General features: G+C 69.3%; 88 protein-coding genes and 1 tRNA gene (1 of these 89 cut by a window edge). 42 read left to right on the top strand and 47 right to left on the bottom strand.

Features of this window, described 5'->3' with window-relative positions; all coding sequences use genetic code 11:
- The first annotated feature begins 142 nt into the window (after positions 1-142).
- Both KTN05_RS09310 and KTN05_RS09305 read left to right on the top strand, forming a co-directional pair.
- Positions 143-424 (top strand): hypothetical protein, encoded by a 282-nt coding sequence (locus tag KTN05_RS09310; protein WP_217329109.1) that lies wholly within the window; start codon positions 143-145, stop codon positions 422-424.
- Complete coding sequence (locus KTN05_RS09305) at positions 421-1290, top strand: TerB family tellurite resistance protein (RefSeq protein ID WP_217329108.1); 870 nt, start codon at positions 421-423, stop codon at positions 1288-1290. Before KTN05_RS09310 ends, KTN05_RS09305 begins: the two co-directional genes overlap by 4 nt.
- A 55-nt stretch (positions 1291-1345) precedes the next feature.
- Here the strand turns inward: KTN05_RS09305 and ettA are convergent, their stop codons facing one another.
- From ettA to rimO, 4 genes are all read right to left on the bottom strand, one after another.
- Positions 1346-3001 (bottom strand): energy-dependent translational throttle protein EttA, encoded by a 1656-nt coding sequence (gene ettA, locus KTN05_RS09300; protein ID WP_217329107.1) that lies wholly within the window; start codon positions 2999-3001, stop codon positions 1346-1348.
- Positions 3002-3094: 93 nt separating this feature from the next.
- On the bottom strand, positions 3095-4279 hold the full coding sequence (locus tag KTN05_RS09295; protein WP_217329106.1) for a homoserine O-acetyltransferase: 1185 nt from the start codon (positions 4277-4279) through the stop codon (positions 3095-3097).
- A gap of 71 nt (positions 4280-4350) precedes the next feature.
- Positions 4351-5214, bottom strand: a complete 864-nt coding sequence (locus KTN05_RS09290; RefSeq protein WP_217329105.1) for a sulfotransferase — start codon at positions 5212-5214, stop codon at positions 4351-4353.
- Positions 5211-6578: a 30S ribosomal protein S12 methylthiotransferase RimO gene (rimO, locus tag KTN05_RS09285; RefSeq protein WP_217329104.1), complete on the bottom strand. Its 1368-nt coding sequence runs from the start codon at positions 6576-6578 to the stop codon at positions 5211-5213. Before rimO ends, KTN05_RS09290 begins: the two co-directional genes overlap by 4 nt.
- Positions 6579-6671: 93 nt before the next feature.
- On the opposite strand from rimO, the gene KTN05_RS09280 reads away from it, so the two are divergent.
- Positions 6672-7157 (top strand): hypothetical protein, encoded by a 486-nt coding sequence (locus tag KTN05_RS09280; protein WP_254368094.1) that lies wholly within the window; start codon positions 6672-6674, stop codon positions 7155-7157.
- 3 nt (positions 7158-7160) lie between these two features.
- On the opposite strand, the gene KTN05_RS09275 is transcribed toward KTN05_RS09280, so the two are convergent.
- The 3 genes from KTN05_RS09275 to KTN05_RS09265 form a co-directional block, all read right to left on the bottom strand.
- Positions 7161-7931, bottom strand: coding sequence for a 1-acyl-sn-glycerol-3-phosphate acyltransferase (locus KTN05_RS09275; protein ID WP_217329103.1), 771 nt, complete (start codon positions 7929-7931; stop codon positions 7161-7163).
- Positions 7928-8806 carry an ABC transporter permease gene (locus tag KTN05_RS09270; RefSeq protein WP_217329124.1) on the bottom strand — a complete coding sequence of 293 codons (879 nt, stop codon included), beginning with the start codon at positions 8804-8806 and terminating at the stop codon, positions 7928-7930. The genes KTN05_RS09275 and KTN05_RS09270 overlap by 4 nt, the downstream gene beginning before the upstream one ends.
- Before the next feature lie 80 nt (positions 8807-8886).
- Positions 8887-9561 carry a cell division ATP-binding protein FtsE gene (locus tag KTN05_RS09265; protein ID WP_217329102.1) on the bottom strand — a complete coding sequence of 225 codons (675 nt, stop codon included), beginning with the start codon at positions 9559-9561 and terminating at the stop codon, positions 8887-8889.
- Between the two features lie 180 nt (positions 9562-9741).
- On the opposite strand from KTN05_RS09265, the gene KTN05_RS09260 reads away from it, so the two are divergent.
- Entirely contained in the window at positions 9742-10752 is a 1011-nt protein-coding gene (locus KTN05_RS09260) for a zinc-ribbon domain-containing protein (RefSeq protein WP_217329101.1), read from the top strand.
- A gap of 262 nt (positions 10753-11014) precedes the next feature.
- Here KTN05_RS09260 and KTN05_RS09255 read toward each other — a convergent pair whose 3' ends face one another.
- The 6 genes from KTN05_RS09255 to argH form a co-directional block, all read right to left on the bottom strand.
- Complete coding sequence (locus KTN05_RS09255; protein WP_217329100.1) at positions 11015-13618, bottom strand: DUF4175 domain-containing protein; 2604 nt, start codon at positions 13616-13618, stop codon at positions 11015-11017.
- Positions 13609-14874, bottom strand: a complete 1266-nt coding sequence (gene lysA / locus KTN05_RS09250) for a diaminopimelate decarboxylase (protein ID WP_217329099.1) — start codon at positions 14872-14874, stop codon at positions 13609-13611. Before lysA ends, KTN05_RS09255 begins: the two co-directional genes overlap by 10 nt.
- Positions 14874-15131 (bottom strand): DUF2834 domain-containing protein, encoded by a 258-nt coding sequence (locus KTN05_RS09245; protein WP_371823317.1) that lies wholly within the window; start codon positions 15129-15131, stop codon positions 14874-14876. Before KTN05_RS09245 ends, lysA begins: the two co-directional genes overlap by 1 nt.
- Positions 15121-15327, bottom strand: coding sequence for a hypothetical protein (locus KTN05_RS09240; protein ID WP_217329098.1), 207 nt, complete (start codon positions 15325-15327; stop codon positions 15121-15123). The genes KTN05_RS09245 and KTN05_RS09240 overlap by 11 nt, the downstream gene beginning before the upstream one ends.
- A gap of 110 nt (positions 15328-15437) precedes the next feature.
- Positions 15438-15617 (bottom strand): hypothetical protein, encoded by a 180-nt coding sequence (locus tag KTN05_RS09235; RefSeq protein WP_254368093.1) that lies wholly within the window; start codon positions 15615-15617, stop codon positions 15438-15440.
- Complete coding sequence (argH, locus tag KTN05_RS09230) at positions 15614-17029, bottom strand: argininosuccinate lyase (RefSeq protein ID WP_217329096.1); 1416 nt, start codon at positions 17027-17029, stop codon at positions 15614-15616. Before argH ends, KTN05_RS09235 begins: the two co-directional genes overlap by 4 nt.
- A 28-nt stretch (positions 17030-17057) precedes the next feature.
- On the opposite strand from argH, the gene KTN05_RS09225 reads away from it, so the two are divergent.
- Complete coding sequence (locus tag KTN05_RS09225; protein ID WP_217329095.1) at positions 17058-17603, top strand: TlpA disulfide reductase family protein; 546 nt, start codon at positions 17058-17060, stop codon at positions 17601-17603.
- Here KTN05_RS09225 and KTN05_RS09220 read toward each other — a convergent pair whose 3' ends face one another.
- On the bottom strand, positions 17604-18173 hold the full coding sequence (locus tag KTN05_RS09220) for a DNA-3-methyladenine glycosylase I (RefSeq protein ID WP_217329094.1): 570 nt from the start codon (positions 18171-18173) through the stop codon (positions 17604-17606).
- Between the two features lie 144 nt (positions 18174-18317).
- Between KTN05_RS09220 and KTN05_RS09215 the strand changes: the two genes are divergently transcribed.
- Both KTN05_RS09215 and phbB read left to right on the top strand, forming a co-directional pair.
- Positions 18318-19133 (top strand): EAL domain-containing protein, encoded by an 816-nt coding sequence (locus KTN05_RS09215; RefSeq protein ID WP_371823320.1) that lies wholly within the window; start codon positions 18318-18320, stop codon positions 19131-19133.
- A 134-nt stretch (positions 19134-19267) separates the two neighbouring features.
- Positions 19268-19993 (top strand): acetoacetyl-CoA reductase, encoded by a 726-nt coding sequence (gene phbB / locus KTN05_RS09210; protein ID WP_217329093.1) that lies wholly within the window; start codon positions 19268-19270, stop codon positions 19991-19993.
- A gap of 255 nt (positions 19994-20248) precedes the next feature.
- On the opposite strand, the gene KTN05_RS09205 is transcribed toward phbB, so the two are convergent.
- From KTN05_RS09205 to KTN05_RS09195, 3 genes are all read right to left on the bottom strand, one after another.
- On the bottom strand, positions 20249-20413 hold the full coding sequence (locus KTN05_RS09205) for a YdcH family protein (protein WP_217329092.1): 165 nt from the start codon (positions 20411-20413) through the stop codon (positions 20249-20251).
- Positions 20414-20537: 124 nt separating this feature from the next.
- The gene (locus KTN05_RS09200) at positions 20538-20870 is read right to left on the bottom strand and encodes a hypothetical protein (protein WP_371823316.1); all 333 of its coding nucleotides are present in this window, start codon (positions 20868-20870) and stop codon (positions 20538-20540) included.
- Positions 20867-21073, bottom strand: a complete 207-nt coding sequence (locus KTN05_RS09195) for a DUF2007 domain-containing protein (protein WP_217329091.1) — start codon at positions 21071-21073, stop codon at positions 20867-20869. Before KTN05_RS09195 ends, KTN05_RS09200 begins: the two co-directional genes overlap by 4 nt.
- Before the next feature lie 75 nt (positions 21074-21148).
- Between KTN05_RS09195 and KTN05_RS09190 the strand changes: the two genes are divergently transcribed.
- A complete protein-coding gene (locus KTN05_RS09190) occupies positions 21149-22150 on the top strand; it encodes a polyprenyl synthetase family protein (RefSeq protein WP_217329090.1) in 1002 nt (333 codons plus the stop codon).
- 54 nt (positions 22151-22204) lie between these two features.
- Here KTN05_RS09190 and KTN05_RS09185 read toward each other — a convergent pair whose 3' ends face one another.
- Complete coding sequence (locus KTN05_RS09185) at positions 22205-23623, bottom strand: ammonium transporter (protein ID WP_217329089.1); 1419 nt, start codon at positions 23621-23623, stop codon at positions 22205-22207.
- 260 nt (positions 23624-23883) lie between these two features.
- On the opposite strand from KTN05_RS09185, the gene KTN05_RS09180 reads away from it, so the two are divergent.
- From KTN05_RS09180 to hflX, 5 genes are all read left to right on the top strand, one after another.
- On the top strand, positions 23884-26334 hold the full coding sequence (locus KTN05_RS09180) for a transglycosylase domain-containing protein (protein WP_217329088.1): 2451 nt from the start codon (positions 23884-23886) through the stop codon (positions 26332-26334).
- A gap of 176 nt (positions 26335-26510) precedes the next feature.
- Positions 26511-27887 (top strand): Trk system potassium transporter TrkA, encoded by a 1377-nt coding sequence (trkA, locus tag KTN05_RS09175; protein ID WP_217329087.1) that lies wholly within the window; start codon positions 26511-26513, stop codon positions 27885-27887.
- Between the two features lie 27 nt (positions 27888-27914).
- Positions 27915-29528, top strand: coding sequence for a potassium transporter TrkG (locus KTN05_RS09170; protein WP_217329086.1), 1614 nt, complete (start codon positions 27915-27917; stop codon positions 29526-29528).
- Positions 29529-29633: 105 nt separating this feature from the next.
- A complete protein-coding gene (gene hfq / locus KTN05_RS09165; protein ID WP_089343093.1) occupies positions 29634-29867 on the top strand; it encodes an RNA chaperone Hfq in 234 nt (77 codons plus the stop codon).
- A complete protein-coding gene (hflX, locus tag KTN05_RS09160; protein ID WP_217329085.1) occupies positions 29868-31268 on the top strand; it encodes a GTPase HflX in 1401 nt (466 codons plus the stop codon).
- A gap of 266 nt (positions 31269-31534) precedes the next feature.
- Here the strand turns inward: hflX and KTN05_RS09155 are convergent, their stop codons facing one another.
- The 5 genes from KTN05_RS09155 to dusB all read right to left on the bottom strand — a co-directional run bounded on the left by KTN05_RS09155 (position 31535) and on the right by dusB (position 38800).
- Positions 31535-32923 carry a sigma-54 dependent transcriptional regulator gene (locus KTN05_RS09155; RefSeq protein WP_217329084.1) on the bottom strand — a complete coding sequence of 463 codons (1389 nt, stop codon included), beginning with the start codon at positions 32921-32923 and terminating at the stop codon, positions 31535-31537.
- Positions 32916-35186, bottom strand: a complete 2271-nt coding sequence (locus KTN05_RS09150; RefSeq protein WP_217329121.1) for a PAS domain-containing sensor histidine kinase — start codon at positions 35184-35186, stop codon at positions 32916-32918. Before KTN05_RS09150 ends, KTN05_RS09155 begins: the two co-directional genes overlap by 8 nt.
- A gap of 88 nt (positions 35187-35274) precedes the next feature.
- Positions 35275-36702: a sigma-54 dependent transcriptional regulator gene (locus KTN05_RS09145; protein WP_217329083.1), complete on the bottom strand. Its 1428-nt coding sequence runs from the start codon at positions 36700-36702 to the stop codon at positions 35275-35277.
- On the bottom strand, positions 36684-37787 hold the full coding sequence (locus KTN05_RS09140) for a nitrogen regulation protein NR(II) (RefSeq protein ID WP_217329082.1): 1104 nt from the start codon (positions 37785-37787) through the stop codon (positions 36684-36686). The genes KTN05_RS09145 and KTN05_RS09140 overlap by 19 nt, the downstream gene beginning before the upstream one ends.
- Positions 37784-38800 carry a tRNA dihydrouridine synthase DusB gene (gene dusB / locus KTN05_RS09135; protein WP_217329081.1) on the bottom strand — a complete coding sequence of 339 codons (1017 nt, stop codon included), beginning with the start codon at positions 38798-38800 and terminating at the stop codon, positions 37784-37786. The genes KTN05_RS09140 and dusB overlap by 4 nt, the downstream gene beginning before the upstream one ends.
- Positions 38801-38995: 195 nt before the next feature.
- On the opposite strand from dusB, the gene KTN05_RS09130 reads away from it, so the two are divergent.
- The 4 genes from KTN05_RS09130 (at position 38996) to KTN05_RS09115 (ending at position 44014) form a co-directional block, all read left to right on the top strand.
- Positions 38996-40378 carry an L-serine ammonia-lyase gene (locus KTN05_RS09130; protein ID WP_217329080.1) on the top strand — a complete coding sequence of 461 codons (1383 nt, stop codon included), beginning with the start codon at positions 38996-38998 and terminating at the stop codon, positions 40376-40378.
- A 111-nt stretch (positions 40379-40489) separates the two neighbouring features.
- Positions 40490-41038, top strand: coding sequence for a hypothetical protein (locus KTN05_RS09125; protein WP_217329079.1), 549 nt, complete (start codon positions 40490-40492; stop codon positions 41036-41038).
- A gap of 88 nt (positions 41039-41126) precedes the next feature.
- Entirely contained in the window at positions 41127-43355 is a 2229-nt protein-coding gene (locus tag KTN05_RS09120) for a YjbH domain-containing protein (protein WP_254368092.1), read from the top strand.
- Positions 43352-44014, top strand: coding sequence for a YjbF family lipoprotein (locus tag KTN05_RS09115; protein WP_217329078.1), 663 nt, complete (start codon positions 43352-43354; stop codon positions 44012-44014). The genes KTN05_RS09120 and KTN05_RS09115 overlap by 4 nt, the downstream gene beginning before the upstream one ends.
- Positions 44015-44151: 137 nt before the next feature.
- On the opposite strand, the gene KTN05_RS09110 is transcribed toward KTN05_RS09115, so the two are convergent.
- The gene (locus tag KTN05_RS09110) at positions 44152-44382 is read right to left on the bottom strand and encodes a hypothetical protein (protein ID WP_217329077.1); all 231 of its coding nucleotides are present in this window, start codon (positions 44380-44382) and stop codon (positions 44152-44154) included.
- Positions 44383-44710: 328 nt separating this feature from the next.
- On the opposite strand from KTN05_RS09110, the gene hemP reads away from it, so the two are divergent.
- The gene (gene hemP / locus KTN05_RS09105) at positions 44711-44884 is read left to right on the top strand and encodes a hemin uptake protein HemP (RefSeq protein WP_217329076.1); all 174 of its coding nucleotides are present in this window, start codon (positions 44711-44713) and stop codon (positions 44882-44884) included.
- 10 nt (positions 44885-44894) lie between these two features.
- Here hemP and KTN05_RS09100 read toward each other — a convergent pair whose 3' ends face one another.
- A complete protein-coding gene (locus tag KTN05_RS09100; RefSeq protein WP_217329075.1) occupies positions 44895-46805 on the bottom strand; it encodes a pseudouridine synthase in 1911 nt (636 codons plus the stop codon).
- Between the two features lie 122 nt (positions 46806-46927).
- On the opposite strand from KTN05_RS09100, the gene KTN05_RS09095 reads away from it, so the two are divergent.
- Complete coding sequence (locus tag KTN05_RS09095) at positions 46928-47377, top strand: nucleoside deaminase (protein WP_217329074.1); 450 nt, start codon at positions 46928-46930, stop codon at positions 47375-47377.
- Here the strand turns inward: KTN05_RS09095 and KTN05_RS09090 are convergent.
- A complete protein-coding gene (locus KTN05_RS09090; RefSeq protein WP_217329073.1) occupies positions 47374-47769 on the bottom strand; it encodes a hypothetical protein in 396 nt (131 codons plus the stop codon). The genes KTN05_RS09095 and KTN05_RS09090 overlap by 4 nt on opposite strands.
- Positions 47770-47776: 7 nt before the next feature.
- The gene (locus KTN05_RS09085; protein WP_217329072.1) at positions 47777-48400 is read right to left on the bottom strand and encodes a DUF5671 domain-containing protein; all 624 of its coding nucleotides are present in this window, start codon (positions 48398-48400) and stop codon (positions 47777-47779) included.
- A 134-nt stretch (positions 48401-48534) separates the two neighbouring features.
- Between KTN05_RS09085 and KTN05_RS09080 the strand changes: the two genes are divergently transcribed.
- A tRNA-Gly gene (locus tag KTN05_RS09080) sits at positions 48535-48609 on the top strand.
- Between the two features lie 318 nt (positions 48610-48927).
- Here KTN05_RS09080 and KTN05_RS09075 read toward each other — a convergent pair.
- A complete protein-coding gene (locus KTN05_RS09075) occupies positions 48928-49929 on the bottom strand; it encodes a D-glycerate dehydrogenase (RefSeq protein ID WP_217329071.1) in 1002 nt (333 codons plus the stop codon).
- Between the two features lie 141 nt (positions 49930-50070).
- Between KTN05_RS09075 and KTN05_RS09070 the strand changes: the two genes are divergently transcribed.
- A complete protein-coding gene (locus KTN05_RS09070) occupies positions 50071-50694 on the top strand; it encodes an SH3 domain-containing protein (protein WP_217329070.1) in 624 nt (207 codons plus the stop codon).
- 3 nt (positions 50695-50697) lie between these two features.
- On the opposite strand, the gene KTN05_RS09065 is transcribed toward KTN05_RS09070, so the two are convergent.
- From KTN05_RS09065 to infC, 4 genes are all read right to left on the bottom strand, one after another.
- The gene (locus tag KTN05_RS09065) at positions 50698-52728 is read right to left on the bottom strand and encodes a M3 family metallopeptidase (RefSeq protein ID WP_217329069.1); all 2031 of its coding nucleotides are present in this window, start codon (positions 52726-52728) and stop codon (positions 50698-50700) included.
- The gene (locus KTN05_RS09060; protein ID WP_217329068.1) at positions 52725-53843 is read right to left on the bottom strand and encodes a HesA/MoeB/ThiF family protein; all 1119 of its coding nucleotides are present in this window, start codon (positions 53841-53843) and stop codon (positions 52725-52727) included. Before KTN05_RS09060 ends, KTN05_RS09065 begins: the two co-directional genes overlap by 4 nt.
- A complete protein-coding gene (dut, locus tag KTN05_RS09055) occupies positions 53843-54310 on the bottom strand; it encodes a dUTP diphosphatase (RefSeq protein WP_217329067.1) in 468 nt (155 codons plus the stop codon). Before dut ends, KTN05_RS09060 begins: the two co-directional genes overlap by 1 nt.
- A gap of 100 nt (positions 54311-54410) precedes the next feature.
- Positions 54411-54950, bottom strand: coding sequence for a translation initiation factor IF-3 (gene infC, locus KTN05_RS09050; protein WP_217329119.1), 540 nt, complete (start codon positions 54948-54950; stop codon positions 54411-54413).
- Between the two features lie 181 nt (positions 54951-55131).
- Here infC and KTN05_RS09045 point away from each other — a divergent pair, with 181 nt between their 5' ends.
- The 7 genes from KTN05_RS09045 to KTN05_RS18665 all read left to right on the top strand — a co-directional run bounded on the left by KTN05_RS09045 (position 55132) and on the right by KTN05_RS18665 (position 61209).
- Entirely contained in the window at positions 55132-55758 is a 627-nt protein-coding gene (locus KTN05_RS09045) for a hypothetical protein (protein ID WP_217329066.1), read from the top strand.
- 2 nt (positions 55759-55760) lie between these two features.
- The gene (locus KTN05_RS09040; RefSeq protein ID WP_254368091.1) at positions 55761-56723 is read left to right on the top strand and encodes a glycosyltransferase family 2 protein; all 963 of its coding nucleotides are present in this window, start codon (positions 55761-55763) and stop codon (positions 56721-56723) included.
- Between the two features lie 138 nt (positions 56724-56861).
- Positions 56862-57371 carry a bifunctional 3-hydroxydecanoyl-ACP dehydratase/trans-2-decenoyl-ACP isomerase gene (gene fabA, locus KTN05_RS09035; protein ID WP_217329065.1) on the top strand — a complete coding sequence of 170 codons (510 nt, stop codon included), beginning with the start codon at positions 56862-56864 and terminating at the stop codon, positions 57369-57371.
- Between the two features lie 19 nt (positions 57372-57390).
- Positions 57391-58620: a beta-ketoacyl-ACP synthase I gene (gene fabB / locus KTN05_RS09030; protein ID WP_217329064.1), complete on the top strand. Its 1230-nt coding sequence runs from the start codon at positions 57391-57393 to the stop codon at positions 58618-58620.
- 22 nt (positions 58621-58642) lie between these two features.
- A complete protein-coding gene (locus KTN05_RS09025; protein ID WP_217329063.1) occupies positions 58643-59443 on the top strand; it encodes an enoyl-ACP reductase in 801 nt (266 codons plus the stop codon).
- 62 nt (positions 59444-59505) lie between these two features.
- Positions 59506-60333: an alpha/beta fold hydrolase gene (locus KTN05_RS09020; protein ID WP_217329062.1), complete on the top strand. Its 828-nt coding sequence runs from the start codon at positions 59506-59508 to the stop codon at positions 60331-60333.
- Between the two features lie 78 nt (positions 60334-60411).
- Entirely contained in the window at positions 60412-61209 is a 798-nt protein-coding gene (locus KTN05_RS18665; protein ID WP_371823315.1) for a class I SAM-dependent methyltransferase, read from the top strand.
- A 277-nt stretch (positions 61210-61486) separates the two neighbouring features.
- Here KTN05_RS18665 and thyX read toward each other — a convergent pair whose 3' ends face one another.
- Positions 61487-62392, bottom strand: a complete 906-nt coding sequence (thyX, locus tag KTN05_RS09010; protein WP_217329060.1) for an FAD-dependent thymidylate synthase — start codon at positions 62390-62392, stop codon at positions 61487-61489.
- Between the two features lie 90 nt (positions 62393-62482).
- Between thyX and KTN05_RS09005 the strand changes: the two genes are divergently transcribed.
- The 6 genes from KTN05_RS09005 to KTN05_RS08980 all read left to right on the top strand — a co-directional run bounded on the left by KTN05_RS09005 (position 62483) and on the right by KTN05_RS08980 (position 67445).
- A complete protein-coding gene (locus KTN05_RS09005; protein ID WP_217329059.1) occupies positions 62483-62911 on the top strand; it encodes a VOC family protein in 429 nt (142 codons plus the stop codon).
- Positions 62912-62974: 63 nt separating this feature from the next.
- Positions 62975-63592, top strand: a complete 618-nt coding sequence (locus tag KTN05_RS09000; RefSeq protein WP_217329058.1) for a UdgX family uracil-DNA binding protein — start codon at positions 62975-62977, stop codon at positions 63590-63592.
- Positions 63593-63712: 120 nt separating this feature from the next.
- The gene (locus tag KTN05_RS08995) at positions 63713-64930 is read left to right on the top strand and encodes an NAD-dependent epimerase/dehydratase family protein (protein ID WP_217329057.1); all 1218 of its coding nucleotides are present in this window, start codon (positions 63713-63715) and stop codon (positions 64928-64930) included.
- A gap of 2 nt (positions 64931-64932) precedes the next feature.
- Positions 64933-65763 carry a glycosyltransferase gene (locus tag KTN05_RS08990; RefSeq protein WP_217329117.1) on the top strand — a complete coding sequence of 277 codons (831 nt, stop codon included), beginning with the start codon at positions 64933-64935 and terminating at the stop codon, positions 65761-65763.
- Complete coding sequence (locus KTN05_RS08985; protein WP_217329056.1) at positions 65760-66566, top strand: NAD(P)-dependent oxidoreductase; 807 nt, start codon at positions 65760-65762, stop codon at positions 66564-66566. Before KTN05_RS08990 ends, KTN05_RS08985 begins: the two co-directional genes overlap by 4 nt.
- Positions 66567-66713: 147 nt before the next feature.
- Positions 66714-67445, top strand: coding sequence for a DUF1045 domain-containing protein (locus tag KTN05_RS08980; RefSeq protein WP_217329055.1), 732 nt, complete (start codon positions 66714-66716; stop codon positions 67443-67445).
- Positions 67446-67480: 35 nt separating this feature from the next.
- Here the strand turns inward: KTN05_RS08980 and KTN05_RS08975 are convergent, their stop codons facing one another.
- Positions 67481-67867, bottom strand: coding sequence for a host attachment family protein (locus KTN05_RS08975; protein WP_217329054.1), 387 nt, complete (start codon positions 67865-67867; stop codon positions 67481-67483).
- Between the two features lie 147 nt (positions 67868-68014).
- On the opposite strand from KTN05_RS08975, the gene KTN05_RS08970 reads away from it, so the two are divergent.
- Together KTN05_RS08970 and KTN05_RS08965 are read left to right on the top strand one after the other, a co-directional pair.
- Positions 68015-68302: a succinate dehydrogenase assembly factor 2 gene (locus tag KTN05_RS08970; RefSeq protein ID WP_217329053.1), complete on the top strand. Its 288-nt coding sequence runs from the start codon at positions 68015-68017 to the stop codon at positions 68300-68302.
- A gap of 160 nt (positions 68303-68462) precedes the next feature.
- Entirely contained in the window at positions 68463-68876 is a 414-nt protein-coding gene (locus tag KTN05_RS08965; RefSeq protein ID WP_371823319.1) for a MarR family winged helix-turn-helix transcriptional regulator, read from the top strand.
- Between the two features lie 13 nt (positions 68877-68889).
- Here KTN05_RS08965 and KTN05_RS08960 read toward each other — a convergent pair whose 3' ends face one another.
- The gene (locus KTN05_RS08960; RefSeq protein ID WP_217329051.1) at positions 68890-70527 is read right to left on the bottom strand and encodes an alpha-D-glucose phosphate-specific phosphoglucomutase; all 1638 of its coding nucleotides are present in this window, start codon (positions 70525-70527) and stop codon (positions 68890-68892) included.
- 260 nt (positions 70528-70787) lie between these two features.
- Between KTN05_RS08960 and KTN05_RS08955 the strand changes: the two genes are divergently transcribed.
- Positions 70788-79253, top strand: coding sequence for a GH36-type glycosyl hydrolase domain-containing protein (locus KTN05_RS08955; RefSeq protein WP_217329050.1), 8466 nt, complete (start codon positions 70788-70790; stop codon positions 79251-79253).
- Between the two features lie 220 nt (positions 79254-79473).
- Here KTN05_RS08955 and KTN05_RS08950 read toward each other — a convergent pair whose 3' ends face one another.
- The 6 genes from KTN05_RS08950 to KTN05_RS08925 form a co-directional block, all read right to left on the bottom strand.
- A complete protein-coding gene (locus KTN05_RS08950; RefSeq protein ID WP_217329116.1) occupies positions 79474-80574 on the bottom strand; it encodes a flagellar basal body P-ring protein FlgI in 1101 nt (366 codons plus the stop codon).
- A gap of 5 nt (positions 80575-80579) precedes the next feature.
- A complete protein-coding gene (locus tag KTN05_RS08945) occupies positions 80580-81593 on the bottom strand; it encodes a flagellin (RefSeq protein WP_217329049.1) in 1014 nt (337 codons plus the stop codon).
- Positions 81590-83041: a flagellar hook-associated protein FlgK gene (gene flgK, locus KTN05_RS08940; protein WP_217329048.1), complete on the bottom strand. Its 1452-nt coding sequence runs from the start codon at positions 83039-83041 to the stop codon at positions 81590-81592. The genes KTN05_RS08945 and flgK overlap by 4 nt, the downstream gene beginning before the upstream one ends.
- Before the next feature lie 27 nt (positions 83042-83068).
- A complete protein-coding gene (locus KTN05_RS08935) occupies positions 83069-84388 on the bottom strand; it encodes a flagellar hook protein FlgE (protein ID WP_217329047.1) in 1320 nt (439 codons plus the stop codon).
- Positions 84389-84466: 78 nt separating this feature from the next.
- Complete coding sequence (locus KTN05_RS08930; RefSeq protein WP_217329046.1) at positions 84467-85210, bottom strand: flagellar motor protein MotB; 744 nt, start codon at positions 85208-85210, stop codon at positions 84467-84469.
- A gap of 68 nt (positions 85211-85278) precedes the next feature.
- A complete protein-coding gene (locus KTN05_RS08925) occupies positions 85279-86871 on the bottom strand; it encodes a GMC family oxidoreductase (protein WP_217329045.1) in 1593 nt (530 codons plus the stop codon).
- Between the two features lie 146 nt (positions 86872-87017).
- Here KTN05_RS08925 and KTN05_RS08920 point away from each other — a divergent pair, with 146 nt between their 5' ends.
- The 4 genes from KTN05_RS08920 to KTN05_RS08905 are packed head-to-tail and all read left to right on the top strand — an operon-like array spanning position 87018 to position 91556.
- Positions 87018-87722 carry a paraquat-inducible protein A gene (locus tag KTN05_RS08920; protein WP_217329044.1) on the top strand — a complete coding sequence of 235 codons (705 nt, stop codon included), beginning with the start codon at positions 87018-87020 and terminating at the stop codon, positions 87720-87722.
- The gene (locus tag KTN05_RS08915) at positions 87719-88423 is read left to right on the top strand and encodes a paraquat-inducible protein A (protein WP_217329043.1); all 705 of its coding nucleotides are present in this window, start codon (positions 87719-87721) and stop codon (positions 88421-88423) included. The genes KTN05_RS08920 and KTN05_RS08915 overlap by 4 nt, the downstream gene beginning before the upstream one ends.
- Positions 88420-90822, top strand: coding sequence for an MlaD family protein (locus KTN05_RS08910; RefSeq protein WP_217329042.1), 2403 nt, complete (start codon positions 88420-88422; stop codon positions 90820-90822). The genes KTN05_RS08915 and KTN05_RS08910 overlap by 4 nt, the downstream gene beginning before the upstream one ends.
- 2 nt (positions 90823-90824) lie before the next feature.
- Positions 90825-91556, top strand: coding sequence for a membrane integrity-associated transporter subunit PqiC (locus KTN05_RS08905; protein WP_254368090.1), 732 nt, complete (start codon positions 90825-90827; stop codon positions 91554-91556).
- Between the two features lie 3 nt (positions 91557-91559).
- Here KTN05_RS08905 and KTN05_RS08900 read toward each other — a convergent pair whose 3' ends face one another.
- From KTN05_RS08900 to KTN05_RS18660, 4 genes are all read right to left on the bottom strand, one after another.
- Positions 91560-92105: a flavin reductase family protein gene (locus KTN05_RS08900; RefSeq protein WP_217329041.1), complete on the bottom strand. Its 546-nt coding sequence runs from the start codon at positions 92103-92105 to the stop codon at positions 91560-91562.
- On the bottom strand, positions 92102-92905 hold the full coding sequence (locus tag KTN05_RS08895; RefSeq protein WP_217329040.1) for a 3'(2'),5'-bisphosphate nucleotidase CysQ: 804 nt from the start codon (positions 92903-92905) through the stop codon (positions 92102-92104). The genes KTN05_RS08900 and KTN05_RS08895 overlap by 4 nt, the downstream gene beginning before the upstream one ends.
- The gene (locus KTN05_RS08890; protein ID WP_217329039.1) at positions 92892-94241 is read right to left on the bottom strand and encodes a TldD/PmbA family protein; all 1350 of its coding nucleotides are present in this window, start codon (positions 94239-94241) and stop codon (positions 92892-92894) included. The genes KTN05_RS08895 and KTN05_RS08890 overlap by 14 nt, the downstream gene beginning before the upstream one ends.
- A 76-nt stretch (positions 94242-94317) precedes the next feature.
- A complete protein-coding gene (locus tag KTN05_RS18660; RefSeq protein WP_371823318.1) occupies positions 94318-95154 on the bottom strand; it encodes a DUF2125 domain-containing protein in 837 nt (278 codons plus the stop codon).
- Positions 95155-96054: 900 nt separating this feature from the next.
- On the opposite strand from KTN05_RS18660, the gene KTN05_RS08880 reads away from it, so the two are divergent.
- Complete coding sequence (locus tag KTN05_RS08880) at positions 96055-96678, top strand: enoyl-CoA hydratase/isomerase family protein (protein ID WP_217329037.1); 624 nt, start codon at positions 96055-96057, stop codon at positions 96676-96678.
- Between the two features lie 12 nt (positions 96679-96690).
- Here the strand turns inward: KTN05_RS08880 and KTN05_RS08875 are convergent, their stop codons facing one another.
- Positions 96691-97059 carry a YbaN family protein gene (locus KTN05_RS08875; RefSeq protein WP_371823314.1) on the bottom strand — a complete coding sequence of 123 codons (369 nt, stop codon included), beginning with the start codon at positions 97057-97059 and terminating at the stop codon, positions 96691-96693.
- Between the two features lies 1 nt (position 97060).
- Positions 97061-98317, bottom strand: the 3' portion of a protein-coding gene (gene ahcY / locus KTN05_RS08870; protein WP_217329036.1) for an adenosylhomocysteinase. 156 nt of this gene lie beyond the right edge of the window; only the last 1257 of its 1413 coding nucleotides appear in the window; its start codon lies off the right edge, out of view; it ends in the stop codon at positions 97061-97063.

Below are 98317 nucleotides of genomic sequence, written 5' to 3'. Positions count from 1 at the left end.
CTGAGAAACCGGCTGCCAGCGGATCGCTTCTCGCCCGTCCGACCGATCAAGCCGCCATCTCGGCGCAGCCGAACGCCTTAATCAGACGTTCCTTAAGGCGCTTCTCTTCGATATCGCGAAGTTTACGGTGAAGGTAGGGTCGATGGTCGTAGCCGTCGGTCGCCGGATCGTTGCCTTGGCTGTTTGGCTGACAGAAAATACGCCAAACATTCTTCTCGGGGTTGGTGTTGCGCTTGCGCTCAGCACTCTACTTGGGGCTGTTCCGATTCTGGGTGCCGTATTAAACGTCTTTCTCTCAAAACTTCTGCTGCTAATTGGGTTCACCGCAGGGGCGATTGAAGACATCCGCATGCACGCCATGAAGGATGCATTGGACAGGGTTGCAGCACGTTTTGCGCCTCTCAAGGACGGGCTTGCGGCATGAGCAGCCTGACAAATGAAGAGCAGATCAGCAGCTTCGACAGCGTCCGCCGAGTGGTGTCCAACGACATCAGGTTCAAGGCGCGCCTTGGTATTGGAGAGGATGCATATAAATCCCTGAAACTTGGTAATAGTGCAGCAGATCTATGGGATATTGGCGGTGCCGCTGGCACTGGTGCTGCGATTGCTCAGTCACAAATGGTTGCGGGCTCTTTTTTCGTGAAGACCGGGCTGCTTTCATCACTGGGAATTGTATCTGCAGCCACGCCCGTAGGTTGGGTAGTCGCAGCAGCGGTCGCGACAGGGGGAGCGTATTACGGGGTTTCGCGTTTGTTTAGAAGCTATGCGGGATCTCGCGTCGACGTGGTCCCCAATTTCCTGAACACTCCTCTTGATGTGCTCGGAGCATCGTTGCTCGACTTGATCGGCTCGCTCGCGATCAAGGTTGCGATAATCGATGGGAAAATCGAGATTTCCGAGAGGCGGGTGATCGAAGACTATTTCATTCAAAACTGGGGATACGATTCGGAGTATGTCGTTCATGCGCTCGATGTGCTTGAGCAGAACGCCGACAAGGCCAAGCTCACCGACATGACGTCTGCCTTGGCCGACTTTGTTCGGGCCAACCCCGACTGCAAGTTCAAGGCGATCCAGTCAGAGGTCAAGCTGATGCTACATGAGATCGCATCAGCTGACGGGAAGCTCGACGAGCGCGAGGAAATGGCAATCGAACGGATCGTCAGCTCTTTAGAACAGCAGAACTCTCTCGCTGCGTCCCTGTCAAGGACAACGGCAGGTGCGGTTTCCTCGGCCTCTTCCGCCGCTGGCTGGCTGGGTGGTAAGCTCAAGGGAAGCCGCAGCAGTAGCTGAGGCACGGACGTCGAGCCAATCAAAAAAGGCGGGGCCTTGGCCCCGCCTTCGAGCTTCACCGCGCAAACTTCTTGTACTTCACCCGCTTCGGCTCGATGCTGTCCGGCCCAAGCCGGCGCACCTTGTCCGCTTCGTACTGCTCGAAGTTCCCCTCGAACCACTCCACATGCGCGTCGCCTTCAAACGCGAGGATATGCGTGCACAACCGGTCCAGGAAGAAGCGGTCGTGCGAGATGATGACGGCGCAGCCGGCGAAGTCCTCCAGCGCGGCTTCCAGCGCCTGCAGGGTTTCCACGTCAAGGTCGTTCGTCGGTTCGTCCAGCAGCAGGACGTTGCCGCCCGATTTCAGCAGCTTCGCCATGTGGACGCGGTTGCGTTCGCCGCCTGACAGCAGGCCCACCTTCTTCTGCTGGTCGCCGCCCTTGAAATTGAACGCCCCGGCATAGGCGCGGCTGTTCATCTGCGCGTCGCCCAGATCGATCACCTCGGCCCCGCCGGAAATTTCCTCCCAGACGGTCTTTTCGGGGTTCAGCGCATCGCGGGACTGGTCCACGTAGGACAGCTCCACCGTGTCGCCGAAGGTGATCTCGCCCGCGTCGGGTTTCTCCTGCCCGGTCAGCATGCGGAACAGTGTCGATTTGCCGGCGCCGTTCGGGCCGATCACACCGACGATGCCGCCCGGCGGCAGGGCGAAGTCCAGCCCTTCGATCAGCAGCTTGTCGCCAAAGGCCTTGGTCAGCCCCGTCACCTCGATCACCTTGCCACCCAGCCGAGGGCCGTTCGGGACGATGATCTGGGCGCTGCCGACCTTTTCGCGCTCGGATTTTGACGCCATTTCATTGTAGGCGTTGATCCGGGCCTTCTGCTTGGCCTGCCGCGCCTTGGCGCCGGCGCGGATCCATTCCAGTTCGCGTTCCAGCGATTTCTGCTTGGCCTTGTCCTCGCGCGCTTCCTGTTCCAGCCGCTTGGCCTTCTGTTCCAGCCAGGCGGAGTAATTGCCCTCGTAAGGAATCCCCCGCCCGCGATCCAGTTCCAGAATCCAGCTCGTGATGTCGTCGAGGAAATAGCGGTCGTGCGTCACCACCAGGATCGTGCCGGGATATTCGATCAGGTGCTTCTGCAGCCAGGCGATGGTTTCCGCGTCGAGATGGTTGGTCGGCTCGTCCAGCAGCAGCATGTCGGGCGCTTCCAGCAGCAGCTTGCACAGCGCGACGCGGCGGCGTTCGCCGCCTGACAGCGTTTCCACGTCGGCATCGTCGGGCGGGCAGCGCAGCGCCTCCATCGCGACATCCACCTGCGAATCCAGATCCCATAGGTTCTCGGCGTCGATCTCGTCCTGAAGCTTCGCCATCTCGTCGGCGGTTTCGTCCGAGTAGTTCATCGCCAGTTCGTTATAGCGGTCCAGCTTGGCCTGCTTGGCCTTGACCCCTTCCATGACGTTGCCGCGCACGTTCAGCGCCGGGTCGAGCTGCGGCTCCTGCGACAGATAGCCGACGGTCGCGCCCTTGGCGGCCCAGGCCTCGCCGGAGAAGTCCTTGTCGATGCCGGCCATGATCCGCAGCAGGGTCGATTTCCCGGCGCCGTTGACGCCGACGACGCCGATCTTGACGCCGGGCAGGAAGTTCAGGCGGATGTTTTCAAAGGTCTTCTTGCCGCCCGGATAGGTCTTGGACACGCCGTCCATGTGATAGACATACTGATACGAGGCCATGAGCCGCTCCTGTTCGCTTGTTGGAGGGGTATCTAGGCCATCGGCGGGCCAAGTTGAAGCGGCGCCACGCGGGACGCGGCGCCGCGCAGCGCCTTAATCGGTCAGGTCGCGGTCGAGGAAGGCGCGGATCTGCTCGCCTGCCTGGGCGATGTTCAGGACCCCGTCTAGATGGCCGCGTGTGCCCTCGATCTCGACCACCTCGACGGGCGTTCCGTCCGAGCGGATGATGCTGGCGGCTTCGCGCACCGCGTTGCCGGGGAACACCAGATCCTCGTCGGTGTGGATGATCATGGTCGGCACGTCGATGGCCAGCAGGCCGTCGAACGGGTTGTCGCCGCCTCCGGCGACGAAAAGCTGGTTAGCCTTGATGAGATACAGAAGGTGGTTTGCGTCCGAGGTCGCGGCCCGCGCCGCGCCGCCATCGTTCAGCGTCTTCACCACGGCGAACTCGTTGTCGAAGCTGGCGGCGGGGTCTGCCCCTTCCTCGGCCCACTCGCGGCCGAAGGTGCCGTTGGTCCATTCCGCCGAATTGGCGTGCAGCGTCACGATCTTCAGCGCCTGCGCGAGGCCGTCGTCGGGCGCGGTGCCGCCGTAATAGTCGCCGCCGTTCCAGTTCGGGTCCAGCCGCACCGGCGCGCCCCAGATATCCAGCCAGGCGATCAGGTCCGCATCGGCCCAGCCCGAGGCGATCACGGGGATCACCCGCTCCAGCCGGTCGGGATAGCGGGCCGCCCAGTCATAGGCCTGAAGCCCGCCCATCGACGGGCCCATGACAACGTGCCATTTCTGGATGCCGAGTTGGTCCATCAGCCCCTTCTGCGTTTCCACGAAATCGCCGATGGTGACGATCGGGAAATCCATTCCCCACGGCTCGCCCGTCGCTGGGTTGATGCTGGCCGGGCCGGTGGTGATGACCGTCTCGCTATTCGCGCCGAGATTCACCGGCGTATCGGCGGACACGACGAAGTATCCGTCGGTGTCGATCGGCTTGCCGGGGCCGATGATCGCGTCCCAATAGCCCGGCGCGGCATCATCCTCGGCGTATTTCCCGGCTGCATGGGAATTGCCGGAAAAGAAATGCGTGATGAGGATGGCGTTGTCTCTGGCCTCGTTCAGCGTGCCGTAGGTCTCGTATCCCAACGTCATTTCCGGGATCGTCTGCCCGCCCTCGGTGACGAAATCCGTCAGCGTGAATTGCTGCTTCTCGACGATCTCGTCCAGCGCGAATGCAGGCCCCGCCAGCCCGGCCAAGGCGCCCGCAAGTATCAGTTTATGCATGGATCGCTCCCTCTCTCCCTGCGCGGGAGTAAACCGGGGCACCCTTCACCTGTCCAGCGCGGCGAGCGTCCTCAGCGGATCTGCGCGGCGAAATCGCGGCCGAACTGCGTCTCGATGAAGGCGAACTGATGTTCCATCTTCGCCCGCAGCGCCGCGCGGGCCTCGTCGGGCACCGACAGCGCCGAGGTCGAGGCGAAGACCTTGTGGCCGAGGTTGCGGTAGTCGTGCGCCGCAAGGTCGAAGAAGCCTTCGATCTGCCGCATCACGCCCAGCGGATCGGTGGCGATGCGGCCGAAGGGGATGCAGAGCAGCCGGTCGGGGCCGAAGCGGGCGTTCCAGCGCGGCACAAAGGTCGCATAATCGCCGCGGTCGAGCAGCACCGGGTTCTCGATCTCGGTCATCCACTCGTCCAGCGTCGCCGGTTTGCGGCCCGCGCGGGTCAGGTTCATCTTCAGTTGGCTGACGGCGCGGTCCACCGGATGGCGGATCAGATAGACGAACCTAGCTTTCGGCAGGAATTTCGCGACGAAATCCACCCCCTCGTCGGGCAGGGTCGAGTATTCCGGCGTCACGTCCAGCGGCTTCGCACCGTCCGGTGTGGGGGCGAAGACCTGCTTGTACCAGTGATTGGTGAACATCTCGCCCTTCGTGATCCGGTCGAGATAATCAGCGAGCGCCGCCGGCATCTGTTCGCCCTTCGCCTCGTAGCGTTTGGCGATGTTCTGCTTGCCGCGCCGGAAATGCCACGGCAGCCATTTGCGGTGTTCCGGCACGAAGCGGTGGTTGAAGAACTGCACCTCCTTGAAGGGCGGCGACCAGACCTGCGGGTGCTGGGCGAGCATCTGGCTGAGCCAGGTCGTCCCCGCCTTCTGCGCCCCGATGCCGATCAGGTCGGGCTTGCGGGGCTTGCCATCGGGGTTCCAGCCCGCCGTCACACCGTTCCCCAGAGGTCGTATTCGGACGCCTCGTCCACCGTCACCTCGACGATATCGCCGGGCGACAGCGCCTCGAAGCCCTCGTCGATGAACAGGTTGCCGTCGATCTCCGGCGCGTCGGCCCTGGTGCGGCAGGTCGCGCCGTCCTTGTCCACGCTGTCGACGATCACTTGCTGGCGCGTCCCGACCTTCGCGGCCAGCTTCGCGGCGGAGATCGCCTGCGCCTTTTCCATGAAGCGGTTCCAGCGGTCCTGCTTCACCGCGTCCGGCACATGATCCGGCAGATCGTTGGCGCGGGCGCCACGCACGTTTTCATACTGGAAGCAGCCGACGCGATCCAGCTGCGCCTCGTCCAACCAGTCGAGCAGATACTGGAACTCCGCCTCGGTCTCGCCGGGATAGCCGACGATGAAGGTCGAGCGCAGGGTGATGTCCGCGCAGGCCGCGCGCCAGGCCGCGATCTCGTCCAACGTCCGGGCCGACGCCGCGGGACGGGCCATGCGCTTCAGCACGTCCGGGTGGGCATGCTGGAAGGGAATGTCGAGATACGGCAGCACCAGCCCATCCGCCATCAGCGGGATCAGGTCGCGCACATGCGGATAGGGATAGACGTAATGCAGCCGCACCCACGCCCCCAAGGACCCGAGATCACGGGCGAGGTCGGTGATATGCGCGCGGTGGCCGCCTTCCGTGGCGAACTTGCGGTCCACCCCGTAAGCCGAGGTATCCTGCGAGATTACCAGCAGCTCGCGCACCCCTGCCTCAACCAGCTTTTCGGCCTCGCGCATGACCGCATGAGCGGGGCGGCTGACCAGCTTGCCGCGCATGTCGGGGATGATGCAGAACTTGCAGGCGTGATTGCAGCCTTCGGAGATCTTCAGATAGGCGTAGTGGCGCGGCGTCAGCCGCACGGACGACGCGGGCAGCAGGTCCACGAACGGATCGGGCGAGGGCGGCACCGCCGAATGGACGGCGTCCAGCACCTGCTCGTATTGATGCGGGCCGGTCACGGCCAGCACGCGGGGATGGGCGCCGGTGATGTAGTCGGGCTCGGCACCGAGACAGCCGGTCACGATCACCCGGCCATTCTCGACCAGCGCCTCGCCGATCGCGTCCAGGCTTTCCGCCTTGGCGCTGTCGAGGAAGCCGCAGGTGTTCACGATCACGGCATCCGCGCCCTGATAGTCGGGGCTGATCGCGTAACCCTCGGCCCGCAGGCGGGTCAGGATTCGCTCGCTGTCCACCAGCGCCTTGGGGCAGCCGAGGCTGACCATGCCGATGGTCGGCTGGCCCTCGCGCGGGCGATCGACGGGAATGGCGGCGCGGGCGAGGTCCGGGCGCAGGATCGGGGGGTTCTGGGTCATGGGCGCGCATATAGCGTGCGCGAGCGCCCGCGCAAAGCGCCTGCTCGCCAGATCGTGCGTTGCATCGGGCGGACGGCGCGTCAATGTCGCGCCATGTCTCGGATTGCCCTTCCCCGCCACCGCTTTGTGCCGCGCATCCTCGCGGCTGCCGCCCTGACGCTTGCCGGCTGTGTCGCCGCCGGACCCACCGCGGGACCGGCGCAGGCGCAAGGCCGGGGCGAGCCCATCGTCCTGATGAACAACAAGGGCGGCAACGTGCTGCAGGCGATCTCGCGCCGCGAGGATCTGGCGCGGTCGGGGCGGCCGGTCGAGGTGCGGGGCTACTGCCGCTCGGCCTGCACGATCTACATCACGCTGCCGAACGCCTGCCTGGGGCCGGGCGCGACGGTGGGGTTTCACGCCCCGCGCATCCCCGGCACGACGATCGTGCCGCCGATCGTGGACCAGTTGATGGCGCAGTATTACCGGGGCGGCATCCTGCGGAAATGGCAGAACGAATGGCGCCATTCGCTGGAGATGAGCAAGATCTCGGCCGCCGAATACAAGCGGCTCGACCCCGAGGTCCGCATCTGCAAATAAGCGTCAGCGCGGCGGCAGCGACAGCCCCGCATCGCCCATCAGCCGGTCCGACGCATCTTCCACCAGCGGCTCGACGTTGGGCAGCAGCTCGGCGGGCGGCTGGCCGGGGGGAATGGGGTCGAGGAACTCGATGACCGCGACACCGGGGCGGACGCGCAGCCCGTCCCTGGGCCAGAACATGCCGGCATTGGTTGCGACCGGCTGACAGGGCAGGCCGGAAGCCGCATACAGCGTGACCACCCCCGCCTTCCACGGCCGCCGCTCGCCGGGTTTCGTGCGGGTGCCCTCGGGATAGATGATGAGCTGGCCGAGCCCGCGCCGCATCGCCTTCTGCACCGCCGCCACCATCGCCGCCCGCGCCGCCGGGCCGCGGGCGCGGTCGATTGGAACCGAGCCGACCTCGCGCGCGAACCAGCCCATGATCGGCACGCGCATGATCTCCTTCTTCATGATGAAGGCGCGCTGCGGGCAAGCCTGCGCGATGGCGAGGATGTCGAGGAAGCTCTGATGCTTGGCCGCCACGATGCAGTCGGAAACCGGCGGCGTGCCGCGCACCTCGACCCGGACCCCGTAATGCCAGCGCGCGGCGCGGAGCATGTAGCCGATCCACACCTCGGACACGCGCAGCGCACCCGTCCGCCCCTGCCGCATGGCCTTGGGCAGGCCCCAAAGACCGATGACCAGCGTCGCGAGACCCACATGAACGTAATAGCTGGCCGCGCGCAGCCACCACAGCGCCGGCAGCGGCCCCGGCTGATAACCCGGTCGCGTCATCGCACCTCGCGCAGCATCCGCAGCGCGGCGCGGCGGGTGGCGAGGAAGCCGACCGCCCCGGCGACCGGCGGGATCAACAGCGGCAGCAGCCAGCCCCAGCCTTGAAAGCCCAGCCCGGTCAGGAACCCGCCCGCAGCGTTCAGGTCGGGCAGCGCGGCGATGGCGAGCATCCCCAGCGCCGTGCCCCCCGCCGCCCCCAGCGCGGCCCGACGGGTGAAGCGGCGCACGAAGGCGGTGGCGATGGTGATGTCGCGCGCCCCGATCAGCCGCAGGACGTGGATCACCTGCCCGTTCGCCGCCAGCGCGGCGGTCGCCGCCAGCGTGATCATCGCCGTGGAGACCGCGCCGATCAGCACCAGCGACAGCCACCCCAGCACCCGCAGCCGGCTCGCCGCCGACACCAGCGGCTTGCGCCAGGCGGTATGGTCGTCCAGCACCGCGCCCGGCGCCTCGGCCTCCAGCCGCAGCTGCACGGCCTCGTGGTCGAAGCCGGACCGGGCCATCTCGACCTCGACCAGCCGCGGCACCGGCAGCGCGTCAACGGGCATGTCGGGGCCGAACCACGGAGCGAGCAGCGCCTCGACCTCCTCGGCCGGCAGGGCGCGGGCGGTTTCGACGCCCGGCGTCGTCCGCAGCACCTCCAGCACGGCGTTCGTGCGGGCGTCGAGCGCCTCGGCCGGGGCGGTCACGCGGATCGTCGCGGTCTGCGCCAGCCCCTCGGCCCAGCGGTCGGCCAGCCGCCCCGTCGCCAGCGCCAGCGCCAGCGCGAAGACCGCCAGAAACGCCATCACCCCGGCGCTGAAGACCGTCAGCCGCGCGGTATGGCCAGTCGGCGGCACCACCCGGTCGGCGATCCCGCCCTCGCGCCGGGTCATGCCGCGCCACAGCGTCGCCGTGCTGACGCCCTTGATCCCGCCCGCCGGCACCCGGAAACCCTGAACCCGCCGCCCCAGCTTCACAGGTCGGCCCCCGCCTGCTGGAGCCGTCCGCCCGCGATCCGCAGCACCCGCGCCTGCACGTGGCTTTTCGCCGCGCGGACCAGATTGAGGTCGTGGGTCGCCAGCAGCACCGTCTTGCCCGAATGGTTCAGCTCCACCAGCAGTTGCAGAAGCCGCATCGACATGTCCCAGTCCAGATTGCCCGTCGGCTCGTCCGCAAGGATCACGTCCGGCGACAGGATCACCGCCCGCGCCAGCGCCGCACGCTGCCGCTCTCCGCCCGACAGTGACGGCGGCAGGGCGCGCGACTGCGGCGTCAGCTGCACCCAGGACAGCAGGTCGCGGATCGCCTGCATGTCGATCGGCTGGGCCGAAACGGTCAGCGGCAGGGCGACATTCTCGGCCACGGGCAGATGGTTGAGGAATTGCGTATCCTGATGCACGACCCCCACCCGCCGCCGCAACGCGGCAATGCCGTCGCGGTCCAGCCCCGCGACGTTCTGCCCGAAGGCGGTCACGGTCCCCGAACTCGGCAGCAGATCGGCATAGCAGAGGCGCAGCACCGTCGTCTTGCCCGAGCCGGACGGCCCGGTCAGGAAATGGAACGACCCCGGCGGCAGGCTCAGCGACAGGCCGCGGAACAGTTCGGTCCCGCCCCCATAGCCGAAGGTGACGTCCTGCATGTCGATCAACGGGTCCTCCTTCCGGCCCGGCGGGCGGTGTTCGCGCCCCGCTTCGCGCGGAGCCTTGCGGGCGCCACGCTTGGCGACCGGACGGGGCGTTGATAGAACGTCCCCGCGGCGAATGCCAGAAACAGGCGGGTCGGAATTGCCTGCGTCCGCGCGGGACACGAGGGGAAGGAACGGAACGTCATGCGGCTGACCTGCCCGCGCTGCGGCGCGCAATACGAGATCGACGGCTCGGCCATCCCGGCCGCCGGGCGGGCGGTGGAATGCTCGGCCTGCGGGCATGTCTGGCACCACGCGCCCGCGGCGCAGGGCGGAGGTGCAGCGCGGCCCGCGCAAGCCGCGGCGCGCGGGGGCGAGCCCCCTGCGAGCGCCCCCGAACCCTTCGTCGCATCCGAGCGGCCGCAGCTTCACCGCCGGCTCGACGAATCGGTGCTGTCGGTCCTGCGCGAGGAAGCCGCGCGCGAGATCGAGGCGCGGCGGCGCGACGTCGCACCGGACGCGGAGCAGGACGATCCCGATTACTCGCCCCCGCCGCTGCCCGCGCCGGGCACCGACCCGGCGACCGATGCCGCAACCGACATCGTCCCGCCTGGAGGGACGCCCGAGGAGCAGCTCTGGCCCGCCACGACCCTGACCCACGCCGCGCCGCCCGCCTCGGCCAACATCCTCGCCAGGCGGCTCGAAGCCGAGCTGGAGGCGGAGCCCGCCGAGGATGGGCAGTCCGAGGAAACCGCGCGCGAGCCTGCGCGTCCGCTTTCGCCGGGTCCGGCCGGGCTCCCGAATCCGCCCCCCGCCAGCGCGCCGCCTCAGGTGGACGAGGTCGGGCCGCCCGCCGACACCATCACCGCTCCGGCGGATCCGTTCCCGACACAACGCCCGCCGATGATCGCCCGCGTGGTCTCGGCCCATGCGCCGGTGCCGAATGCCGGCCCGTCCGCCGCGTCCCCGCAGACCGGACCGGTCTCTGCTCAGCCGCAGCACACGCCCAAGGGACGGCACAGCGGCTATGCCGCGGGCTTCGGCCTCGCGGTCATGGCGGCGCTGATCCTGCTGGCCCTTTACGCGCTCGCGCCCCGTGTCGCGGACCAAGGCGAACTCGGCGCGCGGCTCATGGACTATCGCGCCGAAGCCGACCGGGGCCGCGCCTGGCTGGCGGGCCGGGCCGACGCGCTGGTGTCGGGGATGCGCGAGTGAGCCGCGCCGACGGAGATCGGCGGAGCTGAGCCGCGTCGCGCGGGCATCGACCGATACCACCGTGATGGTGCGGCCGATCCTGCGCTGATGGGGGCGGGCGTGTGGCGCAAGGCACGCCGCGGCACCAAGGCGTGGCGGGCCTCGCTCGAGTCAAGCGGATGAGCGAGCGATGGGTCGCCACGCGAACGGCATTGCTGCCCGATTCCGGCACTGCCCCACACAGACCCGCGATACGTCCCGTTGCCGCCAGCACGGCGCCGAGTCAGAACCGATCCAGCAGCCGTCCCAGATAATCGCGCTCCTCGCGCGGGCGGTCCGCCTCGCCGGTCCTGCGCCGGATTTCGTCCTGCAGATCGCGGGCGCGCTGGTTCGGGTCGCCCCCTTCGGCGAGCGGATCGCCGGTGGTGATGGTGCCGCCCTGCCCGCCCATGTCGCGGCCCAGCGGATCGGTCGGCGGCAGGCCGGGGCGCGACGTGCCGTCGCCGCCCCCCTGCCGCGCGCTGCCCTCGGCCGCCGGCGTCTGCCCGTCTGCCCCCTGCTGCTGCGCCCCCTGCTCGCCGGACTGGCTGCGCCCCAGGTCCGACAGCGCCCGCATCCCCTCGCGCAGGGCCTCGATCGCGTCGGCCTGGCTGTTGAGCGAGCCGGCGGGATCGCCGCCCCGCAGCGCCTCCTCGGCACGTTCCATCGCCCGGCCGGCTTCGTCGAGCCGCTCGCCCGCCGCTTCGCCCTCGGGCGTGCCGCGGCCGGGCAGAAGGCCGCGCTGCCGCCCGAGCTCCTCGCGCAGCGCCCGTTGGCGGTCGGCCAACGAGCCGCCCTCGTTCCCCTCGCCGCCGGGCTGCGGCTGACCATCCTGACCGGGCGCGCCCTGACCCTGCGGCCCGCCCTGTCCCTGCTGCGGATCGCCGCCCGGCTGACCCTGCGGCGGCGATGGCATTCCGAACGGGTTATCCTGCGCCTGCCGCATCGCGTCGTCGGCAAGGTCCTGCTGCTGCTGCAGGGTGTCGTTCAGGCGCTGCATGGGCCGCGACTGCCCGTCGCCCTCGCCGCCCTGCGAACGCGAGACCTGCAGGTTCTCCATCATGCGGTTGAACTGCTCCAGCAGTTCCTGCGCCTCGGCCATCCGGCCCTCGTTCATCAGGCGCTGTATTTCATCCATCATTTCCTGGATCTGGTCGCCGGTGATCGTCCGCCCGTCGCGCGGCGAGCGGTCGAAGCGGTCGGCGGGGTCCTCGCCGCGCTCGGCGAGCATGTCGGTATAGGCGTCCGTTGCGGCCTTCAGCTCGTCCATCAGCTTCTGGATCTCGTCCGGGCTGGCGCCATTGCGGATCGCCTCGGACAGCCGCTCCTGCGCCTGCTTCATCCGCGCCAGCGCGTCGTCAAGCCCGCCATCCTCGATCTGCACGGCAAGCTGCCACAGCGCGTCGGCCAGATCGTCGCGCGCCTCGGCGCTCAGCGGCCCGGATTCCAGCGTCCCGATCGCGGCGCGGATGCCGGTCAGCGCCTCGTGCGAGAGGTCGGGCGCCGCCCCCTCGGGCTGCCAGCTGATCGCCCGCAGAAGCTGCGCCGTGCGGGGCGCATTCTCGCGCGACCAGAGCAGGTCGCGCCGCAACTCGATCAGCGCCGCCGCCGCGGGGTCGAAGAAGCGGCGGCCCGGCAGGTCCATCCGTTGCGGCGCGGTTTCGCCAGTCTGGCCGATCCCGTCGCTGACGTGAAAGACCACCGTCACCGGCAGGTTGGCCCATGGATGCCGGGCAAGGTCGGCCGAAAGCCGCCCGCGCACATCGCGCCGCTGCCCCGCGCCCGGCAGGGCGAGGTCCAGCGCCACCGGCTCGCGCGGCTCGGGCGCGGTTTCCAGCCCGAAGCGGCGGTCCACGGTGCCAAGGTCGAGCGAGATGATGGCCTGCCCGCGCTCGACCCCATTGTCGTCGATGGCCGAGAAATCCTGCACCAGCTGGCCGTCGGCGCGGCGCTCCGGCACCCGGCCGGTGGCGACCTGCGGCGCGTCGTCCGGCTGCACCCGCACCGGCAGTTCGCGGCCGGCGACGGTCACCGTCCCGTCGCGCTCCGCAGCGAAGCGAGGCGCATCGGCCGGGGCGTCCTCGGCGGGGCCGATATCCTGCGTCACGGACGCCCCGCTGCCATAGAGGCGGAAGCTCAGCACCGTGCCCTCCGGCAGTTCGACCCCCTCACCCTCGGGGACGGCGTTGAGATAGATCGTCGGGCGGCGGGTATAGGCGGGCGGCGCGGCCCAGCCTTCCCAACTGGGGCCGGTCGGCGCAGGCGTTGCGGCGCCGGGCAGCGGACGCGAGCCGGATGCGAGCGCGGCCAACCCGCCGCCCATCTGCGCCGCGCCGCCGAACAGCACCGCCATCGCCACCCCGGTCAGCGCCATCAGCCGCAGGCCGAAGGGATCGCGCCGGCGCAGCCCGGCATCGGGCAGGACCGGCCGGGCATTCTGGGCGGCGCGCTGCATCCGCGCGAGATGCGCCCGCCAGAGCGCCTGCGCACCGGGATCGCGCTCGCCCAGCGCCATCCTGTCGTGCAGCGCCGAAAGCGGTGCGCCGGGAAGGGTTTCATCGACGCGGGCCAGCGCGGCCGCGCGGCTGGGGCGGCGAAAGCGCATCAGCCCCCAGGCGGCGGCAACCACCAGCGCCGCGCCCCACGGCACCGCAGCGGCCAGGGCCCAGCTTCCGGGCAGCGCCGCGACCAGCCCCAGCGCCAGCGCCGCGAGGCCCAGCGCCAGCAGGCTCAGCGCGGGCCAGAAGACGCGCAGCACCGCTTCCCACCACAGCCCGGCCAGGGTGAGCCATACCGCCCGGCGGGCGGCGCGTGGCTCGGGGCCGGGCGTGTGGCGGTCTAGAGCCATGGCGGGATCACGTCGCGGGCCAGCATCTCCTCGATGCTGGGGCGGGGGCGGATGACGGCGAAGCGGTCGCCCGCGACCAGCACCTCGGGCACCAGCGGGCGCGAGTTGTATTCCGACGCCATCACCGCCCCGTAAGCCCCAGCCGAGCGGAAGGCGACCAGATCGCCCGCGCCCAGCGCCGGAAGCTCGGCCCCGCGCGCGAAGGTGTCGCCGGTCTCGCAGACCGGGCCGACCACGTCCACAGGCGCCACCTCCGCGCCGGTCCGCGGCTCGATCACCGGCACGATGTCGTGATGGGCGTCATACATCGCCGGGCGAATGAGATCGTTCATCGCCGCGTCGAGGATCAGGAAATCGCGCCCCTCGCCGTGTTTCAGATAGATGACCCGCGACAGCAGCACCCCGGCATTGCCGACGATGTTGCGGCCCGGCTCGATCTCGATCTCGCAGCCGAGATCGCCGACCGTCTCGCGGATCACCTGCCCGTATTCGATCGGCAGGGGCGGGGCGGCGTTGTCGCGGCGATAAGGGATGCCGAGACCGCCGCCCATGTCCAGCCGCATGATCGGGTGGCCATCGGCGCGCAGGACGCGGCAGAGCTGGGCCATCTTGGTGTAAGCCTGCCGGTAGGGCTCCAGATCGGTGAGTTGGCTGCCGATATGCATGTCGATGCCGATGACCTGCAGCCCCGGCAGCTTGGCGGCAAGGGCATAGACCTCGCGGGCGCGGGAAATCGGGATGCCGAACTTGTTTTCCGACTTGCCGGTGGCGATCTTGGCGTGGGTCTTCGCGTCCACGTCGGGATTGACGCGCACGGCGATCGGCACCGTCGCGCCCATGCTGGCGGCGACTTCGGAAAGCAGCGTCAGCTCCGGCTCGCTTTCCACGTTGAACTGGCGGATGCCGCCCTCGACGGCGAGGCGCATTTCCTCGCGCGTCTTCCCGACGCCGGAGAAGACGATGCGCCCGCCCGGCACCCCGGCGGCGCGGGCGCGGGCGTATTCGCCCCCCGACACCACATCCATGCCCGCGCCCAGATCGCCCAGCAGCTTCAGCACCGCGAGGTTCGAGTTCGCCTTGACCGCGAAGCAGATCAGATGGTCCGTCCAGTCCAGCGCCTGCTGAAACAGCAGGAAATGCCGCGTCAGCGTGGCCGTCGAATAGACATAGACGGGCGTTCCCACCTCGTCGGCGATGCGGGAAAGGGGGACATCCTCGGCATGAAGCCGACCGCCGGAGTAGTTGAAGTGGTCCATCAGACGATCCTGGCCGAACGGAGGAAAAGATATAAGGGCAGCGCGCAGCCCAATCCAAGCAGCAGCGCCGGCAAGGTCAGCAGCGCGGCCCAGTTGCGGCGCACCATCGTCTCGGCCAGGCACCATATGGCCAACGCCGCGACCGCCGCCCAGTCGGCCCCGCGCGGCGGGGCGACGCCGCCGCCAATGGAAACGCCCGCGCCGATCAGCGCGAGCGTCAGCCATGCGAGGCGAAGCGGGGTCAGGTCAGCGCGCACGCGGCTCCAGTCCGACCAGGTCCGAACCCGACAGCGACACCGGCGCATGCCTCTGATTCGGGTTGTAGATGTAGGGTTTCGTCGAGACGACCGGGATCTCCTCCATCTGGCTGCCGCTGGGGCTGCCGCAGGCCGCAAGCCCCCCCAGCACCGCGAGAAGTCCGATCCCTTTGCCCATTCCGGCGATCACGTTCATGCTGCTCTCCTCAAGACCGGCGCGCATTCTGCGGCGCGCCTGAATGGGGCAATTCTGCCGCGCATCCACGGATTTGTGAACCGCAGCCTGCACGCGCCGCGCGTTCGTGATCAGATCCGGCTGACCATGCCGATGGCCGCCTCGCCACTGACGCTGAGCCCCAGCGGCGCAGCCGAGGCGGTATTCCCCTGCGTCCGCGGCGTGTCGGGCAGCGGGGCGACGGGCGGGCCATCGACCCCGCAGGCGGAAAGCGCGGCCAGTGCGGCGACGGCCGCGAAGCGAACGGTCATGCCCATGCCTTCATCATCCCCTTCCAGCGCGCGACCTGCGCCCGCACCTGATCGGGGGCGGTCCCGCCATAAGACTGGCGCGACGCCACCGAATTATGAACCCCGAGCACGTCATACACATCATCCGTTATCGCCGGGTTAACGGATTGCATGTCCGCCAGCGACAGATCGGGCAGATCGACGCCGCGCCCTTCCGCCATCGCCACAAGCGCCCCGGTCGCATGGTGGGCGTCGCGGAACGGCAGCCCCGCCTCGCGCACCAGCCAGTCGGCAAGGTCCGTGGCGGTCGAGAACCCGCTGGACGCGGCCGCCTCCAGCCGGTCCCTGTTCACGGTCAGGTCGCCGATCATCCCGGTCATCGCCGCCAGCGCCAGCATCAGCGTGTCGGCGGCGTCGAAGACCTGCTCCTTGTCCTCCTGCATGTCCTTGGAATAGGCCAAGGGCAGGCCCTTCATCACCGTGAACAGCGCGACCGTCGCGCCCAGGATGCGCCCGATCTTCGCGCGGATCAGCTCGGCGGCATCCGGGTTGCGCTTCTGCGGCATGATGCTGGAGCCGGTGGACCAGCGGTCGGACATGGCGACGAAGCGGAACTGCGCCGACGACCAGATCACCAGCTCTTCCGCCAGCCGCGACAGGTGCATGGCGCAGATGCTGGCGGCGGCGAGGAACTCCAGCGCGAAGTCGCGGTCGCTGACGGCATCGAGGCTGTTGGCGGTCGGCCGGTCGAAGCCCAGCGCCTGCGCCGTCGCGCGGCGGTCGATGGGAAAGCCCGTGCCCGCCAGCGCCGCCGAGCCGAGCGGGGATTCATTCATCCGCACACGCGCGTCGCGGAAGCGCGTCAGATCCCGCCCGAACATCTCGACATAAGCCATCATGTGATGCCCCCACGTCACTGGCTGGGCGGTCTGCAGATGGGTGAAGCCGGGCATCACCCAGTCCCCCCGCGCCTCGGCCTGCGCTACAAGCGCACCGATCAGCGCCTGAAGGCCCCCGATCGCAGCGTCGCACTGGTCCCGCACCCACAGCCGGAAATCCGTCGCCACCTGATCGTTCCGCGACCGGGCGGTGTGCAGCCGCCCCGCAGGCTCTCCCACCAGCTCCTTCAGCCGCGCCTCCACGTTCATGTGGATGTCCTCCAGCGCAGTGCTGAAGCGGAACTGGCCGCTGTCGATTTCTGACATGACCGTGAGCAGGCCTTCCCGGATCGCGTCCGCGTCGCTATCCGTGATGATGCCTTGCGCCGCCAGCATCGCGGCATGGGCCCGGCTGCCCCGGATATCCTGGGCGCTCATCCGTCGGTCGAACCCGATCGAGGCGTTGATCGCCTCCATGATCGCGTCCGGCCCCGCGGCGAAGCGCCCGCCCCACATGCTGTTCGCGGTCTTGGGGGTCTGGGGCGCGTCGGTCATCGGTTCGTCCTTTACGAAAGGTCATGTCGTGCTGCGGTCCATCCTTTATACGTCGCTGCTTATCGCTGCAAACGCGGGCCTCGCGAGCGCCGGTCCGGTCGATTGGGACGCCGCGCGCGAAGCCGGGCTGGCGAAGCTGACCGACGGCGCGCAGGAGGTTCCGGACATTGCCTTCAAGGATGCGGACGGCAACGAGGTCACGCTTGCCGACTGGCAGGGCAAGGCGCTGCTGGTGAACTTCTGGGCCACCTGGTGCGCCCCCTGCCGCGAGGAGATGCCGTCGCTGGATTCGCTGGCCGAACAGCGCAACGGCGAGGATTTCGAGGTGCTGACCATCGCCTCGGGCCGCAACCCGCCGCCCGCGATCCGCAAGTTCCTGGACGAGACGGGGGTCGAGAACCTGCCGATCCTGACCGACGAGCGGATGGCGCTGGCCCGCGCCATGGGCGTCATGGCGATGCCGGTGACGATCCTGATCGACGCCGAGGGGCAGGAGGTCGCGCGGATGATCGGCGACGCCGACTGGGCCTCGCCCGCCGCGATCGCGGTGGTGGATCAGCTGCGGGCCGACTGATCAGACCTGCCCGTGCCGATGGCAGCAGGTGAGGTGGTCGTTGACCATCCCCGTCGCCTCCATGAAGGCATAGGTGATGACCGGGCCGCAGAAACGGAACCCCGCCTGACGCAGCGCCTTTGACATGGCGCGCGATTCGGCGGTCTCGGTCGGCACCTCGGCGTGGGTGGCGAAACGGTTGAGCACCGGCTCGCCGCCGACGAAGCGCCACAGGAAATCCGAAAAATTGTCCCGATCCTCGATCGCGAGCCAGGCGCGGGCATTGCCCACCGCCGCCTCGATCTTGCCGCGATGGCGGACGATGCCGGGGTCCGAAAGGGCGCGGCTCACGTCGTCTTCGGTCCAGCGGGCCAGCCGCTCGGGATCGAAGCCGTCGAAGACGCGGCGGAAATTGTTACGCTTTCTCAAGATGGTGATCCAGCTCAGCCCCGCCTGAAAGCCGTCCAGAACCAGCTTTTCAAACAGCGCCCGGCCGTCCCGCTCGGGCACGCCCCACTCGATGTCGTGATAGGCGACATAAAGCGGATCGGTGCCGCACCAGGGGCAGCGCAGCGGTAGGGCGTCAGTCATGGTCCGTTAACCTCATCGGCAGTTTTCGCCGCACGTTTACGGCATCTTAGCGCATTGTCGTCAGGCTGCATCCATGAATGGAAGGAGGCCAGCGTGTCCCGATACGACGTTCCGGCAGATCATGGCCCGGCAGAAAATGGCGGCGTGCCGCGCACATCGCCCATCGACTTCGCGCTCGACCAGCAGGCGCGGCTGACGATCGCGACCGTGCGCGATTCCGTCATGCGCCGCGACGGGGTGCTGGCCTTCCAGCCGGTCGTGCAGGCTCACCGCCCCGACCGGCCCGCCTTCTACGAAGGGCTGATCCGCATCATCGACGTGACGGGACGCCTGATTCCCCTGCGCGACTTCATGCCGAAGGTCGAAACGACCGAACTTGGCCGGCAGATCGACTGCCTCGCGCTGGCGCTGGGGCTGCAGACGCTGGCGCAGGAATCCTCGCTGCGGCTTTCGGTGAACATGTCCGCGCGGTCCATCGGGCACGAGGATTGGGCGCGCACGTTGGCCGACGGGATCAGAGGGCGCGAAAGCATCGCGGAGCGGCTGATTCTCGAGGTGACGGAAAGCTCGGCGATGGAGATGCCGGATCAGGTCCGCCGCTTCATGCACGACCTGCAGGGGCGCGGCGTCAGCTTCGCGCTGGACGATTTCGGAGCGGGCTACACCTCGTTCCGTTATCTGCAGGACTTCTGCTTCGACATGATAAAGATCGACGGGCGCTTCATCCGCGGCATCGCCGAGCATCGGGACAACCAGGTTCTCGCCCGCGCGCTGCAATCCATCGCCCATCACTTCGACATGTTCACCGTCGCCGAATCGGTCGAGACGGCCGAGGACGCCGCCTTCCTGATCGGGATGGGGGTGGACTGCCTGCAGGGCTATTATTTCGGCGCGCCGACGATCGTGCCGCCATGGCGCTCGCCCAACCCGACCGGGCGCAGGGTTCAGGCGGGGGGTTAGCAATGCGGCAACCCACCTTCCCGGCAGACCGAAACGGCCAACGCGGAACATGAATTCACTGCGGCTATTGCGCAATTTTATTTCCCTGAGTAGCCTTTTTCCGTAACGATCCGGCACTGTAGGGAGAAAACATCATGGACAAGGTTGCGCTGGTTACCGGTGGCACACGCGGCATCGGGGCCGCCATCAGCAAGGCGCTTAAGGAAGCCGGCTACAAGGTGGCCGCGAACTATGCCGGCAATGACGACGCCGCCCGCGCTTTCACGGACGAGACCGGAATCCAGAGCTTCAAATGGTCCGTCGCCGATTACGACGACTGCGCCGAAGGCATCCGCAAGGTCGAGGCCGAGCTTGGTCCCGTCGCGGTGCTGGTCAACAACGCCGGGATCACGCGCGACGCGATGTTCCACAAGATGACGCCGCAGCAGTGGAAAGAAGTGATCGACACCAACCTGACCGGCGTCTTCAACATGACCCACGGCGTCTGGTCCGGGATGCGCGACCGCAAGTTCGGCCGGGTCATCAACATCAGCTCGGTGAACGGGCAGAAGGGTCAGGCCGGGCAGGCCAACTATTCGGCCGCCAAGGCGGGCGACATCGGCTTCACCCGCGCGCTGGCGCAGGAAGGCGCGCGGGCGGGGATCACCGTCAACGTCATCGCGCCCGGCTATATCGGCACGGAAATGGTCCGCGCCATCGACGAGAAGGTGCTGAAGGAGCGCATCATCCCGCAGATCCCGGTCGGCCGCCTGGGCGAGCCCGAGGAAATCGCCCGCTGCGTGGTGTTCCTTGCCGCCGATGATGCCGGGTTCATCACCGGATCGACGATCAGCGCCAACGGGGCGCAGTTCTTCTCCTGATTCTCGCCGGCCTCCTCTTCGACAAGCCCCGCCATGCGGACGCGCCGAAGGGGAGAGCCGGGCGTTCCGCCGCATCGGCGTTAGGCATTTCAGAACGCCGCGGATTTCGGTGCAAGACAAAGGGCCGGCGTATCAACGCCGGCCCGAACCTCTAAAGACAGATCATCGAAGTCGTCTCCTGGACGGATTATCCGAAGATCAACTCCTGAAAGGCGGTGCGGAGCGCACCCTCACGCGGTTCGGCTGATCTCTCGCTCAGTGGCTCAGCCGCGTGATCTCTTCCTTCAAGCGCAATTTCTCACGCTTCATCTCGGTCAGGGTCAGATCGTCGGTTCCGGGCTGGCGTTGAGCGCGCTCGACGGCATCGGACAGGGTTTGATGCTTCCTGCGCAATTCCTGGACGTGAGAGGCGACGGACATGGATAGACACTCCTGTTCTCATGGTCAGTGTCACGAATCCATCACAGAAAACCGCGCTTGTCACCGTCTTTCGGGCGCAGATCGAGTGCGGCAGCATGGCGCAGGATCGCCTGCGCCGCGGCCGTCAGGTCCTCTCCATCGCGCAGATGCTGAGTATTTGCGTGCAGAACGAAAGGCGCGAGCAATCGCAACAGCCCCCCGCACCCCTGCGCCCGCAGACGCCGACCCGCGCGGCCAAGGCACCGAGGCGAGAGGCGACGGGCAGAACGACGACATCCCCCGCCCTGCCCCACAACGCCGCCGCCGCCGCTGCCCCGCAGCCAAGCTCCAGCACCGACTGCCCCGGCTCGGCCGGACAGGCGGCGGCCAGCATCACCGCGTCGGTGCCCGCGCGATAGCCGATGGCCAGTTGGGTCAGCCGCAGCCTGCCGCCGAGGAAGTCGTCGGTTCGTGTCACGCGATGCCGTGGTCGCGCAGGATCGCGCGGGCCATGAACAGGTCGCGATCCGCCACCATCAGCCGCCGCGGCAGCACCCCGATCGAGCCTTCCAGCACGCTCATGTGCTGGTCGAACTGGAACGCCGGTATCCCCTCGCCCGCCAGCAGGTCGGCGGCGCGCATGATGGTCAGCGCGTCGGTGGTGCGCAGCAGCTCTTTCATCGCCGAGGCAGGCTAAGGCGCGGTTGCGAAACTGTCCACGCCGTGGCAATGGCACAGCCCAAAGGGGGTGCGCGCATGGGTCTGAACAACAACGTCGCCGAACCGCTCGATCGGCTGTCGCGGCTGCTGGAGGCGGACATGGCCGCCGTGACCGCGCTGATCCGCGAGCGGATGGTCAGCCGCCACGCGCCCCGCATCCCCGAGGTGACGGCCCATCTGGTCGAGGCCGGCGGCAAGCGGCTGCGGCCGCTGCTGACCGTCGCGGCGGCGCGGCTGTGCGGTTACGAGGGCGTCAAGCACCACCTGCTGGCCGCGACGGTCGAGTTCATCCACACCGCCACCCTGCTGCATGACGACGTGGTGGACGAAAGCCGGCAGCGGCGCGGGCGGCCCACCGCGAACCTGCTGTGGGACAACAAGTCCAGCGTGCTGGTGGGCGACTACCTGTTCGCGCGCAGCTTCCAGCTGATGACGGATACCGAGAACCTGCCGGTGATGCGAATTCTCTCGGACGCCGCCGCCACCATCGCGGAAGGCGAGGTGCTGCAGCTGACCGCCGCGCAGGATCTGCGGACCGACGAATCGATCTATCTTCAGGTCGTGCGGGGCAAGACGGCCGCGCTGTTCTCGGCCGCGACCGAGGTGGGCGGCGTGATCTCGGACGCGACGGACGAGCAGGTGAAGGCGCTCTATGATTACGGCGATGCGCTGGGGATCGCGTTCCAGATCGTCGATGACGTGCTGGATTACGGCGGCGCGACCGACACCATCGGCAAGAATGTCGGCGACGATTTCCGCGAGCGCAAGCTGACCTTGCCGGTCATCAAGGCCGTCGCCGTTGCCGATACGGACGAGCGGGCCTTCTGGCAGCGCACGGTCGAGCGCGGCGACCAGCAGGACGGCGATCTGGACCGCGCGCTGGCGATCCTCGCCCGGCATGGCGCGATCGACGCGGCGCGGGCCGATGCCGTCGCCTGGGCGGGCCGCGCCAAGGCGGCGCTCGCCCCCCTGCCCGAGCATCCGATCCGCGAGTTGCTGGCTGAGATGGCCGATTTCGTGGTGGCTCGCGTCGCCTGACCGAAACGCAGAAGGCCCGGCAGCCTGCCGGGCCTTCCCGTTTCTCGCCCGTCCTCAGTTATAGGCGCTCTCGCCGTGGGTGGTCAGGTCGAGGCCCTGCCGCTCGTCGGTGGTGCTGACGCGCAGGCCGATGGTCGCCCTGACCAGATGGATCGCCGCGAAGGACACGATCCCCGACCAGACGATGCAGATCACCACGCCCAGCGTCTGCGTGCCGACCTGCCCGGCCATGTCGTAGGCGCCCACCGCGCCGGTCGCATAGTCGAAGACGCCGGAGCCGCCGAGGCTCGGGGCCGCGAAGACCCCGGTCAGCACCGCGCCGATGATCCCGCCCACGCCGTGGATGCCGAACACGTCGAGGCTGTCGTCGATGCCGACGCGCGACTTCATCGTCACCACGAACCACATGCAGACGAGACCCGAGAGCAGGCCAATCGCAATTGCCCCCATCGGTCCCGCGAAGCCGGCGGCGGGCGTCACCGCGACGAGGCCGGCGATGGCGCCGGACACGCCGCCCAGCAGAGAGGGGTGGCCGCGCGTCGCCCATTCCGCAAAGCTCCACGCCAGCACCCCGGCGCTGGTGGCGACGGCGGTGTTGATGATCGCCAGCGCGGTCAGCCCGTTCGCTTCGAGGTTGGAGCCGGCGTTGAAGCCGAACCAGCCGACCCACAGCAGGCAGCCGCCCAGCAGGGTCATCGTCAGGTTGTGCGGGGGCATCGGCTCTCTGCCGTAGCCCACGCGCGAGCCTGCGACATACGCCGCGACCAGCCCGGCGATGCCGGCGTTGATGTGGATAACGGTGCCGCCTGCGAAATCCAGCGCGCCGTGGCCGAACAGATAGCCCGACGGCGCGTCAAAGGCGCTCGGGCCGCCCCACCACCAGACCATGTGCGCCATCGGCAGGTAGGACAACACGAACCAGATCACCACGAAGCACAGGATCGCGGGGAACTTCATCCGCTCGGCCGTGGCGCCGACGATCAGCGAGGCGGCGATGCAGGCGAAGGCCATCTGAAAGGCGACGAAGGCGAGTTCCGGGATGAAGACTCCCGTCGAGAACGTCTCGGCGAGCGAATCGGTGGTGACGCCCGCCAGGAAGGCCTTGGACAGCCCGCCGATGAACGGGGTCAGCGGTCCGGCGCTTGTCGCGTCGGCCGCGCCGGTGAACGCCAGCGAATAGCCGAAGACGACCCAAAGGATCGACATGACGGAGAACACCGTCAGCACCTGCATGAGCACCGACAGCACGTTCCGCGACCGCACCAGCCCGCCATAGAACAGCGCGAGGCCGGGAATGGTCATCATCATCACGAGGATGGCCGAAACCATGACCCAGGTGGTGTCGCCCTTGTCCGGCACCGGCGCGGCCGCTTCCTGCGCGATCGCGCCGCCCGCCCACAGCAGCGCCAGCACCAGCGCCGGAACCGCCAGCCAGGTGCGAAGATCCGCCCGAAGGGATTGCTCGTGTCTCATCTTACCTCGTCCATCTGCTTCGGGCGCCGCCCGTCATGGCTTCATGAGGGCGGCAGGACGGGGCCGCCGGTCCAGCAGGGCGGGGGATGCGGCGACCTTCGTTCGCGCATCTGCCCGGCGGATCGGCAGAATTTCGGCAAAATGCCGCGCAATCGGGCAGGTCACGAGTGGGTCACAATCGCGCTCGGATGTTCTCAAGCCGGGCCGGTTGCTGTATCAAGTCCCCGACAAGGGCCGGAGAACGGCCGCAGGATGCAGGCATGAAAAAACCAACCGGCCCCCGGCGCATCGTCGCCGACAAGCGTTATGCGGAAGGCAGCGGCCCCGCGCGCCGCAAGGCCCCGCCCGCGGGCGGCGGGTCTTCAGGCGGCGGCCTTCCCCCACAGGAGGCGCGGCGCCGCGCCACGCCCACCAAGCCGAAGCCCCGCAAGCGGGGCAACTTCGTCACCCGCGGCGTCACCGGGGCCGTGTCGCTGACATGGCGCGTCCTCTGGGGCTCGGTCTGGCGCTTGGGGCTGACCGTCGCGCTGATTCTGCTGGCCGCCTCGGGCTATTACTATTCCACCCTGCCCGAACCGCAGGCGCTGTTCGATGGCCGGGCGCGCGGGTCGGTCACGATGCTGGACCGAGAGGGCCGCGTGTTCGCCTGGCGGGGCGAGACCTTCGGCACGGTCAACGGCGAGAACATCGCCCCGGTGATGCAGAACGCCGTCGTCGCGACTGAGGACAAGCGCTTCTACAAGCATTTCGGCGTCGATCCGCAGGGGATCGCCAGCGCCATCAAGATCAACATGTCCGAAGGCCGCGGCCCGCTGGAAGGTCACGGCGGCTCGACCATCACCCAGCAGGTCGCCAAGCTGCTGTGCCTTGGCGAGACGTTCGATCCGACCCGGTGGAAAACCGAGGCCGAGTTTGAGGCCGAGTGCCGCGAGAGTTCGCTGTGGCGCAAGGTCAAGGAAGTCCCCTATGCGATGGCGATGGAAGCCAAGTATTCCAAGGCGGACATCCTCAACATCTACATGAACCGCAGCTATCTCGGCGCCGGCGCGCGCGGGTTCGAGGCCGCGAGCCAGCGCTATTTCGGCAAGCCCGCGACCGAGGTGAACGCCGCCGAGGCTGCGATGCTGGCCGGGCTGCTGGTCGCGCCGTCCCGCTTCGCGCCCACGGCGAACCTGACCCGCGCGCAGGAACGGGCAGCGGTGATCCTTTCGCTGATGCACCAGCAGGGCTATCTGAGCGACGCCGAATACGCCCAGGCGAAGGCCGAGCCTGCGCAGCTCAGCCGCGCGGCGGCAGCGCGCGCGGGCGGCTATTTCGCGGACTGGGTGATGGAATCCGGCCCCGGCTTCCTGACCTCCGAGACGACCGAGGACGTGACCATCAGGACGACCTTCGACCAGCGCATCCAGCGCGCGGCCGAGCGGGCGCTGGCCAAGGTGTTCGACGAGAAGGTCAAGGACGGCTCCAAGGCCGAAGCCGCGGTGGTCATCATGTCGGCCGATGGGGCCGTCAGGGCGATGATCGGCGGGCGCGACACCACCGTGAACGGCACCTTCAACCGCGCGACCCAGGCCAAGCGGCAGCCCGGCTCGGCGTTCAAGCCGTTCGTCTTCGCCGCCGCGCTGGACATGGGCTACGGTCCCGACAGCATGGTGCTGGACGCGCCGCTGACGATCAACGTGCGCGGCTCGGGCCCGTGGTCGCCCAAGAACTACACCCGCCGCTTCCGGGGCGAGGTGACGCTGACCACCGCGCTGGTGCAGTCGCTCAACACCCCCACCATCCGCCTGCAGGAGGCGGTCGGCCGCGATGCCGTGCGCCGCGTGGCCCGCGACTTCGGCTTCGCCCACGACCTCGCCTCGGGCCCGTCGCTGGGCCTTGGCGTGTCGGAAACGACGCTGCTGGAAATGACCGGCGCCTTCGCCGGCATCCGCAACGGCGGCACCTCGGTCCGGCCCTACGGCCTCGTCGAGCTGCGGATCGAGGGGGATGACCAGCCGTTGCTGGGTCAGGTCGGGGGCATGGGAACGCGGGTGATCTCGCCCAAGGCGGCGAGCGAGCTGATCGCCATGATGCGCGAGGCGGTGCAGAGCGGCACCGGCCGGCGCGCGATCCTGCCCGGCGGCCGCGACGTGGCCGGCAAGACCGGCACCACCTCGTCCTATCGCGATGCGTGGTTCATCGGCTTCACACAGCAATACGTGGCGGGCGTGTGGATGGGCTACGACGACAACAGCCAGATGTCCGGCGTAACCGGCGGCGGGCTTCCGGCCGAGATCTGGGCGGCGGTGATGACCGAGATCCACGAGGGCCTGCCCAACGAGGGGCTGGACACGACCGGCCCGGACGGCGGCGGCCCGGTGCCGCAGATCGTCTCGATCGGCGACTCGGACCCGCTGGCGGCGGCGCTGGCGCAGGCGGTGTCCGACGCGGCCCCGGTCCGCAACGTGCCCGATGGCGGCGGCGGGCTGCTGAGCTCCCCCGATCCGGCGAATGGCAGTCTGGATGCCGCGCTGGCCGAGGCGATGACGCCCGCAGAGGCCGAGGCTGTGGCGGTGGCCGAAATCCTCGCGGCCGAGAACCTGCCCGACGCGGCCCCGCGCACGCCGGGATCGGTGGTGTCGGCCGGCGGCGACGCAGCCGCGCCCGCCGATGCGCCGCCCGACGACGCCCTCTCCGCGGCGCTGAACGCGGCGTTGCAGGGCAACTAGGCCCGCCGGGGCGCTTCGCCCGCCTCTCGGCTTGTGTGCCGCGACCCCATGCCTCGCGTTGATCGGCGAAGCTTCCCCTCCGCCGGTCATCATGCCCGGCAGGCGGCGCGGCCGATCGCCGCCATTGCCCCGCCCGCCCCATTCCGCCTAAGCCTTGCGCAAGACGGAGGACCGGCATGAAGATCATCATCTGCGGCGCCGGCCAGGTCGGCTGGCAGATCGCCCGGCATCTCGCCGGCGAGCGCAACGACATCACCGTCATCGACCTCGACGCGGAGCTGATCCGCCGCGCCACCGACATGCTGGACGTGCAGGGCGTCACCGGATTCGCCAGCCATCCCGACGTGCTGGCCGAGGCGGGGGCGGCCGATTGCGACCTGCTGATCGCGGCCACCCACTCGGACGAGGTGAACATCGTCGCCTGCGAGGTCGCCAACTCGATCTTCCAGGTGCCGCGCAAGATCGCCCGAATCCGGGCGGCGTCCTATCTCGATCCCGGCTATGCGGGGATGTATGGCACCGCGCATCTGCCCATCGACGTCGTCATCAGCCCCGAGCGCGAGGTGGCGCGCGCCGCCATGCAGCGGCTTCAGGCCCCCGCGACCTTCGACGTGGAAACCTTCATGCGCGGCAAGGTCTGGATGCTGGGCATGTCGCTGACCGAGGATTGCCCGATCCTTCATGCCTCGCTGCGCCAGCTCGGCGACATGTTCGCCGACAACATGGCGGTCGTGGTCGGCGTGCGCCGGGGCGGGCGGCTGTTCGCGCCCGAACCCGCCGACCAGCTTTTCGCGGGCGACCAGATCTATGTCGTCTGCCCGGCCGAGCAGGTGGACCGCACGCTCGACCGCTTCGGCAAGCCGACCGCGCTGCCGCAGCGGGTGATCGTCGTCGGCGCCGGCCATGTCGGCCTTGCCGTCGCGCAGGAGATCGACCGCAAGATGCCCCATCTGAACGCCAAACTGATCGAGCGCGACCGGCGGCAGGCCGAAGCCGCCGCCGACACGCTGCGGCAGGTTGTCGTGCTGCACGGCGACGGAATGTCCGCCGAGCTGCTGATCGAGGCGGGGGTCGCCCGCGCCGATGCGGTGATGATGCTGACGCAGGACGACAAGACCAACCTCCTGGGCGCGGTGCGGGCGCGGGCGCTCGGGGCGGGGACGGTGGTCTCGCTGCTGAACGATCCGACGCTGATCCCGCTGCGGGCGGCCCTGGGAATCGACGCCTATGTGGACCCCCGCGCCGCGACCGTCAGCACCATCCTGCGCCACATCCGCCACGGGCGGGTGCGCGACCTTTATTCCATCGGCGATGCCGAGGCCGAGCTGATCGAGGCGCAGGTGCTGCCCAGTTCCGGCTTCGCCGGGCAGTTGATCGGGGATCTGTCCCTGCCCGCCGGGGCGCTGATCGGCGCGGTGCAGAAAGGCGACCGGCTGGTGAAGCCGCTGCCGGACCTGCGGATCGAGGCGGGGGACATCGTGCTGGTCTTCTCGCTGACCGGCGATGTGGGCGAGATCGACGAGATGCTGCAGGTCGGCATCGACTATTTCTGACCGGCCGCCCGGAAAGGTGACGCGAGCATGAAGCCACTGGTGCGCCTGCCGATCATCCTGCAGCTCGCGGCGCTCACGTCGCTGGCGATGCTGGTCCCGGCGCTGCATGCGGCGGTGGTCGGCAACGCGCCGCTGGCCCGGATCTTCCTGCATACCGGCATCGCGGCCACGGTCGTCACCGGGCTGCTGGCGCTGGCGATGGGCGGCCGGGCCACGGCCGACCGCCGGCGCGGCGTCCTGCCGACGATGCTGGGCGTCTATCTGCTGCTTCCGCTGCTGATGGCCATCCCGCTCGCCGCCGCGCTGCCCGACACGGGGCTGTTCAATGCGTGGTGGGAGATGCTGTCCTGCCTGACGACCACCGGCGCGACGCTCTATGCGCCCGACCTGCTGGCTCCCAGCCTGCATCTGTGGCGCGCGCTCGCCGGGTGGATGGGCGGGCTGTTCATCCTCGTGGCCGCCATCGCCCTGCTGGCGCCGATGCATGTGGGCGGGTTCGAGATCGTGTCGGACACCGGGGCCCGTCCCGGCGCCGCGACCCCGCGGGGGGCGCAGCCGGATGCCCTGATCCGCCGCATCTCAGCCGATCCGGGGCACCGGATGTGGCGCTGGGGGGCCGAGATCGCGCCGATCTATGCCGGGCTGACCATTGCTCTGTGGCTGGCGCTGCTGGTCGCGGGCGACAGCGCGCTGGTGGCGCTGTGCCGGGCGATGGGCACGCTCTCGACCAGCGGCATCTCGCCCGTTACCGGGCCGGTGGGCGCGCCGACGGGCGGCGTCGCGGCCGAGTTCGTCATCGCCCTGTTCCTGCTGCCCGCGCTGACGCGGCGGCTCTGGCCCGGCGGGGACGAGCTGCGCACGACGCCGCGTCTGCGCACCGACCCCGAGCTGCGGATGGCCGCCGCGCTGGTCGCGCTTGTGGCGCTGGTGCTGGTCGTCCGGCCGCTGCTGGGCGCGCTGGGGGCCGTGGCTCCGGTCGCCCCGCCCGAGCCTGCGGCGCCGACGATCATCGGCGGTCTGGCGCGGGCGGTGGCCGCCGCATGGGGCGCGGCGTTCAGCGCGCTGTCGTTCCTGACCACGACCGGCTGGACCTCGGTCCACTGGGAAGGGGCGCGGGCGTGGTCCGGGCTGACCGCGCCGGGGCTGATGCTGGCGGGGCTGACGATGATGGGCGGCGGCGTGGCCACCACGGCAGGCGGGGTCAAGCTGCTGCGCGTCTATGCGCTTGCCCGGCACGGCCAGCGCGAGCTGGAAAGGATCGTCCACCCCGCGTCGGTCGCGGGCGGCGGCCCGCGCGAGCGGCAGCTGCGCGAGGGCGGGGCCTATCTCGCCTTCATCTTCTTCATGCTGTTCGCCATGTCGATCGCGCTGGTGGTGGTGCTGGTCTCGATCCGCCCGATCCCGATCGAGACGGCGACGATGCTGTCGGTCGCCGCCCTGACCAACACCGGCCCGCTGGCCGAGGCGATCCCGATGATGCCCGCCTTTCAGGCCGATGCGGGCAGCGCAAGCGCCCCCTGGGCGGGCTGGGCCGGGTTGTCGGTGCTGACCAAGTCGGTGCTGGCCGGCGCGATGGTCGCCGGGCGCATCGAGACGCTGGCGCTTCTGGCGCTGTTCTCGCCGGGATTATGGCGGCGTTAACCTGCAACACCGGTCCCCGCGCGCAGGGAGCAGTTCTTGCGCGGCCGGGGCGGCTCGCCTAAATGTGATTCTGTCTGACGACCAACAACAAAAAGGTGAGCGCCGATGGCTGGCGACAAGCAGAACCTTCAGGATGCGTTCCTCAACCACGTTCGCAAGGCGAAGGTCCCGGTGACGATCTTCCTGATCAACGGGGTCAAGCTGCAGGGCGTCATCACCTGGTTCGACAACTTCTGTGTGCTCCTGCGCCGCGATGGCCAGTCGCAGCTCGTCTACAAGCACGCGATCTCGACCATCATGCCGGGCCAGCCCATCAGCCTTTATGAAGGCGACGACTGATTGCCCGAGAACCAGCCAACCGCGGCCGAGCCGACCCGCGCCTTCGTCGTCCATCCCGATCTTGGCGATCGGCGCGGCCAACGCCGCTCGCCCGAGCTTGCGCTCGAGGAAGCGGTGGCGCTGGCCCGCGCCCTGCCCGCGATCCAGGTCGTCGGGGAAAGCGTGGCGAAGCTGCGCAAGCCCTCTCCTGGAACGCTGTTCTCGTCGGGCAAGCTGGATGAGCTTGGCGCAGCGGTGAACGAGGCCGAGGCCGAGCTGGTGCTGGTTGACGGCCCTCTCACCCCGGTCCAGCAGCGGAACCTGGAAAAGGAATGGGACGTCAAGATTCTCGACCGCACCGGGCTGATCCTTGAAATCTTCGCCGACCGCGCCCGGACGCGCGAAGGCGTGCTGCAGGTGGAACTTGCGGCGCTCAGCTATCAGCGCACGCGGCTGGTCCGCGCCTGGACCCACCTCGAACGGCAGCGGGGCGGCTTCGGCTTCGTCGGCGGCCCCGGCGAGACGCAGCTCGAGGCCGACCGCCGCGCCATTGACGACCAGATGGTCCGCCTGCGCCGGCAGCTCGAAAGGGTGGTCAAGACCCGCACCCTGCACCGCGCCGCGCGGGCCAAGGTGCCCTATCCCATCGTCGCGCTGGTCGGTTACACCAACGCGGGCAAATCCACCCTGTTCAACCGCCTGACCGGGGCCGACGTGCTGGCCAAGGACATGCTGTTCGCCACGCTCGACCCGACGATGCGGGCGATCAACCTGCCCTCGGCCGATGGCGAGGCGCGGGGGCGGCGGATCATCCTGTCGGACACGGTGGGGTTCATTTCGGACCTGCCGCCTGAACTCGTCGCCGCCTTCCGCGCCACGCTGGAGGAGGTGCTGGAGGCTGACCTGATCCTGCATGTCCGCGACATCAGCCACCCCGAGACCGAGGAGCAGGCCGCCGACGTCGGCGAGATCCTCGAAAGCCTCGGGGTCGAGGAGGACGTGGCGCTGATCGAGGTCTGGAACAAGATCGACGCGCTGTCGCCCGACATCCGCGCCGGGCTGCGCCGCACCGACGCGCGGCGGGCGGATGTGCAGGCGGTATCGGCGCTGTCCGGCGAGGGGCTGGACGATCTGGTCGCCGCCATCGACGCGCGGCTGTCGGACGTGCTGGACGAGCCGCGCCATGACGGCGTGGTGACGATCCCGTTCACGGACGGCCGCCGCCGCGCGTGGCTGCACGGCGCGGGCGTCGTGCGGCGTGAGGAGGCGACCGAAGACGGGCAGCGGATGCATGTCTCGTGGACCAGCCGCCAGCAGACCGCGTTCGAGGCGCTGGACGGCGCGGGCAGCCATCAGGCGGACGACGAGGACGACGATCCGCCGCCAATGCCGGGCGGGTGGGACCCGCTGGGGCGCGACTGATCCAGCGGAGGGCCGCGCATCCGGCAGGGTGACGAGTCATTCGCCCGGACATTATGCCGCGCTGCTTCGCGAAGTTCGGAAATGGCGCAATCGGTGCGTGCAGGGCACACGACCTGCGGCACCGAGCCGCCTCTGACGATGTGAGGGAAAAGCGGGCGAGCAGTTTCACGCCGCGCCACGCATGGCGATGATGCGCAGGAACCCGGCCGCCGCGGCGGCTGCGCAGGATGCGTGGTTCTGCGCATCGCGTGCAGCCGGCCGCGTCCCTACTTCGCCATCATCTCCTCTTCCGCGCGGATGCCGCCGACCACGCCCAGCGACTTCAGCTTGCGGTGCAGGGCGCTGCGCTCCATGCCGACGAAATGGGCGGTGCGGCTGATGTTGCCGCCGAAGCGGTCGATCTGGGCCAGCAGGTATTCCCGCTCGAACAGCTCGCGCGCCTCGCGCAGCGACAGGCTGGTGATGCGCGGACCCAGCGTCATCGCCTCGCCCTGCTCGTCGCCGTTGCCCTGCGGTTCAAGCTCGGCGGGCTGGATCGGGCCGTTCCCTTCGCCGAGGATCAGCACCCGCTCGATCACGTTGCGCAGCTGGCGGATGTTGCCGGGCCAGCGCATCGTGTGCAGCACCGTCACCGTGTCGTCCGGCAGATCGCGCAGCGGCAAGCCCTGCGTGGCGTTGAACTGCGCGATGAAATGCTGCGCCAGAACGCCGATATCCTCGCGCCGGTCGGCGAGCGAGGGCACCGCGATGGGAACGACGTTCAGCCGGTCGTAAAGCTCCTGCCGGAAGCGGCCGGCCTCGATCTCGACCGGCAGGTCGCGGGTGGTGGAACTGATGACGCGCAGGTCCACCCGCACCTTGTCGGTCCCGCCGGAACGCTGGAACTGCTGCTCGGTCAGCACCCGCAGGATCTTGGGCTGGGTGCCCAGCGGCATGTCGGCGACCTCATCGAAATAGATCACCCCGCCATGCGCCTGCTCCAGCAGACCGGGCTCCACCCCCCGCTCGGCGGATTCGCGGCCGAACAGCACCTCCTCCATCCGCTCGGGTTCGATGGTGGCGCAGGGGACGGTGACAAAGGGCGCGTCGGTCCGGTTGCTGTGGGCGTGGATGTAGCGGGCGGCGAGCTCCTTGCCCGCGCCCGGCTCGCCGGTCAGCATCACCCGCCCGTTCGACCGCGCCACCTTGTCGAGATTGTCGCGCAGCCGCCGGAACGGGGCCGACTGGCCCAGCATCTCGCCCATCGCGTTGTCGCGCCGGCGCAGGCTGGCATTCTCGCGCCGCAGGCGGCTGGTTTCCATCGCCCGCCGGATCACCACCAACAACTGGTCGATGTTGAACGGCTTTTCGATGAAATCATACGCCCCCTGCCGGATCGCGGCGACCGCGATCTCGATATTGCCGTGGCCCGAAATGATGACCACCGGCACATCGGGGTTGTTGGTCTTCGCGTGCTTGAGGATGTCCAGACCGTCCATCCGGCTGTCCTTCAGCCAGATGTCGAGGATCATCAGCCCCGGCTCGGCCGCGTTCACGGCGGCCAGCGCCTCGTCGCTGTTGGCGGCCGTGCGGGTGGCGAAGCCCTCGTCCTGAAGGATGTCCGCGATCAGCTCGCGGATGTCGCGTTCGTCATCGACGATCAGAATGTCACTCATGGGCCTGTGCCTCCTGCTCTGTCCTGTTCTTGCGCGGCTGAAGCTTGCGGACCGGCTGACGCTCGCGCGGCAACCGGATTTCGACCATTGCGCCGCGATGGCCGTCCGCGTCGGGATCGGCGTCGGTCAGCGTCAGGCTGCCGCCATGTTCCTCGACGATCTTCTTGACGATCGGCAGGCCGAGGCCGGTGCCGCCCTGCTTCATCGTCACATAGGGCTCGAACAGCCGGGTGCGGTCCTGCGGCAGCCCCACGCCATTGTCGGTGATGGTGATGGCGACCGAATCGTGCTGCGCTTCCATCTGCACCCGCACTTCGCCGGTCCAGTCGCCCGCCGGGCGGTCGCGCACGGCCTCGGCCGCGTTCTTCAGCAGGTTGTTGAAGACCTGCCCCATCATGCCCGCGTCGCAATCGACGATCACCGGCTCGTCGGGGATGTCGGTCTGAAGCGTTCCCGGAACGGCGTCGCGTTGCAGCACGATGGAATCGCGCAGCAACCGGGCGAGGTCCACCTCCTTGCGGTCGGGATCGGGCATCCGGGCGAAGCGGCTGAACTCGTCCACGATCCGGCGCAGGTCGTTGGTCTGGCGGATGATGACCTCGACATACTGGTCGAGCGCGTCGCGCGCCTCGCCATCGGGGGCGAGCCGGGAATACTTGCGGCGGATGCGCTCGGCGGAAAGCTGGATCGGGGTCAGCGGATTCTTGATCTCGTGCGCGACGCGGCGGGCGACGTCGCCCCAGGCGGCCATGCGCTGCGCACTGACAAGCTCGGTCACGTCGTCGAAGGCGATCACATAGCCTTCGATCTCGCCCTCCGCGCCGCGGCGGACGGCGATGCGGACCAGCAGGCTTTCGATCCGCCCCTCGCGCGTCACGCGGATCTCGTCCTGCACCGATTCCGCGACCGAGCCGCGCAGCCGCTCGAATAGCGCCGTGAACTCGGGCACCGCCTCGGGCAGGGGGCGGCCGATATCCCGCTCCGCGTCCAGCCCGACCAGCCGGGTGGCCGAGCGGTTGAGGAAGTCGATGCCGCCCGTCGAATCCAGCCCGACCACCCCCGGCGTGACCGAACTCAGCACGTTGTCGAACAGCCGCCGCTGGTCGTCTGCGGCGCGGTAGCTGGCCACCAGCTCCTCGCGCTGGTGCTTGAGCTGCCGGGTCATGCGGTTGAAGCTGGAACCGAGCGTCTGGATCTCGTCGCCGGTGTCGGGCTCGGGCACCTGCACGTCCAGATTGCCGCGCCCGACCTGCTCGGACGCCTCCGCCAGCCGTCCGATGGGACGCGAGAGGCGCTCGGCAAACCACATCCCCATCCAGATCGCCGCCATCACCAGCAGCAGCGCAAAGCCCAGATAGAGCAGCGAGAACTCGAACAGCACCCGCCCGCGGACCTGTTCGAGCTGCTGGTAAAGCCCCACGGTCGCGCGGGTCTCGTCCAGAAGGCCCAGCAGGTTCCCGTCCACGTCGCGGGTGACGTAGAGATAGCGGTCGATCAGCCCGGCCAGCGGAACCAGGGCGCGGAACTCGTTGTTCTGCCAGTCCTGGATCAGCAGCACCCCTTCGGTCGTCGCCGCGTCGAACTGCGCGGGCGAGGGTTCCTCATACCAGAAGAGATAGGACCGCTCCCCGCGCGAGCGGATCGCACCCGAGCCGTCGATGACATAGGCCTCGCGCAGCCCGCGCTGGATGCGGGCCTGCCCCTGCGACAGCAGCGCGCGAATGGCGCCGTCGTCGATCAGCGGATTGTCGGCGGCCGCCGCATCGAGCAGGCCGCCCAGCATCCGCGCGTCCGATACCAGGTCGCGGCGGTGCTCCTCCTGATACGCCTCGGCGGCGGCCAGCGAGCTTGAGACGACCGACTGCACGCGGTTCGAGAACCAGCCTTCCAGCCCGATATTCACCGTCAGCCCGGCGAACAGCGCGACCAGCACCGTGGGGATCAGGGCGATGCCGGCGAAGACCCCGACCAGCCGCATGTGCAGCCGCGATCCGGCGGCGGCGTTGCGGCGCGCCATGACCATCCGGGCGAGCCGCGCCCCGACGAGGCCGATCAGCAGGATCAGGTAGATGAGGTCGGCCAGCAGGACCAGCCGCAGCGCCGTGCTGGCGACGACATCGTCCAGCGGGCCCAGCACGGCGAAGGTTGCCACCGCAAGCACCGGGCCGAGCACGGCCAGCCCCAGCGTCGCGGCGTTCTGCACCCGTCGCCTGCGCCGCAAACGCGCCAGCCTGTCCCAAGGGATGCGCCCCGCCTGCGCCATCGCCATCGCCGCCTTGTCCCGCCCCCGCCGCTGTCTCGCGGCTCAATGTGACCTTTACGCGACAATGCGCCAGCCACCTGTGACCGTTTTACATCAGACGACGGCGGCGTGTCACCTCGATATTCAGGTCATTCACCTTTTTTCTGAGCGTATTGCGGTTGATTCCCAGAAGTTCGGCGCAGCGGAGCTGATTTCCGCCGGTCGCGTCCAGCGCGATCTCGATCAGCGGGCGCTCCACCTCGCGCAGGATGCGGTCGTAAAGGCCGGGCGGCGGCAGCTCGCCCCCGTGCAGGTCGAAGTAGCGTTGCAGATGCATCTCGATCGAGCGGCCCAGCCGCTCAGGCTGCTGCCCGGCGGCCGGCGCGCTTGTCTCCGGCGGCACGATCCGCGGCGGCGCAGCATGGCGGCCGCCGGTGTCCGGGGGGTTCTCGGCCAGCGCGGCGCGGGTTTCAGCCTCGGTGATCTCCGGCCCGCTGGCGACCAGCGCCAGGCGGCGGACGGTGTTGTCCAGCTCGCGCACGTTGCCGGGGAACGGCCAGCCGCGCAGGACGGCGGCGGCGGCGTCCGAAAGGTCGCGCTTCGGAAGGCCGAGGCCAGCGGCCCGCGCCAGCAGGTGCCGCGCCAGCGGCGGGATGTCGTCCACGCGGGCGCGCAGCGGCGGGACCGTCAGCGTCACCCCGGCGAGGCGGTAGTGCAGATCCTGCCGCAGCCGCCCCGAGGCGACATCGGCCATCGGGTCCGGCCCCGCCGTCGCCACCAGCCGCGGGAGGCGCGAGACGTCGGGCCCGTTCTCGGCCGCTTCGATCAGCCCGACCAGCCGGGCCTGCGCGGCGGGCTCCATCGCCGCCGGCCCCTCGACCAGCAGCGTGCCCCCCGCCGCCCGGGCAAAGGCGGCGGCCAGCCCCTCGACCGGATCGGCGGGGGTGATGACGACCAGCGGGCCGCCCTGATGTTCGGAATAGTCGTGCAGCGCCCGCGCCACCGTGCTGCGGCCCGAGCCGGGCTCGCCCGTGACCATCACCGGCAGATCGGCGTTCACGACCCGCGCGACGGTGCGGAACAGCGCCTGCATCGCCGGCGCGTGGCCCACCAGCGGCATCGCCGGATCGGGGCCCGGCAGGGCGGCATCCGCCCCCTGCTCGACGCGCGAGGGGCGGCGGGACAGGCCCGCGCGGATGCGGGCCATCAGGTCGGGCAGATCGAAGGGTTTGGGCAGATAGTCGAAGGCGTCCGCCTCGGTCGCGCGGATCGCGGTGACGATGGTGTTCTGGGCCGAAATGACGATCACCGGCAGGTTCGGCCGCACCCGCGCGATGGCGGGCATCACGTCCAGCCCGTTGCCGTCGGGCATCATCACGTCGGTGACGACCAGATCGCCCCGCCCCTCCTCGACCCAGCGCTGAAGCTGGCCGAGGCTGCCGGTCGCGTGGACCTTGCACCCCGCCCGCGTCAGCGCCTGGGTCAGCACCGTGCGGATGCTGCGGTCGTCGTCCGCGATCAGGACCGTGCCGTCCATGTGGGCTCCTTTCCGGCGAGGGGAAGCGAAAGGCGGATCAGGGTGCGGCCGGGGCGACTGTCGAGCCGCAGTCCCGCGCCGTGATCGGCGGCGATCTTGCTGACCAGCGCGAGCCCCAGCCCGGTGCCGTTCTCGCGGCCCGAGATGAAGGGATCGAACACCTGGTCGGCGATGGCGTCGGGCACGCCGGGGCCGTCATCCTCGATCTCGACCTGAAGCGGCAGCGGGGTGTCGTCCTCGGCCCGGCGCAGGGCGCCATCGTAATGGGTGCGCAGGCGGATCGTGCCGGGGCCGCGCGGATCGCCCCAGCCGCGCCCGTCGCGGGCCAGCGCCTCGGCGGCGTTGCGGATGAGATTCAGCACCGCCTGAACGATCAGGTCGGGATCGGCGAGCGCGAGGGGCAGCGAGGGGTCGTAATCCGTCACCAGCCGCGCGTGGGTGCCGGTCAGCTCGAACGAGCGGCGGGCGCGGTCCAGCACGTCATGGATGTTGATCGCCTGAAGCTTCGGGGCCGAGGTGTCGCCGAACCGCTCCACCTGATCCAGCAGCGCGACGATCCGGCGGGATTCGGCGACGATCAGGTCGGCAAGCTCGCGGTCCTCGGAGCCGAGCCCTTCGGCCAGAAGCTGCGCCGCGCCCCTGATCCCGGCGAGCGGGTTCTTGATCTCATGCGCCAGCATGTCGGCCATGCCGATGGCCGAGCGGGCAGCGCGGCGATGCTCGCCCACAGGCGCGGCGGGCACGATCAGCGCCGAGACGCGCCCGTCCGGGGCCGGGCCGAGATGCAGCGCGGCCATGCGGACGTCGAACCCGCCTGCGCGGTCCCCGATCTCCCACCGCAGCGCGGGACGGCTGACGTTTTCTTCCCCCGTCAGCACCGCCTGAAGAAGCTGCGGCAGCGCCGGGTCGATCCGCAGCCGGTTCGCCAAGCGCGGATCGTCCGGCGCATGGCCGACTGCCGAGCGGTCCGACAGGTTCAGCCACGCCTGCGCCGCGTCGTTGAGGGCGGCGAACCGCCCCTGCTTGTCGAACAGCAGCGCCGGCAGCGGCAGCGCCATCCACTCGGCGTCCGCAGCGCCGCTCATGCGGCGGCCTGCGCATCGCCCGGCGCGCCGCTGAAGACGGCGGCGATGGCGGCCCGCGCCTCGGCCTCGGTCACGGCGGCCATCAGGGCGCGGCGGCCATCTGGGGCGCCGTTCGCCTCGGCATACCAGCCCAGATGCTTGCGGGCGACGCGCAGGCCGAGATCGCGGCCGTAATGGGACAGGATATCCTCGTGATGGGCCGCCACCGTATCGGCCAGCGCCGCGCCCTGCGGCACATCCGGGGCGGGCGCTCCGTGCAGCTGAGCCGAGATCTGCGCGAGCCGCCACGGCGCGCCCTGCGCCCCGCGCCCGACCATGACCGCATCCGCGCCCGACGCCGCCTGCGCCGCCCTCGCGCTGGCCGCGTCCACCACGTCGCCATTGGCGACCAGCGGCAAGTCCGGCACGGCCTCGCGCACGGCGCGGATTGCGACCCAGTCGGCGCTGCCGGTATAGAACTGCGCGCGGGTGCGGCCGTGGACGGTAACCATCCGCACCCCCGCATCCCGCGCCCGCCGGGCGAGGTCGGGCGCGTTGAGGCAGTCCGCGTCCCAGCCCAGCCGCATCTTCAGCGTCACCGGCAGGTCCACGGCTGCTGCCACCGCATCGATCAGCGTCAGCGCGTGGTCGAGGTTGCGCATCAGCGCCGCGCCGGAAAGCCCGCCCGTCACCTTGCGGGCCGGACAGCCCATGTTGATGTCGATGATCCCCGCGCCCATTCCCGCGACGATCCGCGCGGTTTCGGCCATCGGCCCTGCCTCGCGCCCCGCGATCTGGACGCTGACCGGCACGCCGCCTTCGACCATCGCCTTGGCGCGCACCGCCATGCGGGTCGAGGGGCGCGGCGTCGCCATCTCGGTCGAGGCGACCATCTCGCTGACCACCAGCCCCACGCCGCCCGCGCTGTGGCGGGCGACGGCGCGGCGGAACGGCAGGTCGGTGATCCCCGCCATCGGCGCAAGGAACACCGGCGGGTCCAACGTGAAATCGCCTATCCGGATCGTGTCGCGCATGGGTTCCTTCTGAGCCGCTTTCCGGGCCGTTGCACAGGGCGACGCGCCGCGACCCTGAGGCCGCGCGAGCCGTTGCCGCGCTTCGATGCAGTTGCGGATACATTTGCCTAAAAAGAAGGCAGTCCGCAAGCGCCCCTTCGCCTTGCATCGGGTCCGGCAAGGCTTACCTTGCGGAACAATCGGGAAAGGATCGCCATGTTTCTGTCGGTGTTCGACCTCTTCAAGGTCGGTGTCGGGCCGTCATCCTCGCACACGATGGGGCCGATGGTGGCGGCGGCGCGGTTTCTGGACAGCCTGCGCGCCGCGCCCTTCCGCCCTCACGGGCTGCGGGCGAGCCTGCACGGCAGCCTCGCCTTCACCGGCAAGGGCCACGCGACCGATCGGGCCACGATCCTGGGGCTCGCGGGCTTCACCCCCGACAGCATGGACCGCGAGCAGGCCGATGCCGCGCTGGCCGAGAATATCCGCACGAAGACCCTTTCGCCCGAAGGGCTGGGCACGCTGAAGTTCGACCCCGAAACAGACCTGATCTTCGACTTCGAGCGGGCGCTGCCCGGTCACGCCAACGGCATGATCCTGATGGCGACCGACGCGCAGCGGGACGTGATCTCGCGCGAGATCTACTACTCCGTCGGCGGCGGCTTCGTACTGACCGAGGCGGAGATGGCCGCCAAGGGCGATGATACCCGCACCGACGCCTCGCCCAGCGTGCCCTATCCCTTCGCCAGCGCCGCCGAGATGCTGGCAATGGCCGAGAAATCCGGCCTTTCCATCGCCGGGATGAAACGCGCGAACGAGCGCACCCGCCGCAGCGACGCCGAGATCGACGCCGGGCTGCGCCGCATCTGGCAGGTCATGCGCGACTGCATGGACCGGGGGCTGGAGGCCGAGGGCATCCTGCCCGGCGGGCTGAACGTGCGGCGGCGGGCGCGGGGCATCCACGCCTCGCTGATGGCCGAGCGCGGGATGAACATGCAGGCGCCGCATGTCACCAACGACTGGATGTCGGCCTATGCGATGGCCGTGAACGAGGAGAACGCCGCCGGCGGACAGGTCGTCACCGCCCCCACCAACGGCGCGGCGGGGGTGATCCCGGCGGTGATCCGCTACTGGCTGGACCATATCCCCGGCGCATCCGAGCGGCAGCTGCCCGAGTTCCTGCTGACGGCCGCGGCGGTGGGGGGTCTGGTCAAGCACAACGCCAGCATTTCCGGGGCCGAGGCGGGATGCCAGGCCGAAGTCGGCAGCGCCTCCGCGATGGCGGCCGCCGGGCTGGCCGCCGTGCTGGGCGGCACGGTCGAGCAGATCGAGAACGCGGCCGAAATCGCGCTGGAGCATCACCTCGGCATGACCTGCGATCCGGTGAAGGGGCTGGTGCAGGTGCCCTGCATCGAGCGCAACGGCCTCGGCGCGATCAAGGCGGTCAGCGCCGCCAGCCTCGCCCTGCGCGGCGACGGGCGCCATATCGTGCCGCTGGACGCCGCGATCGAGACGATGCGCCAGACCGGCCGTGACATGTCCGAGAAATACAAGGAAACCTCGCTCGGCGGGCTGGCGGTCAACGTCCCCAACTGCTGAGCCTCCGCGCGCCGGGCGGGGGATCGCCTGCGACGCGGTTTTGCCGCCGCCGCGCTTGTCAGCGCAGCCCGCGATGGGTTACGTCTTCGTAAAACAAGGGACGTGACCATAATGAACCTCCGCCTTGCGCTGCTCGCGCTTCCGCTGGCGCTGGCAGGCTGCGACGAGCAGTCGATGGCCGATCTGCGGATGCCGTGGGACCGGCCCGAACCCGTCGTCGAAACCCCGGTCGAGCCCGGCCCGCCGACGATCCCGCCGCCGCCGCAGGTCTCGCCAGTGGATCAGTCGCTCGAAGTCGGGGCGCCCGGCGCCCTGCGCGCCACCGGCGAGCGGGAAACCTATCAGCTGACCGAGGTCGCGGCGACCGGCGAAGGCTGGTCGGTCGAGGTCGCCGAGGGCCGCGCCCGCTTCGCCCGCCCCGGCGCGAACACCGCGAACGTCCCCGTGCGCCGCATCGTCTATGCCGGCGGGATCGAGTTCGTGGGCGAGCTGAACGGCCGCGTCTTCGCGCTGACCATCACCCCGGCGAATTGCGGCCGGGCGCCGCTGACCGCGCTGCTGCGGGCAGGCGGCAACCGCTACGCCGGCTGCGCCGCCCCCGGCGCGCTGCCCGCGACCGCCGAGACTGCGGCCCCGGCGGCCCCCGCCGCCGCCGGCTGAGACCCGTTCGTGCCGCCCGCGCGGCGCGCACCCGCAAGACGTCAGGATCGGCCCCGTCTCGGGCCTTCCGCAACAAAGGACCGCACGGATGTCCCGTCGCCTGCCCCGCCGCACGAGCCTGCTGCGCCATTTGCTGACCTCGGCCCTGCCCGCGGGGCTGCTGCTGACCGCCGGGGTGGGTGCGGCCCTCGCCGATCCGATGATCGGCACGGTCACGAACCGCTACGGCCTGCCCGGCGTCATCGACACGCCCACCGCCGAGATGATGCCCGACGCCACGCTGGGCGCGATGGTCGGCTGGTCCGAACTGGGCAACCGCGCGGGCCTCAGCTTCCAGATCATCCCCCGCGCCACGGTCGCGCTGCGCTACGGCAAGTTCGACAGCACCGAGGAAAGCCGCGGCTATGTCCGCGACCGCTCGTTCGACCTGCGCTTCCAGATCGTGGATGAATCCGAGGGCGGCTGGCGTCCCGCGGTCGCGGTCGGCCTGCAGGACATGATCGGCACCGGCTTCTACTCAGCCGAATACATCGTCGCCACCAAGACCCTGACCCCGCGCCTGCGGGTCAGCGGCGGTCTCGGCTGGGGCCGGCTGGCGAGCGATGGCGGGATCGGCTCTCCCTTCGGAAGCCGCCCGGCGCCCGACGACGAGGAGGGCGGCAGCCTCAACCATGAGCAGTGGTTCAAGGGCGAGGTCGCGCCGTTCCTCGGCGTCCAGTTCAAGGCCACCGACAAGCTGACCCTGCTGGCCGAATACTCCGGCGACGACTACGCCTGCGAAACCGGCGACGCCGACAACTGCGCCCGCACCCCGTGGCTCAGCGACGAGGACGAGCTGAAGAACAACATCAATCTCGGATTCAGCTGGCAGGCGGGAACGAACTACCAGATCGGCGGCTATGTGCTGGGCGGCAAGCATTTCGGCATCCAGGCGAGCATGGTGCTGAACCCCCGCCGCGCGCCCTACCCCTCGGGGCTGGAAAAGGGCCCTGCCCCGGTCCGGCCGCGCGTCGCCGTAGCGGCGGACCCGGAGGGCTGGTCGGGCTCGTGGGCCGCCGACCCTACGGCGCAGCCGGCGATCCAGAAGGCGCTTGGCGATGCGCTGCGCAAGGAAGGCCAGACGCTGGAAAGCATGGTGCTGACCCCCACCCGCGCCGAGGTCCGCATCACCAACAACCGCTATATCCAGCAGGCCGAGGCCGTGGGCCGCACCGCGCGGCTGATGACCCGCGCCCTGCCCCCGTCGGTCGAGACGCTGGTCATCACCTCGGTCGAAAGCGGCATCCCCACGTCGTCGGTGACGCTGCGCCGCTCGGATGTCGAGCGGCTGGAGAATACCGAGGCGGGCCAGATCGCGAGCGTCGCCACGCTGACCGATTCCGACCCGCGCCCGGCGGGGCTGGTGATGTCGCCTGACGCGGGCCCGCGCTTCCAGTGGTCGCTGGCGCCGTATCTGTCCACCGGCCTCTTCGACCCCGACGAGCCGATCCGCTACGAGGTCGGCCCCCGCCTTTCCGCCCGCTATGAGCTGGCGCCGGGGCTGGTCCTCAAGGGCACGATCCGCCAGCGGCTGTTCGGCAACGCGGATCAGGACGCGCCCGGCAGCATCTCGGTCGATGATTACAAGGCCCAGAGCGAGGAAGAAATCACCGCCGGCAACAGCGGCGTTTACCGGGTGCGCTCGGACGGACGCATGTATTCGGGCAACGACAAGCCGCGCATCCCGGAACTGACGCTGAACTGGTATGCGCGCCCGACCGACACGATCTACAGCCGCGTCACCGTGGGCCTGCTGGAGAACATGTACGGCGGCGTCTCGGCCGAGGCGCTGTGGAAGCCGGTCAATTCGCGGCTGGGCATCGGCGCCGAGATCAACCGGGTCCGCAAGCGCGACTATGAGGATGCGTTCGAATTCCTCGACTACGAGGTCACGACGGGCCATGTCTCGGCCTATTACGAGTTCGGCGGCGGCTTCGTCGGCCAGCTGGACGTTGGCCGGTATCTCGCCGGAGACGACGGCGCCACGGTGACGCTGACCCGCGAGTTCGCCAATGGCTGGGAAGTCGGCGCCTACGCCACCAAGACGGACCTCAGCGCCGATGAGTTCGGCGAAGGCTCGTTCGACAAGGGCGTCACGATCCGCATTCCGCTGGCCTGGGCCACCGGCACGCCCTCCACCCGGACGGTCGGCGGCACGATCAGTTCGCTGAATCGCGACGGCGGCCAGCGCGTGCGCGTCGATGGCCGTCTTTACGAGACGGTCCGCGACAGCCACTCGACCAAGATGTATGACGGCTGGGGGAGATTCTGGCGATGAACAGGCATATCCGGCGGCTGGCATCCCTTGTGGCGCTGGCGGCGCTCGTCGCGGGCTGTTCCAGCACCAGTGAGACCGAGGACGCGACCACCTCCGCCACGCCCTTCGGCATCGCCCGCGCGGCCATCGGCCAGATGCGGGCCGAGCGGCAGGCGGCGGCGAACCCCGCCCCCCCCCGCGATCCGCAGGCAGTCGCGGCCGAGGCGCTGTCGGTGAACCCCGGACCGCTCATCATGGTGGGGCTGGAGCAGATGGGCACCACCCAGGTGCTCGCCATGACCGGCGAGAATGGCGGCATGCGCACCTACATGACCAGCAACGAACAGGCGCTCATCATGCGCGGCTTCATGCTGACCGGCACGCGCGGGCTGGGCAATGACCTGTCGGTGGCCGAAGCGTCGCAATCGGCGGCGCTGATCGCCGCGGGCCGGTCCGGCACCGCGCGGCGGGTGATGCGTTATTACAGCGGCGACGGGCTGGAGCGGCCGATCGACTTCACCTGCCAGGTGGGGCGCGGGCCGAATGCCGGCGTCATGGTCGAGGATTGCAGCGGCCACGGGCTGAGCTTCCAGAACAGCTACCTGCCCTCGTCCGGTGTGTCGCGGCAGTGGGTGGGACCGGCGCTCGGCTATGTCACCATTCAGGTTCTGCGGCCATGACAAGCCTCTGCGATTAGTAAAAAGGCCCGCCGATCTGGCGGGCTTTTTTGTTGCGGTTTCGCGTTCCCGTCACGCCTCGCACAAAGGAAAGGGGCCAGTCCGAAGGCTGGCCCCGATCGATTGCTGACCTGACGAAATCAGGTGTTCGGGGTGTCGTCATCATCATCGTCGTCGTCCGAAGCGACGGCGGCGATGACGCCCAGCAGCAGCAGCGCCGGGACGATCAGGCCGGCGTTCGAGCGCGCGGGCTGGGTGTCGACGACGACGGGCTCGACCTCAACGACGGGGGCGACATAGCCACCGGCCAGAGCGGACGACGCGGACAGCCCGAGGGCTGCGGCGAAAGTAGCGAATTTGGTCATGATCATGCTCCGTACTTTTTTTGAAAGCTGCCGTTCCCGACAGCATCGTTGCGACAGTTACACAAAGCCCCGATCTTGGGAAGCGGCGTCGTGTTCCCCCGAAAGTGGCCCAATCCACTGTTGCATAATCGCCAACACCTTGCGGAGGCTCCGGTTCCTGCCCGTTTTCAGGCGCGCGAGGCGTGTGGCCTTTCTGCACCGTTGCCCTTGGGGCATCGGCAAACCTTCGCCGGACGCCTGCCGACGCCGCCCGCCGGGTCCTGGCCGCGCGGAAACCCACTGGACATGTCCGACTGTTGTTGTCAGGTTTATTCCACCAGCAGGAGGACCAACCATGACCATCAATCCGACGGACTTCCCCAGCCTTCCCCATATCCGCTTGCCGCAGGTGCCGGTCCATGACGCGACCGCCCTGACGGATGGCGGCAATCAGGCGCTGATCGCGCTCGGCGACCAGCTCTACAACCTGCGGATCACCCGCGCCGGAAAGCTGATCCTCACCAAGTGAGTGCGGGGGCTTACCGCCCCCGATTCCCCCCGCCCGGCCCCCGATTGCCGCCCGGCGCGCCGCCACGCGGTCCCGCGCCGCCGGGGCGTCCGCCGAACGGCTTCCCACCCGGCTTGCCGCCGAAGGGCTTGCCCCCCGGCCTGCCGCCATGGGGCTTGTCGCCGGCCGGACGCGGCTTGCCATACCCGCCACGGCCGCCGCCCGCGTCTCCGCCGGTGCCGCCGCCCCACGCCTTGCGCGGGCGCTCGCCCTCGGCCCCGGCCGAGCGCGGCTTGCGGTCATAGCCACCTTCAGATCGCGGCTTGCGGTCGAAGCCGCGCCCGCCCTCGGGGGCACCTTCCCGAGGCTTGCGGGCGAAGCCGCCTTCGCCCCGAGGCGTCCGCTCGGAACCGCGCTCGCCTTCGGGACGGGGCTTGCGGTCCTCCGCGCCCCAGCGGGGCTTGCGTTCAAAGGGCCGCTCGCCCTCCGCACCCTCGCGCGGCTTGCGGTCGAAGGGCCGGTCCCCTTGAGGGCGTCGCTCGAAGCTGCGCTCGCCCTCGGCGCGGGACTTGTGGTCGCCTTCGCCGGCACCGTGGCGCGGCTTGCGATCATAGGGGCGGTCCCCCGCCTCGCGGGGCTTGCGGTCGAAGGGCCGATCCCCCTGCGGCTTCCGGTCGAAGGGGCGATCGCCCTGAGGACGACGCTCGAAACTGCGCTCTCCCTCGGCGCGGGGCTTGCGCTCCCAGCCGCCCTCCGAAGCCTGCCGCGGTTTGCGGTCAAAGGGACGGTCCCCGGCCTCGCGTGGCTTCCGGTCGAAACTGCGCTCTCCCTCGGCGCGCGGCTTGCGCTCCCAGCCGCTCTCCGATGCCGGCCGCGGCTTGCGGTCGAAGGGGCGGTCCCCGGCCTCGCGGGGCTTGCGGTCGAAGCTGCGCTCTCCCTCGGCGCGGGGCTTGCGCGGCCCGTCGCGGTCGGCGCCGCGGGGCGGGCGGCGGTCGTCCTGCGAGGGGCGATTGCCGCCGGCGCCTCGGTCGTCGCGACCGGCGCGGCGGGGGCGCTCCTCCTCCGATTCGCCGGTCAGCAGCCCGCCGAGCTGGTCGCGCAGGACGCGGCGCTTGACTTCGATGACCTGATTTTCCTCGATGCCGATCAGGCGGAACGGACCGTAGCCGATGCGGATCAGGCGGTTCACCTGCAGCCCGACATGGGCCATCGCGCGACGGATCTCGCGGTTGCGGCCCTCGCGGATGCCGACCGTCAGCCAGGCATTCGCGCCGCGCTGGCTGTCGAGCTTGATCTCCATCGGCGCGAACTCCTCGCCGTCGATCACCGCGCCGCGGCGCAGCGGGTCGAAGGTCAGCTCGGACGGATTGCCATTCACGCGCACCCGGTAGCGGCGCAGCCAGGCGGTGGAGGGCAGCTCCAGCCGCCGCTTCAGCTCGCCATCGTTGGTCAGCAGCAGCAGACCTTCGGAGTTGAGGTCGAGCCGCCCGATCGACATCACCCGCGGCAGATCGCGCGGCAGCGCGTCGAAGACCGTCTGGCGGCCCTTCTCGTCGTTTTCCGACGTCACCAGCCCGACCGGCTTGTAATAGAGCCACAGCTTGGTTTCCTGCGGCGCGTCCATCGGTTGGCCGTCGATCAGCACCTTGTCGGTCGGCAGGATGTCCAGCGCGGGGCTGGAGATCGCCTCGCCGTTCACCTTGACGCGGCCCTCGACGATCATCCGCTCGGCCTCGCGGCGGCTGGCGACGCCCGCGCGGGCCATCACCTTGGCGATGCGCTCGCCGCCCGAGCTTTTCGGCGCGGGCTCTTCCTCCGCCGCGTCATCGACCGGCTGGGCTTCGGCGGCATCCTCGCCGGCATAGACGGCGGCGTAATCCTCGTCTCGCGCGGGGGCGGCGGGCTCTTCGTTGTCGTCCTGGGGGGTGTTCTGGTCGGTCATGGCGATCTCCTGGCGCATCCCTGCGATGGCAAGCGGCGTTCATATCCTCAACGCCCCGCGCACGAAAGCGGTTCTTGCGCCGCGTTCTTGCACCGGACGCGCCGTCAGGGCAGGACCGCAGCATGACCTTCCGCAGCCACATGCCGCAGGCGCTGTTGCAGGCGCGAGAGGCCGCCCTGCGCGGCGAGGTGCCGGTGGGCGCCGTGCTGTGCGATCCGTCCGGGCGCGTCGTCGCGGCGGCGGGCAACCGCACCCGCGAACTGTCGGACCCCACCGCCCATGCCGAGATCCTCGCCATCCGCGAAGCCTGCGCGCGCGCCGGGTCCGAGCGGCTGCCCGGCCATACGCTGTGGGTCACGCTGGAGCCCTGCCCCATGTGCGCCGCCGCGATCTCCGCCGCGCGGATCTCGACGCTGTATTACGGCGCGTCCGATCCGCGCATGGGCGGGGTCGCGCACGGGGCGCGGGTGTTCGACCACCCGCAATGCCACCACCGGCCGCAGGTCTATGACGGGATCGCGAGCGCCGAATCGCAGGCGCTGCTGCGCGGCTTCTTCGGGGCGCGGCGCTAGTCGGCGCTCCGACGTTCAGGCGGCAGATCGAAGACGACGCAATCGCCGCTGCGACGTTGCCAGCGCCCGGCGTCGTCGGCGGGCAGTTCGAAGCCGGCGCAGAGGCGGAATTTTCCGTCCTCCAGCGGCTCGATCCGGTAAGCCGCGTCCGTGAAGGGATCGGCCAGGCGAACCGGGCCGGGGCAGCCGGCGGTTTCCTCCAGCGACGCCGGCATCCGGCCGCTGTCGCCCGCGAGGCAGGAGATGTGGGTGGAAAGGCGGGTCAGGTCGTCCATGCGGGTGGCGTCGCGCCGCTCCATCCGGCCGCGTCCGGGGCCGCCCGACAGAATCAGCCCGCCGACGATCGCGGCCACCGCCAGCGCGGCGATCGCCCAGGTGGCCCAGCGTTGCATCCCGCGATCACCCCGCATCCAGCTCATCCCGGTAATAGGCCAGCGCCAGCGCCCCGATCAGCGCGACCAACGCCGCCTTGGCCGCGAACCGCCCGGTGAGATCGCCGTTCAGCAGCGCATAGATCAGCGCCACCCCGTCCGACAGCAGCGCCAGCGCCGCCAGCAGCAGCGTGACGGCGGCGAACCAGCGCCGGACCAGCGAGCGGCGCTGGCCCGGATCGCCCGTCGTCGCGCGGGCGATCCGGGCGTTCAGCCAGACGAACAGCGGCACGGTGGGAATCAGCCAGGCGATGGACCAGCGCAGGCTGGAGCGGGGCGGGTCGTGCAGGTCGCCCGGCTCGGGCAGCAGCGAATCGATGATGTCGAAGCCGAGCGCGGCAACGTGCCAGCAGATCAGCCCGAGCATCAGGAACAGCAGCCCATAGACCACCGCCTCGCCCGCCGAGACATAGGGGCGCGGCCTCGGCACCGGCGGCAGATTGCCCTCGCCCGGAAGCCAGGCGCCGAGTGCGGCCTCGATCTCGCGCCCGCTCCAGCCCGCGCCGGTCAGCGCCTGCCGCACGGCGTCGGGGGCAAGGCCGCGCGACAGCGCCGCGTGGACGAAATCCGCCAGTCGGTCGTTGCGCGCCATTCATGCCCTCCGGTTCCGGGGCAGAATGGCGGCTAAGCGTGGCGGGTCAAGCGGCGATGATTTTTCTGCTTGCACCCGGTCGCGGCTTTCCCTAAATCACCCGTCACCGGCAGGGAACACCGCCGGGACGGGGCGCGGGCGTAGCTCAGGGGTAGAGCATAACCTTGCCAAGGTTAGGGTCGTGAGTTCGAATCTCATCGCCCGCTCCAACACAAAAAGGCCGGACCTTCGGGTTCGGCCTTTTTGGTTTTTTACCGGGCGAGAACCGGAGCAGCTTCCACCTCTCGGCTGATGGAGCGGGGCCACAAGCCCGTTTCCGTGCGAGTCCTCGACGCCAGCACTCCGGAGGGACGCGCCTGCACGGGTGGGCGCGAACGCGCCCGCCTGGGGGCGGGCGATCTCCCCCCGGTCCGCTTTGTGCGGACCGGGGGGAGATCGCGTGACCGTTCACCCGGACTGGCACTCTCAACCTGCGACAGCCGACCCACGCCGATCGGTTTAAATGACCGGTGGTTCGCAGCCGCGCCTTACAGCATCCCCGGCACCACCAGATCCGGCGGGCGGTGGCCGTCGGCGAAGGTCTTGATGTTCAGCAGCACCTTCTCGCCCATCTCGGCGCGGCCCTCCATGGTGGCGCTGCCCATGTGCGGCAGCAGAACCACGTTCGGCAGGTCGCGCAGGCGGGGGTTGATGTCGTGGCCATGCTCGAAGACGTCGAGGCCCGCCCCCGCGATCTCTCCCGCCCGCAGCATCCTTGTCAGGGCGTTCTCGTCGATCACCTCGCCGCGCGAGGTGTTCACGATCACCGCCGACGGCTTCATCAGCTTCAGCCGCCGTGCGTTCAGCAGGTGGAAGGTGCTGGGGGTGTGGGGCACGTTCACGCTGACGATATCCATGCGGGCAAGCATCTGGTCGAGACTCTCCCACCAGATCGCACCCAGCGCCTGCTCGACCTCCGGCCGCAGGCGGCGGCGGTTGTGATAATGGACCTGCATCCCGAACACCGCCGCCCGGCGCGCGACCGCCTGCCCGATCCGGCCCATCCCGAGGATGCCGAGCCGCGCCCCCGCGATGCGGCGGCCCAGATAGGCCGTCGGCGCCCAGCCCTGCCAGCGCCCGGCCTGCATCTCGGCCAGCCCTTCCGGGATGCGCCGGGTCACGGCGAGGATCAGCGCCATCGTCATGTCGGCGGTATCGTCCGTCACCACGCCCGGCGTGTTGGACACCAGGATGCCGCGCTGCCGGGCGCTCTCGATGTCGATATGGTCCACCCCCGCCCCGAAATTGGCGATCAGCTTCAACCGCGGCCCGGCCTTCGCCAGCAGGCTCGCGTCGATGCGGTCGGTCACGGTCGGCACCAGCACGTCGCTGTCCTCCATCGCCTGCACCAGTTCCTCGCGCGTCATCGGCGCGTCCACCTCGCGCAGGGCGACGTCGAACAGTTCGGCCATGCGGGTTTCCACCGCGTTGGGAAGCCGCCGCGTCACGGTGACCCGTGGGCGCTGACGCAAGGGTGAGCTTGGGGCCATGGGGTCCTCTCTTCCAAAGCTGGGCCGGTTTTGGCAAAGTGCAACCTGCACGGGGAGGACACAAGCCCCGGCCGCGGGGTGACGAGCCGCCGCGACATGAGGCGCAGACCGCCGGACGATCCCCGGCAACGAGGGCACGATATGAATAACGCACGGGGCATCCTTGGCGCGGCTGTGACGCTTTGTTTCGCGCTGGCGCCGCTGGCCGCCCCGGCGCAGGGGCTTGGCGCGGACGGCACCGCCCGCGCGTCGGACCCGCCCCCGGTGCAGATCGACCCGCGCGAGGTCACGCCGGATTCGCTCATCAGCCGCAACCAGGCGCAGGAGCGCGATCCCAATCGCGGCCCGGTCACCAACCTGCCCCTGCCCCGCTACGTCTCGTTGAAGGGCAGCGAGGGCAACGTCCGGCGCGGGCCGAGCCTGTCGCACCGGATCGACTGGGTGTTCCGCCACGCGGGGATGCCGCTGCGGGTGGTGGCCGAGTTCGGCCACTGGCGCCGGGTCGAGGACCGCGACGGCGCGGGCGGCTGGGTGCATTACTCGCTTCTGTCGGGGGTGCGCACGGCGGTTATCACCTCGGATCTGGTGGACCTGCGCGCCCGCCCCGACACCAACGCGACCGTGGTCGCGCGGGCCGAATCGGGCGCCATCGTCCGGGTGAACGAGTGCAACCCGGACTGGTGCCGCGTCTCGGGCGGCGGCGAGAAGGGCTGGGTGCCCAAATCGGTGATGTGGGGCGTCGATCCGGGCGAGATCCGGGACTGACGCTCAGCCCTCCAGCAGACCGCGCCCGCACAGAAGCGGCTCCACCCCCGGCTTGCGGCCGCGGAACTCGGTCCAGAGCTCGTCTGCGGGCCGGGCGCCGCCCTGCGACAGGATCGCGCGTTCCAGCCGCTGCGCCGTTTCCCGGTCGAAGGCGTCGCCGGTTTCCCTGAAGGCGGCGAAGGCGTCGGCGTCCATCACCTCGGACCAGAGATAGCTGTAATACCCCGCCGAATAGCCGTCGCCGGAAAAGACATGGGTGAAATGCGGCGTCGCATGGCGCATCGGAACGGCCTTGGGGGCGCCCATCGCGCCCAGCAGGTCAGTCTGCGCGTCCATCGGATCGGCGGGCGGCGCGCCGAGGTGGAAGGCGATGTCCACCATCGCGCTTTCCAGATACTCGGTCGTCGCGAACCCGGCATCGGCCTTTTCGGCCGCAAGGATGCGCTCGCGCAGCGCCGCGGGCAGCGGCTCGCCCGTGGCTACATGGCGGGCATGGGTGTCCAGCACCTCGGGCTGCTCCAGCCAATGCTCGAAAAGCTGGCTGGGGAGCTCGACGAAGTCCCGCGCGACCGACGTGCCCGAGATCGAGGGCCAGTCCACGTCCGACAGCATGTGGTGCAGCGCATGGCCGAATTCGTGGAACAGCGTCCGCGCATCGTCCCATGACAGCAGCGCCTGCGCCCCCTCCCCGGCGGGCGGGGTGAAGTTGCAGGCGTTCAGCACGATGGCCCGCTGCCCGTCGCCCATCCGGTGCTGCGGTTGCAGGGCGGAACACCACGCGCCGGACCGCTTGCCGGGCCGGGCGAAGTAGTCGCCCAGCAGCACGGCCATGTGGCGGCCGTCGCGCCTCACATCCCACGCGCGGACATGGGCATCCCACAGCGGCGCGTCAAAAGGCGTGAAGGTCAGCCCGAACAGTCGCCCGGCCACGTCGAAGGCGGCGGCGATCATGCCGTCCAGCGGCAGGTATGGCTTCACCTCGGCATCATCCACCGCCAGCCGGTCGCGGCGGCGGGCGGCGGCATGGAAGCGCCAGTCCCACGACTCCAGCGGGCCGTTGGTGCCGCTCCGCGCCATGCGTTCGGTCAGTTCCGCCTCGTCGCGCAGGACGCGCGGGCGGGCGGCGGCCCAGACCTCGTCCAGCAGCGCCTGCACCTGATCGGCGGTCTGCGCCATCTCGGTTTCCAGCTTGAAGGCGGCGAAGTCGGGATAGCCCAGAAGCTGCGCCCGCTCGTGCCGCAGGGCCAGGATCTCGGCCACGATGGCGCGGTTGTCGGTCGCGGCACCGCCCGCCCCCTGCCCGCTGCCCCGCGCGGCCCAGCCGCGCCACGCCGCCTCGCGCAGCGCACGGTCGGCCGAATGTTCGAGGAACGGCACGATCAGCGAGCGGGCGAGCGTGACCACCTGCCCTTCCATCCCCCGCTCGCGCGCCGCCGCCCGCATGGCGGCCAGCAGGTCGGCGGGCAGCCCGCCGAGGCGGTCATCGGGGACCGGCAGGACGAACTCACGCTCGTCCGTCAGGACGTGCTGGGAAAACTCCGTCGTCAGCGTGGCGAGCCGCCCGCGCAGATCGGCCATGCGCTTGCGGGCGGCGGGGTCCAACGCGGCCCCGGCACGGCGCAGGTCGCGCAGCGCCAGTTCGGTGATGCGGCGGTCCTGCGGGGCCAGCGAATCGGCACGCTCGGCCACCTCCTGCACCCGCGCGAAAAGGCGCGGGTCCATCGCGATGCGGGCGTGATGGGCGGCAAGGCGCGGCGCAAGCTCGCGCTGAAGCGCCTCGCGCCGGTCGTTCGATTGCAGGCCCGCGAGGCTGTAGAAGATGGCGGCGACGCGGGACAGCGGCTCGTCGGCGGTCTCCAGCGCGGCGATGGTGTTGGCGAAGTCGGGCGCGGCGGGGTTCGCGGCGATGGCGTCATGCGCGGCCTCGGCCTCGGCCAGCGCGGCGTCGAAGGCGGGGGCGAAGTCCTCGTCAGCGATCAGGTCGAAGCGCGGCAGGCCGTGCGGGCCGGTCCAGTCGAAAATCTCGCGGTTCATGGCGTCTGTCCTTCTGTTGCGTGCAGGCCCCGCCCGCCGCAGACGGGGCAGTCGGCGCGGGCCGGAATGTCGAGCCTGCGGGTCTCGCCCCAGAGGCCGTCGAACAGGATCATTTGCCCGCGCAGCCCCGCCCCCGTGCCGCGCCGCGTGATTCCGGCGAGCAGCTTGATCGCCTCGATCGCCATCATCCCGCCGACGACACCGGGCAGCGCGCCGACGACCCCCGCCTCGGCGCAGGAGGGGGCGAGACCCGGCGCGGGCGCTTCGGGGAAGATGCAGGCCATGCAGGGGCCGCCGCGGGCGGGGTCGTAAAGGGCCACCTGCCCCTCCCACTGGGCGATGGAGCCGGCGATCAGCGGGGTGGCGGCGGCGACGCAGACGGCATTCACCTCGGCCCGGACGGCGAAGCTGTCGGTGCCGTCGAGGACCAGATCATGCGCCGCGATCAGCTCCGCATCGGCGGCGGTGATGCGGCGGGGCAGCGCGGTGACGGCGATATGCGGGTTCAGCCGGGCGATGGCGTCGGCCGCCGCCTCGATCTTGGGGCGGCCGATATCGGCGGTGGTGAACATCACCTGCCGCTGGAGGTTCGACAGGCCCACCGTGTCGTCATCGGCGACGGTGATTCGCCCCACCCCCGCCGCCGCCAGATACAGCAGCAGCGGCGAGCCGAGTCCCCCCGCCCCGACGACCAGCACCCGCGCCGCCTTCAGCGCCCGCTGTCCCTGCCCGCCCAGCTCGCGCAACACGATATGGCGGGCGTAGCGGTCGAGTTCGGCATCGGTCAGCGGCGCGGCGGGATCGTTCGGGGGGGGATCGTTCGGGGCCGGAACGCTGGGTGTTGCGGGCACAGGGTTGCCCGGCTCGCGCGCGTTCCGCCGCGCCCAGCCGACGACCGCCGCGTAGGCGATGGCGATGGCCCCCAGCACACCCAGCGCAGCCCAGACGCGTGGGCTGACGCCGACCCAGCGGCCGGCCATGCTTGCGGGTGCAAGCAGCGCCACGGCCATCACCGCCGCCCAGGCAAGCGCCAGGGCCGCCGCCAGCCGCGCCCCGCGCCAGCCGGCGACGCGGGCGGCCAGCACCAGAACGGCGATGACGAGAATTCCGCCCATCAGCCCCTCCCGGTCGAGCCGAAGCCGCCCTCGCCCCGCGCCGATCCGTCCAGCGCCTCGGCCAGCGCGAAACGCGCCCGGTGGACCGGGGCCAGCACCGCCTGCGCGATGCGGTCGCCATGATGGACGGTGAAATCCTCGGGCCCGAGATTGATCAGGATCACCCCCACGGGGCCGCGATAATCCGCGTCGATGGTGCCGATGCCGTTCGCCAGCCCGATCCCATGCCGCAGCGCGAGGCCCGAGCGGGCGCGAAGCTGCACCTCCCACCCCTCGGGGATCTGCATCCGCAGCCCGGTCGGAACCAGCGCGATCCCCCCTCGCGCCAGCCGCAACGTGCCGCCGCCCAGATCGGCGCGGAAGTCGGCGCCCGCGGCGCCGGCCGTCGCATAGTCGGGCAAGGGCAGCGCCGGATCGGCGCCCGGCTCGCGGACGACAAGGATGGTGGGGGCATCAGGGGTTTGCATCGGGTTCCGGTCCATGAGTGGGACATGAGTGCCAGAAACGGAAACGGCCCGCCACCCGGACACGGGAAGCGGGCCGGAACCCTTGGGCAGTATGATCGCCTCAGCGCGGGGCGATCATCATCACCATCTGCCGGCCTTCCAGCTTGGGCATCGATTCGACCTTGCCGGTCTCGCCCACATCATTCCTTATGCGGTTGAGCAGCTCGGCCCCGATGTTCTGGTGCGCCATCTCGCGGCCGCGGAAGCGCAGCGTCACCTTGACCTTGTCGCCGTCTTCCAGGAAGCGCAGCACGTTCTTCATCTTTACATCGTAGTCGTGGGTGTCGGTTCCGGGGCGGAACTTCACCTCCTTGACCTCGATGATCTTCTGCTTCTTGCGCGCCTCGGACTCGCGTTTCTGCTGTTCATACTTGAACTTGCCGAGATCCATGATCTTGCAGACCGGCGGGCTGGCGTTCGGGGAAATCTCGACCAGATCGAGCCCTGCCTCTTCGGCGAGTTGCATCCCGCGCGCGGGAGTCACGACCCCGACGTTTTCGCCGTCGGCGCCGATCAGGCGGATTTCGGGGACGCGGATGCGGTCGTTGACGCGGGGGCCGGTTTCGCGCGTGGGGGGCGCATTGTGCGGTCTGCGGGCTATGGCAATGTTCCTTGATTGCGGATGGGACTGTTCGAAAGTAAGGAAGCCGGGCCGGGATTTCAACCGGATTCACGGTGCCGGGCCCCGCGCGGGCCGACCTGTTGCCGCGCCGCAGCGGGTTTTCCGTTCCTCTTGGTTGTGCGATAGAGGCGGCGATCAGAAACCCGCGTCAGGTGAGCAGATGTCCCGAATTTTCGTGCTGGTGATCGCCCTGCTGGGCGTGGCTGCGATCGTGTGGTGGGGCGTGATCGACCGGTCCGGCCCGGCCGCAACGGTCGATTCCGTTGCCGTGGCCCCCGCGGAGGATGCAGCCGAGGATGCAGGCGATGCGGCCGATGCCGCCGCCGACGCCGCTGCCATCGCCACCGACTCGGCGGCCGAGGCGGCCGGCAACGCCGATGCCGCCGAGGTCGGCGCCGCCACGGACGCCGCCGCCGAGGCCGAGGCCGCCGCCGAACAGGCGATCCGCGCGGCCGACGAGGCCGCGCGCGCCGCGGATGAAGCGGCCCGGCAGGCCGAGCAGGGCGATCTCGCCACCGCCGAAACCGCGTCCGAGGCCGCGGATCAGGCCGCAACGGTGGCCGCCGAGGCCACGGAGGTCGCGGCCGAGGCGACGCTCACCACCGCCGAGATCGCGACCCTGCTGACGCCTGAGGGCTTCGACGCCGGGCGCGTCACGCAGCTGATCGACGCCAGCCCTCTCGCCGAGGCGCAGAAGACCTCGCTGAAGGCCGTCGTGGGCGCGGCAGCCGCCAACCCCGCCTTCCTGCAATCGGCGCTGGATCAGGTGCGCTCGGTCCTGCGCTGACGATGAACGAAAGAAGCGATCCGATGATCGGGGCCAGCCCCGTCCTGCGCGAAACGGGGCCTGCGCCGGCAGCCCCCGCCGCCGCGCCGCGACGGGTGCAGTCGCTCGCCAGCTTTCTCGCCTTGCCGGGCGACGCGCTGGCCCGCGGCCCCATCGCCGTGATCCTGATCGAGGATTCCGTCGAGGTCGCCTCGACGCTGGCCCATCACATCCGCGCGGGCTTTCGCAAGATCCTCGCCCTGTCACCCGAGCCGCTGACCGCAGCCGACCTGCCCGACGATCCCAAGGACCGCATCGTCAACCTGATCCACGACACCCGCCGGGGCGGCGCCCATGTCGGCGTCGTCAACGCGCTGATCGACGCCGCGCCCCCGGATACCTGGATGTATTACGGCTATAACGCCGAGTACCTGTTCTATCCCTTTTCGGAAACGCGCGGCGTGGGCGAGATGCTCGCCTTTCACACGGAAGAGCGGCGGCGGGCGATGCTGACCTATGTCATCGACCTCTACACCCCCGACCTGAGCCGCTATCCCGACGCGGTCAGCCTTGACGAGGCGGCGTTCGACGGCACCGGCTATTACGCGCTCGGCCGGCCCGACCGGCAGGGCGGCGTCAAGGAACGCCAGCTCGATTTCTACGGCGGGCTGCGCTGGCGGTTCGAGGAGCATCTGCCCCCCGATCGTCGCCGCATCGACCGGATCGCGCTGTTCCGCACCCAGCCCAAACTGCGGCTGCTGCCCGACCATCGCTTCGATGTCGAGGAATACAACACCTATGCCTGCCCCTGGCACCACAACCTGACCGCCGCCATCGCCTCGTTCCGGGTCGCCAAGGCGCTGGCCCGCAACCCCGCATCGCGCGATCAGGTGCGCGGCTTTGGCTGGAACAACTCGATGCCGTTCCGCTGGACCTCGCAGCAACTTCTGGACCTCGGGCTGATGGAGCCCGGCCAGTGGTTCTGAGCCCCTGCGGGTGACGCGGGGCAAAGGGCAATTCGGGCCGGTTCCCTTGCGCGGCGGCAAGCCCGGATGATAGACCTGCTGCCGAACCCGGCGGACGCCTTTCGCACCCGCAGGAACCAGCGACAAGGATAGAACCGCATGGCGATGGACCGCACCAGCTTCGACAAGGGCGACCTTCTGGCCTGCGCGCGGGGCGAGCTGTTCGGCCCCGGCAATGCGCAACTGCCCGAGCCGCCGATGCTGATGATGGACCGCATCACCGACATCAGCGAGGATGGCGGCCTGCATGGCAAGGGCCATGTCGTCGCCGAGTTCGACATCACCCCCGACCTGTGGTTCTTCGCCTGCCATTTCCCCGGCAACCCGATCATGCCGGGCTGTCTCGGGCTTGACGGGCTGTGGCAACTGACCGGCTTCAACCTCGGCTGGCGCGGCTGGCAGGGGCGGGGCTATGCGCTGGGGGTGGGCGAGGTCAAGCTGACCGGCATGGTCCGCCCCGACCGCAAGCTTTTGACGTACAAGGTCGATTTCACCAAGGCCATTCAGTCCCGCCGGCTGACGATGGGCGTCGCCGACGGCATCGTCGAGGCGGACGGCGAGGTCATCTATCAGGTCAAGGACATGAAGGTCGCTCTCTCCGAGAGCTGAACCGAAGGAGGGCCGCATCATGCGCCGCGTCGTCATCACCGGGCTGGGGATCGTCTCGCCCATCGGCAACAATGCCGCAGAAGTCACCGAAAGCCTGCGGGAAGGCCGCTCCGGCATCGTGTTCTCGCCGGACTATGCCGAGCACGGCTTCCGCAGCCAGGTCGAGGGGCGGCCGACCATCGACATCGCCGCCCATGTGGACAAGCGCGACCTGCGCTTCATGGGCGAAGGCGCGGCGTGGAACTTCATCGCCATGCAGCAGGCCATCGCCGATAGCGGGCTGGAGCCGTCGGACGTGTCGAACGAACGCACCGGGCTGGTGATGGGATCGGGCGGGCCGTCCACGTCGAACTTCTTCAGCGCCCACAAGACCGTCATCGAGAAGGGCGCGCCCAAGCGCATGGGGCCGTTCATGGTGACGCGCTGCATGTCCTCCACGAACTCTGCCTGTCTGGCCACGCCGTTCGCAATCAAGGGCGTGAACTATTCGATCACCTCGGCCTGCTCGACCAGCGCGCACTGCATCGGCAACGGCGTCGAGCAGATCCAGATGGGCAAGCAGGACATCGTCTTCGCCGGCGGCGGCGAGGAACTGGACTGGACGCTGAGCTGCCTGTTCGACGCGATGGGGGCGATGTCGTCCAAATACAACGACGCGCCCGCCACGGCCTCGCGCCCCTTCGACGCGACCCGCGACGGCTTCGTCATCGCCGGCGGCGGCGGCGTGGTCGTGCTGGAAGAACTGGAACACGCCCGCGCCCGCGGCGCGAAGATCTACGCCGAAGTGACCGGCTACGGCGCGACCTCGGACGGCTATGACATGGTAGCCCCGTCCGGCGAGGGCGGCGAGCGGTCGATGCGGATCGCGCTGGCGACCCTGCCCGAAGGCCGCAGGATCAGCTATGTCAACGCGCACGGCACCTCGACCCAGGCGGGCGACGTGACCGAGATCAAGGCCCTGCGCCGCGTCTTCGGTGAGGGCGCCGTGCCGCCCGTTGCCTCGACCAAGTCGCTGACCGGCCATTCGCTGGGAGCGACCGGGGTTCACGAGGCGATCTATTCGCTGCTGATGATGCAGCAGGGCTTCATCTCGGCCTCGGCCAACGTCACCGAGCTCGACCCGGAGATCCATCCCGGCGAGATCGCCACGCAGCGCATCGACGACGTCGATTTCGACAGCGTCCTGTCCAACAGCTTCGGCTTCGGCGGCACCAACGCCACGCTGGTCCTGTCCAAGTTCCGCGACTGACATTCACGCAGAGGTTCACATCATGCCCGGATTGCTCGAGGGGAAACGCGCCCTTGTCATGGGGGTCGCGAACGACCATTCGATCGCCTGGGGCATCGCGCAGGCCTTGGCCGCGCAGGGGGCGGAGCTGGCCTTCACCTACCAGGGCGAGGCATTCGGCAAGCGGGTCGAGCCGCTGGCCGCCTCGCTCGGCTCGGACCTGCTGCTGGACGTGGACGTGTCCGACGACGCCTCGCTGGACGCGGCCTTCGGCACGCTGACGGAACGCTGGGGGCGGCTGGACATCATCGTCCACGCCATCGCCTATTCCAGCAAGGACGAGCTGACCGGCCGGTTCGTCAACACGACGCGGGCGAACTTCAAGAACTCGCTGGATATCTCGTGCTATTCGCTGATCGAGGTGGCGCGCCGCGCGCTGCCCCTGATGGCCGCCAACGAACCGGGGGGCGGCACGATCCTGACGCTGACCTATGCCGGGTCGAACCGGGTGACACCGTTCTACAACGTGATGGGCGTCGCCAAGGCGGCGCTGGAATCGGCGGTGCGCTATCTGGCCAACGACCTCGGCCCCGACGGCATCCGCGTCAACGCCATCAGCCCCGGCCCGATGCGGACGCTGGCGGGCGCGGCCATCGGCGGCGCGCGCAAGACCTATCGCCATACCGAGGCGAACGCGCCCCTGCGCAGCAACGCCACGCTGGAGGCGATCGGCGGGACGGCGGTGTGGCTGGCGTCCGACTGGGGCGCCTGCACCACGGGCGAGGTGGTGATGGTGGACAGCGGCTATCACGTGCTGGGGATGCCGCAGCCCGACAATATCTGACGCCGGACCGGGGCGCTGCCCCGGACCCCGGGATATTTCCAGACAGAAGATGGGAGGGTCGAATGGCGACGCAGTTCTTCACCGCGGCGGATGGCGCGCGGCTGGCTTACCGCGACGAAGGCGCGGGGCTGCCGGTGCTGTGCCTTGCGGGCCTCACCCGCAGCATGGACGATTTCGACTACCTGGCGCCGACACTGGCGGATTGCCGGATGATCCGCATGGATTACCGCGGGCGCGGGCAGTCGGACTGGACGGGGGCCGAGAGCTATACCGTTCCGGTCGAGGGCGCGGACGCGCTGGCGCTGCTGGATCATCTGGGGATCGACCGGGCGGCGGTGATCGGCACCTCGCGCGGGGGGCTGATCGCGATGTATCTGGCGGCGGTGGCGAAGGACCGGCTGCTGGGGGTCTGCCTGAACGATGTCGGCCCGCAGCTGCGGCGCGAGGGGCTGGAGGCGATCATGGAGTATGTGGGCCGCCGGCCCTCGGCCCGGACACTGGCCGAGGTGGCGGAGCGGTTGCCTTCGTCGCTGAAGGGCTTCGGCGAGGTGCCTGCGGGGCGGTGGGAGGAGGAGGCCGCGCGGCTTTACCGGCAGGTCGAGGACGGCGTGGAGCTGACCTACGACCCCGCGTTGCGCGACGCGTTCCTGGCGGCGTTCAAGAACCCCGACGCCACGGCTTGGCCGCTGTTCGACGCGATGGAGGGGCTGCCGCTGGCGCTGATCCACGGCGCGGGCTCGGACCTGCTGGGCGAGGACGCGGTGGCGGAGATGCGGCGGCGGCGGCCGGACATGATCTACGGGAAGGTGCCGGGGCGGGGGCATATTCCGTGGCTGGATGAGGGGGAGAGTGTGGCGGTGGTCAGGGAGTGGGTGGGGAGAATGCGGTAGGGAGCGTGGAGGTGCGCATTAGCGCGCATCCTACACGAACAACGCTCTACAGCTTAGAAAGGCCGGGTCTGATCTGCAATGTCACTTGCTAAAATACTGCGAATTCTCAAGTATGGCATCGCGGCGCCTGTCCTTGATGTGATAATTAGAAACTCCACTCTTCTGGACGGAAGGATGGGCGTCCCTCCTGAGCCGATCAATTTTGCAGGTGGCGGAAACTTCCGTGAGATCGGCGAACAGCAGGTGGACCTCTTAGTATCCAGAGCCCGACTATCGGCCGAGGACCGTGTAATGGATGTAGGTTGTGGCATCGGCCGGCTCGCCCTTCCACTCGCCCGGCGCTTTCCTAGTCTGGACTATAGTGGATTTGATATCGTTCGGTACGGCGTCTCATGGACCAGAAAAACTCTACGCGAAAAGCCGAACTTCAAACTGACTCACGTGGACATCCGTAATTCATTCTACAATCCGTTCGGCCGAGTACCCGCGGAACAATTTGTTTTCCCGCAGACATCTGACTCCCTCGATCTAGTGTTCGCCACCTCAGTATTTACTCACCTTACTGAAGCAAGTGCGCGCAACTATCTAAAGGAAATTGGCAGGTGTTTAAGCCAAGGAGGCCGAGTCTACCTGACCGCATTTATAGTTGATGACCAAGCCCATTCCCGTGCGGCCTTCAAGTTCAGCAACCGGATTGGCCTGGCTTATGTTGCTTCCCGATCAGAGCCAGAGATGGCCGTGGGCTACGATATCGTAGGACTGCAAAGAATGGCTCACGATGCTGGCTTATCCATTTGCGAGATCTTTCGCGGGTCTTGGCGTGGGGATATAGTAGCACATGACTTTCAGGACGCAATACTTCTATCCAGAAGCTAGTTATTTTAGCTTTTAGTTACGATGCGGCCATCGGATGAGTGCTTCGTTATCCATCCGCACGGGCAAGAGCGGCCATTCTTTTCGGCTGCGACATGAAGCTCTCTCCAGTGATCCGCCCATTCCTCCTGCGTTATTCCGATCGAGCGATTGCGCTGAAAATCTTTGGCGTAAAGCTCGCAAGGACTCAAAGAGACATTATGCTTACCGGAAATAGTTGCGTCATTTCTCATGAAAATCCTTCCTTTCTTCAGACATAATTTCGTGACCGCGCTTTGGGTCACCCCCACACCCCCACAAACTCCCGCCACTCGCCCTTGCTCATCCCGCTGCTCTCCGCCGTCACCACCTCCCCCGCCAGCCGCCGCCTCAGCACCTCGACCGCCTTGCCCGAAAGCGACACCCCGCCCAGCCGGTAATCCTCGAATGCCCCATACGCCAGCGGCACCCAGTCCGCCACGATCCGGCACATCGCTTCGGCATAGACCCTGATCTCGTATTGCGCGTGGACATCCGCCCGCAGGCGCAGGAAATGGAACAGGTTGTGGAGGTCGGTTTTCCAATACCATTGCGTATAGATATTCGCCGGCAGGTTCATCCGCGCGAGTTCCCGCGCCAGCCCCTGCTGGCCGTCCTGGCTCAGCATCCCCTCGTAATGGTCATAGGCGCGCATCGAATCCTCGCGCAGCAGGTCCAGCACGCGCTGCGCCTCGTCGCCCGACAGCACCTCGCCGCGGCCCTGATTGTTGACCGTCGATTGTGCGGCCAGTTGCTCGGGCGCGGGAATGTAGAATTCGCGGTCGAGGATCGAATAGCGGGCGGAGTATTCGTTCACATTCGCCGTCCGGTGGCGGATCCACTGGCGGGCGACGAAGACCGGCAGCTTGACGTGGAATTTCACCTCGCACATCTCGAACGGGGTCGAGTGCCAGTGCCGCATCAGATAGCGGATCAGCCCCTCGTCGTTCGACACGGCTTTCGTGCCCCGGCCATAGCTGACGCGCGCCGCCTGCACGATGGCGCTGTCGTCGCCCATGTAGTCGATGACCCGGATCAGCCCGTGGTCCAGCACCGGGTGGGCCGCATACAGGTGCCGCTCCATCCCTTCGCTGACCGCGCGCAGGGTGGGGCGCGGGGCGCTGCGGGCGTCGTCGATCTCGGCTTGCTGTTCGGGGGTCAGCGGCATCGGGCGGTCCTTTCCGGTTGTCGGCCGCCTGTCTAGCGGAGCCGCGCCAGCCGTGAAAGGATGCCGGCGACAAACGGGAAAGGAACCACGATGGAAATCCGCTACCTGCACACGATGGTGCGCGTGCTCGACCTGGACGCCTCGATGCGCTTCTTCGGCCTGCTGGGCCTGCGCGAGATCAAACGCATCGAAAGCGAGAAAGGCCGCTTCACGCTGGTCTACATGGCGCCCGAGGGCGGCGAGGAGACGCCCGTCGAGCTGACATACAACTGGGACGGCGACGAGGGGCTGCCCTCGGACAGCCGCCATTTCGGGCATCTGGCCTATGAGGTGGGCGACATCTACGCGATGTGCCAGCACCTGATGGACAACGGCGTGACGATCAACCGGCCGCCCCGCGACGGGCATATGGCGTTCGTGCGCAGCCCCGACAACATCTCGATCGAGTTCCTGCAGAAGGGCGAGAGCCTGCCGCCGCAGGAGCCGTGGGCGAGCATGGAGAATACCGGCCACTGGTGAGCCTGCGCGAACGAAGCGCGGCGCTGGCGCGTTCCGTTGGGGCAACCCGATGAGGAACGCGCCATGCCGGACCAGCCCGATTACGCGACGCTCGAGGAAGCCGCCGAGGCCGCGCAGCACTGCACACGCTGCGATCTTTACTGCCACGCGACGCAGACCGTCTGGGGCGAGGGTTCGCCGGATGCGCGGCTGATGATCGTGGGCGAGCAGCCGGGCGATCAGGAGGACTTGCAGGGCCGGCCCTTCGTCGGCCCGGCGGGCGACATCCTGGCCGAGGCGATGGAACGCGCGGGCCTGCCCCGTGAAAAGGTGTGGATGACGAATGCCGTCAAGCACTTCAAGTTCACGGTGAAGACCACCGCGCGCGGCGGCAAGCGGCGGCTGCACCAGAATCCCGACCGGCCGGAAATCGACGCCTGCCACTGGTGGCTGGGGATCGAGCAGCGCTTCATCCAGCCGAAGCTGACGCTCGCGCTGGGGGGCACCGCGGCTTACGCGCTGACCGGCCGGAAGGAGGGCATCACCAAACGCCGCGGCAAGGTCGAGGAGACGGAAACCGGCTCGGTCCTGCTCAGTTGGCATCCCTCCTACATCCTGCGCGTCCCCAACCGCGGGGCGGCGGACCGGGCGCGGGCGCAGCTTCTCGACGACCTGAAACTGGCGGCAGAGCTTGTCGCCTGACCGGCCGGCGGATATTGGCAGACCGTCACGAAACCATCAGGCTGTCGTCATATCTTCATTCGACAGCGTCCCTGTCTGTCGCTAAGGCCCGGCAGACGCGCATAGACGAAGGAGTCCGACATGCGGATCGCAGTTCTCGGCGGCGACGGGTTCGTGGGCTGGCCCACCTCGCTGCACCTGTCCAACCTGGGCCACGAGGTCCATATCGTGGACAACCTGTCCCGCCGCTGGATCGACACCGAGCTTGGCGTGCAGTCGCTGACGCCCATGGATTCCATTCAGGAACGCTGCCGGATCTGGAAGCAGGAAAGCGGCAACGTCATCCATTTCCACCTGCTGAACCTCGCCAAGGACTACGAGCGGCTGAAGCAGTGGCTGTCGGACCACAAGCCCGACGCGGTGATCCACTTCGCCGAACAGCGCGCCGCGCCCTATTCGATGAAGACCGACCGCCACAAGGTCTACACCGTCGACAACAACGTCAGCGCCACGCACAATCTGCTGGCGGCGCTGGTGGAAACCGGCATCGATGCGCATCTGATCCATCTGGGGACGATGGGCGTCTATGGCTATTCCTCGGTCGGCGCGCCGATCCCGGAAGGCTATCTCGACATCGAGATCGACACGCCCTCGGGCAAGAAGCCGCAGCAGATCCTGTATCCGACGCGGCCCGGCTCGGTCTATCACATGACCAAGAGCCTCGATCAGATCCTGTTCCAGTTCTATGCCCAGAACGACGGGCTGCGGATCACCGACCTGCATCAGGGGATCGTCTGGGGCACCCATACCGACCAGACCCGCCGGCACGAGCAGCTCATCAACCGCTTCGACTATGACGGCGATTACGGCACGGTGCTGAACCGCTTCCTTATTCAGGCGGCGATCGGCTATCCGCTGACGGTCCACGGCACCGGCGGCCAGACCCGCGCCTTCATCCACATCCAGGATTCGGTGCGTTGCGTGGAACTGGCGCTCGGCGATGCGCCAGAGGCGGGCGAGCGGGTCAAGATCTTCAACCAGATGACCGAGACGCACCGCGTCCGCGATCTGGCGGAGATGGTCGCGAAGCTGGCGGGCGGGAAGGTCGCCTATCTGCCCAACCCGCGGAAAGAGGCCGACGAGAACGACCTGATCGTGAAGAACGACCAGTTCCTCGCCCTCGGCCTGAACCCGATCACGCTTCAGGAAGGGCTGCTGGCCGAGGTGGTGGACGTGGCGAAGAAATACGCCCACCGCATCGACCGCACGCGCGTGCCCGCCGTATCGGCCTGGACCAAGGACATTGCCCGCCGGGTCGAGCATGACCCCGAAGGCAAGCGGCTCAAGTCCGTCTCGTGACGCTGCCGCAGGGCTTGTCGGCGGACCGCCCCGCGCGGTCCGACCGGGCCTTCGTGACGCTGGTGACGAATGCCGATTACGCGCTGGGGGCGCGGGCGCTGGTGCGTTCCATCGTCCTGTCGGGCACGGATGCCGACATCTGCGTGCTGCACACGGACGTGGCCGAAGCCGACCTCGCGCCCCTGTCGGCCCTCGGGGCGCGGCTGGTCCGCTGCGATCTGCTGCCGACCAGTCCCGAGTTCAACGCCGCCCATGCCCGAGACGCGCTGCACGGGCGGGCGGCTTTCACCAAGGGCGAGAAGCCGCCCTTCCACACCCCGCTCGACAACTTCGCCAAGCTGCGGCTGTGGCAACTGGATTACGAGCGGGTGGTGTTCATCGACGCCGACGCGCTGGTGCTTCAGAACATCGACAAGCTGTTCGACTATCCCCAGTTCTGCGCCGCGCCGAACGTCTATGAAAGCCTTGCCGATTTCCACCGGATGAATTCCGGCGTCTTCACCGCCCGCCCCTCGCAGGCGACGTATCAAGACATGCTGACAAAGCTGGACGTGCCCGGCGTGTTCTGGCGGCGCACCGACCAGACATTCCTTGAACACTACTTCCCCGACTGGCACGGCCTGCCGGTGTTCTGCAACATGCTGCAATATGTCTGGTTCGCCATGCCGGAACTCTGGCGCTGGCAGGATGTCAAAGTGCTGCATTTCCAGTATGAAAAGCCGTGGCAGGACCATGCCAAGGCCGGGAAGCTGCGCCCGCTGATCGACCTCTGGCGCGCCTATGCGGACGGCGCGGACATCCCCGACAGCCGCACCCTGCCCGACCCGCGATGAAGATCGCCCTGACCGGCGCATCCGGCCTCGTCGGCCGCTTCATCGCCCGCGCGCTGGCCGGGGCGGGGCACGAAATCGCCCCCCTGCCCGGCTGGCGGCTCGGCCGGCCCGCCGCGCTGGAGGGGTGCGAGGCGCTGATCCACGCCGCCTTCTCCCACGCCCCCGGCAGATATCGCGACGGCGAGGGCAACAACCCGGACGGCTTCACCGCCGCCAATCTCGACGGCTCGGTCCGGCTGTTCCACGACGCGCAGCAGGCGGGCCTCCGCGCGGTTGTCTTCCTCTCCTCCCGCGCCGTCTATGACAGCCTGCCCGCCGGAACGCCCCTGCCCGACGGCACCCCGCCGGGTCCGGCCAGCCTTTACGGCAAGGTCAAGGCGCAGGCCGAGCAGGCGCTGTTCGCGATGGAAACCCCCGATTTCGCCCCCGCCAGCATCCGCGCCACCGGCATCTACGGCCCCGGCGAGGGCCACAAGTGGCGCGGGCTGTTCGACGATTACCTCTCGGGCCGCCCGGTCGCGCCGCGTGTGGGCACGGAACTGCATGGGGACGATCTGGCCGCCGCCATCCTGCTGATCCTCGACTCGGACGGACGCGGCGCGTTCAACGCCTCGGATCTCGTGCTGGACCGGCGCGACCTGCTGGCCGAGGTGGCGCGGCTGACCGGCTGCGGCCACCCGCTGCCGGACCGCGCCGATGCGTCAGCCGTGTCCGTCATGTCCTGCGCGCGGCTCCACGCCCTCGGCTGGCGCCCCGGCGGGATGGAGCGGCTGCGCGCCGACCTGCCCGCCATGCTCGCCTGACCCGCCATCCGCCGCGCGGCGTCAAGCGGCGCATGAGATGGAACCATCCGCTCAACTTATGATTGATCTTCATCAAGTTGCGATAGCTGGCGGGTTTTCCTAACCTGCCGCGCCCGATCATCCGGGCAGAAGAACACGGACGACGACATGACCAGCCAGACCGACATCTCCACCGCCCCCGAACCGCAGAAAGCCCGCCCGCATGAGCCGCGCTACGCGATCTATGCGATGCCCGAAGGGGATTTCGCGGCGGCGGGGGCGCGTTGGCTCGGCTGGGACGTCGTCAGCGGCAGGCTGCTGGAACAGCCGGGCTACCCCGACCTGCCCCGCCCGCTGCCGGAACTGACCACCCGCCCGCAGCGCTACGGCTTTCACGCCACCATCAAGGCGCCGATGAGGCTTGCTAAGGGCGCGAGCCACGGTGACCTGCTGGCCGCGCTGAAGGACAGCTGCGCCCGCCTCGCCCCGGTCGAGATCGACCTGACGCTCAGCGAGCCCGGCCAGTTTCTGCATTTCCGCCCGGCCCGGAACACCGCCGCACTGTCCGACCTCGCCGCGGCCATCGTCCGCGACCTCGACCATCTGCGCCGCCCGCTGACCGAGCAGGAGATCACCCGCCGCAACCCCGGCGCGCTGACCCCGCGCCAGCAGGAGATGCTGGCCCGGTTCGGCTATCCTTACGTGCTGGACGAGTTCCGGCTGCACCTGACCCTGTCGGACCCGCTGCCCGCCGAGGATCACGCCGCCGTGCGGGGCGCGGCCGAGCGGCATTTCGCGGGCAAGGTTCCTTCCCCTTGGCGCATCGACCGCATGTGGCTGCTGGAAGAGGACGCCGCCGGTTTCTTTCACCTGCGCGACTGCGTGCCCCTGAAGGGCTGACGGGGCCTGAAACGTCCCCGCCCCTATGCGCCGCGTCAGTCCCGCAGCGCGTTCGCAATCGCCTCGCCGGTGGCCGAGGTCAGCGTCTTGGGCACTTCCTTGACGATCTTCTGCTCCAGCATCTTGTGGTAATGCTTGCGCATCACCCCAAGCGTGCTGGGATCGGCGATCACCGCAAGCTCCTCGATCTTGTTCTGCAGCACCATCTGGTTCAGCTTCTCGACCACCTGCTTGGCGAAGGTCGCCTCGTCCTCGTCGCGCGGCGTGGTCTCCTCGGGCTGGCGGCCCTGGCTTTCGTCCTGCAGATGCGCCGGCGCCATGCGGTCCTGCTCCTCAAGCTCGATCCCGTGCCTGGCGACGTTGCGGAACAGCACGGCCTGATGGCCATCGGCGACGACGACAAGCGCATTTTGGGCAAGCATGATCTGTCCTTTCTCATGTTGTTGCCCGGAAAACGCCGGGTGACGGGCGGGGTTCCGTCATGCGGTGATCCGGCGCGAGGGGGCCGGCGGGTTTGACGGCCGCGGCCGCCTGCGCCACAAGCGGACAGACGGCACGAGGGGCGCATGATGGAAGACCGGCAGACACGGCTGAAGCGGCTGCGCATCCGCAGCTGGCGGCGCGGCACGAAAGAGATGGACCTGATCCTCGGCCCCTACGCCGATCAGCGCATGACCGAGCTGTCCGATCCCGCGCTGGACCTGCACGAGCGGCTGCTGGATCAGGACGATCACGATCTTTACGGCTGGATCACCGCCCGCACGAGGGGAGAGGCGGCCGGGCCGCCCGATCTGGACGCGGCTTTGGCCGATGTGGCCCGGTTCGCGGGACGTTCCGGGAAACCGGGCGGCGCTTAACCGAATCTTGGGGCTTTCCGGGTCATGTTGCAGGGACAACAGCACGGATACCGCGATGAACCGATTTGCCCTGATCCAGCGCGACGACCGGCCGGCACAGGCGTCCGCCCCGGCGTCGCAGGCCGGCCGCTACCTCGACACGCTGCAGATCCTCGACCGGATGCACCGGCTGATGCTGGATCTGGTCAAGGATGAATTCGAACGGCTGGGCCGGGTGGACCTGACCCCGGTGCAGGGGCTGCTGCTCTACAATCTCGGCGGGGCCGAGGTGTCGGCGGGCGAGCTGCGCTCGCGCGGCATGTATCAGGGCTCGAACGTCAGCTACAATCTCAAGAAGCTGGTGCAGATGGGCTATGTCCACCACCAGCGCTGCGAACAGGACCGCCGCTCGGTGCGCGTCCGGCTGTCCGGCACGGGCACCGAGGTGCGCGACATCGTCGCCGCCCTGTTCGCCCGCCACGCCGACGGGCTGGAAGCCTCGGGCGTGCTGGACGATCCGCCGCTGGATCAGGTGAACCGGCAGTGGCGGCGGATCGAACGGTTCTGGACCGAACAGATCCGCTATATCTACTGACGGCGGCGCGGCCTCAGGTCGTAACGTCGGGCCGGTCCTTGCCGGTATGCTCGCGGATCTGCGCCAGCGCCTCGGCGGCGGCGATCACCGGCGCCAGCGCCTCGGTCGGGTCGAGATCGTGGTCGGCGCCCGGCGCGGCGTGACGTTCCAGATAGACCCGCAGCGTGGCCCCTTCGGTGCCCGTGCCGGACAGGCGGAACACGACGCGGCTGTCCTCGGTGAACAGCACCCGGACGCCCTGCTGCCTCGAAACCGAGCCATCCACCGGATCGACATAGGCGAAGTCATCCGCCTGCGCGACGGTCAGCCCGGCGAGGTCCTGCCCCGGCAGCGCATCCAGCATCCCGCGCAGCCGGTCCATCAGCGCGTTCGCCCGTTCGGACGGAACCGCCTCGTAGTCGTGGCGGCTGTAATAGTCGCGCCCGAACCGCGCCCAGTGCGCCCCCATGATCGCGGCGACGGATTCGCGCCGCGCGGCGAGGATGTTCAGCCACAGCAGCACCGCCCACAGCCCGTCCTTTTCCCGCACATGGTCCGAGCCGGTGCCGGCGCTTTCCTCGCCGCAGATCGTGACGCGGCCGGCATCCAACAGGTTGCCGAAGAACTTCCAGCCGGTCGGGGTCTCGAACGCCTCGATCCCCAGCGCCTGCGCCACCCGGTCGGCGGCGCGGCTGGTCGGCATGGACCGGGCGACGCCCGCGAGGCCCTTCGCATAGCCCGGCGCGAGCGTGGCATTCGCCGCCAGCACGGCGAGGCTGTCGGACGGGGTGACATAGACCCCGCGGCCAAGGATCATGTTGCGGTCGCCATCGCCATCCGAGGCGGCGGCGAAATCCGGCGCGTCCACGCCCATCATCAGATCGACCAGGGGCCTCGCCCAGACCGGGTTCGGATCGGGATGGCCGCCGCCGAAATCGGGCAGCGGCACGCCGTTCAGCACCGTTCCGGGCGCCGCGCCGAGCCGCCGTTCGAGAATTTCATGCGCATAGGGGCCGGTCACGGCGTGCATCGCGTCGAAGCGCATCGTGAAACCGCCCGCGAACATCGCCCGGACCCGGTCGAAGTCGAACAGCCGCTCCATCAGCGCGGCATAGGCGGCGACCGGGTCCACGACCTCCACCGCCATCCCGCCCAGCGTGACTTCGCCCGGTGCGGTCAGGTCCACGTCCTGCGCGTCCAGCATCCGGTAGCCGTCGATCCGCTGCGAACGGGCGAAGATCGCGTCGGTCACGGATTCGGGTGCGGGGCCGCCGTTCGGGCCGTTGAACTTCATGCCGAAATCCTCGTCCTCGCCGCCGGGATTATGGCTCGCCGACAGCACGATGCCCCCGTCCGCCCCCCGCTCGCGGATCAGGTTCGAGGCGGCGGGCGTGGACAGGATCGCTCCCTGCCCCACGATCACCCGCGCGGCCCCGTTCGCCGCCGCCATCCGCAGGATCACCTGCGCCGCGCGGTGGTTGAAATACCGCCCGTCGCCGCCCAGAACCAGCGTTTTGCCGTCCACCCCGCCGATCGCGTCGAAGATCGATTGCGTAAAGTTTTCGACATAATGCGGCTGCATGAAGACGCGGGTCTTCTTGCGCAGGCCCGAGGTGCCGGGCTTCTGCCCCTCGATCGGGGACGTCGGGACGGTGTGGATACGGTCGGACATCGGCAGCTCCTTGCAGGCGGTCGAAGGGCGGCGGTCCGGCACCCCGGATTCGCACCGCCTGCTTAGCTCAGGCCTCGCCGATGCGACAGGTCCGGCGGGCCGGAACAATGCCACCGGGCGGGCGTTCGCCTTATCGCTACGGGCCTGCTTCCATGGGCTTCGTCAGAGTTCTTGCGGCGGGAATCGTGTATATGTTCGGACAGAGGGATGCGGGGGCGCAGGCCATTTTCGGCATCGGACCAAACGGCATCCGGACGACCATGGCCGCAAGCGACCTGCCGCAGCCGATCCGTTTCGACGTCTGGACCGGCCGCTCGCTGTTCGAGGCGGGGCGCGAACTGGCGCGCACCGACCACCCCTCGGTCTCGGGCGAATCGCGGCGGCTGATCGGCCGGCTTCAGAGCAACCAGCAGGCGATCCGCGACAACTACCTGATCACCGTCGCGTCGGCCGAGGCGGGCGAGGACGTGACCCCGGCCGCCGAATGGCTGATCGACAATCACCACATGGTCGAGGAGAACCTGCGCCAGCTTCTGGACGGGTTCAACCGCCGCTTCCTGCGCCGCCTGCCTCGCCAGCCGCTGTCGCAGGGCGGCTCGGCGCCGCGGGCGATGGTGATCGCGTGGTATTACGTCGCGCTCACCAACTCGGAAATCTCGCCCGAATCGCTGACCGAGTTCCTGCGCGGCTACCAGACCGAGACCACCCTGAACATCGCCGAGCTTTGGGCGGTGCCGACCTTTCTGCGCTATGTGCTGATCGAGAACCTGCGCCGCGTGGCCGACCGCGTGGGCGTGGCCCGGCAGCGGCGGCGCAACGCCAACGAGCTTGCGGACGAGCTGACCGCGCTGGAAGGCGGCGACCAGATCCGCGGCGCGCTGGAACGCGACGTCGCCCTTCTGCGCGACGACACCGTGGCGGCGCAGCTGCTCTATCGGATGCGCGACGCCGGCTCGAACGGGCAGGTCGCGTTGCAGACGATCGACCGGCTGCTCGGCACGCCCGGCGCCGCCGGCCGCGCGGTCGAGGCGGAATACGCCCGCCAGTCCACCAGCAACGTCACGGTCGGCAACATCATGCGCAGCCTGCGCCGGATGGGCGACGTGGACTGGCTGGACTGGTTCGAGGGGGTCAGCCTCGTCGATGCGCTGCTGGCCAAGGACAGCGAATTCGCCCAGCTCGACCAGCCGACCCGCACCACCTATCGCGACACGATCGAGCGGATTTCCCGCCGCTCGGCCCTGACCGAGATGCAGGTGGCCGAACGCGCGCTGGAGGCTGCGAGCCTGCGCGCCGCCGAAGGCGCGCCGGTCGAGGTCGGCCATCTGCTGGTCGGCGCCCGGCGCCGGGCCTTCGCGCAAAGCTGCGGCTACCGCCCGAACTGGCGCGAGCGGATCGGACGCGCGATGGGCTCGACCGGCGTCGCGGGGCTTGTGATCACGCTTGCCGCGCTTACCGCGCTGCTGGTCTGGGTGGCGGCGCTTGCCCTGCCGGACCGGGGGCTCGGTCCCTGGGCGCTCGGCCTTCTGCTGCTGTCGGCGACGCTGGTCGCGTCGGAAACGGCGATGCGGCTGATGGGCTTCCTGACCTCGCGGATCGTCCCGCCGCGGCGGCTGCCGGCGCTGGATTTCCGCGCGGGCGTGCCCGAACAGGCCCGCACGCTGGTCGTCATTCCCGGCATGCTCAGCAGCACCGACGCGGTGGACGAACTGGCGCAGATGCTGGAATCGCACTACCTCGCGAATCCCTTGGGCGCGGTCGGCTTCGCCCTGCTGACCGACTGGCGCGATTCCCCGACCGAGACCGAGGCGGACGATCAGGAACTGCTGGACCACGCCATCGACCGGATCGAGGAACTGGCCGACCGTTACGGACATGGCGGCGTGCGCCGCTTCTTCCTGCTCCACCGGCGGCGGCTGTGGAACCCGGCCGAGGGCGTCTGGATGGGCTGGGAACGCAAGCGCGGCAAGCTGGAGGAGCTGAACGCCCTGTTGCGCGGCGAAACGGTCACGACCTTCCTTCCCACCGGCCCGACCCCGCCCGAAGGGGTGCGCTATGTCGTGACGCTGGACAGCGACACCCGCCTGCCCCGTGACGCCGTCTCGACCCTCGCCGGCAAGATGGCGCATCCGGTGAACCGCCCCGTTCACGACGAGGACGGCCTCGTCGTCAGCGGTCACGGGATCATGCAGCCGCGCGTCACCCCGTCGCTGACCACCGGGGCCGAGGCGTCGGTGTTCCAGCGGGTGTTTTCGGTCAACCGGGGCCTCGACCCTTACGTGTTCACCGTTTCGGACCTCTATCAGGACCTGTTCGACGTCGGCAGCTTCACCGGCAAGGGCATCTACGATGTGGACGCCTTCCAGCGGGCCGGCGCGGGGCGGATGCCTGAAAACGCCGTCCTCAGCCACGACCTGCTCGAGGGAAGCCTCGCCCGCGCCGCGCTCGTCACCGATGTCGAGGTGGTCGAGGATTTCCCCCTGCGCTACGCGACCGAGGCGAGCCGCCAGCACCGCTGGATTCGGGGCGACTGGCAGCTTCTGCCGTTCATCGTGAACCCGCGAAACGGGCTGGACGGCCTCGCCCGGTTCAAGATGGTGGACAACCTGCGCCGCAGCCTCGTGGCGCCGGGCTTCGTGCTGGCCTCGCTCACCGGCTGGCTGACGCTGCACGGCGCATGGCCGCTGCTGTGGCAGGCGATGCTGATCCTGCTGCTGGCGCTGGTCGCGATCCTGCAGATCGACCTGAGCGTGATCACGCGCCCGCATGGCAGTTCGGCGGGCTATCACCTGCGGCAGATGCTGCGCGACGCCCGCAACTACCTGACCGAGCTTGGGCTGAACCTCACCACCATCGCCCACCGCGCGGCGCGGTCGCTGGACGCGATCGGGCGCACGCTGGCGCGGCTGGTCACGCGCAGGCACCTGCTGGAATGGACCCCCGCGCGGGAAGCCGGGCGCGGCCCCGCGGTGCTGGGCAATTCCTATCGCGCGATGTGGGCCTCGGTCGCGATCGGCGTGCTGGCGCTGGTCGCGACGGCCCTCGTCAATCCCGTCGCGCTGCCGGTCGCGCTGGCGCTCGGCGGGCTGTGGATCGCCGCGCCGTGGATCATGCATCTCGCCTCGCGCCCGCTGGAGACGCGGGACCGCCTGCAACTGAGCCCCGAGGGCGTGGCGGAGCTGCGCCGCATCGGCCGCCTGACCTGGCGCTACTTCGACGAATTCGTCGGTCCGGGCACCAATCACCTGCCGCCCGACAACTTCCAGGAAACGCCGCAGCCGAAACTGGCCGAGCGGACCTCGCCCACCAATATCGGGCTTTACCTGATGTCGGCGATGTCGGCCCATGATCTTGGCTGGATCGGGGTCGAGAACGCGCTGCGCCGCATCGACGCAACGCTGTCCACGATGGAGCGGATGCCCCGCTTCAAGGGGCATTTCTTCAACTGGTATGACACCCGCACGCTGGCCGTGCTGCCCCACCCCTATGTCTCGTCGGTGGACAGCGGCAACCTGGCGGGCGCGCTCATCGCGCTTGCCTCGGGGCTGCGCGACTGGGCGGGTCAGGCGGCGGCGGTGCGCCAGCCGCGGCTGCGCGGCATCGCCGACACGCTGGGCGTGCTGCGCTCCCGCGTCGAGGGGCTGCCCGCGCCGCGCCGCGCCGTGCGCGAACTGCGCCGCACCCTCGATACCGCCATCGCGAGCTTTGCGGTCGCCCTTGGGCAGATGATGGCGGGCAGCGGCGGGGGCAGTCACGGCCACGGCCAGCTGCGCGCGCTGGCCGCCGACATCGACCGGCTGGCCGCCGATCTCGACGGCTCGCTGCTGCTGGGCGAAGGGGCCGAGGTCGCCCATTGGGCCCGCGCCTTGGCGCGACACTGCGACGACGTGCTGGAGCGCCAGCCCGAAGGGCGCGAGGCGCTGGAAGCCTTTGCCCTGCGGGTCCAGCTGATGGCCGAGCGGGCGCGGATGCTGGCGTTCCAGATGGATTTCGCCATGCTGGTCGATCCCGACAAGATGCTGCTTTCGGTCGGCTACCGCCCCGATGCCGAGCAGCTGGACGATTCCTGCTACGACCTGCTCGCCTCCGAAGCGCGGCTGACCTCGTTCCTGGCCGTCGCCAAGGGCGATCTGCGGCAGGAGCACTGGCGCCGGCTGGGGCGGCCCTTCGCCAATATCGGCAACGACGCGGCCCTGCTGTCGTGGTCGGGCTGCATGTTCGAATATCTGATGCCGCCGCTGCTGCTGAAGGAACGGCAGGGCGGCATCCTCGACCATTCCAACCGGATGGCGGTCGATGTCCAGATCGACTGGGGCCGGGCGCGCGGCCTGCCCTGGGGGGTTTCCGAAAGCGCCTTCAACGCCCGCGACCGCGACATGAACTACCAGTATTACGCCTTTGGGGTGCCCGCGCTGGCGCTGAAGCGGCCCGGCAACGATCAGGTGGTGGCGCCCTACGCCTCGATCATGGCGGCCCAGATCCGCCCGCAGGCGGCGCTGCGCAACCTCGCCGGGCTGCGCGCGCTTGGCGCCGAGGGGCCGCGCGGGTTCTACGACGCGGTGGACTTCACCCGCTCGCGCCTGCGCGACGGGGCCAATCATTCGATCGTCCGCAACGTCATGGCCCACCACCACGGCATGTCGATCCTGGCCATCGCCAACGCGGTGCTGGACGGCATCCACCGCGACCGCTTCCACAACGACCCCGTGGTCCGCGCGTCCGAGCTGATGCTGCAGGAGAAATCCCCCCGCGACATCGTGCCGGTGACGCGCTCGCCCTCGCGCGCGCATGTCGGGCTAGGCAGCGGCATCTCGACCGGCGACACCCTGACCGTGGTGGACAATCCCGCCGCCGCCGAACGCGAGGTCGGGCTGATGTCGAACGGCAGGTTCTCGACGCTGATCTCCTCGACCGGCGCGGGGCGGTCGATGCTGGGCGATTTCGCGGTGAACCGCTGGTCGCCCGACCCGACCCGCGACGACGGCGGCATCTACATCATGATGCGCGACGCCAAGTCGAACGAATGGTGGTCGGCCAGCGCCGCCCCCTGCTCGGGCCCGAACGAGCGCGCCTCGGCCATCTTCTCGGACCACAAGGCCGAGTTCTTCAAGACCGCCAACGCGATCGAAAGCCGGCTGGAGGTCACCGCCGCGACCGAGGCCGACGCCGACGGCCGCCGCCTGACCCTGCGCAACCGCTCGGGCAGCGACCGCACGATCGAGATCACCTCCTATGGCGAGATCGTGCTGGACGCCCCGGCCGCGGACCGGGCGCATCCGGCCTTCTCCAAGATGTTCGTGGAAACCGAGATCCGCGACGGCGGCGCGCTGATCGTGGCGCAGCGCAAGCCGCGCGATCCCAAGGGCCAGGCGCGCTACTTTGCCCATCTGATCGCCGATTCCACGAGCGCCGGGATGCCCCCGACCGAGGCGGAGACCGACCGCCGCAACTTCATCGGCCGCGGGCGCAGCCTCGCCGATCCCGTCGCCTTCGATCCCGGCGCGGCGCTGCGGGGCGGACAGGGTCACACGCTCGACCCCTGTTTCGCCATTCGCCGCCGTGTGCGTGTGCCGGCGGGCAAGACCGTGTCGCTGACCTTCTGGACGCTGGTCGCCGACAGCGCCGAAAGGCGCGACCGGCTGGCGGCGCATTACGTCCGCTCCTCGGTCTTCGACAACGAGCTGCGCTTGGCTTGGACCTATTCGCAGGTGCAGCTGCGCCACCTCGGCGTCTCGCTGGAGGACGCGCGGCTTTTCCGCCGCTTCGCCGCGCTGCTGATCTGGCCCGACATGCGCCTTGCGCTGGAAGGCGGCGCCGACGGTCGCATGGGGCCGCAATCGGCGCTGTGGCCGCTGGGGATTTCCGGCGACGACCCGATCCTGCTGATCCGCATCGACAACGAGGGCGACCTGCCGATCGTCCGACAGGCGCTGCGGATGCACCAGTTCCTGCGCGCGCGCGGCGTTTCCCACGATGTCGTGGTGCTGAACGAACGCGCCAGCAGCTATATCCAGGACCTGCAGCACCAGTTGAAATCGCTGATCGACGCGGCCGAGCCGCAGCGCGACGGCCCGTGCTACCTTCACGCCGTGCGGCGCGACCAGATCTCGGACGAATCGTTCCAGACCCTGCTCGCCGCGGCCCGGATCGTCCTGCATACCCGCAACGGTCGCCTGGCCGAGCAGATCGAGCGGCTGTCCGACACCGTGGCCCCTGTCCCCGACCTGCGGCCGGCGCCCCGGCGGGACCAGCCGCGCGACCCGCGGCCGGTCCCGCCCTCGCAATCGCAGCTGGACTACTGGAACGGCTATGGCGGCTTCGCCCCCGGCGGGCGCGAATACGTCGTGCGCACCACCCGAAACCGCCCGACCCCGCAGCCATGGATCAACGTGATCGCGCGGGACGGCTTCGGCTTCCACGTCTCGGCCGAGGGCGCGCCCTATAGCTGGGCGGTCAACTCGCGCGATTTCCAGATTTCGCCCTGGTCGAACGATCCGCTGGTGAACCGCCCCGGCGAAGGGCTTTGGGTCTATGACCGCGATTCCGGGCGCATCGCCTCGCCGTTCCTCGCGCTGGCCGAGGATGACGGCGCCGTCTACGAGGCCGCGCACGGGCTGGGCTATTCCCGATTCACCGCCGATCACGGCTGGGTCGCGCTCGAAGCGGTGATGACGCTGGCCGAAGATCAACCCGCCCGCCTGACCCGCCTGACGGTCCACAACCGCACCGACCGGCGCCTTCGCCTGCGCGGCGCGGCCTTCGTGGAACTGGTGCTGGGCAACGACCGCGCCCGCAGCGCCCCGATGATCCGCGCCCGCTTCGACGAGATCGCCAACGCTCTGACCGCGCGCAACCCGTTCTCGGCCGATTTCGCCGACCGCATCGTCGCGCTGTCCTGCGACCGGCCGATCGACGCTGTCTCCGCGTCGCGCGCGGGTTTCCTGGGCCGCGGCGGGTCGATGAGGCGCCCGGCGGGGCTGGACCGCTGGCCTCCGGCGCGGCCCGAGGGTGAACTCGGGACCGAGGGCGATCCCGGCGCCGCGATTCGCTGGACGCTCGACATCGAGCCCGGCCAGTCGGCCGCGACGACCGTGATCCTCGCGGAAGGCACCGCCGAGACGCTGCCGGACACCCTGCGCGCCACCCGCGCGCCCGGCGCCGCGGCGCGCGGCCTTGCGGCGGCCGAGGCCGAATGGGGCGACCTGCTGGGCAGCCTGCAGGTGGAAACGCCCGATCCGAAGCTGGACCTGATGGTCAATGCCTGGCTTCCCTATCAGTCGCTCGGCTGCCGCATCCGGGCGCGGACCGGGTTCTACCAGGCCTCGGGCGCTTTCGGCTTCCGCGACCAGTTGCAGGATACGGCGGCGATGCTGCTGCAGGACCCCTCGCTCTGCCGCAAGCAACTGCTGAACGCGGCCTCGCGCCAGTTCGTCGAAGGCGACGTGCAGCATTGGTGGCTGCCCCGCTCGGGCGCGGGGGTGCGGACGATGATCTCGGACGACGTGGTGTGGCTTGGCCACATCACCGCGCAATACATCGCGGCGACGGGCGATACCGGCCTGCTCGACGAGCCGGTGGAATTCATCGCGGGTCCCGAGCTTGCGCCGGGTCAGCACGATCTGTTCCTGACCCCGCAGCCTTCGGGCGAGATCGCGCCGTTCTACGAGCATTGCGCGCGGGCGCTGGACCTTGCCGTGGCCCGCACGGGCGAGCGGGGCCTGCCGCTGATTCTCGGCGGCGACTGGAACGACGGAATGAACCGCGTGGGCGAGGAAGGGCGCGGCGAAAGCGTGTGGCTGGGCTGGTTCCTCTGTGCGACGATCGACGCCTTCGCACCGCTGGCCCGCGCACGGGGCGACGACGCACGAGCCGACGCCTGGGCGGCGCACCGCACCTCCGTCGCCGCGGCACTGGACCGCGCGGGCTGGGACGGTGCCTGGTATCGGCGCGGTTATTTCGACGACGGCACCCCGCTCGGCTCCGCCGAAAGCGAGGAATGCCGCATCGATTCGATCGCGCAAAGCTGGGCGCTGCTCTCGGGCGCGGGCCGCCCCGATCGCGCCGCCACCGCGGTCAATGCCGCGCTCGACCAGCTGTTCGACCGGGATGCCGGGCTGATGCGGCTGTTCACCCCGCCCTTCGCCCGCTCGGATGTCGAACCGGGCTATATCAAGGCCTATCCGGCGGGAGTGCGCGAGAACGGCGGTCAATACACCCATGCGGCGATGTGGATGGTCTATGCGCTCGGCCGCAGCGGCGACGGCCAGCGCGCCCACCGGCTGTTCGACGCCATCAACCCGATCTCGCATTCCGCCGACCCGCGATCGGCCGACGGCTACCGGGTCGAGCCCTACGTCGCCGTCGCCGACATCTACGCCGGACGCGACAAGCTCGGCCGTGGCGGATGGACCTGGTATACCGGGTCCGCCGGCTGGATGTACCGCGCGGCGGTCGAGGGCATCCTCGGCATCCAGCGCCGGGCGGGCGGCTTCACCATCGACCCGAACCTGCCCCCGGACTGGCCCGGCTTCACCGCAACGCTGCGTCTCGCCGGACGCGAATACCATCTGGCGGTCCGCCAGGAACGCGCAGGAGCGCCCATCGTGGAAGTCGATGGCGAACCCGTCGTGCCGGGCAAGCTGGTGAGGGCTGGCGGAGGGCTGGCCCGGAAGGAGCCTCCGCCGGCGCTGGAAACCATCCTGTCCTCGGGTGATGATCCCGAGTAGCTTTCGGACGGCTTCGATCCGAACAGCAGGCCGCCCGCCAAGGAGGTGGTGATTTTCGATGTTTCGTTCCCGCATCCGCCGTCGCGGCTCCTCGGTCAGACGCTGCGCCACTTGACCGCACCCTGCTCGGCCCTTCCCAGCTTGGCCGACCCGTCCTTTACGGCCGCGCCCCAAGGGGCCCGGACGGCCCGGTCGCGTCGGTGCCACGCATCACCCCGCATCAGTTCACCACGAACTCTGCATGCAGCGCCCCGGCCGCGTGCACGGCCTTCAGGATATCGATCAACTCTCGCGGCCTCACGCCCAAGGCATTCAGCCCGGCCACCACGTCGGACAGAGAGGACTCCCCGCTCACCTCGGCAAAGCCGATCCCCGGCTCCTGCGTGATCTCCGCATCGGTCCGCGGCACGATCACCGTCTCCCCTTCGGCAAACGGATTCGGTTGCGAGACGACCGGGGTTTCCCGCACCCGCAGCGTCAGGTTGCCCTGCGAGACCGCGACGCGGGAAATCCGCACATCCTCCCCCATGACGATCGTCCCTGACCGGTGATCGACCACGACGCGGGCACGGGATTCGGGCTCTACCGTGATATTCTCGATCCGTCCGGCAAGCCGCGCCGGATTCACCGTTCCCAGGCTGCTCGGATCGATAGCGATCGTGCCGGCATCCAGCAACTCGGCCACGCGCGCGCCCAGATCGGCGTTGATCGCCGCCTCGATCCGCGCCGCAGTGGTGAAATCCGCCGTCCGAAGCGCCAGCCGGAAGCCGGTCATCGTCGAGAAATCAAAGCTCACCTCACGCTCTACCCTGGCCCCCGAGGGAATGGAGCCGGCCGTCGGAACACCCTGGACGACCCTCGCCGCCTCACCCTCGGCTGCCACGCCGCCCGCGATGACCGAACCCTGCGCCACCGCATAGACCGACCCGTCCGCGGCGTTCAGCGGCGTCAGGATCAGCGTTCCGCCGAGCAGGCTTTTGGCATCCCCGATGGCCGCGACATTCACGTCGATCTGACCTCCGGCACGGGCAAAAGGCGGCAACGACGCCGTGACCAGAACGGCCGCGACGTTCTTCGGCCGAAAGCTCTCGCCCGAGACATTGACGCCCAGCCGCTCCAGCATGCCGCCGAGCATTTCTTCGGTGTAGGGAGTGTTCCGCAGACTGTCGCCGGTGCCGTTCAGCCCGACGACGAGGCCATAGCCGACAAGGTCGTTGCCCCGTACGCCGTCAACCGTGACCAGATCCTTGATCCGCACGGGCGCCGAATGGGCCAGCGACGGAAGGCAGAGCATCGCCAGCGCCAGCAATCGCCACAGCATCGCCATCACAGGTACTCCGCCAGCGAAAGTCGGCTGAGCCTTGCCGTCAGTGCATAAAGGCTTTCAAGCCGCCCCTGCGCCTCGGTCAGGGCGGTCGCGGTCTCGTAGGGATCGGCCGAGACCAGCTTGCTCTGCATGATCTTCAGGCTGGATATCTCGGCGCCGTTGCGGGTGGCGGCCTGCTCCACCGTCGCCTGCGCGACGCCGACCGCCGCCTGCATTTTCGTCAGTTCCATCCCCCCAGCGACCATCCGTTCGCCCGCGGCCCCGATCAGCAGGGCGGCGGCACCCTCTCCGAAGGCGGCCGGTGGATCGCCTGCGAGAGCCGCGATCGCGAGGCCCTTCATGATGTCCCGCAGCCCTGCGGCAGAGGCATCCACGGGATTTCCGATCTTCGTGCCGGGCGAAATGGGGACCCCGGTTCCGCCAGCCACGCCGTGATAGGCCTGGTCCAGGAGCCCGCCCGCCCCTGCGGGCGCAGCGAACCAGGCGTCGAGTGCCGCGATCGCCTGACCGGCGGTCGGCTGAGCGGCAGCTATCGCGCGGGCGCTGGCGAGTATGTCCGTCGCGGGCGAGATCGGCGGCACATCGACCGACGCCCCCGACAGCAGGTAGCGGCCGCCAACGCTCACGTTCAGCGCGCCGACCACGGTCTCCATGCCCGCTGCAGCCTGGCGAGCGGCCAGCGACAGGGTGGCGGGATTGCCCGCGAGCCCGTGCCCGATGAAGGCTGCGCCGAAATCCTGGACCACGGTCTCGATCCCCGAGAACGCGGTCTGAACCGCCTGCAGATCGTTGCCGATGAGCGTGGCATTGTTCGACAGCGCCTCCAGCGCCGTCAGCTGCGAGCCCATGAACGCCAAGGCGCCCCTATCGCCCCGCTGGGCCGCAGCGAGGTCGTGGCGCTGTCCGGTCGTGATCTCATGCGTCAGGGCGGCCATCTGCCCCTTCAACTCCTGGTTCGCGCGGCGCAGCTGGACGGCACGGGACAGATCGGCGGTGGTCAGGGAAATGCTCATGTAAGCCCCAGGATGTTGAGCAGCATGTCGTCCACCGCCTTCAGCACCTTGGCGTTGGCGGCATAGGCCCGTTCCAGATTCAGCAGGTTTTCGAGTTCGCGGTCGGTGTCCACGCCGTCGCGCCCAAGCAGGTCTGAAAGGGCGTCATGTTCGGCTGTGGCGCGGGACTGGTCAGCCTCGGCGCCAAGCCGCTGCCGCGCCGCGCGCGAGGACAGGTCGGCCGCGAAGCTCTGAGCGGAACGCGGCGCGGTGGCCAGCGGATCGCCGGTCGGGAGGCGCGACTGGGCGAGGGCGCCGGACAGCCGATCCAGCATGCCTGCGTTGCCGACCGAGCCTGGCACCGCTGCACCCATGCCGTCGCGCAGGCGCCACAGCGCCCCGCCCGCGTTCGGGTCGGCCAGCATGTTCAACTTGATCCGGCTGGCAAAACCGGGAAGCGCCGCATCCGGCACCCCGCCCTGATCGGTAAACAGGCCAGGCTGGGCGGTCAGCGAAGGATCGACGGCCGGATCCGCGGCGCGTTGCGCCAGATCGAGCGCGAACCGGTCCAGATCGGACTGCAGGTCCGGGGCGGACTGGTCCCGGACCGTGAAGTTTGCCGCCAGCCGCCCGCCAGCGAACATCGCCATCTGCCCTGCGCTCAGTTCGGCTCCATCGACGATCAGTCGGCTCAGGGGATTGCCCGCCGACATTCCCGCCATGATGTGAGCTGTCGGTTGAAAGCCGATGGGCAGCGGCTTCGTGCCGTCCAGCAGCAGGGCGCCGCCCTTGGTCACGAGGGCGATCCTGCCGTTCTCGCGCGGCAGTTCCTGCAGTGGCACGATCTCGGAAAGCCCGGAGATCAGGGCCTGCCGGTGGTCCATCAGCGCGGTGGCATCGTCCCCTTGCGCGACATGGACGGCGATGCGGCGGTTGAGATCGGCGACCTGCTCCAGCCCGCTGCTCAGCCTTGCGACATCGTGGCCGATCGCTTTGTCGGCGGCCGTTCGGCTGTCTTGGAGGCGATCCCCCAGCTGGTTCAGCTGGGTCGTCAGGGCGCCGGCGGTGGACAGGACGGCGGCCAGCTTCGCCTCGTTCTCAGGCCGGGCGGCCGCGCCGAGCAGGGCAGCCTCGAAATCGGCGAGCGTCGCCGTCAGCGAACCGGGCGCGCCCGGCGTGCCGATGGCCTGCTCGATGTCGCGGGCGAAGCTGGTCAGCACTGCGGCGCCTGAGGCGCTGGCAGCCGAGATCCGGTGCTGGGCGAGAACCGACTGCTGCACCACGCGGGCGACCGAATCGATCTGGACGCCGCCGCCAGTGGCGATATGGGGCCGTGGCGAAAGCTGGATTTCGCGCCGCGCGTAACCCGGCGTCTGTGCGTTGGCGATGTTCGCGGCGACCACCTCGGTGCCGCGGGCGGCATAGGCCAGCCCGGACATGGCGTTCGACAGGGCGTTCGACAGGCTCATTCCGGTGGCCCTCCCCTAACCGGCGCCTCAGCGCTTGATGTTGGTGGTTTCCTGCAGCATCTCATCGACCGTCTGGATGACCTTGGCGTTCGACGAGTAGGCGCGCTGCGTCTGGATCAGGTCGGTCAACTCGGCCGCCACGTCGGTCGTGGAGCCTTCGCGAGCATAGCCGACGACCGCGCCGGTGGGTCCGTCACCCGCGTCCCACAGGAAGAACGAGCCGGAACTGGGCGAGACCTGGTAGGTCTGGTTGTTCAGGGCGATCAGACCGTTGGGGTTCGGCACATCAACCAGCGGGATCTGATAGATCGTGCGGATGAAGCCGGTGTCGTAGGTGGCGCGCATGAAGCCGTTCTCGTCCACCTCGACGGAGGTGAGATTGCCGACCGGCGATCCGTCCTTGGTGATATTCACCGGCTTGAAGCTGTCTGCCAATTGGGTAAGGCCGTTGGCGTCGCCGGGGCGGCCGATCCGCACAGTCATCGGGCCTCCGGCGACCTCGAGGTCAAGCTCGCCGGTCAGGGCATTATACGCGCCGCCGGAAAGCATCGCGACCGAGGCAAGGCGACCGCCCATCTCCTGGCTGTCATTGAAGGTCAGCGTATAACTGCCGATCAGGTCCGCGCCGGGCGGCGAGGCGGAATCGCGGATCTCCATTGTCCACTGATTCGACATCTGGCCGGGCACCGTCGAGGGGACAGGCGTGAAGGTGATGTCGAGCGATTCCGAGGTGCCGAGATTGCCGAAATACTCGACCTTGGTCGACATCGACTCGCCGGTCGCGCCTTCGCGCGTCGCAAGCGCGGGCAGGTTGATGCCGAGGCTCATCACCGTGGTCGGGTCGGCCGAAGTCTGGTTGGCGTTCAGCACGATCGGTTGCAGGTTGCCGACCGCGTCACGGGTGTTGGTCGGGATGGTGCCGTCGGAGTTGGCCGGCCAGCCCATCAGCACGAGGCCCGATTCGGTCTTCAATACCCCTTCCGCGTCGGGACGGAACGAGCCGGTCGAGGTCATCATCATGGGCCGCTCGCCGAGATTCTGCCCCATCAGCACCGAGGGGATCACCGGCAGCATGCCGCGCCCCGAGATCGCCAGATCCAACGGATGCGCCGAGGAGACGAGCGCCCCCTTTTCGTCGATCAGCCGCGAGGTCATCGCCCGGACGCCGCCCGCCGAATAGACGCCCGCGCCGCGGGTCTGGTTGACGACCATGCCTTCGAATTCGGTGTTCACCCGCTTGTATCCGTAGGTGCCCGAGTTCGCGATGTTGTCCGAAATGCCGGCAAGTCGCGTTGCGTTGGCGGCCAGTCCGGCGACGCCGGCGTTCAGGGACGAAGAGATCGACATGAAGTCACCCGTGTTGAGTCGCGTTGCGCAAGGTTGAGCTGAAAGCCCTTAAGATCCGCCTAACGGCGGTGCATTCGGTCATCTGAGAAGGATCACCTCGATCCGGTTGTTGGCGGGATCGAGAGGGTTGGAATTGCGGTGACGATGATCGGCATGCGCGGTCACACGCTGGATGCGGCCGCGATCCATCCCGCCCCCTTCCAGCAGGCCGCGGACCGTGTGGGCGCGGGCGTCGGACAGCGCCCACACGGGCGAGACGACCATCATCTCGGGGAAGCTGCGGACATGGCCGGAGACCGCGACATCGTTGCGGACATGGGACAGCACCTGCGCCACGATCCGCGCCAGATCGGCCAGCGCCTGTGTCGGCTGCGCCGTATCGTCCACGAACAGCGGCGCCCCGGCCAGATCGCCAAGCTCGATCACCAGCCCCTCGTCGGTCATCCGCGTGACGACATGGCGCAGCAGGTTCACCCGCTGCATCGATTCGGCGCCGCTGCCGGTCAGTCGGTCCTGCACATGCCGCGCAATCTCGGCGAAATCGCCGCTTGCCGCCGTGGCCTCTGCCGTGGGGTCGGTCTCTCCGGGATCGATGCCGGTCGTGCCGCCGTTCGGGGTCTGCATGATCGTCGGATCGAAGTAATCCGCGAGGCCCTGCTTCTGCTTTTCGGTCGTGGCGTTCAGCAGCCACATCATCAGGAAGAACGCCATCATCGCCGTCACGAAATCGGCATAGGCCACCTTCCATGCGCCGCCGTGATGACCCGCGGCGGGGGCTTCCGTCCCGCGCCTGATGATGATCGTCGATCCCTTGGCAGCCATGCGCCCGCCTTTCCCGATAACACTCGGGACCGGCTTAGCACCCCTGCCCTGAAGACGCGGTTAACAGGTCAAATGCCGCGCATTTCCGCCGCCATCAGCGACGCCGCCTTTTCCGCGATCATGATCGTCGGCGCGTTGGTGTTGCCTGAGGTGATCGTGGGCATGATCGAGGCGTCCACCACGCGCAGCCCCTCGACCCCGCGCACCCGCAGGGCGGGATCGACGACCGAGCCGGGATCGGCCCCCATCCGCGCCGTGCCCACCGGGTGGAAGATGGTCGAGCCGATGCGCCCCGCCGCCTCGGCCAGCGCCGCGTCGTCGTCGGGGCCGGGGCCGGGCTTGAACTCCTCGGGGCGATAGCGGGACAGCGGCTCCTGCGCCATGATCTCGCGCGTCAGGCGGATCGCGCGGGCCGCCGTCGCGCGGTCGCCGGGGGTCGAGAGGTAGTTCGGCGCGATCCGGGGCGCGGCCATCGCATCGGGCGAGGTGATCCGCACATGACCCCGGCTTTCCGGGCGCAGGTGGCAGACGCTGGCGGTGATCGCCGGGAAGCCGTGCAGGGGCTGGCCGAACGCCTCAAGGCTCAGCGGCTGGACATGCCATTCCAGATCCGGCGTCGCCACGTCCGGCGACGATTTGGCGAAGGCGCCGAGCTGACTGGGCGCCATGCTCATCGGGCCGGTGCGGCGCAGCAGGTATTCCGCGCCGATCATCCCCTTGCCCCACCAGCGCCGCGCGAGCTGGTTCAGCGTCCGCGCGCCCGTCACCTTCCACGCGCAACGGATCTGAAGGTGGTCCTGAAGGTTCTCGCCCACAGGCGCATCGCGCAGGACGGGGATGCCCATGTCCTGCAGCAGCGCGCCGGGGCCGATGCCGGACAGCTGCAATATCTGCGGAGTGCCGATCGCCCCTGCCGACAGCACGACCTGTCCGGCGCGCAGGGTCTCGACCGCGCCGTCCGCGAACAGCTCCAGCCCGGTCGCGCGGTTTCCGTCGAAGACCACGCGGCGAACCTGCCTGCCGGTCAGCACCGTCAGGTTCGGCCGCCGCATCGCCGGGCGCAGGAAGGCGCGGGCGGCGGAGACGCGCAGACCGCCCTTCTGGCTGACCTTGAAATAGCCGACGCCCTCGTTGTCGCCGGTGTTGAAGTCGTCCACGCAGGGGATGCCCGCGGCCTCGGCCGCCTTGGCCCAGTCGTCGAGGATGTCCCAGCGCAGGCGCTGCCGCTCGATCCGCCAGGGGCCGCCCGCGCCGTGATGCTCCGAGGGGCCGTCGAAGTAATCCTCGGACTTGCGGAACAGCGGCAGGACATCGTCCCAGCCCCAGCCGGTGCAGCCCATCTGCCGCCAGCCGTCATAGTCCGCCGCCTGCCCGCGCAGATACAGCATCCCGTTGATGGAACTGCACCCGCCGAGCACCCGCCCCCGCGGATAGAGAAGCTGCCGCCCGTTGAGTCTAGGTTCCGGCGCGGTCCTGTACATCCAGTCGGTGCGGGGATTGCCGATGCAGTAGAGATAGCCGATCGGGACGTGAATCCAGTGATAGTTGTCGCGGCCGCCCGCCTCGACCAGCGCGACCCGCACGCGCGGGTTCTCGGACAGGCGCGCGGCCAGCACACAGCCGGCGCTGCCAGCGCCCGCGATCACGACGTCGAACTCCATCCCCTGCTCCCCTTCGGCTGCAGGCGCGATGGTAGCAGGGGGCAGCGCCCGCACAAGCGCACCGAAATGCCGCACTCCGGCAGGCCGGAACCGGGGGAAAGGCGGCGCGGGCTTGTGCGGGCGGCAGCGCGGTCTATCTTGGCGCCATGCTGCACGAGGGCCATTACGACCTGACGACCGGCGCGGGGCTGCTCGCCTGTCCGCGCTGCGACGCGCTGCACGTCGAGGAGGACCTGCGCGCCGGGGAAACCGCCCGCTGCGTGCGCTGCCGCACCGTGCTGGCCCGCCCGCACGAGGGCGCCTTCACCCAGATCGTGGCGCTGTCCTTCACGCAGGTCGTGCTGATGGTCGCGGCGGTGTTCTTTCCGTTTCTGGAAATCTCGCGCATGGGGATCGGCAACGCGACCTCGCTGTTCGGGGTGGCGCTGGCGTTCTCGCACGGGTGGCTGCTGCCGCTGACGGCGGCGGTGGTGGCGTTCATCGTCGGCCTGCCGGTGCTGCGGGCCTTGCTGCTGATCTATGTGCTGGCGCCGATGGCGCGGGGGGGCCGCCCCGCCCCGCGCGCGGCGAGCGCCTTCCGCATGTCCGAAATGCTGCGCCCCTGGTCGATGGCCGAGATCTTCGTCATCGGCACCGCCATCGCGCTGGTCAAGCTGGGCGGGCTTGCCACCGTGCGTATGGGACCGGCCTTCTGGGCGTTCTGCGCGCTGATCCTCGTGGGCGTGGCCAGCCGCGTCTTCACCTGCTCCGCCACGATCTGGGACGCGTTGGAGGATGGCGGCGCGCGCACCGACGGGCGCGAGGTCGTGCCCGCGGCCCCGCCGCAGCCTGCCGACGGGCCCCGCGGATGAGATCGCCGCGCCGCGCCCATGACGCCGCCGCGCCGGACGAGGTGGAAAGCGCCGCGCCGGTGATGACCGCGCACCGCGCCGGGCTGGTCGGCTGCCGATCCTGCGGGCGGGCATGGCCCGAAGGGACGAAAAGCTGCGCGCGCTGCGGCGCCGCGCTGCGCACGCCGGACCGCAAGGGGTTGCAGGCGGTCTGGGCGTGGATGGCGGCGGGCATCATCTTCTATATCCCGGCCAACCTGCTGCCGATGCTGCGGACGGAAAGCTTCGCCGGGCTGGCCGGCTCGGCCGAAGCGACGATCCTGGGCGGCGTCGTGCAACTGATCCAGCACGGAAGCTGGGGCGTGGCGGCAATCGTCTTCGCCGCGTCGGTCGTGGTGCCGCTGGGAAAGTTCATCGCCATTGCCTGGCTCGCGCGGGTGGCGGGGCGTCCGGCGACGCATGAGGCCGCCCATACCCGGCTGCGCGTCTATGAGGTGGTCGAGTTCATCGGCCGCTGGTCGATGATCGACGTGTTCGTCGTCGCGATCCTGTCAGCGCTGGTGCAGCTGGGCTTCGTCGCCACCATCCATCCCGGCCCCGCGGCGGTGTGCTTTGCCCTGTCGGTTGCGTTCACCATGCTTTCCGCGCAAAGCTTCGACCCGCGATTGATCTGGCGCGGGCTGCCGCTGCGCGACCGCAGGGACAGGACCACCACCGGATGACCGACACGCCGCCCGACCAGACGCCCCCCGGTTCCGCGGGGCGGCCCGAGGACGGCGCAAAGCCCCTCAGACCCGCCAGCCCGGTCCGGCGCACCGCCGCGCGGGCGGCGCGGGCCAGCGTCTCGCTGATCTGGCTGGTGCCCGTCGCCGCGCTGCTGATCACCCTTGGGCTGGCTTGGAACGCCTATAGCGGGCGCGGCACGCAGGTTACGGTCGCCTTCACCGACGCGACGGGCATCACCCCCGGCGAGACCCAGCTGCGTTTCCGCGCGATCCCCGTGGGCGAGGTCGAGGCGGTGCGCTTCACCCCCGACCTGCAACAGGTGCTGGTCGATATCCGCGTCGCCACCGATGTGGCGCAATATATCGACGACGAGGCGCAGTTCTGGATCGTCCGGCCGCAGGTGACGACGCAGGGCATCTCGCGGCTGGACACGGTGCTGACGGGTGCCTTCATCGAAGGCTCGTGGGACGCCGATCCCGGCCCCGCCACCGACGAGGTGCATCAGGGCCTCGACCGCCCGCCGCTCACGCGCAGCAACGAACAGGGCACCTGGGTGCTGCTGGCGGGCGACACCGCCAAGGGCATGAGCGAGGGCGCCCCCATCTATTTCCGCGGCCTGCCGGTCGGGCGGATGCAGAACCTGCGCCTTGCCGACCGGGACGAGCGGGTGCTGGCCGATGTCTTCATCGAAAGCCCGCACGACCAGCGGCTGACCTCGGCCACGGTGTTCTGGGACATCTCGGGGTTCAGCGTCGGGCTGGGGCCGCAGGGGGTGCAGCTGAACGTCACCTCCGTCACCTCGCTGCTGCAGGGCGGGGCCGAGTTCGCGACCATCGCCTCGGGCGGGCAGCCGGTCGAGACGGGGCATGTGTTCCAGCTTTATCCCGACCGCGAGACGGCGCAGAATCAGCTTTTCGCCGGCTCGCCGCAGGACGAGCTGCGCCTGACCCTGCTGCTGCCCGACGCCGTGCGCGGCCTGACCGAAGGCGCCGACGTGCAGTTCCAGGGGCTGACCGTGGGGCGGGTCACGAACCTTGCCGTGCGGGTGGCGGACCAGCCGGGCGGCGAGCCGGGGCAGGTGATGCAGGACATCACCATCGCCGTTTCGCCCCAGCGGATGGGGTTGGACGAGGGCGCGGGCCCCGAGGATGCGCTGGCCTTCCTGTCCGCCGCCGTCGCGGACGGGCTGCGGGCGCGCGTCACCGGCGCGGGCTTCTTCGGCACCTCGCTGATGATCGAGCTGGTGGAACTGCCGGACGCCCCCCCCGCGCAGATCGTCGCGGCCGAACCTCATCCGGTGATGCCCGCCGCGCCCGCCGACCTGTCCGACATCTCGGACACGGCGCAGGGCTTCATGACCCGGATCGGCAACCTCAAGCTTGAGGAGCTGCTGAAATCCGCGACCGACATGATGGACAGCGTGACCGCTATCGCCAGCTCGCAGGATACCCGCGCGATCCCGCAATCGCTGCGCCGCACCATCGACGAGGCGCAGGTGACGATGACCGAGCTTCGCACCGCCGCGCAGGAGCTTCGCGCCTCGGGCGCGGCGGCCAATATCGGCATCGCGAGCGAGCAGGCGAGCCAGCTTGCGACCAAGCTGAACGAGGCCGCGGACCGCGTGCCGGGAATCGTCGAGTCGCTGGAGACCGCCACGACCTCGGTCAGCGCGGTGGATTTCGCGGCGATCGGGGCCGAGTTGCAGGCCGCGCTGCGGGATGTGCGGGCCGTGATCGGCTCGGACGCGGCGCGGCAGTTGCCGGGCGCGTTGACCTCCGCCGCAAGCAACTTCGGCACGGCGGCCGAGGATATCGGCGTCATCACCGCCGAACTGCGTGCCGCCCAGGCCGGATTGCGGCTTTCGCAGGCGCTGGACGACGCCTCCGCCGCCTTCCGGGCGGTCGAGGATGCCGCCGCCGAGATGCCCGAGATGGTGGACAGCGTCTATGACGCCGCCGAATCCTTCGACGAGATCGACTTCCTCGCCCTCAGTCTGGAGGCGCAGGGGCTGATAACCGACCTGCGGATCATGCTGGGCTCGGAAGATGCCGCCGCGCTGCCGAGGAATCTCTCGGACACGCTGGAGGCGGCATCGGGCCTGCTGAACGATCTGCGCGACGGCAATGCGGCGGGCAGTCTCAACGCGGCGCTGGAGTCCGCGCGCGTCGCGATGGACCAGATCGCCACCGCCGCGAACACCCTGCCCGCCCTGTCGCAGCGCTTCCAGCAGCTTGCGGCGCGGGGCGAGGCGGTGCTGTCCTCCTATGGCGGCGGCGGCGCATTCCAGGCCGAGATCATCAACACGCTGCGCGGGCTGCGCCGCGCGGCGGACGCCTTCGGCAGCCTGTCGCAGACCATCGAGCGCAACCCCCGCGCCTTCATCATGGGACGATAACCATGCGCCATGCCCTGCCTTTCCTGCTGATCGCCGCGGCCGCGCTGGCCGGCTGCTCGAACCCCGAAAAGACCGAGCGTTACCTGATCGACCCGCCGCCGCCGCAAGCGACCGTCGGCAACAAGCTCGGCACGGCCGAGCTGCGCGACGTGTCGCTGCCGGAATATGCCGCCTCGGGCGAGGTGGCGTGGCAGACGGCGGACGGCGCGGTGCGGTCGAACACCCGCCAGCTTTGGGCGGACAATCCCGAGCGGGCCTTCACCCTGACGCTGGCCCGCGCGATCACCCAGACCTCGGGCGCGACGGTCATCGCCGAGCCGTGGCCGCTGGCCGAGCCGCCCCGCAGGCGCGTCGAGGTCCGGGTGGAAACGGCGCTGGCGCAGCTGAACGGGGTCTATCGGCTGAAGGGCAGCTACTACGTGTCGAACGACGCATCGGGGGGAACGAACCACGCGCGCGGCTTCGACATCCAGGTGCCGCTGCCGGTGGTCGAGCGTTCGGCATGGAGCGCCCTGCCCGGCCGTAACGGCCGCATGGACCCGCCGCCCCCGTCCGCCATCGCGGCGGCCCAGAACCGCGCCATCGCCCAGCTTGCCACGCAGATCGCCGTGCTGGGCGGGCCGGGCGACACCGTCGCCACCAGCGCCGCAAGCGATTCCTTCTTCTCGCTTCCGCCGTTGGAGCCGTTCCCGGCACTCGATCCGCTGCCCGCCGGCGACGATCCGGCAAGCTGACCCTCAGCCGGGCTCGGGCTCGAACGAGCCGAAGCGGCCCGCCGCGAAGACCAGCGGGTGATCGTCGGGGCCGCCGACCGTCACGCGGGCGACCTGCCCGATGATGACGGTGTGGTCCCCGCCCGGATGGACGCTGTGGCGCAGGCAGTCGAACCGCGCCGCGACGCCGGGGATGACCGGGGCGCCTTCGTCGTTCAACTCGTCGCCCAACCCCTCGAACCCCTGCCCGCCACGGGTGAAGCGCAGGCACAGGTCCAGCTGCTCGGCCCCCAGCACATGCACGGCGAAGCTTTCCGCCTGCACGAACGCCTCGTGCCGGGACGAGCTTCGCGCCGGGCACCACAGCACCAGAGGCGGATCCAGCGAGACGCTGGTGAAGCTGTTGACCGTCATTCCCATCGGCCCGCGCGGCCCCATGATCGTGACCACGGTCACGCCGGTTGCGAACCGCCCCAGCGCCTGCCGCAGGATTCGCGCCTCGGCCGTTTGCGGGTGAAAGGTGATCGCGTCGGCGATCCGGTCCAGCGATTCAGGGGGCAAACGGCTCATGCGACCTCCTCTCCGTCGTCGGGCCCGCCTTTCAGCGCGGCGGTGATCTGGCGATGCAGCCTCGGCCCGGCGACGACCAGCCCCGGAACCTTCGCCGGGCCGGTGTTGAAGCGCATCGCGTGCCCGCGCATGTCGGTGACGGCGCAGCCCGCCTGCGCGGCGATCAGGCTGGCGGCCGCGATGTCCCATTCCCAGCAGGGCTGCACCGACAGCGCCGCGTCGAACCGCCCTTCGCCGGCAAGGCACAGCCGCCAGGCGAGCGAGGGGCGGAACTCGCGCTTGAACCCCGGCACCGCGCCCCCGCGCCACAGCGACGGCTGCATCGAGGCGCGGCTGGTCAGCACCCGCGCGCCCTTGATCCGCACATCGGTCGGTCCCATCGGCTTGTCGTTGAGGGTGGCGGGTGCGTCGATGCTGGCCGCATAGACCAGATCGCGCGCGGGCAGATAGACGACGCCCGCCGTCACGCGGCCATCATCCACCACGGCGAGCGAGTGGGAGAACCCGTCCTGCCCGTCCATGAACGCCCGCGTGCCGTCGATCGGATCGATGATGAAGCAGCGCACGGCGTCCTGCCGGTCCGCCGAATCGGCGCTTTCCTCGCTGAGCCAGCCATAATCGGGGCGGGCGCTTCGCAGCACCTCCTCCAGATGCTCGTTGACCGCCAGATCCGCCTCGGTCACGGGGCCGAGGGTGCCGCCCTTGTCCCATGCGCGGGGCGACTGCCGCCAGAAGCGCATGGCGATGGGGCCGGCGTCCAGCGCCGCGCGGATCAGCAAGGGCAGGTCAGTTGCCGGCAAGCGTCAGCCCCTCGACCAGAAGGCTGGGCACCTGATGGGTGCGCCATTCGGGAAGGTCGTCGGCGGCGGTCAGGCGCATCAGCATCTCGCGCAGGTTGCCCGCGATGGTGCATTCATTGACCGGATAGGCGATCTGCCCGCCCTCGACCCAGAAGCCCGAGGCCCCGCGCGAATAATCCCCGGTGGTGGCGTTGATCGACGCGCCGAGGAACGAGGTCACGATCAGCCCGCGCCCCATGTCGCGGATCAGTTGCTCGGGGCTGGCCGTGCCGGGCGTCAGCCGCGTGTTCGACACGCCCGGCGACGGCGGCGACGAGGTGCCGCGCACGGCGTTGGCGGTCGATTCCATCCCCAGCTTGTTGGCGGTGGCGAGGTCCAGCGTCCAGCCCTGCAACACGCCGTTCCTGACGATGGCGCGGGGGCGGGTCGGCAGCCCCTCGGCGTCGTGCGGGCGGCTGGCGCTGTAGCGGGGGCGGCGGGGGTCTTCGTCCAGATCGAATCCCTCGGGCAGCACCTGCTCGCCCAGGGCATCGCGCAGCCATGTCGCGCCGCGGGCCACGGCCGAGCCATTCGCGGCCGACAGAAGATGCCCGATCAGCCCGCCCGCGACGCGCTGGTCGAACAGCACCGGAACCGCGCCGGTCGGCGGCTTGCGGGCGCCCGCGCGGGCGACGGTGCGCTGGCCGGCGAGCAGGCCGATCTCCTCGGGCGGGGGCATGTCCTCGGCCCAGACGCGGCCCTCGCCGGCCCAGTCCCGCTCCATCGCGGTGCCCTCGCCGGTGATCGCCACGGCCGAGACGGAGTGCGAGCTGCGCCCGTAGCCGTTCGCAAAACCGTTGCTGGTCGCCAGATACATGTCCCGCCGCAGGAACGACGCACCGGCGACGTCGATCATCCGCGCGCCGTTCACCGACAGCGCCGCCGCCTCGGCCCGCAGCGCCGAGTCCTGCAACGCCTCGGGCGTGGGAGGCGCGGCGGTTTCCATCAGTTGCAGATCGCCCTCGTGGCTTTGCGCGAACTCGCCCGGCTGCGCGAGCGCGAGCGCGTCGTCCACCGGCGCCTCGCGGGCCATCGCCACGGCGCGTTCGGCCATCTCGCGCATCGTATCGCGCGACAGTTCGCTGGCGGACACGCAGGCCTGCCGCCCGCCGATGAGGACGCGCAGGCCGATCTCGGTCCCGTCGGCGCGTTCGGCATGTTCCAGCGCCCCGCCCCGCACCTCGACCGACAGGGACGAGGCCGATACCGCGACCGCGTCCGCCTGATCGGCCCCGGCGGCGCGGGCGGCGTCCAGCAGCGCCGCCGCCAGCGACTGAAGATCGGTATCGTCACGCATCAGGGGCCGCCTTCCACGAAAAAGAGGGACCGGGCGGCCTGCCCGGTCCCCCGCAACATCCTTATGGCCGAAATGGTTACTTCACCTGCTGGCCGTTGGCAAAGATCGAGCCGCCCTCGCGGAATTCAAGCTCGGTCGTCAGCACGTCGCCCCCGTCCGGCGCGGGCGAGGCGAACATCGCCAGCATCATCCGCGCAGCGGTCGCCTGATCCTGCGGCACGAGGCCAAGCTGCATGAGGCTGTCGATCAGCCCGTTCAGCCCCTCGTAACGCGCCGAGATCGTGCCGACCGGCGCGTCCATGCCGCTATCTTCGGGCACCCGCAGATCGCCGGTGGCCGAGACGCTCGCCCCCGCCGCGTCGATGGCGAAGCGGTTGATCGTGACCTCCACCGGCTCATAGGGCGATTCCGGCTCGGCCGCGGCGGTGTCGGTTTCCGGGGTGTCGGCCGTGTTGCCCGAAGGCTGGTCCGCCGTCCCGGCTTCGGGCGCTGCGGCGGTGGTGTCCGTGTCGGCCGCGTCCTCGGCGTCAGCCTCGGCCTCGGCCGCCGCTGCATTCGCCTCGATGAACGCGGGGTCGAAGACGTCCTGCACGACGCGGACCAGCCCGGTCACGTCCAGCTCGAAATTGGCCGGATCGCGGGGCAGCACGCGGCCCTGATCGAACAGATCCCAGATCGCGTCGCCCAAGGCCAGGCCGTTCAAGGAATAGGTCACCTTGAAGGGCTGCGGCTCGTCCGACTGGGTGACGGGCATCTGCAGGCCCATGCTGGTGCCTTCGGTCGAGTAGGTGACGGGGAACGGCATGTCGGCGGAGGTCAGCTCGACATCGGCGGCGTCGCTGTCGAGCTGGAAGTTGACGCCCGACCCGGACATGCCCATCTGCGAGGTCATGCCCGCGACCTCGGCCTTCATCGAGGCCGTGACCGGCGCCCCGTCCTCGCCCACGCCGTTCATGTCGAAGCTGGCCGTCATCGGCCCTGCCTGGAAGTCCGCGGTCATGTCCATCCCGGCCCGCAGGGCGGCGGCCATGTCCTCGTCCATGCTGGCATCGACCGGGAAGCTGCCGCTGCCGGCGCTTTGCAGCGAGGCCATCGACAGCGCGCCACTCGCGGTGAAGTCGCGCCCCTCCTCGTCCTTGCCCGAGACATCCAACACCATGTCGGTCTGGCCCGAGGCGACGTCGAACTCGGCCCGCATCAGATCGCCCTTGGCCATGCGCTGGCTGTAGGTCATGTCGGCCGAGGTGATGCGAACGGGATCGGCGAATGTCTGGTCCTGGGTGCGAACCTCGTCCACGGTCACGGTCAGCGTCGGGATGGAGCCTTCGTCGGTCATGTCCTCGGGCGTGCCCGAGGAGACGACCTCGGCGCCGGGAAGCTGCACGGTGAAGGCGATGTTCACGTCGCGGCCTTCCTCGTCCACGGTGCGCAGGGTGCCGGTGGACTGGTCGGCAAGCCCGGTCCGCACGCGGCCGTCGCCGGTCGCCTGCATCACCACCTGCGGGATGGTGAAGGCGAAATCGCCGTCGGGCATGTCCATGCTGAAGACCACGTCGCCCAGGGTCAGGGTGTCGCCCGCTTCCTCGCGCGAGCCTTCCGCGACGCTGTAGCCGGTGGCCTTGTAGTAATCGACCCAGTTCTGCCAGACTTCCGACGGCGTCACATCCGCGAACGCGGGCGCGGTCAGGGCCAGAAGGGCGAGAGTCGAGCTCGTCATACGGAAATACATGCCGCGTCCTTTCAGATAAGGCGTCAAAAGCGTCAGTTCGCCACGTTGTGGCATAACGGGGTTCTTCGTCCAATGACCAGTTCCATGATTCGGATCCATGAAACCTCGCCCGGCGTGGTCACGCTTGTGTTGGACCGCCCGGACAAGGCGAACGCCCTGACGGCGGACATGCTGGCCGCCCTGACCGAAGCGGTCGAGGGCGCGGGCCGGTCAGGCGCGCGGGCGCTGATCCTGACCGGCGCGGGCAAGGTCTTCTCGGCCGGGGCCGATCTGGACGCGGCGAAGGCGGGGCTTGCCACCTCGCCCGCGTGGGAGCGGCTGTCGGGCGCCATCGCCGCCCTGCCCTGCCTGACGGTGGCGGCGCTGAACGGCACGCTGGCGGGCGGCGCTTTCGGCATGGCGCTGGCCTGCGATCTGCGCATCGCGGTGCCGGGGGCGCGGTTCTTCTATCCGGTGATGCGGCTCGGCTATCTGCCGCAACCCTCGGACCCGGCGCGGCTGGTGGCGCTGGTCGGCCCCGCCCGCGCGGCGATGATCCTGATGGCGGGCGCGAAGATCGACGCGGACGAGGCGCTGGCCTTCGGCCTGATCGACCGCATCGTCCCGCCCGAGGCGCTGATGGACAGCGCGCAGGCGCTTTGCACTGATGCGGCGGCCGCATCCGGCGGGCATGTCGCGGCGATCAGGGCGATGATCCGCGGGGCGTAACCCCGCAGCCGTTCAGATATGGGGCGGCGGGGCGGGGCGGGTCGCGATGAACAGCGACACCAGCGCGAGGACGGCGACCTGGATCAGCCACAGATGCTGCGGCAGGAGGAAGAAGCTGATCCCGAGCCCGCCCGCCATGCTGCCGATCGAGATGACCTTGACCCGGAACGAGATCGCCCGGTGATCCTGCCACTGCCTGATCTGCGGGCCGAAGACGCGGTGGGTCATCAGTCGGCGATGGAAACGCGGCGAGGATCGGGCGAAGCCGAAGGCCGAGAGCAGCAGGAACGGCACCGTGGGCATGATGGGCAGCATCACGCCGATGACCGCAAGGCCAAGGCCGACGAAACCCAGACTTCCCCACAGATACCGCAGCAGCATGTCAGTAGCGGTAATGTTCTGCCTTGAAGGGGCCATCTACGTCTACACCGATATAATCCGCCTGCTCGGGCCGCAGCTTCGTCAGCCTGACCCCGATGCGGTCCAGATGGAGGCGGGCGACCTTCTCATCAAGATGCTTGGGCAGGATGTAGACGCCGGGCTTGTACTCGTCGCCCTTGGTCCAGATCTCGATCTGGGCCAGTACCTGGTTGGTAAAGCTGGCGGACATGACGAAGGACGGATGCCCGGTCGCGTTGCCGAGGTTCAGCAGGCGCCCCTGCGACAGCAGGATGATGCGATTGCCCGAGGGCATCTCGATCATGTCCACCTGATCCTTGATGTTCGTCCATTTGTGGTTGCGAAGGCTGGCCACCTGAATCTCGTTGTCGAAATGGCCGATATTGCCGACGATGGCCATGTCCTTCATCTCGCGCATGTGCTCGATGCGGATCACGTCCTTGTTGCCGGTGGTGGTCACGAAGATGTCGGCGGTGGCGGCCACATCCTCCAGCGTGACGACCTCGAACCCGTCCATCGCCGCCTGAAGGGCGCAGATCGGATCGACCTCGGTCACCTTCACCCGCGCGCCCGCGCCGGCCAGCGAGGCGGCCGAGCCCTTGCCGACGTCGCCATAGCCGCAGACCACGGCGACCTTGCCGGCCATCATCACGTCGGTCGCGCGGCGAATGCCATCGACCAGCGATTCCTTGCAGCCATACTTGTTGTCGAACTTCGACTTCGTGACGCTGTCGTTGACGTTGATCGCCGGGAACGGCAGCAGGCCGCGCTTGTGCAGGTCGTAAAGCCGGTGAACGCCGGTGGTGGTTTCCTCGGAAACGCCGCGCAGGGCATCGCGCTGCTGCGTGAACCAGCCGGGGCTGGCGTCCAGCCGCTCGCGGATCTGGGCGAACAGCGCCTCTTCCTCCTCGCTCGTGGGGGTGGCGATCAGGTCGGTCTCGCCCGCCTCGACCCGCGCGCCCAGCAGGACATAGAGCGTCGCGTCGCCGCCGTCGTCGAGGATCATGTTGGCATGGCCGGGTCGGCCATCTTCCGGGAACTGGAAGATGCGGTCGGTGTAGGCCCAGTATTCCGGCAGCGTCTCGCCTTTGATCGCGAAGACCGGAACGCCGGTCGCGGCGATGGCGGCGGCGGCGTGATCCTGGGTCGAATAGATGTTGCACGAGGCCCAGCGGACCTCGGCGCCAAGCGCCACCAGCGTCTCGATCAGCACGGCGGTCTGGATCGTCATGTGCAGCGA

The organism is Paracoccus sp. Z118 (assembly GCF_019061185.1).
Lineage (GTDB): Bacteria > Pseudomonadota > Alphaproteobacteria > Rhodobacterales > Rhodobacteraceae > Paracoccus.
This window is presented reverse-complemented; position numbering and strand designations above follow the sequence as displayed.

What these genes read in the sequence shown, in the direction of transcription:
- KTN05_RS08945 (WP_217329049.1), bottom strand. Translation starts at nt 81,593, where the DNA reads ATGAGCATTTCCCTGACCACCGCCGATCTGTCCCGTGCCGTCCAGCTG.
- KTN05_RS09000 (WP_217329058.1), top strand. Translation starts at nt 62,975, where the DNA reads ATGCCGGACCAGCCCGATTACGCGACGCTCGAGGAAGCCGCCGAGGCC.
- KTN05_RS09155 (WP_217329084.1), bottom strand. Translation starts at nt 32,923, where the DNA reads ATGAGTGACATTCTGATCGTCGATGACGAACGCGACATCCGCGAGCTG.
- KTN05_RS09075 (WP_217329071.1), bottom strand. Translation starts at nt 49,929, where the DNA reads ATGGCCCCAAGCTCACCCTTGCGTCAGCGCCCACGGGTCACCGTGACG.
- KTN05_RS09205 (WP_217329092.1), bottom strand. Translation starts at nt 20,413, where the DNA reads ATGTCCGTCGCCTCTCACGTCCAGGAATTGCGCAGGAAGCATCAAACC.
- KTN05_RS09060 (WP_217329068.1), bottom strand. Translation starts at nt 53,843, where the DNA reads ATGGGCGGAATTCTCGTCATCGCCGTTCTGGTGCTGGCCGCCCGCGTC.
- KTN05_RS09275 (WP_217329103.1), bottom strand. Translation starts at nt 7,931, where the DNA reads ATGACGCGACCGGGTTATCAGCCGGGGCCGCTGCCGGCGCTGTGGTGG.
- KTN05_RS09280 (WP_254368094.1), top strand. Translation starts at nt 6,672, where the DNA reads ATGTCTCGGATTGCCCTTCCCCGCCACCGCTTTGTGCCGCGCATCCTC.
- phbB (WP_217329093.1), top strand. Translation starts at nt 19,268, where the DNA reads ATGGACAAGGTTGCGCTGGTTACCGGTGGCACACGCGGCATCGGGGCC.
- KTN05_RS08925 (WP_217329045.1), bottom strand. Translation starts at nt 86,871, where the DNA reads ATGGAGTTCGACGTCGTGATCGCGGGCGCTGGCAGCGCCGGCTGTGTG.
- KTN05_RS08970 (WP_217329053.1), top strand. Translation starts at nt 68,015, where the DNA reads ATGGAAGACCGGCAGACACGGCTGAAGCGGCTGCGCATCCGCAGCTGG.
- KTN05_RS09270 (WP_217329124.1), bottom strand. Translation starts at nt 8,806, where the DNA reads ATGACCCGGCGCGAGGGCGGGATCGCCGACCGGGTGGTGCCGCCGACT.
- KTN05_RS09145 (WP_217329083.1), bottom strand. Translation starts at nt 36,702, where the DNA reads ATGGACGGCACGGTCCTGATCGCGGACGACGACCGCAGCATCCGCACG.
- KTN05_RS08950 (WP_217329116.1), bottom strand. Translation starts at nt 80,574, where the DNA reads ATGCTGTGGCGATTGCTGGCGCTGGCGATGCTCTGCCTTCCGTCGCTG.
- lysA (WP_217329099.1), bottom strand. Translation starts at nt 14,874, where the DNA reads ATGGACCACTTCAACTACTCCGGCGGTCGGCTTCATGCCGAGGATGTC.
- KTN05_RS09130 (WP_217329080.1), top strand. Translation starts at nt 38,996, where the DNA reads ATGTTTCTGTCGGTGTTCGACCTCTTCAAGGTCGGTGTCGGGCCGTCA.
- KTN05_RS09040 (WP_254368091.1), top strand. Translation starts at nt 55,761, where the DNA reads ATGAACGAAAGAAGCGATCCGATGATCGGGGCCAGCCCCGTCCTGCGC.
- KTN05_RS09150 (WP_217329121.1), bottom strand. Translation starts at nt 35,186, where the DNA reads ATGGCGCAGGCGGGGCGCATCCCTTGGGACAGGCTGGCGCGTTTGCGG.
- KTN05_RS09110 (WP_217329077.1), bottom strand. Translation starts at nt 44,382, where the DNA reads ATGATCATGACCAAATTCGCTACTTTCGCCGCAGCCCTCGGGCTGTCC.
- KTN05_RS08910 (WP_217329042.1), top strand. Translation starts at nt 88,420, where the DNA reads ATGACCGACACGCCGCCCGACCAGACGCCCCCCGGTTCCGCGGGGCGG.
- KTN05_RS09195 (WP_217329091.1), bottom strand. Translation starts at nt 21,073, where the DNA reads ATGAAAGAGCTGCTGCGCACCACCGACGCGCTGACCATCATGCGCGCC.
- KTN05_RS09310 (WP_217329109.1), top strand. Translation starts at nt 143, where the DNA reads ATGGTCGTAGCCGTCGGTCGCCGGATCGTTGCCTTGGCTGTTTGGCTG.
- dusB (WP_217329081.1), bottom strand. Translation starts at nt 38,800, where the DNA reads ATGCGCGACACGATCCGGATAGGCGATTTCACGTTGGACCCGCCGGTG.
- KTN05_RS08890 (WP_217329039.1), bottom strand. Translation starts at nt 94,241, where the DNA reads ATGCGTGACGATACCGATCTTCAGTCGCTGGCGGCGGCGCTGCTGGAC.
- KTN05_RS08960 (WP_217329051.1), bottom strand. Translation starts at nt 70,527, where the DNA reads ATGTCCGACCGTATCCACACCGTCCCGACGTCCCCGATCGAGGGGCAG.
- KTN05_RS09235 (WP_254368093.1), bottom strand. Translation starts at nt 15,617, where the DNA reads ATGACCGTTCGCTTCGCGGCCGTCGCCGCACTGGCCGCGCTTTCCGCC.
- fabA (WP_217329065.1), top strand. Translation starts at nt 56,862, where the DNA reads ATGGCGATGGACCGCACCAGCTTCGACAAGGGCGACCTTCTGGCCTGC.
- trkA (WP_217329087.1), top strand. Translation starts at nt 26,511, where the DNA reads ATGAAGATCATCATCTGCGGCGCCGGCCAGGTCGGCTGGCAGATCGCC.
- KTN05_RS08955 (WP_217329050.1), top strand. Translation starts at nt 70,788, where the DNA reads ATGGCCGCAAGCGACCTGCCGCAGCCGATCCGTTTCGACGTCTGGACC.
- KTN05_RS08975 (WP_217329054.1), bottom strand. Translation starts at nt 67,867, where the DNA reads ATGCTTGCCCAAAATGCGCTTGTCGTCGTCGCCGATGGCCATCAGGCC.
- KTN05_RS08985 (WP_217329056.1), top strand. Translation starts at nt 65,760, where the DNA reads ATGAAGATCGCCCTGACCGGCGCATCCGGCCTCGTCGGCCGCTTCATC.
- KTN05_RS08995 (WP_217329057.1), top strand. Translation starts at nt 63,713, where the DNA reads ATGCGGATCGCAGTTCTCGGCGGCGACGGGTTCGTGGGCTGGCCCACC.
- KTN05_RS08915 (WP_217329043.1), top strand. Translation starts at nt 87,719, where the DNA reads ATGAGATCGCCGCGCCGCGCCCATGACGCCGCCGCGCCGGACGAGGTG.
- KTN05_RS09115 (WP_217329078.1), top strand. Translation starts at nt 43,352, where the DNA reads ATGAACAGGCATATCCGGCGGCTGGCATCCCTTGTGGCGCTGGCGGCG.
- KTN05_RS09020 (WP_217329062.1), top strand. Translation starts at nt 59,506, where the DNA reads ATGGCGACGCAGTTCTTCACCGCGGCGGATGGCGCGCGGCTGGCTTAC.
- KTN05_RS08905 (WP_254368090.1), top strand. Translation starts at nt 90,825, where the DNA reads ATGCGCCATGCCCTGCCTTTCCTGCTGATCGCCGCGGCCGCGCTGGCC.
- KTN05_RS09120 (WP_254368092.1), top strand. Translation starts at nt 41,127, where the DNA reads ATGTCCCGTCGCCTGCCCCGCCGCACGAGCCTGCTGCGCCATTTGCTG.
- hemP (WP_217329076.1), top strand. Translation starts at nt 44,711, where the DNA reads ATGACCATCAATCCGACGGACTTCCCCAGCCTTCCCCATATCCGCTTG.
- KTN05_RS09090 (WP_217329073.1), bottom strand. Translation starts at nt 47,769, where the DNA reads ATGCAACGCTGGGCCACCTGGGCGATCGCCGCGCTGGCGGTGGCCGCG.
- KTN05_RS08965 (WP_371823319.1), top strand. Translation starts at nt 68,463, where the DNA reads ATGCACCGGCTGATGCTGGATCTGGTCAAGGATGAATTCGAACGGCTG.
- KTN05_RS08900 (WP_217329041.1), bottom strand. Translation starts at nt 92,105, where the DNA reads ATGAGCCGTTTGCCCCCTGAATCGCTGGACCGGATCGCCGACGCGATC.
- KTN05_RS09085 (WP_217329072.1), bottom strand. Translation starts at nt 48,400, where the DNA reads ATGGCGCGCAACGACCGACTGGCGGATTTCGTCCACGCGGCGCTGTCG.
- KTN05_RS09140 (WP_217329082.1), bottom strand. Translation starts at nt 37,787, where the DNA reads ATGAGCGGCGCTGCGGACGCCGAGTGGATGGCGCTGCCGCTGCCGGCG.
- KTN05_RS09180 (WP_217329088.1), top strand. Translation starts at nt 23,884, where the DNA reads ATGAAAAAACCAACCGGCCCCCGGCGCATCGTCGCCGACAAGCGTTAT.
- KTN05_RS09260 (WP_217329101.1), top strand. Translation starts at nt 9,742, where the DNA reads ATGCGGCTGACCTGCCCGCGCTGCGGCGCGCAATACGAGATCGACGGC.
- KTN05_RS09295 (WP_217329106.1), bottom strand. Translation starts at nt 4,279, where the DNA reads ATGCATAAACTGATACTTGCGGGCGCCTTGGCCGGGCTGGCGGGGCCT.
- dut (WP_217329067.1), bottom strand. Translation starts at nt 54,310, where the DNA reads ATGCAAACCCCTGATGCCCCCACCATCCTTGTCGTCCGCGAGCCGGGC.
- rimO (WP_217329104.1), bottom strand. Translation starts at nt 6,578, where the DNA reads ATGACCCAGAACCCCCCGATCCTGCGCCCGGACCTCGCCCGCGCCGCC.
- hfq (WP_089343093.1), top strand. Translation starts at nt 29,634, where the DNA reads ATGGCTGGCGACAAGCAGAACCTTCAGGATGCGTTCCTCAACCACGTT.
- thyX (WP_217329060.1), bottom strand. Translation starts at nt 62,392, where the DNA reads ATGCCGCTGACCCCCGAACAGCAAGCCGAGATCGACGACGCCCGCAGC.
- KTN05_RS08980 (WP_217329055.1), top strand. Translation starts at nt 66,714, where the DNA reads ATGACCAGCCAGACCGACATCTCCACCGCCCCCGAACCGCAGAAAGCC.
- KTN05_RS09125 (WP_217329079.1), top strand. Translation starts at nt 40,490, where the DNA reads ATGAACCTCCGCCTTGCGCTGCTCGCGCTTCCGCTGGCGCTGGCAGGC.
- KTN05_RS18665 (WP_371823315.1), top strand. Translation starts at nt 60,412, where the DNA reads ATGTCACTTGCTAAAATACTGCGAATTCTCAAGTATGGCATCGCGGCG.
- flgK (WP_217329048.1), bottom strand. Translation starts at nt 83,041, where the DNA reads ATGAGCCTGTCGAACGCCCTGTCGAACGCCATGTCCGGGCTGGCCTAT.
- KTN05_RS09305 (WP_217329108.1), top strand. Translation starts at nt 421, where the DNA reads ATGAGCAGCCTGACAAATGAAGAGCAGATCAGCAGCTTCGACAGCGTC.
- argH (WP_217329096.1), bottom strand. Translation starts at nt 17,029, where the DNA reads ATGACCGACGCGCCCCAGACCCCCAAGACCGCGAACAGCATGTGGGGC.
- KTN05_RS09170 (WP_217329086.1), top strand. Translation starts at nt 27,915, where the DNA reads ATGAAGCCACTGGTGCGCCTGCCGATCATCCTGCAGCTCGCGGCGCTC.
- KTN05_RS09095 (WP_217329074.1), top strand. Translation starts at nt 46,928, where the DNA reads ATGACCTTCCGCAGCCACATGCCGCAGGCGCTGTTGCAGGCGCGAGAG.
- KTN05_RS09190 (WP_217329090.1), top strand. Translation starts at nt 21,149, where the DNA reads ATGGGTCTGAACAACAACGTCGCCGAACCGCTCGATCGGCTGTCGCGG.
- fabB (WP_217329064.1), top strand. Translation starts at nt 57,391, where the DNA reads ATGCGCCGCGTCGTCATCACCGGGCTGGGGATCGTCTCGCCCATCGGC.
- KTN05_RS09065 (WP_217329069.1), bottom strand. Translation starts at nt 52,728, where the DNA reads ATGAACCGCGAGATTTTCGACTGGACCGGCCCGCACGGCCTGCCGCGC.
- KTN05_RS09025 (WP_217329063.1), top strand. Translation starts at nt 58,643, where the DNA reads ATGCCCGGATTGCTCGAGGGGAAACGCGCCCTTGTCATGGGGGTCGCG.
- KTN05_RS09240 (WP_217329098.1), bottom strand. Translation starts at nt 15,327, where the DNA reads ATGAACGTGATCGCCGGAATGGGCAAAGGGATCGGACTTCTCGCGGTG.
- KTN05_RS08935 (WP_217329047.1), bottom strand. Translation starts at nt 84,388, where the DNA reads ATGTCGATCTCTTCGTCCCTGAACGCCGGCGTCGCCGGACTGGCCGCC.
- KTN05_RS08875 (WP_371823314.1), bottom strand. Translation starts at nt 97,059, where the DNA reads ATGCTGCTGCGGTATCTGTGGGGAAGTCTGGGTTTCGTCGGCCTTGGC.
- KTN05_RS08920 (WP_217329044.1), top strand. Translation starts at nt 87,018, where the DNA reads ATGCTGCACGAGGGCCATTACGACCTGACGACCGGCGCGGGGCTGCTC.
- ettA (WP_217329107.1), bottom strand. Translation starts at nt 3,001, where the DNA reads ATGGCCTCGTATCAGTATGTCTATCACATGGACGGCGTGTCCAAGACC.
- KTN05_RS09255 (WP_217329100.1), bottom strand. Translation starts at nt 13,618, where the DNA reads ATGGCTCTAGACCGCCACACGCCCGGCCCCGAGCCACGCGCCGCCCGC.
- KTN05_RS09070 (WP_217329070.1), top strand. Translation starts at nt 50,071, where the DNA reads ATGAATAACGCACGGGGCATCCTTGGCGCGGCTGTGACGCTTTGTTTC.
- KTN05_RS09100 (WP_217329075.1), bottom strand. Translation starts at nt 46,805, where the DNA reads ATGACCGACCAGAACACCCCCCAGGACGACAACGAAGAGCCCGCCGCC.
- KTN05_RS09045 (WP_217329066.1), top strand. Translation starts at nt 55,132, where the DNA reads ATGTCCCGAATTTTCGTGCTGGTGATCGCCCTGCTGGGCGTGGCTGCG.
- KTN05_RS09005 (WP_217329059.1), top strand. Translation starts at nt 62,483, where the DNA reads ATGGAAATCCGCTACCTGCACACGATGGTGCGCGTGCTCGACCTGGAC.
- KTN05_RS09220 (WP_217329094.1), bottom strand. Translation starts at nt 18,173, where the DNA reads ATGACTGACGCCCTACCGCTGCGCTGCCCCTGGTGCGGCACCGATCCG.
- KTN05_RS08880 (WP_217329037.1), top strand. Translation starts at nt 96,055, where the DNA reads ATGATTCGGATCCATGAAACCTCGCCCGGCGTGGTCACGCTTGTGTTG.
- KTN05_RS18660 (WP_371823318.1), bottom strand. Translation starts at nt 95,154, where the DNA reads ATGAAGGCCGAGGTCGCGGGCATGACCTCGCAGATGGGCATGTCCGGG.
- KTN05_RS08930 (WP_217329046.1), bottom strand. Translation starts at nt 85,210, where the DNA reads ATGGCTGCCAAGGGATCGACGATCATCATCAGGCGCGGGACGGAAGCC.
- KTN05_RS09185 (WP_217329089.1), bottom strand. Translation starts at nt 23,623, where the DNA reads ATGAGACACGAGCAATCCCTTCGGGCGGATCTTCGCACCTGGCTGGCG.